This is a genomic window from Novosphingobium sp. ST904, assembly GCF_001298105.1.
Classification (GTDB): Bacteria; Pseudomonadota; Alphaproteobacteria; order Sphingomonadales; family Sphingomonadaceae; genus Novosphingobium.
The window spans coordinates 1-115,343 of record NZ_LGJH01000153.1 but is presented as its reverse complement, the minus strand read 5'-3'; the positions used below and the strand labels follow the sequence as shown (position 1 = coordinate 115,343).

Genomic DNA, 115,343 nt, shown 5'->3' with positions numbered 1-115,343 from the left:
GCGGATCGCGAATCTGCTCGGTATAAAGAATGTCGTGGATCGCATCGTGGCCGTGGCGCTGTCGGAACGCGCTTTGGCGGGCGATCATCAGTTCGAAGGTTTCCACCATGTCCCGACCTATGGCTTCCCGGTCTACGCTGTCGCTGAACATGCGGCGCACGTTCCAGACCAGGCTGCATGCCGATCCCACCACTTCCACCGGATCGCGGTGCGTCATCACCAGCCGGGCGTCGGGATAGACTTCGTGCAGCGCGTCAAGATAAAGCGGGTGCCACGGATTCTTCAGCGTCCAGCGGCCCGGCGCCTGCGACTGGAGTAACTGAAGCAGGCGCTTCTGATAGCGAAAAGCTGGCAAGTAGTCCGCTTTGTCCAGGAACCAGCGGTGATAGCTGGGAATGTGATACTGCGAATCGAACACTTGTGAAACGAAGCTGGGCGCCATCGAAAACTGACATTCGCAAGGACTATCGGCGTCCTCGTGATGAATTGCAGCGATGTGCGGCACCATCTTCAGCGAATGATCCAACTGCGCCTGAGCAGCATCATAACGCGGACCGGCATGGAATTCCTCGGGCTTGGGCGGCGGCACCGAAGCGAATGCTTCCCATCGCAGGAAGCAGCGCCGCGCTGTGTCTTCGTTTAGCAGGTTGATTGTCAGTGTCGTCCCCGTGCGCGGCAGGCCGAAAACGAAAGTCGGCTTCTCCACGGGCTTGTCCAGAATTTCCGGATGACGTGCTATCCAGTCCTCGACCCGCATGCGATTGGCAAGATATTCGGCGGCATTTCGGGTGAAGACGGCAAGGCCCATCGGAGTCAGGGCCGCCTCCCCCTGCACCGCTTGGGCCAGGATGCGCAGAGGCTCGCGGATTTCCGCTTCGTCCCATTCGACATTGCCTGATAGCTCGCGGGCACTGTTAATGATCGTTTCGGCAAGTGTCATAGGCCCTCTCCGGCTCTAATTTCGGAATTGAGGCCTCTCTATCATGATAGTCGTCGTTCAACTGCCGCTCCAAATCGCCGAACGACAAATGATCGATACGGCGATTGCCTTGGTAATGGATTGAAGTGGCCCGGGTGCCCGAAATTTGATCGCGCTAGCCTTGCACGATGGTCAAGACCCCGCCTCCCGACGCGCTCTAACGTGTTCCCGGCGGATACGGTCAGGCTGGATTCTGGATCTATCCATCAAAAGCTGTCGGCCAGCTGACGTGAAGAGTTTCGGGCGCCGGTAGGCGTACGAAAGTCTCCGAGGCACGAACCCGCGGGCCCCACTCACTGGCCTATGGGTATTTCGCTTTTTGGGCTGCCGGGCTGGCGACGGAGCGGCGACGCGAGTGCCACTGAACGGACAGATAGAGTTTGATTTCGCCTTCTGATCGGCGGCCATCGAGGCGTTCCAGCAGCCGATCCAGTGTTTTATGAGGAGCGCTCTGACCATTCGGCGCAAGGCGGGCCCATAGCCAAAGCGAGAGCGCTATGGCCCACGAGGGCCGCGATCCATGCCGGGTCATGGAACGGCTTCCCGGTGTTGCAGGGCTGCATGTGGCGGTGCGCGAGGTTGGCACCAGCGCGTGAATGTCTCGATGACGATCATGTGGCCGCCGCAGCAGGGGCACGGCGGAAGCGGATCGTTGGCGACCTCTTCGGCACAGGCCGTTGGCGAGGTGGCAACCTCGAGCAATTGTCGTGCGAGGGCGAGGCTTGCCTTGCGGGATGAGCCGGCAAGCAGGCCGTAATGTCGGATGCGGTGGAACCCGCGGGGCAGAACGTGGAGCAGGAAGCGGCGGATGAACTCATCGGCGGTCAGGGTCATGACGCGCTGACGCTCGGGACCATCGCGGCGATAGTCCTTGTAGCGGAAGGTCACGCCGGTTTCGTCGAAGCGCAGAAGGCGCTGGGTAGAGATGGCAACGCGGTGCGTGTAGCGCGACAGGTAGGCGAGCACGGCCTGCGGGCCGGCAAAGGGCGGCTTCGCATAGACGACCCAACGCTTGCAGCGAGTGGGCCTGAGATGCCGCAGGAAGGCTGTGCGCTCCGACAGATGGGCCATCGATCCGAAGAAGGAGAGCCGGCCTGCTCCGTGAAGCTGCATCAGCCGGGTCAGGAACAGGCGCCGGAACAGCTTGCCCAGAACCCGTACGGGCAGAAGGAAGGCGGGGCGCGACGAGATCCATCGGGCATTGTCGGGCGCAATGCCGCCGCCCGGGACGATCATGTGCACGTGGGGATGATGTGTCATCGCCGACCCCCAGGTATGCAGTACGGCGGTGATGCCGATACGGGCGCCGAGATGCCTGGGATCGGCGGCGATGGTCAGCATCGTCTCCGATGCGACCCGGAACAGCAGGTCGTAGATCGCGGACTTGTTCTGCAGGGCCACCGCTGCAATCTCCGCCGGCAATGTGAACACGACGTGGAAGTAGCCCACCGGAAGCAGGTCGGCCTCGCGCTCTTCCAGCCAGGTCCGCGCGGCGGCGCCCTGGCACTTCGGGCAGTGCCGGTTGCGGCACGAGTTATAGGCGATCCGCCAATGGCCGCAGTCCACGCAGGCTTCGATGTGGCCACCGAGCGCGGCGGTCCGGCAGTTCTCGATTGCCGCCATGACCTTGATCTGGGCCAGGCTCAGATGCCCGGCATGGGCAGTCCTGTAGCCGGGCCCAGCGCTGCGGAAGATATCGGCGACCTCGAGCGAGGCGCGCAACGGCTCAGCCGTCAGGTGCGACCGGCGGCGGAACGACGATCCCGAGCTTGTCGAGCGGGCTGACCACGGCATGGACGGTGCGTGTCGCCACCTTGGTGTAGAAGGCGGTGTTCTCTAGCTTGGCATGGCCGAGCAAGGTCTGGATGATCCGGATATCGATCCCGTCCTCGAGCAGGTGCGTGGCGAAGCTGTGGCGCAGCGTATGCGGGCTCACGTGCTTGGCGATCCCGGCGGACTGGGCAGCTTCGACGACCACGCGGTGAAGCTGCTTGGTGCTGATCGGCTTGAGGTAGTGCTGGCCGGGGAACAGCCATCCGTCGCGGTGCATCACGCCTTCACGGTGCCCGATCTTCCACCACTCGCGCAGGAGGGCGAGCAAGTCGGCCGAGAGCATGGCGTTGCGATAGCGGCCGTCCTTGCCGCGTTCGACGCGGAGCAGCATGCGCTCGCTGTCGACGTCGCAAACTTTGAGCATCGACACCTCAGCCACGCGCAGTCCCGCGCCATAGGCAACGGCCAGCGCGGCGTGGTGCTTGAGGCATGTCGTGGCCTGCAGCAGGCGCGCGACTTCCTCGCGGCTCAGCACAACCGGCAATTTGCGCACGACCTTCTCACGATAGAGCCGCCGGGAGAGATCTGGTCGATCCAGCGTGTGCGTGAAGAAGAAACGCAGCGCTGCAACGACGCTGTTCATGGTGGGAGACGGCATGCCCCCTTCGCGCTGCTCGACCTGGAAACGGCGCAGGTCTTCCGCAGTCGCCTTGTCGGGAGGACGTCCAAGCCAAGTCGCGAAGCGTGCAACGTCGCGGATATAATTGCGCTTTGTCTCGATCGAGAAATGGCGCAGTTCCATGTCTTCGATCAGGCGCCGGCGCAGCGGGCTGATGGGGGTGGCGGAAATAGACTCGATCATCGTTCGCTCCTTGGTTGAAAGGAGCCGGAATGCTCGACCTACCGCCCGCTACGCTCAATCCCCGGGCGACCCACGATCCGTGCAGGAACCTCGCCGATTACGCCCTCCGCGAAGCGGTTCGTGCACCGGCAAGAGCTGATGCTCAACCTGCGGCGACGGAACGTCGGGGTGCGAAGGTCGGATTACTCGGGGCGGCCGCCCCAAAGGCGACGGTCGCGAAAGTTCCATTGCCAGCCGTTCATCATGGTCGCCCTGTCGGTGAACGAATGGCCGCTTCGGAGATGCTCGGAGGTGCTGAAAGGCGGCTCTGCGGTTCGGGAGACGACCCCGATCTGTCAATCGAAGCCAACGTGCTACGATACGCAAAGCGATTCGGAATTTCTCGCTACCCAGTAAAATTGTGGGTTCGATTTCCTGCAACCAGCCCACCGTCGAGTGGGGTACAAAGTGGGGTATCGCGAAAGAGCGCGATTACATTTTCTCTTTTAATTCAATGGTTACTTGGTGCTTTTGACGGACACCCTGTCCGCCAACGGTCCTTCCCAAGACATCCCAAAACAACGGGTATTGATCCACTCGGATCAAGGCTCGCAGTTCACCAGCATGGACTGGGCGGCCTTCATCCGGGCTCACAATCTTGAGCATTCGATGAGCCGGCGCGGCAACTACCATGACAATGCGGTGGCAGAGAGCTTCTTCTCGTCGCTCAAGCGAGAACGCATCCGGCGCCGAACCTACAAAATGCGCGACGAAGCCCGGCAGGACGTGTTCGATTACATCGAGATGTTCTACAATCCGCTCCGCAAGTAGGTCAGGAACGGGATGCTGTCACCCGCACAGTTCGAGCGGCTGCAGATTTTGAAAGCGGAAGGCGTCTAGAAAACTAGGGGCTACTCAGGCTACTCAGCCCTCCACAAGGCCCCGCTGACCTGTTGGAGGTGTTTTTCCGCGTACCGTTCTGCGTTTTGAGTGGTGAACTTTAGACGCTTCTCTGCGAAATCTCAGCCAATGCCATCCACCCGTCGACAATGAAATGAGTCAAAAGCCCGACTAAGTGGGCTGCTTCGTCGGGGTGCAATTGTCCGTCCGCAGTCGGCCGATCTCGCTCGATCACTATCCGCAGCGCTGCCAGGATCATTTCAAATCCGGCGTCTTGTGACGTCGCATCCATCTCAGGGAAAAGTCGAGCAAGCTCGAGGCGGAATCTGTTGCCGTTTGGATAGATGAATTCTTCCAGCAAACCGCGAGAGGCACTGGCAGGGTCATGTGCCTCCTTGACCATGATCGCGACGAAGTGCCTGCCGCGTGGATCACTAAGCATCCGGGCGGGGCCATCAAAAAAAGCCCGCACTACGGCCCGAAGTTGCTCCTTTTGCGGCGCATCAGAAGCAGGCTGCTTCTCTAAGAGCAAAGTGCCTGCATCCACTTGGCTGATCCAATTCTCCCAAATTTCACGGTAGAGCGTCTCTTTCGTACCGAAGTGATACGGCAGTTGTCCCAGGTGAACACCTGCGGCTCCAGCAATTGCTCGCATTGATACGCCCGCAAATCCCAGTTTTGCGAACAGGGGTTCTGCAGCTTGGAGGATCCGCTGCCGTGTCGAAAGTTCGGGATTTGCCATCAGTCCTCCCATGGCTGCTGGCGCCCCTGCCATCAATGCCACCACTCGAATTATGATTTGTACGGCCGTACAAATGTCAATATGCAGACCCTGTCAACGAGAGATCAACGGGTCGTGATTCGTCACATCACCGAACAAATCCTTGCTGTTTGGGAGAGTTTTTATGGGGCATCGCGGGGACTGCGTGTCTCGGCTGATCGGGCCGCAAGCTATCGTCGGCGCGGCTACCTACAGCCGCCGCAGGTGACGACCCACGAGAAAAGACCGGCGCTTGGGTCGGAAGCCCGCCGGCCCATTCGCGAATGGTACGAATGCTTTGTCGATTACCCGAGCGTGCACCGACAAGGTCAAATTACCGATCAGTTCCGCCGCTCCGAAACCGAGGGAAGCCGATGTACATTCACATCTTTTTGTTTCGCTGGAAGCCTGATGCGACAGCCGATGACTGCTCGCGTGCGACCCACGCAATCGAAGGTTTCCGCGGCGAGATTCCCGGGCTGCTCGAAGTTGCAGTTGGACCGAACGTTGCAGTCAACCACGGGGGCTACGGTTTTGGCGGATATCTGAAGTTTGCGAACGCAGCGGCTTGCGCAGCGTATGCAGACCATCCTCTCCACGTAGCGCTTCTCGAATGGCTGTTGCCGCTGATCGAGGCTGTGGAACTCGACCTCAATCCCAGCAAGTTCGAAGGAACACCTTGAGATGAGCACCAGATTGGCGGTCGCGATGGCCGGACTAAGCGTTGCCGCGGCAGGAGTGACCCAGACAATCTTGGCTGCTCCCCCGCCGGCCGCTGATCTTCCACCGATTCAGATTATTCCAGGCACTCCGCCATTCAAAATCCAAAAGCTGGCGCTGGCCGAAGTTCCGCGACCGAGCGGAAAAGCGGAATCGCTCTTTAACGGCCGCGATCTCAGCGCATTCACGCCGTGGCTCGGCAAGCCAGGGGGCGGCATGATCTTTCCCGGTGCCCCGGAGCAACCGCTGGGAAGGACCGGTATCGGCGACATATTCCGTGTTGTCCGGGTAGACGGGGCTCCCGCGATCTATGTCTCCGGTCGTACATGGGGGGCACTCAATACGCGGCGAGCCTACTCGAAGTACCATCTCAGCCTGTCTTATAAATTCGGCAGGCAATGGTCGCCCGAGACACCGCCGAACAGCGGCGTGTTGTATCATAGCTTTGGCAAGGAGGGCGCCATACTGGGTGCTTGGGCTAGCTCGGTTGAGTTCGAGATTTCCCCACCCAGGACAGGCATGGTCATGCCGGTCGGGCTCGGTGTCCGCATGGATGTGACAATCGGTGAAGGTTCTGAAAAAGGGTCGATGGGCGGACCCGACTATCGTTTCCTAGCCGGGGGCAGGCTTGCCACCATCCGTATGCCGACCCAGGTCCGGCAGGCAACCGATGCCGAGCATCCACTCGGGCAGTGGAACCGGCTCGATCTATATGTCGCCGGCGAGAACTCTGTCCACGTCATCAACGGCGAACCGGTGATGGCATTGTCCAATCTCAAGGCCATCGGAGACGACGGTAAAGCGCGGCCGCTCACCAGCGGAATGATCCAGCTCCAGTCCGAAGGCACCGAAATCTATTTCCGCGACATTCGGATCGAACCGATCACGACCGTTCCGCAGATTGTTGTTAGGAATTGAACATGAAGGTAACGCAAGCTGCGCCTCGGTTCGATGTAACCCGCAGAGGACTTCTCAAATCTACTTCGACGCTGGCCGTCATTAGTTTGATGCCGGGCCAACTGGCCGCCGCGGGCATAGGCCGTGGAACTTCCACTTCAGCGATGTGGCAAGGGCGCTGGCCGATCCGTCCTTTGCTCAAGGCGGACCTGTCAAAGCTTCTGGACGAAAAAGGTCGCGCCAAGCCTGTCCATGAGCGCAGGCTGATCGATGACATGGAGTCTGACAATGGCTGGGTAGCATCTGCGGCGGTCTCGCTAAGCTACACCAGCGAACGGGCGCGATCCGGTAGCCGTTCGCTTCGGTTCAGCACGTTGCTACGTAACGAGGACTACATTCGGGCTGCGCGCCGCCCCAACGGCACGTTCCAGGGTGAGGGTGTGCTCTTTGAAGGGCAGCCATTCGCAGCTTTCGCACGACGCATCTTCAAGGAGCCACAGGACTGGAGCGCGTTCAATCGCATTTCCATGTGGGCTTACGTCCACCCGACTACTAATCCGGTCAATGTGATATCGCTGCAGTTTACCTGTGAAGGCGCCCCAGCAGGCCCACTCGATCCGGTTGCAGTGCACTACATTGGCGACCTGAAACCGGGTGAGTGGAATCATTTGGTGTGGGAAATTCCCGAGCAGCACCGCGATCGCGTTTCCGAGTTTATGATTTTCCAAACGCTTTCCGGTGTCAGCATCGGCGGAGCGGACACGCGTATCACTTATGATTTTGATGAGCTGGCAGTCGAGAGGATCGATGCTGAGCAGCCTAAGGGCTGGGCCATTGCCCCTGGAACCATCGCCTTCAGCCACGTCGGCTATCAACCTGCCGGACCAAAGATCGCCATCGCACACGAGGGCTCCCACTCATTTCAGATTGTTGAAGCTGATAGCAACCAGGTAGTGGCGACCTTGGACGCCGCCCCGGTCATTAACTCGCGCGGCTCCTATCGTAAGCTGGACTTCACCTCTTTCAGTAAGCCTGGGCGTTATCGGCTGCGGCATGGCTCGACCACCAGCGATCCCTTCCTGATTTCCGACGACGCCTGGGAGCCAGTGATCGAAGCCACGCTCAACGCCTTTTACGGGTTGAGGTGCGGCTTCCCTGTGCCAGGTGTCCAGGATGCGTGCCATCGGGACGTCTTTGCGCTCTACAAAGGAGAAAAGCGCAGCGTCGAAGGCGGATGGCATGATGCCGCAAACCTGACCCAGAGCCCCTATCGAACCCACCTCTCGATCTACGCGCTGCTCGATTTGCACGATGCGCTTAAACTACGCGGGAAGTCGGCGCTGGCCGAGCGCGCATTGGAAGAAGCTCTCTGGGGCTTGGACTGGTCGGTTCGTACTCGCTTCGCTCCGGCTCAGCGCGCGCTCTACAACCATGTGTCCTACTGGACCGACAGCAAGGTCGGCACCGCAGACGATGTCATTCAGGACGACGAGCGCAGTTCAGTTGGCCGGGATGATTTCCAGAACATCCTCGGTGTTCTTGCTGGTGCACGCTCTGTGCGAACTTTGCGGACGCGGGATGCCAAGCTTGCATCGAATGTGCTCAAGGCTGCGCGCGAGGACTTCGCTCTCGTTGCGGCGGCAATCCAACCTCCGAAGGATGCTCCTCCGCTCGAGATCAACCAGCCGAGTTGGCGGGACTTTGTCGGCTATGCGACGCTGGCTGCCGTCGAAATGTACCGCGCAACGGGCGAGCGGCAATACGCAACCGAAGCGGCTCGCTTTGCCAAATGGCTCGTGGCCATCCAGGAACGCACCTTTATCGACGGCATTGGCATAACCGGCTATTTTTACGAAGACGCTGGAAGGACACGCATAGTCCACGAATACCACAACAGCTTCGAAGACTGCGGTCTTCTCGCGTTCTCGGCGCTCTGTGATGCGCTGCCCGATCACCCTGACTGGATGGACTGGTACGCGGGGTTGGCAATCTACGCCGATCATTTCTGTGTGACGGGCTCAGAGGCATCGGACCCATTCAACATCATTCCAGCGGCGGTCTGGCGCAAGTCTGACCTAGACGCTCCGCAACCTCTTGATCGGACGGGCATGATGCTAGCGCAAAAGCCCAGCGCTGTGTTCCCCACACCGCCCATGCCGGACGTAATCCGCCGCCAAATGCAACAGCAGTACGATGCCGGAACCTCGCTCGGACCCAATCATACCTTGCGCATCTTCCCGCTCTGGTACGATCACGTTCGTAAGGGATCGAGTACGGTTCATATGAGCAAGACCATCGGTCTCGGTGCAGCGGCCGCGACGCTCCAACGAGCCGACCTCTCCGACTTGGCAGCGCGTCAGGTTCAGTGGGTCCTCGGCGCAAACCCATTTTCCCGCTCGCTTCTGTACGGCGTAGGCAACGCGTTTTGGCAGAATTTCACAGTGGCACTGCCAAACTTCGTTGGTGGCATGTCGCTCGGGTTCAATTCCTATGAGGAAGACGCGCCCGCCTGGGGTAACAATGCGGTGTTCCCGTACAAGGAGATGTGGGTTTACTCGAGCTGTCGCATGGCCATGAATTTTTCCCGCGTGGGAATTGGCGCTCGGCTGCAGGGAACAGCACCACAGGGAGCCGAGTTCCGGAACTCGCGAACAAAGAAGACGACTCGGGTGCGTCCGGGCAAGTTTGATCTGCAACTCGATGCCGGTCGTTACGATGTCCGATATGGCTCCATCGAAAGGCAGCTGACCGTCGCCGACGCCTCTTCTGTGGTTCTGTCGCTGGATCCACTGCGCACTGCAATCCTCTCGGCAACTTCGCGCCTAACTGAGGGCGGACGGCACCAAATCGATCTGACAGTTTACGGTGCGGGTACACATGAACTGACGGTCCGGACGTGGAACGCTGCAGTGAGCGGTCCCAAGCAGGTCATCGCAACACAAACGGCAAAAACCTATCCGATTTCACTTGAAATCACTGATCCGTCAAAACCGTGGATCGTCGCGTTTGGTACGGCGAATGAACCCCACAATATGCTGACGATCAGCGGTAAGTAAACATGGAATAGTATACCAATTCCTGTTTCTGGATCCAATTACTTGTTACGCAACGTGCGCAAGATCGATGCGCAACGTTGGCGGGGCTGGCCTGCCTTATCTGGCAAAAGCCGGCAGCACGAAAAGGCTGAAAAGAACCAGGACGATCGCAGCTGCAGAGAGAATGCCGATCAACGAATGGGCTGATACTTTACCGCGCGGCGGTTGCCGTTGAAGAGGCCCCCGTAACGGCTGAAGCCGATGGGACGAAGGCGTCCGTGCATCGGGTAGCAGGCCCATAGAAAGCTGGTCCGTCCAATGAGAAACGCCCGAAAACGTCCGGAGAGTTGTTGAAGACAACGATCCAGCGGGCTGCTAGAGGGCAGCCATGGCTTCAATTTTTTCCTTGAAAAAGCCGGAAATCGCGATTGATTTCGGCACTGCGAATGTTCGCGTGGTTCATCGCTCCGATGGCATTTTGTTCGATGAACCTTCGCTTTGCTGCTTCACTGGTCCTTCGGGTGCCGAGCGACTTCTTGCAGCCGGACAAAGCGCGCGGGCGATGGTGGATCGCACGCCAAGCCACATGCGGATCAAGCGTCCGCTTCGTCGCGGAGTCCTGCAGGACATCGATGCGGCCACGCACATGCTCAGCTATGCGCTGCGCTGCGCGATGGGACGCACACGGCTGGGCCGGACGCGCGTCCTGATCGGGGTGCCTTCGGATGCCACTCAGGCGGAGCGGGCAGCGCTTCTTACCGCGGCAAGCGACGCTGGCCTGGCCTCGGTCCGGCTTGTCCCCGAACCGCTGGCCGCCGCGATCGGTGCCGAATTGCCCATCGAGCGTCCCTCCGGAACCATGATCGTCGAATGCGGCGCCGGTACCAGCGAAGTGGCGATAATATCGCTTGGCGGCATCTGCGGGACGCGATCGGTACGTGTCGGCGGTGCATCGCTGGCCCGTGCCATCGCCGACGATCTGCACCTGCGGCACAAGTTGCTCGTCGGCGATCTCACCGCGGAACGCGTGATGGAGGAGTATAGCAACCACGCGCAAAATGGCGATCGTTCCGTACCGATCGAGGTCAAGGGACGCAGCCTTCGCACTCAGATGCCGGCTATCCTGTCGCTCTCCTGCGCAGAACTCGATCTTGTCGCGGAGAAGCATTTCCGCGTGATTATCGAAGCCGTACGCCAACTGCTCAGCGAAACTCCGCCGGAACTCAGCCATGACATTCTGGCGACGGCATCGTGCTGACCGGCGGAGGCGCGCTTTCGCCCTTGCTCGGCTCGCTCATGTCAAAGGAAACCGGCCTTTCGGTGCGGACGGCAGCCGATGCGTGCGGATGCGTGGTGCGAGGACTGCAGGCGATGCTGTTGCATTGAGCCTCGAAGAGAGAGGCCACGATACGGAAGGCAAGCCATTGATTAGCAGCGCTTACTACTACATGCGCATTTAGCCATCTAATCATGGAATTTTCCTGGCGCTACCTTCTCCCGGAAAACAGGAGAAAACGCCATGTCGCGACGCGCGATCACATCTGCAGCGATGCCGCTCCTGTTGGCGTTGTTCGCCGTATCCGCGCAGGCCGCGCCCTCCCCCCTCGTCATCAGCGAACAAGGCAGTTTCGCGGTCGGTGGAACGATACACACCGAACCCGGCACCTTCGCCAACAACGCTCCGACGGCAGCGGGCCAAAGTCTCCACGCAGACCATCTCTATGCGTTCTATCAGGTGCCTGAAAAGCCGAGGCGGCTGCCTGTCGTGATGCTTCACGGTGCCTATCAGTCGGGGCGGAGCTGGGAAACCACGCCGGATGGCCGCGAAGGTTTCCAGACGATTTTCCTGCGCCGCCACTTCACGACATATGTCGTGGACCAGCCGCGCAGGGGGCGAGCCGGCAACAGCAGCGTGGCGGCGGCGATAGAGCCCGCGCCCAACGACCAGCTCTTTTTCGATCAGTTCCGCCTGGGGGCCTGGCCGGAATTCTTCGGCGGCGTGCAGTTCGATCGCCGGCCGGAGACGCTGGAGCAGTTCTTCCGTTCCGTCACGCCGAACACCGGCCCTTACGATGCCAGGGTCATTTCGAGCGCCATGACCGCGCTGCTCGAAAAGACCGGGCCTGCAATCCTCTTCACGCATTCGCAGGGCGGCGAGCCCGGGTGGCTGACCGCCATGGCAAGCCCGAATGTAAAGGCCGTGGTGGCATTCGAGCCGGGCAGCGGGTTCGTCTTTCCGAAGGGGGAGGCGCCGCCGGAAATGCCCAGTGCCGCCGGGACATTGAAACCGGTGGAAATAGCGCCTGCGGACTTCGCCCTGCTCACCCGCATTCCCATCGCGATCTTCTACGGCGACAATATCCCCGCCGATCCGACCGCCGAGCGCGGGAAGGATAACTGGCGGGTTCGATTGGCCATGGCGAGACTGTGGGTGGACTGCGTCAACCGGCATGGCGGCGACGCCCGCCTGATCCATCTGCCCGACCTCGGCATTCGCGGAAACACGCACTTCATGATGTCCGACCTGAACAACCTCCAGATCGCGGACGAGGTATCGAAGTTCCTTGCGGCAAAGGGGCTCGATCAGTCGGAGCACCCGCAATGACCGGTTCCATCCTCCATCGTAGCCTACCGCTCGTCCTCACCTCCACGAAGCTGCATTGGCACAACTTGCCCCGCTCTTTTCCCGCAGCGCTGAGCGGCTGAGCCGAGCGCCGACGCCGTGATCCCCGACACTGAAAAAGGAGCCGCCCGAGTGAGCAAGACGACCCGAAACCTGTTTGTCGCCGCGATGCTGCTGCTTGCCGGAAGCGCTTCGACGATGGCCGGGGCCCAGACCGCTCCCACACCGGACGACAAGCCGCCATCGCGGGCGCAGCAATTGATGGGCGATGTTGCCCCCAAGCTCGCCGAACTCACCGACGAAGTGCTGCTGGGCGACATGTGGGAACGTCCCGGCCTCGCCAAACGCGATCGCAGCCTCATCACCGTCGCCGCGCTGATCGCGCTCAACCGGCCTGAGCAGCTTCGCTCCCACATGCGGCTTGCCCGGCAGAACGGCGTGACCGAAGCCGAACTGGTAGAAACGATTACGCAGCTTGCGTTCTACGCGGGCTGGCCAAACGCCATCGCCGCCGTCGGAATCGCTCGCGAGGTCTTTCAGTCAAAATGAGGTATCTTGGGATGAGCAATCGGGCGGGCCGCACGATCGCGGCACTGGGAATGGCCTGCCTGTCCGTCACCGCTCTGGCGCAAGAACCGGAAAAAGCCGAACGGCGGGGCGTTTCGGTCATCCGGGCGGGAACTGGTCCTGCGGCAAAAGGGCCGGCACAGAACTTCACGGGGACGGTCCGCGTGGAAGGTCGCTTTCAGCGTGAAGCGCCGGCGCGGGTGGGCGGAGCAACCGTGACCTTCGAACCGGGCGCGCACACGGCATGGCATACGCATCCGCTGGGGCAAACGCTGGTCGTCACGCGCGGCCACGGCTTCGTGCAGGAGTGGGGGAGCCCCGCGCAGGCGTTCGTGCCCGGGGACGTCGTCTGGATACCGCCCCAGACCAAGCACTGGCACGGCGCGGCCCCGCATGACGGCATGACACATGTCGCCATTGCCGAAGTTCAGGATGGCAGCTCCGTCACGTGGATGGAGCCGGTCAGCGAAGTGCAATACCGCGAAGCCGTGGCCGTCATTCCGCGCGGACCGTCTTGATATCCTGATCGGCGGCCCAGCCGTTTATGTCCTCCCGGCGCAGCGCGGCCGCCATGAGGCCGGGAAACTGGTCGGGCGTACATGCAAAGACCGGGATGCCGAGCGCCGCCACCCGTGCGGACAGGGCGGGATCGTAGGACGGGCGGCCACTGTCGGTCAGCGCGAGCAGGACGATGACATTGACGCCCGACAGCACCATTGCGGCAAGGCGGTCAACCAGCGCGTCCGCGTTCCCGCCTTCGTAAAGGTCGGTAATCAGGATCAGGTGAGACTTGGAGGGACGTTCGATCCGGTCCTCGCAATAGGCCACGGCTCGGTTGATGTCGGTGCCGCCGCCGAGCTGGATTCCAAACAGCACTTCCACCGGATCCGCCAGTTCCCCGGTCAGGTCGACGATTGCCGTGTCGAAGCAGACCAGCCGGGTGGTCACCACCGGCAGCGAGGCCATCACCGCCGCGAAGATCGAGGCATAGACCACCGAACTTGCCATCGAGCCGGACTGGTCGACGCAGAGCACGACCTCATCCAGATCCACGATCCGTCGCTGCTGGCGCATGAAGCCGATCAGCCGTTCCGGAACGACGGTCCGATGCTCCGGCTGATAATGGCTGAGGTTTGCGCGAATGGTGCGCGGCCAGTCGATATCCGAGAAGCGCGGGCGGCTGGTGCGGCGAGACCGGTCCAGCGCGCCGCGAATGGCCTCTGCAGTGCGCCGCTCCAGCCGTTCCATCAGTTCCGCCACGACCTTGCCGATGACGACACGGGCGGTTTCCCTGGTCTTTTCCGGCATCACGCCGCGCAGCGCCACCAGATCGGCGACGAGGTTCACGTCCGCCTCGACCGTGGCGAGAAATTCGGGTTCGAGCAGCATCTGGCGCAGGCCCTTGCGCTCGAACGCGTCCTTCTGGATCACCTGTACGACGGAGCCGGGAAAGAACTCGCGGATGTCGCCCAGCCATTTGGCGACGCGCGGAGCCGATCCGCCAAGCCCGCCGCGCCCTTTCGTCTCAGTGCCATCGCCATAGAGCGCGGACAGCGCCCGGGACATCCGCCGGTCGCCGTCGGACAGCGCCGCAGCCCCCTCCTCTGCCTCGGTTCCCAGCGCCAGCGTCCATCGGCGGTCGCGCTCCATGTCGCTCATCGCGGTGCTCCTGCATTCATGAGGCCCAGGACGCGGGCTTCATGCGCGGGCCAGATCGCACCGGCGCCGGGCAGCAGCCGATAGCCGCGCGCATTCGATGCGCCGCGGCCCAACGCCGCATCCATGAGCCGCCGCCGCGCGCTGCGGTCAAGGCTGGAAAGGACGCGGCGAAACAGTGGCAGGTTGGCGATGAACGTCTCTTCGTCAAGCCCGGTAAGCCAACCGTCTACGGCATCGCGCAGCGGCGCATCATGGACCAGTCGCTCACCCATGCCCGCAAGGAACCCTTCGAAGAAACCCGCCGCCTGCGGAACCGGTGTCCCCGGCGACAGCATCCGGCCTAGCAGCGTGGCCGCTTCTTCCGCGGTGAGCAGATCGGCCTCGTAGAGCAGGCGCGCGGCGGCACCGGCAATGAGGCGCGTCGCCCGGTCATCGCCGATCAACCTGCGAAGCGCATCGTGCCAGGTTCCGGCGATCGCGCCGCCGAGCTGGGCCAGCTGGATGGCCGCTTCGGCCGCAAGGATGGCATCGCGCAGGGCGGCCGCCGGCTCGGCATCGAGATCGCGCGCCGCGTAGGGCAGCGCCAGGGCCGCCTGGACGACCATGCGCGGCATGAGATCGGCAAGATGCCCAGCCATGCCGCTGCGCGCTTCGCCGTAGCGCAAAATGTCGGCCATGGCGGGCAGCGCGGCGAGCAAGGCAAGACAGTCGCTGGTGAGCGCCGCTTTCGTTTCGAGCAGCCCGGTGCCGAACTCCGCTGCGCCGGGCAGACCGGCGATCATCGCGCTGCGAACCAGCCCGGCCAGCGCGGCGAGATCGGGTTCGGCGCGCATCGCATCGGTCAGACGCCCGGTCGCCGCCTCCGCGATCGTCGAGCCGTGGACGAGGTTCTCCACCAGCCGCACGGCAAATTCCGGTTCCCAGCACAGCAGCCAGTTCTCCCGGAAGGTGCCCCTGCTCCGCCCGGCATCGGCCGCCCTGCCCCACGGCACGTCCAGCGCCGCCAGCCTATGAAGCAGGGTCGAGCGGGCAAGCCCGCTCTCGCTGCGCAGGTCCAGCGTCAGCGCGCGCTCCAGCGCTTCGGGCTTGAGCCGCGCCGCCTTCTGCTGGCGTTGGAGATCTTCCAGCAGGGGAGCCAGAGGGGTGTCGGCCGGGATCGTGCCCACACCGGCCCCCACCAGCAGTTCCGCCGCGATATCGTCCCACACCGCCCGCTCGCCGTTGCACAGGCAGGCGACGGCTGCATCGCGCAATTCCTCGAAGCCGGGATGCGGCCGCGCCCGCATTGCCGCAAGCGCATGGCCCAGCCGCTGCGCCTCGATCACCGAGGCGGTGGAGACGAAATGGCCGCGTTCGCGCATGATGCGGGCGATGCGGGCCAGCCAGATCGAATCCCGGTCGGAGGCATGCCGGGTGTTCCAGAGATGCGCGCACCAGCCCGGCGCCACCACACCGGCGCCATAACCGCTCGCCCGGGCGAGACGCGGTTCCGTCCACGGTGCCCAGGTTGCCCGCATCCTCGACTTTCGCACGCCCCTTCAGCAAGGCACGGTCAGCGGTGAGGCCGTGCCGCGCGGCGAGTGCGGGCACGTGCCAGGCCCCGCATATGACCGCAACCGGTCCCTCGCTCTCCTTTGCGGCCCGCGCGATCTCGATCCGCATGTGCGCCTCCCGTGCCGCTTCCCGCGCGGGGATAGCGCCCGCTTCGCTGCGCAGCGCGGTCATCGCGTCGGCCACCGCATCGAACACTGGCCCCGATGAAGGCGTTTCCTCGATCACGTCCGACCACCAGCTTTCGCCGTCATCGTAACCCGCCGCGGCGGCCAGCACGCCGATGGGATCGTGGCTGATCGGATCGTCACCGGTACAGGCGGCCGCTTCCTGCCCGGCGCTGCCAGCGTGTTCGCCGAGACGGTCAGACGCGGGCAGGTCGATGAAACGCAGCCCCGCGCCCCGCGCCATGGCCCAGCGCGCCGCCTGATATTCCGGCGAATAATCCGCGAAGGGGAAGAAGCTGGCCTCCGAGGGATTGTCCTCGGCATATGTCAGCAGCGCGACCGGCGTTTCCATTGCCGGATCGGCCAGCATCGGCAGCAGGTGGGAGGCATCGGACGGTCCCTCGATCAGCACGGTAGCCGGCTGGAGCAGGTTGAGCGCCTCCACCAGCCGGCGCGCGGAGCCGGGGCCATGGTGGCGGATGCCGAACAGCGATACCTCTGCCGCCATGGGCTCAGATCATCTCGGTGAGCGAGGCGTAATAGCTCTCGAAGCCGCGCCGCTTCTTGAGCACCGTTTCCAGGTATTCGCCCAGCACCGCCCTGTCCTGCACCGGGTCCTTCACCACGGCGCCGATCATGTTGGCCGCCAGCGTTTCCGGCGTCAGTTTGCCGTCGTTGAAGAAGGTCGCCTGACTGATCCCGCCGACCATCACGCCGATGGCCTCTGCCGTGGAGAGCCCGCCCGACGGCGATTTGAGCGCGACCTTGCCGTCCTCCGTCGATCCGGAGCGCAGTTCGCGGAAGATCGAAACGACCCGCGCCACTTCCTCGGCAACGTTCCGGGGGGCGGGCAGATCGAGGCTCTGCGCCATTTCGCCCACGCGCTTGACGATGATCGCCACTTCCTCGTCCGCACTGTCCGGCAGCGGCAGGACCACGACGTTGAAGCGCCGCTTCAGCGCGGAAGACAGCTCGTTCACGCCCTTGTCCCGGTTGTTGGCCGTGGCGATGATATTGAACCCCCGCTGCGCATAGACGGCGCTGTTGAGTTCGGGGATCGGCATCATCTTTTCCGAGAGCACGGTGATGAGCGTGTCCTGCACGTCGCTGCCCATGCGGGTCAGTTCCTCCAGACGGCAGAGCTTGCCCGCTTCCATCGCCCGCATCATCGGCGTGGGTACCAGGGCTTCGCGGCTCGGCCCGTGCGCGAGCAACTGGGCGTAGTTCCAGCCATAGCGCACCTGGTTCTCGTCCGTCCCGGCAGTGCACTGGATCACCATCGTGGAATCGCCGGTGATCGCGGTGGCGAGATGTTCCGAGACCCAGCTTTTGGCCGTACCCGGCACACCCAGCAGCAGCAGCGCACGGTCGGTGGCGAGCGTGGCCACGGCCGTCTCGATCAGCCGCCGGTTGCCGACGTACTTGGGGGTGATGACGGTTCCGTCCGCCGCAGTTCCCCCCATGAGGTAAGTGACCACGCGCTGCGGGGATAGCGCCCAGCCGGGAGGACGGCGATCGCTGTCACCCGCCGCCAGTGCGGCGAGTTCGCCGGCATGGATGGTCTCCGCCGGGAGACGCAGAATCTCGCTCATGGTATCGCTCCTCTATCGTCCAGTGCGGCGTTCAATCTCAGCATGTCGAGACGCGGATCGGATGCGAGCATCCCCGCCGCCGCCAGATGTTCCAGTGCCTGTGCGGCTGCCGCGCGCGAGGCCACAAGGCCCAGCGCGAGCAGCTCGGCCGCGTGATCGCCGGGCCGCGCGCCATCCTCGCCGAGCTTTTTCCGCAAGGCGCGCCGGCGGGCGTGGCGATGACATTCTCCATGCTGCCATCGCCGTCCATGATGCCGAGCGCCTGCGCGAAGCTGGCGCCCGCACCGCGCAGCGCCTGCATCGCGGCGGCGCGGCGCTGCCCGGGCGCGAGACGCGGGACCAGCGGGCCGAACCGGAACGGATCAAGGGCATCGCTGCCCGTAAGCGCCTCGGCAAGCAGCGCGACGATGCTATCGGAAGCGGAGCGCGCAGCCATCTCCGCCAGGGCACGGTCGGCCATGGCATCGCCGTTCCACGGCCAGGCAGCGATCAACCGTTCCGGTTCAAGGTCCAGAGCCTGAGCGAAAGCGGCGAAGGAAAGCGTCTCCATCAGCGTGTTTCGGCGATTGCGCTGGGCGGGCGTCTTGAGCGCTTGCGGCACGACAACGCGCCCGCGCCGGAGCAGGCCCCTGGCCTGCACGGAAAAGAAACCGGCAAGCTCCGCCGCATCCTCGCCGCCCCGGACCCCATGGCCGAGCCGCGCCAGCAGCGAAGCGGCAAGAGCCTTGACGCGGGGCGCACGATCGCCGCCCAGCCCTTCGAGAAACGGGATATCGGCCTCCGACAGGCCGCAGTCGAGCAGTTCCAGCAGCCTCACACGTAGGTCTGCGGTTTCGCCGCCGATCTTCGCGGACAGCAGGGCCACCGCGCGCTCCGGCTCTTTCCCTCGCAGCACGGCGAATGCCGCCCGCCGCGCGGCGGGCTGCCACAGGCTCCAGTTCTCGGCCGTCAGGCCCTCGCCGTCCGCTTCCGCCCGATGGGACGATGCAGCCCGCTCCGCCGAGGCGGCCCAGTCCTGCCACGGTGCGTAGATGTCCGGCACATCGTCATTCGCGCCGGGCAGCCAGTCTCCGGGATGGAGCGTCCAGCCGCGAGAGTTCAGGAATGCAAGAAAGGCCCGGAGATAGCCCGGCTCGCGAACCTGCTGCAGCAGGCGGCGTGCGCGTGGACGCAGGTTCTCCGCAAGCGGCGGGTCCGTCAGCCGGGGCAGATCGGCCAGCATGCGGACTTCACCTGTCGGTTCGGCAAGCGTGAGCACGCCGAGAAACTGGCCGGACAGCGCCAGCAGTCGCAGTTCCGCCTCCTGCGCATCATCTCCCATCGGTTCGCGCCACGCGGCAGGAGCAGCGTCAACCGCGCTGCCGCCCATCGTCCAGCGGGTCAGCACCGACCCCAGTGCGCCGGGAATCCCGTCAACCATAGCCGATGCGCCCCCACGGCGTGTGCGCGGCGAGCAGTTCGATCCGCCCGCCCGACCAGAGCACGGCGGCCTGCGTCATCTCGGTTCCGGCGATGACCCCGCTGACCTCGCCGGCCAGCGGAAGCGCCGCGCCCCCGTCATTTGGCTGCCACCATGGCAGGTCGGCACTGTCGAAACCGATGCGCCCCCGGCCAAGCAGGATCGGCCGCTCGATCGCCCATGGTTCCTCCAGCAAAGGCGCCGTCAACACGTCTTCCAGCGCCGCCGATGCCAGCGGCCATTCAACCGGCGCGCCATCGGTGGGCGCAGTGCCCCGCTGCACGAGCACGGCGCGCAAGGGATGACGCGCCGGATAGAACGCCAGTTCGCCCTCGAACTGTTCGCCCGGCGTGAAAACCGATCCGCGGCGCCCGGTGCCGGCGGGGAAGAAATCGAGCAGCATCGCAAAGCGCGGTCCGCTCTCGCCAAGGTTCAACAGCCAGCCGGTTTGGGAAACCAGCCCGTCGCGCCGCGTGCGCACACGCTCGCCCAGCACTTCCCAGGTGGAAGAGACGCGAAGGGCCGCGCCGTCCGCCAGCAGCGCCTCGCGGGCTTCGGCGGTGGCAACGGCGCGGCGGATCTCGGGATCGGCGGGCGAGGCGCGGTAGGCGCGGGACAGCATGACGAGCCGCGCCAGCTCCACCGTGGCTCCGCGAATGCGGTCTCCCGCCGGCAAGGCAAGGACACGGGCCGGAAGTTCATCGACATGACCGGCAAGTGCCGCTGCCTTGCCGTCTACAAGGCGGGCGCCGATGCGGCGGCACCGCGAGGTCGCATCCTCGATGAAACCGCCGAGGCCGAGGCGAAGCTGGTCGCTCACCCATTGCTCCAGCGCGCCGAGTGCATCGAGGATCGCCTGGTGCGTATCCTCGGCGCGTTTCGCCGAAGCGGCCTCGCGCCGGGCCGCTGCCTTGGGGTCTTCAGCCGCCGCAGGTTCCGCGCGGCGCGCCGCCGCAAGATCCTTTTCCGCAGCGGGCGCGCTTTCGGCAGGCGGGCGGGCGGAAGTGCCGGAAGGCCGGCGACGTCCCAGCCAGTCGCTCACCCAATCCGGCGTTTCGCCGCCGGGGAAAGGAACCACCGCCTCTGCCCGAAGCCAGAGCAGCGCGAGCACGTGCTTGCAGGGAAACTTGCGCGAGGGACAGGTACATTTGTTCCCGAGATCGCGCAGATCGGCCATGACGCGGTAGGGATTCGCGCCCGAGCCCGCGCACTCGCCCCAGATCAGGGCTGCATCGTGACTGGCGCCCACCGCCCGACCTACTTCCCCGGCCGGCCAGCCCGGCGGCCGCCTTGAGCGATGCCTGGTCGGCGGCGAGCTTTTCCACCGCCTGCAACTCGATCGCCACGCTACCCCCGAATCTACCCCATCAGGATGATAGGCCGCGGCGATGAAACCTCAACGACATTGATAGGGAACGGTAAAAGGCAATGCCCGGCCCCGGCCCGACCCCATCAGGCCAAGCCGGGGGCACGGCTGTTTCAGTCCGCCTTCCTGGCCTTGTGCTCAGCGAGGAGCTTGTCGAGTTCGTCGATCCGGAGCCGCTCGGGCGTGCCCTTGGCAAGGCCCTTCAGGCGGCATTCGGCCCACAGGCTCCGGCGCTCGGATTCGAGGGCCTTGAGGTAGAGATCTGCCATTGTTTCATTTCCTCTTTCGGGGATTTTTCGGACCCGACCGGCGTCCCGCCGTCCTGGCGGTGCCTTCGGTGTCCTCGATGATGAGCTTGCGCCAGCGTTCAAGCCGTTCGGGCGTCAGCGATCCCTGCCGCAGCGCGGCCTGCACCGCACATCCCGGCTCCGAACCGTGGCTGCAATTGGTAAAGCGGCATTCCAGCGTGAGGGCGACGATATCGTCGAACACTTCGGCAATGCCGAAAGCGGCATCAGGCAACTGGAACTCCCGCATGCCGGGAGTGTCCACCAGGCAGCCGCCCTTGATCGGGCCGTCCAGCCGGTGCAACTGCCGCACGGTGGTGGTGTGCCGGCCCTTGCCGTCGATCTCGCGGATGGACTGGGTGGCGATGCTCTTCGACCCGCGCAGGGTGTTGACCATGGTGGACTTGCCCACGCCCGACGATCCCAGCAAGGCAACGGTCTTGCCCTTGCCGCAGTACGGCGCGAGGTTCGACACGCTCTGCGGATCGCGGCCGTTGACCATCTCGACCTCCAGCCCCGGCTGCAAGGCGCGCGCCGCTTCGAGGAAGGCTTCCGGATCTTCCGCAAGATCGATCTTGGTCAGCACGATCACCGGCTTCACGCCCACGTCCCGCGCAAGCACGAGATAGCGTTCGAGGCGCGCGATATTGAAATCCTGGTTGCACGACGTGACGATGAACAGCGTATCGACATTGGCTGCAATGAGCTGAATCCGCCGCTGGTCCAGCGGAGCCTTGCGCTTGAACAGGTTCATCCGTTCAAGCAGGCGCAGCGGCTCTCGCGTTTCGCGGTTTACCATCAGCCAGTCGCCAACGGTGGGGCGATCCTCCGGCCCCTTCGAATGCGGAAGAGTGGAAGAGATCATTCCTTCTTGGCCGACCCCCGCGATCTCGATCATGCCCCGGTGCACCGCCATCACCCGCACGACGCACGCTTCGCCCTGTTCTTCACCGGGGACAAGCTGGCTGCTGAAGAAGGCATTCCAGCCGAGGTCTTCGAGAATGGCGTCAGAGGCTTCCATGAACTCGGCAGGGACTTTCTTTGATCCGGGTCCAGGTTTTCGTCCTGGCCCGGGCATGCCGGCGCGGCATCGTGGAACCGCGGGAGCGGCTTTGCAGGTCGCATACAGATTGTTGCGCCGTGGGAACACCATTACCTTTGCGGCGCCTGTCCGGCCGGTACGGCGGGAGGGCCATTCCTGCACGAAGCAACAGTCCGTGACAGAAAGCGCATGTCTTGATAATGGGCGATTCCACTGATGTCGCCCTTTGAAGGATAATGGCTGGGTGCGGCGTGCACCTCACCTGTCCTCAAGACGCTGCAAGCAGGGCCTGCGCCGCGTTGGACCAGGCCCGTCAACAAAAGATCAGGGACGATGTCCATGATCGTCCGGAACCATCCCGTTCTTCAACACCTCCAAGGATGATGATCCCATCACATCCGCAGCCGGTGGCGACGACGCAATTAGGTAGAATACAATGGCAGCATACAAGGAGCCGGGCGTGGCAGCCCGGCAGAACGCCGCGGCTGAGGCGCGGGCCAAGGCGCTCGCAGCGCTGAAGGCGAAGGCTCCGATCGATCCGGCCGTCCAGGCGGAACGCGTGGCGAAGGCTGAAGCGCGCGAGCTGGCCCTTGCGGAAAAGCGCAAGGCGGCCAAGGAAAAGCGCGAGCGTGACCTTGCAGCCAAGGCGGAACAGGCCGCAGCGGCCGCGCCCAAGCCCGAGCCTACCGAGGAAGAGCGCAAGGCGGCGCGTGACGCCCGCTACGCCGCGCGCAAGGCACGCGGGAAGTAATTCTGCACCCTCACCCCCAGTCCGCGATCGTCCATTCCGCGACCGATGCCGGGATCAGGAGTTGAACGCTCCTGTTTCCGATCTTCTGCCCGGCGACGAGCTCATCGATATAGCGCACGTTCCGAACGGCGACCGTTTACGGCTCGTGCGCAACGGTGACGATTTTGTCATTCTGCTCGACAAGCACGAGCTCATGAGTACCGATCTCTTTTCGTCGGAAGAGGCACTTGCCACGATGACCTGCGAGCGGCTCGGCACCCGTGCCGACCTGCAGATGCTCATCGGCGGCTATGGCATGGGTTTCACCTTGCGCGCGCCCTCGAAACCCTGGCGTCCGACGCCCAGGTCATCGTGGCGGAGATCGTGCCCGAGATCATAAAATGGGCGCGCGGACCGATGCGGGCCTTCACGGCCGGCTGCCTGGACGACGCCCGGGTCCAGCTCGTGCAGGACGACGTCGCGATACTGATAAATGCGGCGGATAGCGCCTATGACGCGATCCTGCTCGATGTCGACAACGGCCCCGAAGGGCTCACCCGCCGGGTGAACGACTGGCTCTATTCGCGAATGGGCCTCAGGGCCGCCATGACGGCGCTGAAGCCTCGGGGTATCCTGGCGATCTGGTCGGCAACGCCGGACGCCGAGTTTTCGGCGCTGCTCGCCGCGATGGGTTTCGAAGTGACGGTCGTCTCCGTCGAAGCCTGCATCGGCGAAGCGCCCGGCCAGGAGGCACCCGGCGACGAACCGCTGGAGCACGTCATCCTGTTTGCGCAGAAGCCGTGATCGGTCCGCCGCAGGCCGGGCGAAAGCCTGATCGAACAGACCGTTTTGCAAAAGGGGCGGGGAGGCGAATCTTTCATATTCGTCTCCCGCCCGTTTTCGCTGCGGTCCTGCGATCTTCAGGCCGCCGCTGGCTGGGGCCGGTTGGCGATCAGGTTGTCGACCACCGAAGGATCGGCGAGCGTCGAGGTATCGCCGAGGTTCGAAAAGTCGTTCTCGCCGATCTTGCGCAGGATGCGGCGCATGATCTTGCCCGAACGCGTCTTGGGCAGGCCCGGCGCGAACTGGATCACGTCAGGCGTGGCGATCGGCCCGATTTCATGGCGGACCCACTTGATGAGTTCGCGGCGCAGGGCCTCGTCCGGCTCGACTTCGGCATTGCAGGTGACGAAGGCGTAGATCCCCTGCCCCTTGATCTCGTGCGGCATGCCCACCACCGCCGCCTCGGCCACCGCCGGATGCGCGACCAGCGCCGATTCGATCTCGGCGTGCCCATCCGGTGGCCCGATACGTTGATGACGTCGTCGATCCGCCCGGTGATCCAGAAGTACCCGTCCTCGTCCCGGCGGCAGCCGTCGCCGGTGAAGTAGGTGCCGGGGAAAGTGCTGAAATAGGTCTTGAAGAAACGCTCGTGATCGCCCCAGACCGTGCGCATCTGGCCGGGCCAGCTATCCGCGATGACAAGGCAGCCGTCGGCCGCTCCTTCCAGGACGGTGCCGTCGTTGTCCAGCAGCACGGGCTTCACGCCGAAGAACGGCTTGCTGGCCGAACCCGGCTTGAGCGCGGTGGCGCCGGGCAACGGGGTTATCATGGCCCCGCCCGTCTCGGTTTGCCACCAGGTGTCGACGATCGGGCAGCGGCCCTCGCCCACGACCTCGTGATACCAGGACCAGGCTTCGGGATTGATCGGCTCGCCCACCGAACCGAGCAGGCGCAGGCTCTTGCGGCTGGTCTTCTTCACGAATTCGTCCCCCTCGCGCATCAGCGCGCGCAGGGCCGTGGGAGCACCGTAGAATATCTCGACCCCGAACTTGTCGACCACCTGCCAGAACCGGCTGGCGTCGGGGAAGTTGGGAACGCCTTCGAACATCACCGTGGTCGCGCCGTTCATCAGCGGCCCGTAGACGACATAGGAATGCCCCGTGACCCAGCCGATGTCGGCCGCGCACCAGTAGATCTGGCCGGGTCGGTAATCGAAGACGTATTCATGCGTCATCGAAGCCCAGACGGCGTAACCGCCGGTGGTATGGAGCACACCCTTGGGCTTGCCGGTGGAGCCGGAGGTGTAGAGGATGAACAGCGGGTCTTCGGCGCCCATCTCCTCTGGCGGGCAATCGGCGGACTGCCCGCCCGCGGCGGAAGCCCAGTCGATGTCGCGCCCTTCGACCATCGGCACTTCGGCGCCGGTATGCGCCAGCACGATGACGCTGTCGACACCGGGACACGCCTTCAGCGCCTCATCGACATTGGCCTTGAGCGCAACCTTCTTGCCCCCGCGCAGCCCTTCGTCGCTGGTGAGAACGATGCGGCTGTCACAATCCTGGATGCGCCCCGCCAGCGCATCCGGAGAGAAGCCGGCAAAGACGATCGAGTGGATCGCACCGATGCGCGCACAGGCCAGCATGGCGACGGCTGCCTCGGGCACCATCGGCAGATAGATGGTGACGCGCTCACCCTTCTTGACGCCGCGTGCCTTGAGCAGGTTGGCAAAACGGCAAACGGATTCGTGAAGCTCGCCGTATGTGATGCGGCGCTCGGGATTCTTCGGATCGTCCGGCTCCCAGAGGATCGCTATGTCGTTCTCTCGTGCCTCTAGGTGTCGATCAAGGCAGTTCGCCGAGAGATTGAGCGTGCCGTCCGGGAACCATGAAATACCGAAGTCCGCCTCGTTGAAGCTGGTCTGCTTAACCACCTCGAAAGGCTTGATCCAGTCCACCCGCTGCGCTTCTTCCCGCCAGAAACCCTCGGGATCCTCGATTGAACGGGCGTACATCTGCTGATAGCGCGCCTCATCGATCAGGGCGTTCTCGGCCCATTCGGCGGGCACGGGATAGATGGCCTCGGCCATGACTTCCTACTCCTCTCGCCAGGCACTGCCCGGCAAACGACATTCTAGGCCAGCTTCGCGAGCGGCCGGTTCCTCCCTACATTAACCGATGAATCGCCAAGCGCTACCTGTCTTGCAACGACTTGTCCCACTAGCGGGACATAACTGGCAGGTCGTGTTAGCCTTGGCCGCAGGCGACGGCGTTCGATGATCCCGATCAATGCCGGATCATGGTACAAGCGCCTAAGGAACCGACACAATTCCAGTGGAGTTCGACCCATGTCCCTCAATGACGCCATCACGCTGCCGACCCGTTCCGGGATCGTGCTCGACGTCCGCCCGGCCACCCAGAACGATGCCGAGGCTCTGGCGGAATTCTTCGAACGGGTGACCGATGACGACCGGCGGTTCCGCTTCTTCGCCGCCGCCGACAGGGTCAGCCCGCAGCAGATCGCACCCATCGTCAAAGCGGACCATTACCGTACCGAATCGTGGCTGGGATTCTCTGAAGACGGCGGGATCATCGCCTCGGGCGTGCTCGCCTTCGACGACAACAGCGATTCCGCCGAAGTAGCGATTTCAGTGCGAGCGGATCACAAGGGCAAGGGCGTGGGCTGGGCCATGCTCGACTTCCTCGGCAAACAGGCCGATGCCCGCGGCTGCAAGCGCATCATCGCCATCGAGAGCCGCGAAAACAGCGCGGCCATCGAAGTGGAACGTGACAAGGGCTTCATCCCCGAACCCTTCATCGGCGATCCCACTCTGGTCATACTCTCCAAGAACTTCGGCTGAGCGCGATCCTCCGCTACCGAACCAAAGAGAAAGGGCGGGCCCGCAAGGACCCGCCCTTCTCATTTTCGTCCGGAGACGCGATCCTTAGAAGTGGATAGCGCGACCGTAAGCCGAGAGCGTCGCCTCGTGCATCATTTCCGACAGTGTCGGGTGCGGGAACACGGTCTGGATCAGCTCGGCCTCGGTGGTTTCGAGGGTCTTGCCGACCACGTAGCCCTGGATCAACTCGGTGACTTCCGCGCCGATCATGTGAGCCCCCAGCAATTCGCCGGTCTTGGCGTCGAACACGGTCTTGATGAAGCCTTCCGGCTCGCCGAGCGCGATCGCCTTGCCGTTACCGACGAACGGGAAGTTGCCGACCTTCAGCTCGTAGCCCGCTTCCTTGGCCTTGGCCTCGGTCATGCCGACCGACGCCACCTGCGGGTGGCAGTAGGTGCAACCCGGGATGTTGTTACGGTCGAGCGGGTGCGGGTGAACATCCTTGTTGCCCAGTTCCTGAGCAATGGTTTCGGCAGTGGTGACACCTTCGTGGCTGGCCTTGTGCGCCAGCCAGGGGCCTTCCACACAGTCGCCAATGGCCCACACGCCCTTGACGTTGGTGCGGCCGTAGGGATCGACCTTGATGTGGAAGCGCTTGTCGGGTTCGATACCGAGATCTTCCAGCCCGATGTTCTCGACATTGGGGACAATGCCGATCGCGACGATGACATGGCTGAACTCGACCGTTTCAGTCTTGCCCTTCTTGTCGGTCAACGCAACCTTCACGCCGTCCTTGCCGACCGCGATATCTCCGGTCTTGGCGCCCGTCATGATCTTGAGGCCCTGCTTGGTCAGCGCCTTCTCGAGGAAGGTGGAGACGTCGGCGTCCTCAACAGGAACGATACGGTCCATCATCTCGACGACGGTCGTATCGACACCCATGTCGTTGTAGAAGCTGGCGAATTCGATACCGATCGCGCCCGAACCGATGACCAGGAGCTTCTTCGGCATTTCCTTCGGCGTCATCGCGTGGCGATAGGTCCACACGCGCGCTCCGTCGGCCTTGGGCTTGGGAAGGTCACGCGCGCGGGCCCCCGTGGCGATGATGATGTGCTTGGCGGCCAGTTCGGTCGCCTTGCCGTCGGCATCGTGACGGAGAGCTTGCCCGGAGCCACGAGCTTGCCGTTGCCGAAGTGCACGGCAATCTTGTTCTTCTTCATCAGGTGCGTAACGCCCTGATTGAGCTTGTCGGCTACCCCGCGCGAGCGCTTGACCACCGCGTCGAGGTCGGCGGTGATGTTGTCCGCCGCCAGGCCGTAATCCTTGGCATGCTTCATCTGGTGGAACACCTCGGCCGAGCGCAGCAGCGCCTTGGTCGGGATGCAGCCCCAGTTGAGGCAGATGCCGCCGAGGCGTTCGCGCTCGACGATGGCGGTCTTCAGTCCGAGTTGCGCACAGCGGATCGCCGAAACGTAGCCGCCGGGGCCGGAACCGAGGACGATGACGTCGTAAGTATCAGCCACTGAGTTATTTCTCCTGATCGATGACGCGCGGTTTGCCGAATTCGTTCACCGCGACGAAGGTGAACACCGCCTGTGTCACCTTCACTTCTTCCTCTTCATGCCGGTGCCGACGCCATGCCTCGATGGCGATGGTCAGCGAAGTACGGCCCACGCGCTGAATTTCGCCGTAGACCGAAACCTCGTCGCCAACCTTGACCGGCAGGTGGAACTGCATGCCGTCCATCGCCACCGTCACCGCGCGACCGCGCGAGCGACGGGCGGCGACGAGGCCGGCACCCATGTCCATCTGGCTCATCAGCCAGCCGCCGAAGATGTCTCCATAGGCGTTGGCGTCAGCCGGCATGGCCGTGACCCGGATCACCGGGTCGCGTGGATGCTCGCTCACGTCAGGCGACCATCCCGAGCGGGGTCTCGACGTATTCGCGGAACGCGGCCATCAGGCGCGCACCATCCGCACCGTCCACCGCGCGGTGGTCGAAGCTGCCGGTTGCGCTCATGACGGTCGCCACGCCGAGCGTGCCGTCGGGCATGACCCACGGGCGCTTGTCACCCGCGCCGATCGCCAGGATGGTCGACTGCGGCGGGTTGATGACGGCCGAGAACTGCTTGATGCCCATCATGCCCATGTTCGAGATCGAGGCGGTGCCGCCCTGATACTCGCCGGGAGCAAGCTTGCCCTCGCGGGCACGCGTGCCAAGATCCTTCATGTCCTTGGCGATCTGCGAGAAGGACTTGCCGCTCGCATCGGTGACGATCGGGGTGATGAGCCCGCCGGGGATCGAGACCGCGACAGAGATGTCGGCTCTGGCGTAAGTGATCAGTTCGTTGCCGGCGAAGGTCACGTTGCACTCCGGCACGTCGATCAGCGCGCGGCCAAGTGCCTTGACCAGCATGTCGTTGACCGAGACCTTCACGCCCTGCTTTTCGAGCATGGCGTTCAGTTCGGCGCGCAGCGCCATAAGCTTGTCGAGGCGGACATCGACCGAAAGGTAGATGTGCGGCGCTTCCTGCTTGGACTGGGTAAGGCGCTTGGCGATCGTCTTGCGCATTCCCGAAAGCTTGGTGACCGCGTGCGGAACCCGATCGTCGAGCAGCGCACGGGTTTCCGGTGCCATGTCGACGGCAGGAGCCTTGGCTTCGGCGGCGGCGGGCGCGGCGGCAGCAGGTGCCGGAGCAGCGGCGGCAGGCTTGGCCGAACCGGGCTGCGCGCTGTCGACGTCTGCCTTGACGATGCGGCCGTTCGGGCCGGAACCCTTCACGGTGGCAAGGTCTACGCCCTTGTCGGCGGCGATACGCTTGGCAAGCGGCGAAGCGGCAACGCGGCCGTCCTTGGCAGCAGGCGCAGAGGCGACCGGGGCAGGCGCGGCGGCAGCCGGAGCCGGAGCGGCATCGGCGGCCTTGGGGGCTTCGGTCTTGGCGGCGGCAGGTGCGGCGGAAACGGCACTGACGTCTTCACCTTCACCGGCGAGGACGGCGATCACGGTTCCAACCTTCACGCCTTCGGTACCTTCGGCGATCATAATCTTGCCGATGGTGCCTTCGTCGACGGCTTCGAACTCCATCGTGGCCTTATCGGTTTCGATTTCGGCCATGATATCGCCGGAACTGACGGTGTCGCCTTCCTTAACCAGCCATTTTGCCAGTTTTCCCTCTTCCATCGTGGGGGACAGGGCGGGCATCTTGATCTCGATGGGCATGGAAGCTTGTGTGTCCCTTGTTTTCCTGGGGAGGTGTGCGGGGTCCGCCTTTCCTTGGACAAGTTGAGCCGCGCGCACAAGCGCCTTCGCACGCCTTTTTTCGCATTCGTGATGGCTTGCACCGTGACCTGAATAGCCCGATAACCCGTGTTCAAGAGGGAACACTATGCGCATCTACCTGGTCATCGTCGACGAAACGGAAGAAGCGCTGGTGGCGCTGCAATTCGCGGCACGCCGCGCCGCGAAGACCGATGGTGCACTGCATCTGCTGGCCCTCGTGCCGCCCCAGCCGTTCAATGCCTTCGGGGGGGTTCAGGCTACCATCGAGGAAGAGGCCCGCGCCCGTGCGGAAACGCTGGTGACGGCCGCCGCCGGCAACCTTTTATCACAAGGCGCTAAGATGCCGGTAATCTCGGTCCGCATGGGCGAGGACATCAAGATCGTGCGGCAGTACCTGAAAGAGCACGCCGAGGTCTCGGCACTCGTGCTCGGCGCCGCCCGGGAAGGCGGGCCGGGCCCACTCGTTGCGCACTTCACCGCGCCGGACTGGGGCAGATGCCCTGCCCCGTTTTCGTGATTCCCGGCACCCTCGATGCCGAAGCGATCGAGCGCCTGAGCTAGGATCGCAAAAGCGGCGTTCGTCCCGAAGCGAATCCGGGACGGAAACGACCGACTACTTCCTGCGCCCCTGATGCCGAATGTTGCCGGGCCGCCCGCGCTTGCCGACGAAGTGCTTGCCCTTCTTCTTCAAGTCCTGAGGCTTGCCGCGCGGCTCGATGCGGCCGCCGCCCTCTTCCAGCTCGAACTTGAGCGCACCGGTAAGCGGATTGGCCTCGGCCAGGCGCAGCCGCAGGATCTGGCCCATTGCATAAGTGGTGCCCGTGCTTTCGCCTTCGAGAATCTGTGCCTTCTCGTCATAAGAGAAGCGTTCCGCGCCCAGAGTCGAAACCGGCACCAGACCATCGCCACCAAGGCCGATGATCGTGGCGAAGAACCCGAACTTCTGAACTCCGGTGATGCGCGTGTCGAACACATCACCGACACGGGCGGAAAGCCATGCCGCAACGTATCGGTCGATCGTCTCGCGCTCGGCCTCCATGGCGCGGCGCTCGGCGGCGCTGATGGCCTCGCTGACGCGGCCGAGATCGTCACGGTCGCGCTCAGACAAGCCGGAGGTCGCGGGAATCTTGCCCTTGGGCGCCGGTTGCTCCAGTCCATAGGCATCGACCAGCGCGCGGTGGACCAGAAGGTCGGCATAGCGACGGATCGGCGACGTGAAATGGGCGTAAGAACCGAGCGCGAGGCCGAAGTGACCTTCGTTGCGCGGCCCGTAATAGGCCTGTGTCTGGCTGCGCAGCACCGCTTCCATGATGAGCGCCTTCTCGCTCTCATCCGCGATGTCCTTGAGCATGCGGTTGAACAGGCCCGGCGTGATGACCTGCCCAAGCGAAAGCTTGCGCCCGAAGGTGGCAAGATAGTCTTTCAGCGCCATGAGCTTTTCACGGCTGGGCACTTCATGGACACGGTAGACCACCGGCGCGACCTTGGCTTCAAGGGCCTTGGCTGCTGCAACGTTGGCGGAGATCATGAAATCCTCGACCACGCGGTGCGCCTCAAGACGCTCGCGCAGGGCGATTTCGGCAATGCGGCCCTGATCGTCGAGCTTTACCCTGCGCTCGGGCAGTTCAAGTTCGAGCGGATCGCGGTCGCTGCGCGCCTGGGCGAGCACCTTCCAGCAAGCCCACAGATCCTGAAGGTGCGATTCGGCACGGCCTTCATCAATGCGTGCCTGGGCCTCCTCGTAAGCGATCACTTCATGGATGCGGACGACGCGCGTGTGAACCGCCAACCAACGACCTTCCCCTGCGCATCGATCTTGAGGTGGCACGCCATGGCCGCGCGGTCCTCTCCCGAGCGCAGCGAACACACGTCGGCACTGAGCACTTCGGGCAGCATCGGCACGACGCGGTCGGGGAAATAGACCGAATTGCCACGCCGCCGCGCCTCGCGGTCAATCTCACCACCCGGCCGCACATAGAAAGAGACATCGGCGATGGCGACGAGTGCATCGAATCCGCCCTCGCGTCCGGCTTGGCCCAGATCGCATCGTCATGGTCGCGGGCGTCCGAAGGATCAATGGCGACTATCGGCAGATGCCGCAGGTCTTCGCGCTTCTCGGCGCTGAGCGGCATCTTCGCCGCGGCCTCGGCTTCCTCGATGGTCTCTTCGTTGAAGCGGTTCGGGATACCGTGCTTGTGAATGGCGATAAGGCTGAACGCTTTGGGCGCCAGTGGCTCGCCCAGGATTTCCGTGACCTTCACCGATGGATGCGCGGATCGCCCGATCGGTTCGGCCAGAACTAGCTCGCCTTTTTCGGCGCCGCCAAGGTCGGAAATCGGGGCAGAACTGCGGACACGCTTGTCAACAGGTGCCAACCATGGCTTGCCCGCACCGTCGATCTCGACGACCCCGAGAAGCTGCTCGGATCGCAGGGTGAGCTTCTTCATCGGCCAGGCGCGCCACCCGGTGGGAGTTTCCTCGGTGCGCGAAAGTACGCGATCGCCCTTCTTGAGCGCCGAACCACGCCCCTTCTCCACCAGGCGAATGCGCGGTGGCGGCGTTGCATCGTCCGGTGTCCAGGTGTCGGGAATGGCGATCGCCTCGCCTTCCTCGATCTGGACCACGCGAAGAACAGTGACCTTGGGCATACCGCCCATCCGATGAAATGCTGTGCGCTTGCCGTCGATCAGGCCTTCCTCGGCCATGTCCTTCAGCAGCGACTTGAGCTGAATCTTCTCCTGCCCTTTCAAGCCGAATTCACGCGCAATTTCGCGTTTGCCGACGGGGTCGGACGAATTCTGAATGAGATCGAGGATTTGCTGGCGTGTCGGCAGGCCAGGCTCGGGCCGGTTCTTGGGAGGCATGACAGCGCCATGCGCCCGTTCAGGGCTTATTGCAATGGCGCCGCATCATTGCGGCGCCGTCATCACGGGTGCTGTTCAGGAATTTCACCCTCGATTGTCGCGGCATGGGCTGTTGCCGGCGTTGGCAGCGCCTTGTCTGCCGAATTGGCCTTCAGGAACAGTTGCCAGGAGGAAACGGCGAGAACGCAGGCCAGAAGAGGCTGGAGAATCCTGTCCGGCGCATGGGACGAGAGGTAGCTTCCAAGAATGACCCCGGGGATCGATCCCAGCAGCAATACCGCCAGAAGTCCGAAGTCCACATCACCGATAAACCAGTGCCCCACGCCGGCGATAAGAGCCAGCGGCACGGCATGGGCAATATCGGAGCCGACGATGCGGGCGACGGGCAGCTTGGGATAGAGCATGAGCAGCACGGTCATGCCGATCGCGCCCGCTCCTACCGACGAAATCGATACCGCAACGCCGATTGCCGCTCCGAGCAGCACCGTCCCTCCCACGACCCGAGAGCGGGGCTGGTCCGGATTAATGTCATGCGCGAACTTGAGCAGCCATTTCCGACAGACAACCGCCACCGCCGTCAGGCCGAGGAGGACCGCCAGCGAGATCATGATGAGATGTTCGGTGGAATTGCCGATCTTGCCGAAGTACGACAGGAAACCGAGAGTTACGATGGCTGCCGGCACGCTGCCGCAAGCCATGCGGCGCACGATCGTCCAGTCGACGGTGTTGCGCTTGCCGTGAACCGCGGAACCGGCGATCTTGGTCACCGCGGCGAACAACAGGTCGGTGCCTACCGCTGTCTGCGGACTGACGCCGAACAGAAGCACCAGCAGCGGCGTCATGAGCGAGCCTCCGCCAACCCCGGTCAGCCCCACCAAAATACCCACCAGCATACCGGCCAAGGCATGCAACAGGTCGAAATGTTGTGTCAGGCCCATGATCGCTTACCGTTTCCCTTGGATAACGGCGCCGTCCAGATATTCCCACGCTTTGGCAAGCGATAATGGCAAGTTGTTGCGATATATCCCGGGTTGTGCCCCGGCCTTGCGATTGTCATCCAGATCCCCTTCAGCCCGAATTTCCCGCATCACTGCTGCATAACAAGCCTATCCGCGAGCTGCGAACCGAGAATGCACCATCCTCGGTCAGCACACTCCCGATTGCAGGCATTAGCAACCGAATTGGACGCATCGGATCTTCCGTCGGCAATGCCTGAAACATCCGCCTCAAGGCAATTGCGCAAGCGGAGTAAAACCCCCGCCCGGAACGGCGGCTGCAATCGGACTGGCACTGCCGTCCGCCGCGATCGATCTTACGCCGAGTATCCAGTCGTCGCCGCGCAGTCCTTCAAGCTTCACGCTGGTTTGCGAAGTCTTCGCCACCAACGGCTGCGCTTCCCATTCCGGCGCATCGGTGCGTCGGCGCCATACCGAATAGCCGGCAGCCCCCGCCACTGCCTTCCAGGTCACGTCGGTCCAGGTCTTGACCGCGGCGTCCGCCACCGGCTCCGGTGGCATGGGTGCGCTGGCGAGCGCAGCCAGACCTGCGATGTTGAGGCGCGTGACCTTGGCGAGATAGGGGAAATCCATCTCATCGATGGTATCGCCGAACTTCACGCCGTTTTCGGTGCGCAGGTCTTGATGCTGATGGTCATAATCCTCGATCGCGACCGAGAATCTCACTGCCGGATTTCCCTGCTCCAGGAACGGAAGCTGATCGCCGCCGCGCCCCATACGGTCGGCGCGCCAGACCTGCCGAACCGCGAGATCATCCTGAACGCCTCCTGCCAGAGCGGCAATGTAGCGAGAGATATTGCGGCCGGGACTATCGTTTTCACCACCAAAACGGCGGGCATCAGCGCGTGTCTTGTCCGTTGCGTCAGCACGCGGCCCTTCGGAAAACACGCGCACATGCCGATCGTCGACGAGACCGTCGGAACCATGGGTGCCGCCGACGATATCGTTGTTGAAGACGGCCTTGACAGTCCAGCCCTGTTTTCTGGCGTAATCCGCCAGCAGCTTGCCGCCATATAGCCCCTGCTCCTCGCCCAGAAGGCGGCGTAGACGATCGTGGTCGGAAACTTTCGCCTGGACAGCACGCGGGCGGCCTCGAGAACGAGCGAGGTGCCTGAAGCATCGTCATTGGCACCCGGTGCATCGCTCTTGATATCCATCACATCGGTCACGCGGCTGTCGATATGAGCCTGGACGATCACCACTTCATTGGGCCGTTCGGTACCGCGCTGTATCGCAACCACGTCCACCATCCTGACTGGCGTCGGAATGCGCGTACCGCTCACAATGGCTTCCGGCATGGTGACTTCGAGGCAACCGCCACAAGCCTTGGAGGTTTTGCGGAGCTCGTCGGCGGCCCAGCGCCGGGCCGCGCCGATCCCGCGCTTTGGGTCGGTATCCGATGAAAGCGTGTGGCGGGTGCCGAAGGACACCAGTTTTTCCACATCGGCGCGCATCCGGCCTTCGGAAACTTCGGCCGAATCACCGGCTGAAGCGGGGATGGCGTAAATGATCGAGGCGGAAAGCGCAGTCGCGGCCAGAAGCTTGTTCATGTACGCGCTTGTCACGCCGGATATCCGGGTTGGCAAGAGGTCAGACGCGAACCGGCGGAGGTCCGTAGCGATTGGTCCCTGGGCTGGAAGGCCATACGCCGAACACGATGACAAGCAAAATGGCCGCGTAACCGAGCAGGCTGGCGCCCACCAATTTCGATTGCATCGCGAATGCCGTTTCAAAATTCTCCGGCGAAACGGTGCGCATAGTCGAAACGATCTCGTTCATTTTCGACCAGACAATCGCCTTCGAAGAGAGTGAGAGCAGGAAAGTCAGAACCGATATCCAGCCCGGCCTCCCGGAATCGTGCAGGCGGCGGGCGAAAGCGGCCATCAGCAGGAGGCCGGCCAGAACCGAAACGATGGAGGACACCGTCATCGACGTCCTCATGTAACCGGCCATCTGGGCCATCAGGCGGACCTGCATGTCGGCCGCAGTGGCACCTTGTTGAGCGGCGACTGAAAGCGCCTTTCATCATTCCACCCATCATCGGCATGGCCATGACCATGCGACGAGATACTGGATGACGACGAGGAAGAGGACGTAGAGCCAGAACGTCTGGCGGGCATCACGTCCCCTGAAGTTCAACAGGTTCGACAGGTTGTACTTGATCGATCCCAGCACGCCCTCTTCCCCTTCAGATCAGTAGGACCTTGCGACGTAGATCCGCTCGACCGCCGGCTCTCCGGAGAATACGCAAGGGCCGGTGACCGGCGCAGCGTCCAGCGGGGTGTTGCGGATGGTGAGCTTCAGCGCCTTCAGCTTCTGCACCACGGCTTCGAGTTCGGCACCGGTCGGCCGCGACCATTCGACCTCGACCCAGCCCGGATAACGCTTGCCTTCCGAGAAGAAGGAAGCAAGTTCGTCGAAGCTCGCAGCGCGCGAGATGTTCGCATCGAGCTTGCCCTTCGCCTCGGCGAAGAGCGAGGTCTGGATATCCTCGATCTCTGTGGCCGCGCGGGCGATGAAATCTTCCTTCGCCATGGCAGCAAAGTTAGCCTTGGCCGCCTCGTTCCAGAGCTTGTCGCGGCGCAGCATCGAGACCTGCCCGCCGGCAGCATCGCGGCCGCCGATCTCGAGGATGAGCGGAACGCCCTTCTTGACCCAGGCCCAACGCTTCTGGGTCGCCTTGCCCGGACGCTTGTCGAGCAGGACGCGCAGCGGTTCCCCAAGTGCGAATTGCGTGACGAGCGCCTTGCGGAGTTCCTCGCAGTAAGCGAGCAATGCTGCGTCTTCGTCGTTGTCGCGCAGCATCGGCAGGATGACGATCTGGTGCGGCGCGATCATCGGCGGCACGCGAAGACCATCATCGTCGCCGTGCGTCATGATGACACCGCCGACCATGCGCGTGGAAGTGCCCCAGCTCGTCGTATGCGCGTACTGCTGGGTGCCTTCCTTGTCCTGATACTGAATGCCTGCCGCTTCGGCGAAGCCCGTCCCCAGGTAGTGCGAGGTGCCCGCCTGAAGCGCCTTGCCATCCTGCATCATGGCTTCGATCGAGTAAGTCGCGACCGCGCCGGGGAAGCGTTCATTCTCAGGCTTTTCGCCCGCGATCACCGGCATGGCCAGCTCGTTCTCGGCAAAGTCGCGATACATCTCGAGCGCACGCAGCGTCTCGATCATGGCATCGTCACGGTCGGCGTGGGCAGTGTGCCCTTCCTGCCAAAGGAATTCGCTCGTCCGCAGGAACATGCGGGTGCGCATTTCCCAGCGTACGACGTTGGCCCACTGGTTGACCATGAGCGGCAGGTCGCGCCAGGACTGCACCCAACGCGCCATGGCAGCGCCGATCACCGTCTCCGAAGTCGGGCGGACAATCAGCGGTTCTTCCAGCTTCGCTTCGGGATCGGGCACAAGGCCGCCCTTGCCGTCACCGACGAGGCGATGGTGAGTGACAATCGCCATTTCCTTCGCAAAGCCTTCGACGTGCTCGGCTTCCTTGGCGAAGTACGAAAGCGGAATGAACAGCGGGAAGTAGCAGTTCGTGACGCCGGCAGCCTTGATGCGGTCATCCATCAGGCGCTGGATGCGCTCCCAGATACCGTAGCCCCACGGCTTGATCACCATGCATCCGCGAACGCCCGATTCCTCGGCCATTTCGGCCTCGGAAATGACTTCCTGATACCACTGGGCGAAGTCGTCCTCGCGCTTGGTCGAGAGGGCGTGACGAATGGCGGACACGATTGCTTCTTCCTGATCTGCGATGCGACGGACCATCCGTTGCATTCAAGGCAATTCGCGGCGCCTTGTTCGCGCCGCGAAGGACCATGCGCAGACCCTTATTTGCCCAGCGCGTCAAGCCTCTTCTGGATTTCGGCCATCTGATCGCGCAGTGCCGAAAGATCGCCTGCCTCTCCGGCTGGAGGGGCTTTGGGTTCAGGCTTTTCCGCTCCCGGCATGAACGCGGCGGCGGCGGCCTTGAACATCGCCATGTTCTGTTCGGCCAGCTTCGCCAACGGGTTGTTGCCGAGGCTGTCCTCGAAAGCCTTGTGGAGCTTCGTCTGATTGGCCCGGAAGTTGTCCATCGAAGCTTCGAGATAGTGCGGAACCAGCGACTGCATCGAATTGCCGTACATGCTGATAAGTTCGCGAAGGAAATTCACCGGAAGCATCTGCTCTCCGTTGGATTCCTCCTCCATGATGATCTGCGTGAGGATCGTGTGCGTAATGTCGGTACCGCTCTTGGCATCGAGCACTTTGTAATCGACACCTTCACGGGTCATCTTCGCAAGATGATCGAGCGTGATGTAGCTCGAGGAACGTGTATTGTAGAGACGACGGTTTGCGTACTTTTTTATGATTACCGTGTTGTCGTCCTGCGACGCCGTTTCAGCCATTGCCAATCCCCAGTCCAGAATGACAACATGTTACCACCCGGTGTTGTCGCAACGCAACACAAATTGCTGCGCAGCAAAACTCCGGGTTAATCGCGTTAGCGACCGAACCTGCGCCCCAAAAGCGTGAGCAGTTCGTATTGCGACAATCCCGTCTTTGCAGCAGCCACGGGAAGTGCATAGTCTGCGGAGACCCAATCGCCCTCTCCCAGTTCAGGAGCATGGGTCAGATCGATTACGGTCATGTCCATGCTGACCCTGCCGAGCACTGGCAATACGTGTCCCCCGGCGCGGAACACACCCCTGTCCGACCAGCACCGCAGATAGCCGTCGGCATAACCCAGCGCGACGGTTCCCACGCGCATGGGGCAGGTAACCCCATACGTAGCATTATAGCCGATCGTTTCTCCAGCGGAAACTGAACGCACCTGAAGGATGGCCGCTTCCGGACGGACCACCTGCCTGAGATCGTCCGCCATCTCAGCCCGGGGCACGCCGCCGTAAAGCGCGATTCCCGGCCGCGTGATATCGCCGTGGTAAGCGCTGCCAAGGGCAATCCCGGCGCTGTTGGCAAGGCTGGCGCGTTCATGACGCACTTGTCCGAGCGCCTGCTGCCAGCGAAGCCGCTGCCGTTCGTTAAGATCGCTTTCTTCCTCGGCCGAAGCGAGATGCGATAGCACGATGTCGACATCCAGCGCTTCGACCGCCTCGTCACCCAGTTCGGAGAGCGAAACGCCGAGACGGTTCATCCCGGTGTCCACCATCAAATGGCAACGCCCACCGCCGCATTCGATCCAGCGCCGGGCCTGCGCAATCGAATTGATCACCGGAACCGTTCCTGTTGCACGGGCGAAGGCGGCATCCCCTGCACTAAGCGGGCCGTGCAGAACGGAAAGACCGGCAGAGCCGATACAGTCGAGCAGCTCGGCGGCTTCACCCCAATGCGCTACGAAGAAATCCTGGCAACCAGCCTCCCGCAGGACCGGCACGACTTCGCGCGCGCCAAGACCATAACCGTTGGCCTTCACCGCCGCCCCTGCCCGTGCACTTCCCGAAAGGCGGTCCAGCGCTTGCCAGTTTGATTTCAGGGCCTCCTCATCAAAGGAGAGGCGGAGGGCGGAAGCAGGAACTTCAGGAAGCATCGTCACCATAATCGCACGGAGGGCCGCCTCGCAGCCCCCACAGCGAGACGACGAGGGCCATCGCGACAACACCCCACGTATACCAGAGACCCTGATAGGGGTTGCCGCTGCTCGCGACCATGTAGCTGGAAATCAGCGGAAGGAAACCGCCAAAGTAGCCCGTCCCGATGTGATAGGGGATGGACATCGAACTGTACCGGATGCGCGGCGGAAACATTTCCGAAAGCAGGGCCGCTACCGGACCGTAAGTGGCACCGGACAAGGCCATCAGCACGATCAGCACAACTCCGATCGTCAGGGCATCTCGCGCGCCCGGCGTGACTTTGGCGAAATCGTAGCCCGCCTCGCGCAGCCATCCCTGCAGGACAGCGCCTCGGCCTTTCCTGTCGCCCCACGGATAGGTTTCGAGCTGAAGCGCCTTGCCGCCGACCTGCAAGACAAGCTCCGGCGCGGCGGACAGGCGATAGGCCACGCCCGCTCCGGCGAGATCTCCAAGCAATTTCCCGCATTTCGACTTCTGCTCGATATCGAAGGGATTGTAGCTGCAGTCAGGCCCGACAACGAAGACCGGCGACTCCCGAGCCGCATGCGCAAGCTGGGGATTGGAATGCCCCCCGATCAGCCAGAAAGCGGGAAACAGCAGGAGCAAGGTCAGGGCATAGCCCCATATGATCGGCTTCCTGCGACCGATACGGTCAGACAGGCTGCCGAATATCACGAAGAAGACCATGCCCAGCGCCGCGGACGCACCGACGATCAGTTCCGCCGGTCTGTCCTCCATGCGCATGGCTCCCTTGAGGAAGCTCAGAGCGGAGAACATCGCGGTATACCAGATCACGGTCAGTCCGGCGGCGATCCCGAAGAGAGCGATGAAAATCCGCTTCCTGTTACCGGGGTAAGTGAGACTTTCGATAAAGGGGTTACCAGAAATTTCGCCCTGCGCCCGCATCGCCTTGAAGACCGGGCTTTCCGATAGCTTGAGGCGCATCCAGAGCGATATCGCCAGTAATGCGAGGCTGAGGATGAATGGCAGGCGCCAGCCCCACGCCTCCCATAGGGCTGGGCTCATGACCGATTTACAGCCAAGCACCACGATCAGACTCAGCACGAAACCTCCGACGACGCTGGCCTGAATGAAGCCGGTGTAGAACCCGCGCCTGTTCGGCGGCGAATGCTCGGACACGTAGATCGCGGCGCCCCCATATTCCCCGCCGAGTGCGAGCCCCTGCAGCACGCGGAGCACCAGAATAATCGCAGGAGCCGCCCAGCCTATGGCATCGGCGGAGGGAATAAGGCCCACGCCGGCTGTCGCCACGCCCATCAGTGTCACCGTCACGAGAAACGTGTACTTGCGACCCAACTTGTCGCCGAGATATCCGAACAGGATCGCGCCAAGCGGCCGGAACCCGAAGCCCACGGCGAAGCCGGCCCAGACCAACAGGGTCTCCAAAGTCGCATTGCCGGAAGGAAAGAAGGTCTTGCCGATAACCGCAGCAAGCGTGCCGTAAATGAAAAAATCGTACCACTCGAAAACCGTGCCCATCGAGGACGCGGCTATAACCAGCCTGATGTCGGACACGCTCGGCTGAACCGGTTTCCCAGGTGCTACCTCTGCCATTTCGATCTTCCCCCGCCGGTCCCGATTTCGAGATCCGTCAACGCGATCTAACCGCGCTTTCAGCCGATGGGAAGAACCTGCGTCGCCGCCTTCCAAGGGAGCATGACCGCACCATGGCGCGCCGGATAATCACGCGCAGCAGCGATCAAAACAAAGCCGGGCCAATCGGGAAGACCTTCCTCACCCGCCAACCACCGTGTAATTTTCGCAGCCGCATCATGCACTTGTGCAGAAGTCCGGCCGATTGCAGCGTCTGAAAAAATTGCAGCGGCAGCCTGTCCGATCGCGCAGGCCTGGCTGCGGACCCCCACGTGCACGATCCTGCCTTCAGCGTCCAGGTCGAGACCCAGCGCGATCGTGCTGCCGCAGCTTTGCGAGCGCGCCTCTGCCTTCAGCGCAGTGCTTCGTCCCAGGGGTGGCCCGCCAATTGAACGGCTAGCCCCAGGACTTCTGGCGTATAGAGCACTGCCGTCGACATCAATTGTCTGCCGCTTCGCTTGCTGCGGCTTCGTGTCGGCGTTCGGCAATCATCTTGACGAGCGCTTCGCTACTCGCGTTGACGAACGGATAGGTTCGCGCCTGCTTTATCCAGTCCGGCCGGCCGCCTGCACCCCAGATCGTGTCATAACCGAGCACCAGCACCGAAAACGCGAGAACCACGATAATCATGCCCTTCACCGCCCCGAAACCGAAACCCAGCACGCGATCGATCGGGCCAAGCACCGACGCGCGGCTCCGCTTGCCTGCCCAGCCTGCAATCAGCTTTACGGCAAAGAACGGAACCAGCAGCAGAAGCGCGAATGCCAGGACGAGTGTCGCCGATCCCGTGCCGGAATAAGGCTCGAGCAGGAGCGACACCGGTTCATGGAAAGCGCGGATGGCAAACACCGCAAAGACCCAGGCGCCCAGCGCCAGTATCTCTTGCACGAAACCACGAAGAAACCCGGTGGCGGCCCCCACGCCGACAAACACCAGAACAGCAATATCGAAACCGGTCATAAGCTACGAACTAGGCATCCCCCAGGATACGGTCAACGAGATTGGGCAGCATCGCAAGTCCGGTGAAGTCGATGTCCTTGGCGGATTCCGCTTTTGCACCACCTGCCGGACCTATCGCGCGCCCGAATCCGAGCTTGGCCGATTCGCGCTGACGGATAGATGAATGGGAAACCGGCCGGATTTCTCCTGCCAGCGAAACCTCGCCGAACCAGACGGCATTCTTCGGTAGCGGGCGATCGCCCAGTGCCGAAACAAGCGCCGCAGCCACGGCCAGATCGGCGGCAGGATCGGCAAGCCGATAGCCGCCGGCGACGTTCAGATAGACTTCGGCACTGGAGAAGTTGAGCCCGCAGCGCGCTTCCAGAACCGCAAGCAGCATCGCCATGCGTCCCGAATCCCACCCCACTACCGCACGCCGCGGAGTCGCCCCGCTCTGGAGTCGCACGATCAGCGCCTGGATTTCGACCAGCACAGGCCGCGTGCCTTCCATGGCAGCGAAAACCGCGCTCCCGGGCATTTCCTGATCGCGACCGGACAGGAACAACATGGAAGGATTGCCGACTTCGGTCAGACCCGCCCCTTCCATGGCAAAGACCCCGATCTCATCGACCGGGCCGAACCGGTTCTTCAGGCTGCGCAGGATCCGATACTGATGGCTACGCTCACCCTCGAAGCTCATTACCACGTCGACCATGTGCTCAAGGACGCGCGGACCGGCGATTGAACCATCCTTGGTAACGTGACCGACCAGCACAAGCGTGACGTCGTTTTCCTTGGCGTACCGGATCAATTCGAACGCGCAGCCGCGCACCTGGCTGACTGTGCCGGGAGCGCCCTCTATCGAGTCGGAATGCATGGTCTGGATCGAATCGATGACCAGCAGGGCCGGTGCATCCATCATGCCCAGCGTGGTGAGAATGTCCCGTACCGAGGTTGCCGAAGCCAGCAGGATCGGAGATTTCGATAGCCCAAGCCGCTCCGCCCGCAGCCGAACCTGCCCTGCCGCCTCTTCACCGCTTACATAAACGACGCTGCCACCCGAGTTTGCGATATGCGCGGAAGCCTGAAGCAACAGCGTCGACTTGCCGATGCCCGGATCGCCGCCCATCAGGATGGCGGAGCCCGGGACAAGACCTCCGCCCAGAGCCCTGTCGAATTCCGCATATCCACTCGCGCGGCGTTTGGGCAGTTCGCCGGGGGCATCGAGCGGCGTGAACTGGATCGGACGGCCGCCCGAAGACAGATCATGCTTGGACGAAAACACCGTTTGCGGCGCATCCTCGACCAATGTGTTCCACTCGCCGCAATCGGCGCATTGGCCTTGCCAGCGGCTGGAAACTTCCCCGCAGGACTGGCAGACATATCGACGTTTGGGCTTTGCCATGAGGTTCCGGGTATCTGGAACGGAATGAGAACGCAATTGCCTTTCTTCCAATATGCCGCCAACATGGAGCCATGCGGCAAAAGGAACTGCGGATCGCGCTGGTCTGCTACGGTGGTATCAGTCTGGCCGTCTACATGCACGGCGTTACCAAGGAGTTGTGGAAGACCCTTCAGGCAAGCCGCGCGTTCTGGGCGGGCGAAGAAGCTCCCGAAGGAACGGCCCGCGTCTACCGACGATTGCTGCAGCGGCTGGAAGAAGGCAGCAACCTGCGACTACGGGTGCTGACGGATATCGTCGCCGGCGCGAGCGCGGGCGGGATCAACAGCGTGTTCCTTTCCCAGGCGATCCATTCAGGCCAGTCGCTCGAGCCGCTGACCGAACTGTGGCTGGAAAATGCCGATATCGATGTGCTGCTCGATCCCGAAGCGCGCGCACGGTCGCAGGCGACCAAGTTCTGGGCCAGACCGATCGTATCCTACCTGTTGCACCGCCCCGGCAACGCGGTGAGCACCAGCGTAGCGCCGGAAACACGGGAAGAAGTACGCGAGAAACTCTCGCGCCTGATCCGATCGCGCTGGTTCGAGCCCCCCTTCAGCGGTATCGGCCTGTCACGATTGCTGGCGGGCGCTTTTTCGGCGATGGAACGCGCAAACGCGGGACCTGCGCTCCTTCCACACGGACACCCGATCAATTTGTTCGTCACCGCCACCGACTTCAAGGGCCACCTCGAAACCCTGAGGCTCCATTCCCCCGAACTGGTGCTGGAAAGCGAACACCGACTGACTATCGGGTTCGAGGCATTGTCGGGCTCGGCAAATCTCGCCCCCATGCCGGAGCTCCTGCTAGCCTCCCGTTCGACCGCTAGCTTTCCCGGTGCCTTCCCGCCTCTGCAGATCGAGGAAATCGACAATCTCGTGTCCGAACTGAGCCTTGAGTGGCCGGATCGCGAGGCGTTCTTCCGTCGCATCATGCCGGAGCACAGCCTGCGCGGAGATCTCGACAAGGTCGCACTGATCGACGGCTCCGTACTTAACAATGCACCGTTCGCCGATGCCATGGCCGTGCTGCGCGATCGTCCGGCAACGCGAGAAGTGGACCGGCGCTTCGTCTACATAGATCCCACGCCGGACCGTATCGGCGCCTCGATACGCCGACAAAAGACAGCGCCCGGTTTTTTCTCGACGATCTTCGGCTCGCTTTCCTCGATTCCGCGCGAACAGCCTATCCGCGACAATCTCGAGGCGCTCGAACGCCAGTCACAGGAGATGGCGACGATGCGCACCATCATCCTCGCCCTGCGGCCCGAAATCGAGGAAACGGTAGATCGCCTGTTCGGCAATACCTTCTTCCTAGACCGGCCCACCCCGAAGCGGCTCGCGGCGTGGCGGAACAAGGCACAACTCGCCGCTCGAACAGGCCGGTTTCGCCTATCACGGCTACGTTCAGGTCAAGTTCTCGGGCATTGTCGCGACATTGGCGCGACTGGTTCACGAGGCGGCGCCCGACCTTGGCCTGTCGTCCAGCCAACCTGTCGTCCAGCGTCTGCACGATCATTTCACGCTCAGCGGGCTGGATCGGATCGAAGGCCTCAAGGGAGACGGTTCTCCGGGAATGATCGGGTTTTTCCGCAGTCACGATCTCGCCTTCAGGGTGCGCCGCCTGCGGCTTCTGGCACGCCGCGTCACGCAGGAATGGCAGCAGGAAGCCAGCGTGACCGAGGCCGAGCGGGACAAGGCGCGCGAAGCGATTTACGCCGCGCTTGCGCTCTATCTCGACCGTGAGCCCGCCGCTGCACTGGGAGAAGATTTTCCAGCACTGGCCGCCGGTGTCTTTGCGGACCCTGCAGCCGTGGTCGATCACGTCTGGAAAGCTCGAAACCTGGTCGAGATCGATGCACGGGTAGATGTCATGCTGGCCGAGGCACTGGCCGACATGCCCCAGGCTCTGCGCCGGCGCGTGCTGCTCGCCTATCTGGGATTCCCGTTCTACGATACTGTAACCCTGCCGCTGCTGCGCGGCGAAGGGCTTACCGAGTTCGACCCGGTTCGCGTCGACCGCATCTCGCCCGAGGATTGCCACATGATCCGCAAGGGGCCGGTGCTGCGCGGAACGGAATTCTACAACTTCGGCGCCTTTTTCAGCCGCGCCTACCGCGAGAACGACTACTTGTGGGGGAGGCTCCACGGTGCGGAGCGTATGGTCGACCTGATCGCCTCCTCGCTCGAAGGCGAACATGCACTCTCACAGGGCGAAATGGCCGCATTCAAGCGGAACGCCTTCCTGGCAGTGCTTGATGAGGAAGAGAACAGGTTGACCGCCGATCCGGCGCTGCTCCGCGACCTTCGCGACGATGTTTTGCGGGGCGGCTAGAGGAACCACATCGTCGTCCCGGAAGAGGTCCGGGAGACGATATGAACGTCATTCGGTCAGATCGTTCCAGGCTTCCTTGATCCGGTCGAAGAAGCCCTTGGACTGCGGGCATTCATCACCGGTTTCGGTTGCCTGAAGCTCGCGCAGCAATTCCTTCTGGCGAGCGGAGAGCTTGGTCGGTGTTTCCACGCTGATCTCGACGACGAGATCGCCGCGGCCGCGCCCCTGAAGCACCGGCATGCCTGCGCCGCGCTTGCGCAGTTGCTTGCCTGACTGGATGCCCGCGGGAATATCGATCGTGATCGGATCACCGTCGATGTTCGGAATCTCGATCGACCCACCAAGTGCTGCCGTAGTGAAGGTGATCGGTACGCGTGTGAGCAGTGTCGTACCGTCTCGCTCGAACACCCGGTGACGCTTGACGTGCAGGAAGATGTAGAGATCGCCGGGAGGCGCGCTGAAAGGCCCGGCCTCGCCTTTGCCGGACAAGCGAATGCGCGTGCCCGAATCGACCCCTGGCGGGATGTCGACCTGCAAGGTCTGCGGCTTGTCCACGCGCCCTTCACCGCCGCAGGAGCGGCATGGCTTCTCGATCACTTCGCCCCGGCCGTGACAGGTCGGGCAAGTGCGCTCCACCACGAAGAAGCCCTGCTGGGCACGAACCTTGCCGTGGCCCGCGCACATGTTGCACGCGCGCTTGCCTGTGCCCGGTTCGGCGCCAGAACCGCCGCAAGGCTCACAGCCCTGCGACACTTCGATGGTGATTTCGGTCTGCTTGCCATGGAACGCCTCGTCGAGGCTGACTTCCATGTCATAGCGCAGATCGGCGCCGCGACGCGCCTGCTGCCGACCGCCGCCACCGAAGGCACTGCCGAAGATGGATTCGAAGATGTCTCCGATGTCGCCGAACTCGGCGCCACCGGCATGACCGCCACCGCCCATTCCCTGCTGGAACGCCGCATGACCATAACGGTCGTAGGCAGCCCGCTTCTGGGGGTCCTTGAGGCAATCGTATGCCTCGCTGATCTGCTTGAAGCGCGCTTCGGAATCGTCGCACCCCGGATTCTTGTCGGGATGATAGCGCATCGCGAGCCGGCGATATGACGACTTGATAGTCTTGTCGTCGGCGCTGCGCTCTACTTCAAGCAGTTCGTAATAGTCGATTTCGGTAGCTGACACGTCTCGTTATTCCCCGCGTGCGACCTGGCCGCCACCGTTACGTCCGGTAACGATGGCGGCCACGCTTGTCATGAGGACCGATCAGCCCTTGTTTTCATCGACTTCCGAGAATTCGGCGTCGACGACATCGTCGTCACCACCGGCCGGAGCGGCTTCCGGAGAAGCGGCAGAGGCCTGCTCCTTCTCGTAGATGGCCTGACCCATCTTCATCGCGACTTCGGTCAGAGCCTGCGACTTGGCAGTGATCTCGGCGGGCTCACCGCCTTCGATCGCGGCCTTGGTCGCGGCGATGGCCGCTTCGACTTCCGCCTTCAGGCCGGCGTCGATCTTGTCGCCATGTTCGACGATCTGCTGCTCGGTCGCATGGACGAGGCTGTCGGCGTTGTTCTTGGCCTCGGCGGCCTCGCGACGCTTCTTGTCCTCTTCGGCGAACTTCTCGGCATCCTTGACCATCTGGTCGATGTCGTTGTCCGACAGACCGCCCGATGCCTGGATGCGGATCTGCTGCTCCTTGCCAGTGCCCTTGTCCTTGGCCGAAACGTTGACGATGCCGTTGGCGTCGATGTCGAAAGTGACTTCGATCTGCGGCACGCCCCGGCGCGCGGCCGGAATGCCCACCAGGTCGAACTGGCCGAGCATCTTGTTGTCCTGCGCCATCTCGCGCTCGCCCTGGAACACGCGGATGGTCACCGCCTGCTGGTTGTCCTCGGCGGTCGAGTAGACCTGGCTCTTCTTGGTCGGGATCGTCGTGTTACGGTCGATCATCTTGGTCATGATGCCGCCCAGCGTCTCGATACCCAGCGACAGCGGGGTGACGTCCAGCAGCAGCACGTCCTTGACGTCGCCCTGAAGCACGCCGGCCTGGATCGCGGCGCCCATGGCGACCACTTCGTCCGGGTTCACGCCGGTATGCGGATCCTTGCCGAAGAAGTCCTTCACGACTTCGCGCACCTTGGGCATGCGGGTCATGCCGCCCACGAGCACGACGTCGTCGATGTCCTTGGCCGAAAGACCGGCATCGGCGATCGCCTTGCGGCAGGGTTCCAGCGTGCGCTGGATCAGGTCCGCAACCATCTTTTCAAGATCGGCGCGGGTGACGGTTTCGACGAGATGCAGCGGGGTGGTGGCACCGCCTTCCATGCGTGCGGTGATGAAGGGCAGGTTGACCTCGGTCGTCGCGGTGGACGACAGTTCGATCTTCGCCTTCTCGGCCGCTTCCTTCAGGCGCTGCAGGGCGAGCTTGTCGCTGCGCAGGTCCATGCCTTCCTTGGCCTTGAACTTGTCGGCCAGCCATTCAACCAGCTTGGTGTCGAAGTCTTCACCGCCCAGGAACGTGTCGCCATTGGTCGACTTCACTTCGAACACGCCGTCGCCGATTTCGAGGATCGAAACGTCGAAGGTACCGCCGCCAAGGTCATAAACGGCGATGGTCTTGCCGTCCTGCTTGTCGAGGCCGTAGGCCAGTGCGGCCGCGGTCGGTTCGTTGATGATGCGCAGTACTTCCAGACCAGCGATCTGGCCGGCGTCCTTGGTCGCCTGGCGCTGTGCGTCGTTGAAGTACGCGGGCACGGTGATGACGGCCTGCGTCACGGTCTCGCCGAGGTACGATTCGGCGGTTTCCTTCATCTTCTGCAGAGTGAAGGCCGAGATCTGCGACGGGCTGTAGTCTTCGCCGCCGGCCTGCACCCAGGCGTCACCGTTCTTGCCCTTGACGATGTGGTACGGAACCAGCTCGGTGTCCTTCTTGGTCACCGGATCGTCGAAGCGGCGGCCGATGAGGCGCTTTACCGCAAAAATCGTGTTGTCGCCGTTGGTCACGGCCTGGCGCTTTGCCGGCTGCCCGATCAGGCGCTCACCATCCTTGGTGAAAGCGACGATCGAGGGCGTCGTGCGGGCGCCTTCTGAATTTTCGATTACCTTGGGCTTGCCGCCGTCCATGACGGCGACGCAGCTGTTGGTGGTGCCAAGGTCGATACCAATTACTTTTGCCATTATCCCCATTCCTCACGTCAGTGGATGACACCATGCGGATCGCCTCCCTCCATAAGGCAAGGCGGCTTGCACGGCTCGATGACGTTCAAGTCGTCGCACCCGCATATAGGTGTGGTTTCGCTTGGAACAAGTCTGTCTCGATGGCATTACGCCGGGGAAATTTTCAGTGCCCCGTCATGAGCCTGCCCGAGAGGATCGACCTGCCGTGAAGCCGCTTCGTTTGCTGACCCTTGCCAGTGCCCCCGCCCTGCTTTTCGTGCTCGCCGCCTGCCAGCAGGGCGAAGCCCCAACGTCGCAGGAAACCGCCACACAGTCGGCTGAAGGCGCTGTCGGCCCAACGGCAAAGCCGGGCATCAGCGCAAGCGACGGGCACCTGGTCCTTCCCGTGGTAAGCGGCCGCCCGGGCGCGGTCTACTTCTCTGTGCGCAACGATGGTCCGGCCGCCGTGAAGCTTATCGGCGTACACGTCACGGGGGCAGGCAACGCCCAGATGCACAAGACGGACGGCGGAAGCATGGCGGCTGTCGATTCGCTCGAAATCGCACCCGGCGCACAGGTCGAATTTGCACCCGGCGGCCTTCACGTCATGGCGTTCGACATCGGCGAAAGCGTGAAATCCAGCGGAACCGCTGAACTCACCCTCACCTTCTCCGATGGAGACAAGCTGTCGATGCCCTTGCGGGTGGAAACGATGGGCGGGGACATGCCCGGAGGTGGAGACATGCCGGGGATGAACCACTGATCGCGTGCCTTCCACTCGCCCTCCCGGGCAGCCCCTGCCCACCCGGAGGAGAGCGCAAGCTGACCGCCGGCGAAACGGCGCTAGTGCGCTCGATATTCGGAGAAGCGGTGGACTGCAGGCCCGTGCGCATCCGGCGCCGGCGGTGGTTTCCTTTCCAGCCCGCCAATGTGGCGATGGCGCCTTGCGGCCATATCCATTTCGCCGGCGCCTCGGACCTCTATCGCGATGATTTTTCAGACGCGCCGATTGGGATGCAGGGCCTCTTCATTCACGAAATCACGCATGTCTGGCAGGCGCAACAACGAGGTCGATGGTATCTTCCACTGATGCGCCACCCCTTCTGCCGCTACGATTATGCGCTGCGACCGGGCTGGACGCTCGCCAGGTACGGGATCGAACAGCAGGCGGAAATCGTGCGCCATGTCTTCATGCTCGAACGAGGCTGGCAAATTCCGGGCGCGCCGCCACTGGCCAGCTATTGCGGAATTCTTCCGTTTTCTGCCTGAGCCCGAAACCAAAAGTGTGCCAACGAAAAGAGCGCGCGGAACGTTCCGCGCGCCTCTTTTCGTTGGATGACCCCAAGTTTTCAGCAATCGCGGTCCCAATAACGGTTCCCGCGGCGGTCGTAGCGGTAGCAACCATCGTGCTTCTTTGCTGTCGAGCCCGCAACAGCGCCTGCCGCTGCACCGATGGCCGCGCCGGTGCCAACGTCGCCGCCGGTAATGGCACCGACACCCGCGCCGAGAGCGCCACCGGCAAGGGCGCCTTCGCCGGCGTAGTTGCTGGCGCAACCGGCGATGCTGAATGCCCCGGCGGCGAGGATAGGAAGTATGAGCTTGCGCATAGAATCTCTCCGCTGAAAGTCAGGTTTGTCTACCTGCTCAACGGCTCCGGCGCGGACGGGTTCCATGTCGCCCCGTCAAACATCGACGCCCCGCCCCCGTTCGTCCCTGCGGGACTTGACGGCAGGCGGGGCGCGAAGGGATCAGTCAGGCTTCTTTGCGACGGCGACCATGGCCGGGCGCAGGAGGCGATCCTTGATCATGTAGCCCGCCTGAAGCTCCTGCACGACAGTGCCGGGTTCCGCGTCGGCCGAGGGAATCTCGATCATCGCCTGATGCTGGTTGGGGTCTAGCGGCAGGCCCATCGCCGCGATGCGGCTGATGCCGTGGTTCGTGAACACCTTTTCGATCTCCCGGCCAGTGGCCTCGATACCGGCGACGAGGCTCTTCAGCTTCTCGTCCTCGCGCAGTTCGGCCGGGATCGCCGAGAGCGCCCGCGTCAGATTGTCCGCAACCGAAAGGATATCGCGGGCAAAACCGGTCGCCGCATAGGCGCGCGTGTCCGCAATGTCCTTTTCGAGACGGCGACGCACGTTCTGGGTCTCGGCGCGCGCATAAAGCGCGTCCTGCTTGGCGACTTCGATTTCCTCGCGAAGCTTCGCGATTTCACCGCTGTCCTTACCACTGTCGATCATGTCTTCGGGCACGCCCTTCAGTTCTTCCGCGATCGCGGGATCTACAGTCTGACCCTCTGGCGGCTGGGTCTTGTCGTCAGTCATTATTCTGTTGTTCCAACTATCCGATGAGCTTGCCCAGGCTCTGGGCAGTGAAGTCCACCATGGGGACGACGCGCGCATAATTCAACCGAGTCGGCCCGATTACCCCCACGACGCCCACCACGCGGCCTTCGCGGTCGCGATAAGGCGAGGCGATCACGGACGAGCCCGACAGAGCGAAAAGACGGTTCTCGGAACCGATGAAGATACGGGTCGATTCGGCTTCGCGGGCAAGGTCGAGGAGTTCGGCCACGGATTGCTTGTTCTCGAGATCGTCAAGCAACGAACGCACCCGTTCGAGATCGACCAGCGCGGTCTCGTCGAGAAGGTTGGCCTGTCCGCGCACGATCAGCACCGGGCGCGCCATGGCATCCTCGCTCCACACCGCAAGCCCCCGCTCCACGAGATCGCGGCTCGCCGAATCCAGGGCGGATTTGCCGGTGGCGATATCGGCGCGCATCGCCCTTGCGGCCTCGCTCAGCGTACGGCCAGCGAGGTGCGACGAAATGTAGTTCGAAGCTTCCTCCAAAGCGCCCGGAGGCAATATCGCGGGAAATTCGACGATGCGGTTTTCTACAGCGCCATCTTCTCCCACCAGTACTGCCAGCGCTCGCCCCGCAGCCAGCGGAACGAGTTGCAAGTGCATCAGGCGCGGCTCGCGGCGCGGCACCATCACGACGCCCGCACCGGAAGTGAGGTTCGACAACAGGGAACTGGTCGCTTCGAGCGCGGCCTCGATCGGGCCGGGTGCGGCGATTCGGCTCTCGATAGCCATGCGCTCCTCGGCGGTGGGCTCGGCCACCTGCATGATGCCGTCCACGAACAACCGAAGCCCGGCCTCGGTCGGCAGGCGTCCGGCGCTGGTGTGCGGCGCGGCCAGAAGTCCAAGCGATTCGAGGTCTGCCAGGACCGAGCGGATCGACGCCGAAGACAACTGCACCCCGCCCGGCCCCGCCAATACCTTGGATCCGACCGGGGTTCCGGTCGCCAGATAGCCCTCCACGACGAGGCGGAAAATCTCCCGCGCGCGGGCGGTCAGCTCATTGATGGGCGTCGTGGGCATGTGCTTGCCAATCTAGGGATTGGGATTGCAGCCTCAAGCACAATGCGCAGCCTGTTTCCCGATTGTCGCATTTTCCGAGCCGTCAGGTGTTTCCACCTGACTTGAAAATGCAAGATTACGGTTTGTCGCATTTTCCGAACCGTCAGGTGTTTCCACCTGACTTGAAAATGCTCTAGGGGGCGCGGGTAATCGACGATCCGAACTAGACCAAAGGAACCTCCATGCGACCTTCCGGCCGTACGCCCGACGAGATGCGCACCATCGATATCCAGACCGGTTTCACCAAGCACGCCGAAGGTTCGGTGCTGATTTCCTTCGGTGATACCCGCGTCCTCGTCACCGCCTCCGTCGAGGAAAAGGTCCCGCCGTTCCTTCGCGGCAAGGGCGAAGGCTGGGTAACGGCCGAATATTCGATGCTGCCCCGCGCAACGCATACCCGCGGTAGCCGCGAAGCGGCCAAGGGCAAGCAGTCCGGCCGCACGCAGGAAATCCAGCGCCTCATCGGCCGCAGCCTTCGCGCCGTGGTCGACATGAAGAAGCTCGGCGAGCGCCAGATCGTGCTCGACTGCGACGTGCTTCAGGCGGACGGCGGCACCCGCACCGCCTCGATCTCGGGCGCGTGGGTTGCGCTGCGTCTTGCCGTCGACAAGCTGATGGCGGACGGCAAGATCAAGGAAGACCCGATCCAGGCCCGTGTTGCCGCCATTTCCTGCGGCATCTGCAACGGCACCCCGGTGCTCGATCTCGACTATATCGAGGACAGCGCAGCCGATGCCGACGCCAACTTCGTGCTGATCGAGGGCGGCAAGATCGCCGAGGCACAGGCCACTGCCGAAGGCGCGACTTATGACGAGGAAGGCCTCCTGCGCCTGCTTCGCCTCGCCCGCATCGGCTGCGACCAGATCTTCGCCGCCCAGGCCAAGGCAGTCGGCCGTTGAGCAATCGCCGTCTCCAGGGCGAACGCCTCGTCATTGCCACGCACAATGCGGGCAAGCTGAGGGAAATCGGCGCCCTGCTCGCCCCTTACGGGATCGAGTGCGTTTCCGCCGGCGAACTCGGCCTGCCCGAGCCCGAGGAGACCGGCACGACGTTCGTCGAGAACGCACTGCTCAAGGCCCATGCCGCCGCGAAAGCCGCGCAGCTTCCTGCGCTGGCTGACGATAGCGGCATGTCGGTAACGGCGCTGGGCGGAAAGCCCGGCGTCTACACCGCCGACTGGGCCGAACGGCAGTGGTTCGAAGGCGAACCCGGCCGCGACTGGTTCATGGCGATGGGCAAGGTTGAAGGCCTCCTTTGCGAACAGGGCCCTGAAGCCGACCGTTCATGCTGGTTCTCCTGCGTCCTCGCGATCGCTTGGCCGAACGGCGATGAAGCGGTCTACGAAGGCCGCTCCAACGGGACTTTCACGTGGCCTCCGCGCGGCAAGATGGGTTTCGGCTACGACCCCTGCTTCGTGCCGGACGGCCTCGACCACACCTTTGCCGAAATCGCGCCTGAAAAAAAGCACGAGATCAGCCACCGCGCCGATGCTTTCGCCAAGCTGGTCGCGGAGCAGTTCCCGAGCTAATCTGCCGATCATGGCCCGCGCGCTGTACATCCACTGGCCGTTCTGCCTCGCAAAGTGTCCCTACTGCGACTTCAACAGCCATGTCCGCGAGCGGGTCGAGATCGCGCGCTGGGAGGCGGGGCTGCTGGCCGACATGCGGCATGAGCATGGGGTGGCAGGCGGGGAACCGCTCGATTCGATCTTCTTCGGCGGGGGCACGCCCTCGCTGATGCCCCCTGCCCTCGTTGCGCGGCTGCTTGACGAGGCGCAGAAACTCTGGGGTTTCGCGGATGGGATCGAGATCACGCTGGAAGGCAATCCTTCCTCCGTCGAGGCCGGCAATTATGCGGCGCTTGCCGATGCCGGTGTAAACCGGGTCTCGCTCGGCCTTCAGGCGCTGGACAACGCAACTCTGCGGTTTCTTGGCCGTCTTCACGATGCGCAAGAGGGACTGAAAGCGCTTGAAGTGGCACAGAAACGCTTTGAGCGCGTCAGTTTCGACCTGATCTACGCCCGCCCCGGCCAGACGCCGGACCAGTGGCATGCCGAACTGTCCCATGCCCTGTCCTTCGGCACCGGACACCTCTCGCTCTACCAGCTGACCATCGAGCCGGGCACCAAGTTCGCGACCATGGTTCGCCAGCATGAATTCGAGCCGCTAGACGAGGATGCCTGCGCCGACATGTTCGCCCTCACCCGCGAGATGACCGCTGGCGCCGGCCTGCCCGCCTACGAGATCAGCAATCACGCCCGCCCCGGCGAGGAAAGCCGCCATAACCTGACCTACTGGCGCTATCAGGACTATTGCGGCATCGGCCCGGGCGCTCATGGCCGGCGCGGCGGGGTGGCCACCACCCGCCACCGCAAGCCCGAAAACTGGCTTGAAGCCATCGACCGCGCCGCGCACGGCATCAACGAGAGCCGCGAACTCGGCCGCCGCGAGCAGGCGAGCGAGGCCATGCTGATGGGCCTGCGCCTGCGCGAAGGCGTGGACCTTGGCGCGATGTCCGCGCGGTTCGGGCTGGACGCGGCGCAGCTTTGCGATCCCGCCAAGGCCGCATTCTACGAGAAGCAGGGGCTGATCCGGCGCAGCGGCTTGCGGCTGCACGTCACCGAATCGGGAATGCCGTTGCTTGACGGCTTGCTGGGCGAGATCGTGCCCGAAGACCTCGTCGAACCTTGACCAAGGCGGACCTGCTCGAAACCTGGGGCAATCACCTCGGCAACGCGCGGCGCCGCAGCCCCCATACCTTGCGCGCCTATCTCGCAACCGCTGCCCGCCTGATCGACCGGACCGGGGCGGAGGACTGGAATACCCTGGCCCGGCTCGAAGCGGCGGAACTGCGCCTTCACCTTGCCGACCGGCGCGAACAGGGCATCGGCAACGCTTCGGCCGCGCGCGAACTTTCCGCACTGAAGAGCTTCCTCGCCTTCGCCCGGGAACAGATGGGCGTGGCCCATGCCGCGCCGCCGCGGCTCAGGGGGCCGCGCCTCAAGAAAGGCCTGCCGCGCCCGGTCACGCCGGACGAAGCCGTCAATCTCGCCGCCACGGTGGAGGAAGACGCGCGCGAGCCGTGGATCGGCGCGCGGGACCGCGCGGTCCTGCTCCTGCTCTACGGCGCGGGCCTGCGCATTGCCGAGGCCCTGTCGATCGAAGGCAGCGCCCTGCCCCTGGGCGAGACCCTGATGGTGACCGGCAAGGGCGGCAAGCAGCGCATGGTGCCCTTGCTGCCGATCGTGCGCGATGGCGTGGCAGACTACATCCACAAGTGTCCATGGCCGATGGTAGCGGGCGGTTCGATCTTCCGCGGGGCCAAGGGCGGAGCGCTTGCCCAGGGCATGGTCCAGAAGGCGGTCGCGCGTGCCCGCATTTCCCTTGGCCTGCCTGCCAGCGCCACGCCCCACGCCCTGCGCCACAGTTTCGCCACCCACCTGCTCGGCGCCGGGGCGGACTTGCGCAGTCTCCAGGAACTGCTCGGCCATGCCAGCCTCGGCTCGACCCAGATCTATACCAAGGTGGATGCGGCAACCCTGCTCGACGTCTACCGCAATGCGCATCCGCGCGAGCAGGGTTGATCCATTCTAAAGAGCGCCTTCGTTAGGCGCCAGCAGCGTGCGCCAGATGAGGGCGCCGATGGCCGCGCCGATCAGCGGCGCCAGCCAGAAGGCCCATAGCTGGCCCAGTGCAGCGGTTTCGGCGAAGAGCGCCACCCCGGTCGACCGGGCGGGGTTGACCGAGGTATTGGTTACCGGGATCGACACGAGGTGGATCAGCGTCAGCGCCAGGCCAATCGCCAGCGGGCCGAACCCGGCCGGAGCGATCTTCGAGGTCGACCCGAGGATGACGATGATGAAGCCCGCCGTCAGGATCGTTTCGATCAGCAGCGCCGAATGAAGCGCATAGCCACCGGGCGAAAGCGCGCCATAGCCGTTCGTCGCAAAGCCTTCGGGCGTCCAGCCCGCCTTGCCCGAGGCGATCGCGTAAAGTGCGCCCGCGGCCACGATCGCGCCGAGAACCTGCGAAATCCAGTAGGGAACGAGGTCTTTCCAGTCCAGTCGGCCGCCGATCGCCATGCCGAAGGAAACCGCCGGGTTGAAATGCCCGCCGGATATGCTGCCCACGGCATAGGCCATGGTCACGACCGTAAGGCCGAAAGCCAGGGCGACACCGGCAAAGCCGATGCCAAGCTCCGGAAAGGCTGCTGCAAGAACGGCCGAACCGCAGCCTCCGAAGACGAGCCAGAATGTACCGAAGAATTCCGCTGCCAGTCGCTTCGACATAACGCCTGCTCCCCAAATGGTTGCACGCCATGGGTACTCCACTATTACTGCGTATGAAAGTGTACTTTCGGGAAGCGCCGTTCTTTATTCTGATGAAAAAAGACGACCTTCTCCCCCCGGCTGGTCGCTCTCTTGGGGCAAGTAATTTTTCAGGAAAGTGGCGGTGGAAGTCCGGCTTGCCCGGAAGCGATCCCGAAAATGCGCGGCGGGCGATCTCAGAGTGGATCTGTGCCGGGCCTGCGGCGGCATAATTAAATAGGACAGACCTTCGGGCCGTGTTACACTCGCCCGATAGATTTGATCTTTCAGATTTCGATGGCCGCAACGGCACTCCCATGAAATCGGGAATCACGCCTTTATTGGCCATTTCGATTAATCGTTTTTGAAAATCTCTCTCCACATTCTCGCTTTTGCGGGACGTTTTTTCATGAGAGGGAAAACATGCAAACCGGAATTGTCCAATTCCTTAGCCTTGCAAAAGGTTACGGCTTCTTGCGTCCCGAGGACGGCGGCGGAGACAACTTCGTCCACATATCGAGCGCCCATGCCGTGGGGCTTGAGACCCTGGCACTGGGCGACCGCTTCACTTACGACATTCAGATTGCGCGCAACGGGAAAGCCTCTGCCGTCAATCTGGTGAAGCTGGCCTGATGCCCGGCGCCCCCCTGACACAACCCCGGCAACCCGGGTCGGGCCCATGGCGCAGCTGATGAGCCTGACCAAAGCATTCTGCGACGCAAGGGCTCAGGAGGCGGCCTCTGCCGCCCAGCAGGCGATGCTCTCGAATGTGCGGGAGCGCGAACTGCGCTCCGAAGCCGCGTGGAGAGCGATGTCCGACCGTATCAGCAAGATGGAAGCCAGCCGCGCTCTCCGCGAGGCGGAGCGTGCCCAGACCGAAACCACCGAGCATACCGAACAGCCCACTTGAGGCCCCGTCGCGGAACATTTCCGGCTTCGGTTGCGCGCTCATTCTGAAGGGAACACGACGATGACGGATACTCCCCCCGATCCGGCCCCGCGCAAGAACAGGAACCGCTGGCAAGCCCGCAACCCGCTCACGCAGGACGAAGCGCGGCGGCAAGGGGACGTGACGCGGTGCGCGCTCCTCACGCTTGGAAACAAGGACGCGGCCATCGCCTATCTCAACGAGGACCGGGACGACCTTGGCGGGCGGCCCATCGATCTGGCGCTGGCCACTGCCGAAGGCTTCAGGCGCGTCGTCGCCCATCTGGCGGACCTTCCGGCTCCCTCGCCCGCGATCGGATAGGCCCGGCCATGACCAGCGGGCTGATCCTGGCCTGTCTCCTGATCGCCGCGATAGGCACCGGGATCGTCTGCCTGGTCATAAGGGCGCTACGCCGGTCGCGCGCAAAAAACGAAAGCTGGCGCCGCCCCGATCCCGATCTCGAGATTCTGGACATCGCCAGCTTTCAGGCGAAACTGGAACGCCAGATCGGCAAAACCGCTGCGGACCGGCGAAAAGCCTCGAAGATGTTACCCGAGGACGGCGGCAAGCCGCCGTCCTAGCCGCCCCCCCGAACGCAGCCGGATCGCGAGACCTAGTCCTTGGCGAAACCGCTGGGGGCAGCGCTGATGACCTTGATCGCGCCGCCGTCCACCGCGCGAACCTCCAGAGCGCGTTCGATCAGGCCGTTCCGGTTGAAGCGGAACGGACCGTCCATGCCGAGGAAGCCACCCGGATCCAGCATCTCGCCGGTGGGGAACGCCTTGCCGGGAACCCAGGCGCGGGTAACGCGCAGGGTCAGCAGCACGGCATCGTAGCCAAGCGTTGCGATGCGGAAGGGCGCGGCGCCGAAGCGGCTGCGATAGCTCTTGGAAAACTGCGCGAAGCGAACGTCGGACACGGTGGAGAACCAGGCGCCGTTGAGCGCCGGGCTGGTCGCCAGTTCGCGCTCACCGCCCCACAGTTCGGTGCCGAGCAGGCGCACGCCTGCACCGCCACCGGCCGCGCGGTAGGAAACCGCTGCCTTGGCCGAAAGACTGCCGCTGTCAGCAATGAGCAGCGCACCGTAGCCGCTCTTGGCCTTGATGCGATTGGCCGCCGCACCGATCGAGGCGGCGGTGCGATCATAGGTTTCCATGGCCACGACCGAGCCGCCGCTGTCCCGCACCGAGGCGAGGAGCGAGCTGCTCACGCGTTCGCCATAGTCGCCCTTGGGTACGAGAGCCGCGAACGTGCTGATGCCCTTGCCCCGCGCATAGCCGACCGTGCGGGCGATCGACTGGCCCGGCAGATTACCGATGATGAAGACATCCTTGCCGGCCGCCTTCTCGTCGTTCGAGAAAGAGATGAGCGGCACGTGCGCAGGCTTGGCGACAGCCGCGACCGAGGCGATGTCGTCAGACAGCAGTGGACCGAGAATCAGCTTGTTGCCGTCGGCGATGGCGCGGCGGGCGGCTTCGCCCGGATTCGTGCCGGTGTCGTAAGTGGTGATGCGCAGGTTCTTCGCGCCGGTATCGAGCAGTGCCATGTTCGCCGCATTGGCGAGCGACTGGCCGACGCCCGCGTTGGGCCCGCTGATCGGCACCAGCAGCGCCACGCGGTGACGTTCGGTATCGGTGGGAATCTCGCTTTCCGGCGCCGTTGGCGTGGGGGCGGGGGCGGGAGCCGGCGCGGGCGCCTTGGGGACCACTGCGCAACCCGCGAGGGCTGCCATCGCTGCCGCCGCGAGAAGATTGCGCCGGTTCAGGCGATTATAGAACATTGCTTGCCGCTCCCATAGTGCTTGGGCCATGAGTCCCTGCGATGGAACACACTCTCACCTCAGGCCTCTACATAGTGGCAACCCCGATTGGCAACCTTGGGGACATTACCTTTCGCGCCGTGGAGATCCTCAAAGGCGTGAGCGCGGTCGCCTGCGAGGACACGCGCATCACCGGGAAGCTCCTGCATCACCTCGGCATCAAGCAGAAGATGATCCGTTATGACGATCACGCCGGCGAAGCCGACCGCGAGCGGCTGCTGGCGCTGATGGAAAGCGAGCCGGTGGCGCTGGTCAGCGATGCCGGAACGCCGCTGATCTCCGACCCCGGCTATCGCCTCGTCAGGATCGCGCGGGAACGGGGCATTCCCGTCACCAGCCTGCCCGGCGCGAATGCGGCGGTCATGGCCATGACGCTTTCCGGCCTGCCTAACGACCGCTTCCTGTTCGCCGGCTTCCTGCCCAACAAGGCCAAGGCGCGCGAGACGGTGCTGGCGGATCTCGCCAGAGTGCCGGCCACGCTGATCTTCTACGAAACCGCCCCGCGCCTCGACGATGCGCTTGAGGCCATCGGCGCGGTCCTGCCCGGCCGCGAAGTCGCGGTGGCGCGCGAACTTACCAAGAAGTTCGAGGAATGCCGCAGCGGCACGCCCGGCGAGCTTATCGCCCATTACGCGGCGCACCCGCCCAAGGGCGAGATCGTCCTGCTCGTCGCCCCTCCCGGCGAGGAACCGATCGGCGAGGTGGATGTCGACGCCCTGCTCCGCGCCGAACTGGCGCTGGCGAAGCCCTCGCAGGCGGCCGGAACGGTGGCGAAGGCAACCGGGCTCGATCGCAAGGTGCTCTATGCCCGGGCGATGGAGCTGAAGTGAGCAGGCAGCGCGCCGAAGCGGAGCGCAAGGGGCGCCGGGGGGAGGCTCTGGCCGCATGGTACTTGCGGCTCACCGGCTGGAGCATCCGCGCCCGGCGGGTCAAGACCGGTCGCGGCGAGGTCGATATCGTCGCCCGGCGCGGCCGCACGCTGTGCTTCGTCGAGGTGAAGTGGCGCGCGCGCCGCGCCGATCTCGACCATGCGATAGATCATCACCGCCTGCGCCGCGTGGCGGCCGCCGCCGAGGCCGTCGCCCACCGGTACCGGAAGCCGGGCGACAGCCTGAGGGTGGACGTCCTGCTGATGGCGCCCGGCTGCTGGCCGCGCCGGATCGCCAATGCCTGGCAGCCGGACCTGTAGCCCGATCTGCAAAGTTGCAGGACCAGCCCCAAAATCATTCGCGCCCGGCGCCGATTCCGATTAAGCCGCCTTCCCGAAAGATACCGCTCGGTACATATCCGCGAGGACCAGACTTTTCATGACCTTACGCATCGCCGTTCAGATGGACCCGCTGGAATCGATCAAGATCGCGGGTGATTCCTCGTTCGCGCTCATGCTCTCGGCGCAGGCGCGCGGGCACGAACTGTTCCATTATGACGTGCGCACGCTCGCCTATGACGCGTCCTCTGGCGCTGCCGGACGCCTCACCTGCTGGGGTGCCCCGGTTACGGTTCAGCGCGTGGAAGGCGCGCACTTCACGCGCGGCGAGTATCGCCTGATCGACCTCGTGGCCGATATCGACGTGGTGCTGATGCGGCAGGACCCGCCTTTCGACCTCGGCTACATCACCGCCACGCACCTGCTTGAGCGGCTGGCCGGGCAGACGCTGGTGGTCAACGATCCCGCTTCGGTCCGCAATGCGCCCGAAAAGGTCTTTGTGCTGGACTATGCGCGCTTCATGCCGCCCACCTTCATCGCCCGCCGCATCGAGGACGTGCGCCTGTTCCAGCAGCGCAACGTCGAAGCCGGTTTCGGCGGCGACCTCGTCATCAAGCCGCTGCACGGCAACGGCGGCAAGGCAGTGTTCCGCGTGCCCGCCGACGGCAGCAACCTGGGCGCGCTGATCGAGATGTTCGAGAACGCCTGGGTAGAACCGTTCATGGTCCAGCCCTTCCTCCCCGACGTTGCCGAGGGCGACAAGCGCATCGTCCTGGTGGACGGCGTGTTCGCAGGCGCCATCAACCGCAAGCCCGGTGCCGGCGAGTTCCGCTCCAACCTCGCGGTGGGCGGCTCGGCCGAGGCCACCGGCCTCACTTCGGCGGAAGAGGAAATCTGTGCGGCGCTTGCCCCGGAACTCAAGGCGCGGGGGCTGGTTTTCGTCGGTATCGACGTGATTGGCGGAAAATGGCTGACCGAAATCAATGTGACTTCCCCCACCGGCATCGTCGCGATCGACCGGTTCAATGGAACCGACACCGGCGCCATGATCTGGGACGCCATCGAGGTCCGCCACGCCGCGATGTAGGCGGTTACCGCCAGGCCGGAGCAGCGCCGCATGAATGAATGGGTGATCTCCCTCGTCGAGGGCGGCGGCTATTGGGGCATCCTGTTCCTCATGGCGCTCGAGAACATCGTGCCGCCGATCCCCTCGGAGCTTATCATGGGCCTCGCCGGGATCGCCATCGCGCATGGCCGCATGGATTTCCTGCCGGTCCTGCTCGCGGGAACGGCAGCGCCACGCTCGGCAACTACGTGCTGTTCCTCGCCGCCGACCGCCTCGGCTACGAGCGTCTCCGCCCGCTGATAGATCGCTGGGGCCGCTGGCTGACGCTGGAATGGGGCGACGTGGAGAAAGCCGGGCATTTCTTCCGCAGGCACGGCCACTGGGTGGTGTTCGTCATGCGCTTCATGCCGATGTTCCGCACCATGGTCTCGGTTCCGGCCGGGCTCGCCCACATGCGGCACCTGCCCTTCCTGCTCTACACCGCGGCCGGCGCGGCGATCTGGAACACGATCCTGCTGATGGCGGGCCGGTGGCTGGGCCATACTTTCGCCGAGGCCGAAACCTGGATCGGATGGGGCACGCTCGCCTTCGCGCTGGGCACCGTGGTCTGGTATCTCTGGCGCGTGATCTCGTGGAAGCCGTCGAACTGAGGGCGCGCCTCAAGCGCCGAGGGCCGCTGAAAAACGGCTCGCATATGGGTTGGAGAGTTTCAAGAATGATGTCCCGGAAGCTGGCCTGCCTTGCCCTGATCCTGCCGCTGGGGTTCGTGCCCGGCGCCGCCAATGCCAGTTTCTATACCGGCGCCCAGCTCTACGAGAGCTGCACCGCCCAGCGCGGCAGCAACAGCTACGTCGAGAAGACCTACGAATGCATCGCCTACATCACCGGCGCGGTGGATGCCTTCAATACCGCGCACAAATCCAAGAGCTGCATTCCGGCGGGGGTGACGATCAGCCAGCTCCGGGAAGCCACGGTCGGCTACCTGCGCGACAATCCCAGGGTTCAAAGCGAATCCGGCTCCGACGTGGTCTTTGCCGCCACGCGCAGCGCCTGGCCCTGCGCCGGGGCCGCAACGAAACCCGCAGGCAAGACGGGCAAGACCAGGAAGAAATAGACCCGGCAAACACCGCCGCGAATCGCCATCGGCCACGCGGTGCTTCCCCTCCCCGCGCCTGCCCGAATCCCGAAAAAGATCAGACCGCGAACATCTCTTTGCGGATAAGCACGAAGCCGTGCTTGATCGCGGGTTTAGCCGCCCTATAGTCCCGGCCATGTCCGATGACCTGTTCGACAAGCTCCCGTCTGCGGGCGGGGAATCCTACGATGGTTCCGCGATCGAAGTGCTGGAGGGCTCGAGCCCGTCCGCCGTCGTCCCGGCATGTACATCGGCGGCACCGACGAGCGCGCGCTGCACCATCTCGCCGCCGAAGTGCTGGACAACGCGATGGACGAGGCCGTGGCCGGCCACGCCAACCGCATCGAGGTCACGCTGGACGAAGGCAACCGGCTGACCATCACCGACAACGGTCGCGGTATCCCGGTTGACGAACACCCCAAGTTCCCCGGCAAGTCGGCGCTGGAGGTCATCCTCTCGACGCTGCACTCGGGCGGCAAGTTCTCGGGCAAGGCCTATGCCACGTCGGGCGGCCTGCACGGCGTCGGCATCTCGGTGGTCAACGCCCTGTCCAGCCTTACCCGCGTAGAAGTGGCCCGCAACAAGGAACTCTTCGCGCAGGAATTCTCGCGGGGGGTCACGCTCGGGCCGCTCCAGAAAGTCGGCGCGGCGCCCAACCGGCGCGGTACGGCGGTCAGCTTCACGCCCGATACCGAGATTTTCGGAGACCAGCAGTTCAAGCCCGCGCGCCTGTTCAAGCTGGTGCGTTCGAAGGCCTATCTTTTCGCGGGCGTCGAAATCCGCTGGAAATGCGCGCCCTCGCTCGCTTCCGAGGATGTTCCCGCCGAATCGACCTTCCAGTTCCCCGGCGGCCTTGCCGATCATCTGGCGGAGCAGATCGCACCCGTGAATGCGTGACCACGCAGTTCTTCTCCGGGCGCCAGGATTTCCAGCGCGGCGATGACGGTTCCGAACAGGGCCGCGTCGAATGGGCGATCGCCTGGCCGCTCTATTCCGACGGTTCCTATTCCTGGTACTGCAACACCATCCCCACCCCGGACGGCGGCACGCACGAACAGGGCCTTCGCGCCGCGCTGACCAAGGGCATCCGCGCTTTCGCGGACCTGGTGGGGCAGGCCAAGAAGGCCAAGGACATCACCCCGGATGACGTGGTGACCGGCAGCGAAGTCATGCTCTCGGTCTTCATCCGCGATCCCCAGTTCCAGAGCCAGACCAAGGACCGCCTCACCAGCCCCGAGGCCGCCCGCCTCGTGGAAGCGGCGGTGCGCGACCATTTCGACCACTTCCTCACGGACAACCTCGATCGCGGCAAGGCGCTGCTCGGCGCGGTGATGGAACGCATGGACGACCGCCTGCGCCGCAAGGCCGAGCGGGAGGTCAAGCGCAAGACCGCCACCAATGCCCGCAAGCTGCGTCTTCCCGGCAAGCTGACGGACTGTTCGGGCGAAGGCCCGGGCGAGACCGAACTGTTCATCGTCGAAGGCGATTCGGCAGGCGGATCGGCCAAGCAGGCGCGCAACCGCAAGACCCAGGCCATCCTGCCGATCCGGGGCAAGATCCTCAACGTGGCCTCGGCCACGGCGGACAAGATCCGCGGGAACTCGGAAATCGCCGACCTCGGCCTCGCGCTCGGCTGCGGCACCCGCAAGGACTGCAACGCCGACAACCTGCGCTACGACCGCGTCATCATCATGACCGACGCCGACGTTGACGGTGCGCATATCGCCACGCTGCTGATGACCTTCTTCTTCCAGGAGATGCCGGACATCGTGAAGCGCGGGCACCTCTACCTCGCGCAGCCGCCGCTTTACCGCCTCACCGCAGGCTCGACTTCGGCCTATGCCCGTGACGACGCACACCGCGCCGAACTGGAAGCAACGGTGTTCAAGAACAAGAAGGTCGAAGTGGGCCGGTTCAAGGGTCTGGGCGAAATGAACCCGCAGCAGCTTCGTGAAACGACGATGGCGCCGGAAAGCCGCTCGCTCATCCGCATCACCCTGCCGCCGGAATACGAAGGCCGCGCGGCGGTGAAGGACCTTGTGGACCGCCTGATGGGCCGCAATCCCGAACATCGCTTCATGTTCATCCAGAACCGCGCCGGCGAGATCGACCCGGAACTGATCGATGCGTAACGCTCTTATGCTCGCGGCGCTGGCCGCGATCTCGTTCACCCCGGCCGGGGCCGTCCCCTCGCTCGCCGCCACTGCGGCCGTCTCGCAGCAGGCGGTTTGGGACGAGCTTGCCGGTATCGTCGTCACTGACGAGCAGATGGCCCGGTCCAGCAACGCCATGCTGAAGGCCATGGTCGACGGTCTGGCCGCCGACGAGGAAATGGCCGAACTCGAAACCGCTTATCCGGGCCTGCTCCGGGCATTTTCCGATGCCCTGAAGCCGATGATGGTGCAGGAAGCCCAGCGGATCGTACCGCTGTACCGCAGTGATCTCGCGGCGCTCTACAAGGCGAACCTGTCCGCCTCGGAAGCGGCCGAAATCGGGGTTTTCCTCCGTTCCCCGCAAATGACACGCTTCATCTCGACCGTGGCCGAACGCAACGCGATGGGCGCCACCGCCCGCGATGCGATGGCTTCCAGGGAAATATCGGCGGAGAGCCTTTCGGCCGATATCGGTTCCGCCGCGATCGATGCCTCGCTTCAGGTAGACGGTGCGGACATGAAGTTCATCAAGGACTTCTTCGCCACGCCGCTGGGCAAGCGGATGTCGGCGCTGAATGCGCAGAAGATCCAGATCGACGCCAGGTGGTCGAACTATATTTCGCCCGAAGCCGAGGCCGAAGTCGGCCCGCTGGTGATCGAGGCCATGGCCCAGCACATCGCCAAGACCGATCCCGAAGTGGCGGCGGAAGTGCGCAAGACCAAGCTGGACACCTCCGCAAATTGAGCGGCTCTAGCGCGTCCGCTTGACGAACAGCCCGCTTTCCCGCCGCTCTGTCGCGAAATTGGGCAGTGTCTGCACCAGTTCCGACAAGCGCGAGAAACCATAGCTGCGGGCATCGAAGCTGGAGCGGTTCGCCACGCGCTGCCCCACTTCGGACAGGCTCGCAAACCCCATTTCGTCCCGCTTGCTGGCCTTCCACGCCTCCCCCAGCAGCTTCACCAGTTCATCGTCGATGGCGGGCTTTGCCGCTTCGCTCGCCGGTTCGACCGCGTCCTCGTCCGGCATGGCGTCGAGATCGATGAACCGCGTGCAGGCCTCGCGAAACGCCTCGGGCGTGCGGGCGGTGCCGAAGCCATAGACCGGCGTGCCGTTCTGGCGGATGCGGATGGCGAGCGGCATGAAGTCGCTGTCGCTCGTCATCAGTCCGAAACCGTCGACATGGCCTCCGTATAGGAGGTCCATCGCGTCGATCGTCATCTTCATGTCTGTGGCGTTCTTGCCCTTGGTCAGGTCGAACTGCTGCTGCGGCTCCAGCGCGTGGCGATGCACGAGCCGGGACCAGCCCTTGAGCGCGGGCTTGCTCCAGTTGCCGTAGATGCGCCGCACGTTGACCGTGCCGAGATCGCCCAGGATCGTCAGCGCCGCATCGAGATTGGCGGGAGAGGCATTGTCGGCATCGATCAGCAGCGCGATGTTGCGGCCGATGCGGGGCTTGGGTTCGGCCACTTTTGGCTCCTTTATCAGGGTATTGCCCTGGAATGCCCGGAAGCTTCCGAGGTTGCCCTCCGCCAGACTACCCCGAAGAACAGCACGAGGACCAGAGGCATGACCGGGATATCGAAACCAAGCGCCAGCGGGCGCGCCAGCGCGGGCGCGGCAAAGGCGAGCACGAGCGCCAGCTTCTCGTAAGGCGCAAAGCCGCTGCGCAGCCCCTCGCCCACCAGCCAGAGCATCGGGAAGGCCAGCAGCACCATGTCATAGTCCAGCACATAGGGCGTCGCCAGGGGGGCGCCGGCCAGCATCAGCGCGGCCAGCCCCGGCGTCCAGGCCCCTGCCCGTCCCTTGCGCAGGCAGGCCCACAGCACCAGGCCGGCCACCGCCAGCGTCACCAGCCCCTGCACGGCATAGCTCAGGCCCATCGAGGCGCCGATGAGGCGCATTCCCGCAAACGGGCTCATCATCTTGCCGTAGCCGATCTGCCCATGGGCCATCGCCGCCTGCGCCCGCTCGCTCGCCCCCAGCCAGCCGATCCAGGCCTGCGCGCCGAATGCCCATGCGGAGAGCAAGGCCAGCGCAGCGGCCGTGATGCAGGCCGAGGCGATAACTCGCCATTGCCCGGTCGCCACCAGCACGAGGGGGAGCAGCAGCCCGAACTGCGGCTTGATCGTCGCCAGCCCAAACAAGGCGCCCGCGATCCAGGGCCGGGTCGGCACCAGCCAGGCGCCCAGTCCAAGCAGGCCGCAAACGAGGAATGCCGTCTGCCCATGCGTCACGACGATCGCACTGCGGGGAAGGCCGCGAACAGGAGCCACAGCGGCACCCCGGTCGCCGCCCGTTCCCACCAGCACCGCACCGCGCCGAGGTACAACGCGCCCGTCATCAGCAACCATGCCCCGAGCGCCGGAAAATAGGGCAGCCCGCCAAGCGGCCAGCAGAACGGCAGGAACGAAGGCGGGTAATAGAATGCGGTATAGGCGCCTTCCGCCGAGAAATAGGTGCGCTGCGCCGCGATATGCGCGGCCCCGTCGTATGGGTCGCCATGGGCGAAGAGCATGTGGCCCGTCGTCCAGAAACTGATGAAGTCGCTGCCGAGCAGATAGCCGTTGGCATCTACCCCCCCGTGCGAGGTTCCCACCAGCCAGGCCAGCATGACGGCGGCAAGCACCGCGAAAAGTCGCAGGTATCCGGTGACGCGCGCGGCGCCCAGCCAGTCCATCCGTTTCAGGAAATCAGCCCCCATGCCCCGCTGTCTGCAACGCCCCGGCGGCGAAGTCCATGCCCCGCCCGAGGTAGCGGGCTCAGCACTTGCCTTGCCGGCTCGCAAAACATGGACCTCGCAGCGCCTCCTGCAACCGACTGGAGTTCTTGAAGGGAACGAGGGCCTTTCTCAGTTCCGCTCCGGCTGATTGTGCTGTTGGTGCGGGCAGCCTTGGTACGGGGCCGGGCACTGCGTGGAGGGCCTCGCTGTTGGAAGCCCCTACCCGATCATTACCGCCGACCGCTTGCGTCACGCATCGCCAGCATCGCTTCGGGCTCGTCGGTCAGCAGCATGGAAACACCTTCGCGCACCAGACTGCCCCACACGGCATCCGGCGCGCGCAAGGCATCCCTGTCGCTCCCGGCACCGAGGACGAAATTGCCGTCGAGCATGTTCACCCACAGGCGAACGCCCAGCGATTGCGCGCGCTTGACAATGGCTGGCAGCGCCTCGCGCGGGAGGCGGTAGGGAAGCTCGATGCCGACAGGTTTGATTTTGCCGGACATTTGCGCGGCGATCATGTCGGGAATGCTCTTGCCGCTGTCGTCGCCGTCCTTTGGGATGACAAGGAAAGGCACCTCATCATAAGGCGCCATCGGGGCCAGCGGTTGCGAGCCCACGCCGACCCGCGTCTTCAGCGTCACGCGGTTCTGGGCGCCCGCCTTGCGCACGGCGGCGATCACTTGCGGGTAGATGGCGTCCTTGACGTCCAGGTTGAGCGTGATGCGATCCTTGGCGAGCGCCAGCATCTCATCCAGCGTGAGCACGAACTGGTCGGTTGCCGCGGCATCGCTGCCGCCCTCGTCCTGGCGCAGTCGCAGGCTCTTGATCTGTGCCAGGGTGAGATCGGCGACCTTGCCGGTACCGGTGGTCGTGCGGTCCACAGTCTCGTCATGCATGATGACCAGGTAGCCGTCCTTGCTCTCGCGCACGTCGGTTTCCATCATATCGACGCCCATCGCCGCGCACTTTTCGAGAGCCTGCACCGAATTTTCAGGCGCCGCGCCGAAGCCGTGAAGAGGCGCCGGTTCGTGACAGCCGCGATGGGCGACCACGATGAGCCGGCCATGCGGATCGCGGATCTGGGCCATGATCTCGCCGGTGGAACGATGGGTGGGTGCGGCATGTGCAGCCGTAGCGGCCAGCGACAGCGCGGCCGCGGCAAGAAGAATGATCTTCATCGAGCGTTTCCAGTATCGAAAAGGGAGTGCCGCGGCCTTGGCGGCGCGGCGGAAGCGGCCCGAACACAAAGGTCCGGGCCGGACAGTCAGCGCGTGATCGTCACCATTTCAGGCCGAGCACGAAGCGCACGTTACGGCCCCACAGCGGACGCCCGAAGATTGCCTCCGGCGTGCCCTGACCGGTCAGAGTATCGCCGGCGGTGTTGCCTTCGGTGAAGCCGTGGGCATTGGTGATGTTGTCGCCCACGACCTGAAGGCTCCACGGCCCGTGGTTGAAGGTCGCGCCCGCGCTGAAGTAGCCATAAGCGGGCAAGGCCGTGGTGTTCGTGACGTCGACATAGCGCTTGCCGACGTAATCGTAGCGACCGTAGAGGCTCAGGTGATCGCCGCCCGCAAGGTTGAAATCCAGGCTCGGGCGGATGTTGCCGTAGACCTTCGGCTGGCGCACGATCTGCTTGCCCAGCACGTCCCCGGCGTCGGCGCCGGTGCTGCTGGTGAAGTTGATGTACTTGGGATCCTGCACCGTGACGGCGCCCGCGATCGAGAACGGTCCCGCCACGCGCAGCAGCCCGTCTGCCTCCACGCCCTTGTCCTCAGCCGATCCGAGGAACTGGATCGGCTGATCGCTGCGGCCCGTCACCGGGTTGTAGGTGGCGAAGCTGGCATTGAGCGGGTCGAACCTGGTGTAGAAACCCGTGAGGTAGAGGTAGGAGCGGCCGAATACAGCCTTGACCCCTGCTTCGTAGAGCTTGGCCTTCGATGCCGTGTACGAAGCTCCGGCAGAGCCAACTACGGAGCCATTGGCAGGCACCTGAAGCTGCGACGCGCGGGCGTAGAGGCCGAAATTGTCCGTCAGGTCATAATTCGCGCCGACAGTCCAATTGGTCGCCTTGGGCTTGAACGTCGTGTTGACGATGGCGCCGGTGAAGCCGCGCGTGGCATTGTCCGCCAGCGTGGTGGCATCGCCCAGATCATAGGCTGCAGTGGTGCGCGAAAATCCGCTGTAATCGTACCATTCCTGGCGCAAACCCAGATCGATGCGCAGCTTGTCGGTCACGTCCCAGCTATCGGTGCCGTAGACTGCGAACATCCTGGCTTCGTACTTGCCGCCGATCAGCGACGCCGCATCGGTCAGTGCGCCGTTATCGGTAACATAGCCGCTGACCGAGCCGGTCGCACCATAAGCGACAAGGTCGAGTATCTGCGGCTGATTGGCCACTTGCAGCAGATAGTTCTGATAGACCCCGAAGATCGTGCTGCCCCAGGTCGCCCCGTAGACGCCGACGCGAACATCGTGGCTGCCCAGACCGGTTTCGAATTTGCGGGTGACGCTCAGGTCGCCCTGGCCGGAATAGAATTTGGCGTCGGTGTGGCGATACTGTGCCGAAAGCACGAGGCCGGATTCGCTGTTCGGATCGTAGACAGTCGCGCCGCTGGTGCCGGCGATGGCATAGCCCAGCGACGCGACGTTCCCGAACGCGGACTGTGCTGCCGACAGATAGCCGGCGGCGAACGTATCCGCATCCACCGGATTGGAGGTCGTGTAGAGGGCATCGAAGGTCGAACGCCCCTGCGTATATCCGGCCTTGGCCGATACGTGCCACTCGCCGAAATCGCCTTCATAATCGACCTGCACATTGCCGAACCGCATGTGGCGGCCATTGGCAAGGTCGTAAGTGTTGCTCTGGACCTGTCCGCTACCGTCGCGATAGGCAATGTTGGCGGCGCGCAGCGCCGGGGTATCGAGCGTGCCGGTCAGCGAATTGAGGTACGGGTTCAGGCTGACCGAAGGATCGCGCGGATCGGCGGTGGGCAGCGAGAGATAGAAGATGTTGTGATCGTTGGTGTACTGGCCCGACACCTTGATCGAACCGTTATCGAAATCATGCTTCAGATTGGCGCGGATCTGGCCCCCGCGATCGGCAGGGAAGCCTGCATCGCGATACCCGTCGTTCTGGCGAAGGAAGCCGCCGACGGCATAGTACGTGTCCTTGCCCAGCGGACCGGACTGATAGGCATCGAGGCGGTAGAGGCCGCTGGTGCCCAGCGTCACTTGCGCTTCACCCTGCGGCGTATCGCTGCCGGTCCGCGTGATGACGTTGGCGATGGCCGCCGCGCCGCTGGCATAGATCGGTGCCGGACCGCCGCGCACCACTTCGACCCGCTGCGTCATCAGGTCGGTACGGTTCATGCCGTCTCCGGAATTGAAGAAGTAGCCGTCCAGATCGTGAAACAGCGGCAGGCCGTCCTGCTGGAAATAGAGGTAGCCGCGGTCGGTGGGAATGCCGCGCACGCGGGTGATGTTCTGCACTTCGCCGCCGGTCGATTCGACCTGAACGCCGGGAACGACGCTGAAAAGCTGGGCCATGCTCTGCGGCGCGAGCTTCTTGATATCGTCTTCGGACAGCGTGTTGACGGCATAGGACACATCGAACCGGCGCTGCGCACGGGCGGAACCGGTAACGATGATGTCGGTCGGCCGGGCATCTTGGGACGCGGTCGCCGTGTCCGTCGCCGATTGGGCGAGCGCGGGCGCGCCGGTAAGCAGCGCTGCCGCTGCGGCGTTCATTAGCAGGAATGACTTCGGTTGCATGGAATCCCTCATGAGCTTGCGTTCTCGAGGGGCGCTCTCGGCGCGTTCCGTGACGGTTTTAATTGCTTTCATGAAATTAAATCGGCGGCGTCGCTGGCGGCTCAACCTCGCGCGCCCAGAACGTCGTGCAGAGGCGCGAGCGCAGCGCCGAGCACCACCGCCTTGCTGGCGAGCGAGGACGCATAGATGCGCGGCGTAGGGGCCCGATATCCGGCGAAAAGCCGGCCGCAGTGGGCCTCCACCTGCTCGGCTAGCGCGGCCAGAACGGCCCTGGGCAAGGCGCCCGAGATGACCACCGCGCCAGGATCGAGCCAGGCGACGCCGCTGTGAACCGCAATGGCCAATTGTGCCGACGCCCGCTCGATCCACGCATCGAAGACCGCGCGATGGCTGTCCATCAACCCTTCCAGATCGGCCAGCGAACTGGCCTCTGCACCGGCGTCGCGCAGGGTCTGGAGCAGGTCGATGCCGGATGGACGCGGCTGATCTCCGGGAAACAGGCGTCCGACTTCGCCGGCGTTATGGAATTCTCCCACAAAGAGATCCCGTTCGGCAATCAGTCCACCGCCAACGCCGTGGCCGAGGAAAAACACCAGGATCGAACGATGGCGGCTCATGATCTCCGGGCGATAGTATTCGGCAAGCGCGGCAGCGGCTGCATCGTTCTCGATCCAGACGGGCATGTCGAGAACGCTTTCCAGTACCTGCTGCAACGGGATGTCGTCCCAAGGCGCGATCCAGTCGACCACACTGCGGCGGTTGCGATCGCCGCCGATGGCATATCCCGCCACCGCAACGCCAAGCCCCAGAAATCGGCCGCGCATGAAGCCGCGCTCGGCCGCCAATGCCCGCAGCCGCTCGTCCAGGGTACGTGCGAAGACCTTGGGATCGCCTTGCGCGAAGGGCCGCGAATCCTCGAACAGCACTTGGCCCCGGAAATCGATGACCGCCAGTTCGAGCCAGCCGGGATGGACAGTGGCGCCGACGGACCAGCCCCCGTGCCCCGCGATGGATACCGGAACGGTCGGACGTCCCCGTACCGTCACCGGGCTGGCCGGGGTCTCCTCCACCAGTCCAAGAGCGGAGAGTTGCTGGGTCAGGCGCGTCAAGGTCGCCGCGTTGATATCCAGCGTCTGTGCCAGATGAACCCGGGCGGTGGGCCCGTGAATCCGCAGATGCTGTACGACGCGCGCTGGCCATCGCTGAGTTGGAGCTGGGGGCGCATCATGACCGGCATGGCCGCCGCCCATATATTTTCATTGCGTCAAAAAAATGAAGGCAAACGGGTCTGGAGCGCGCGTGCATGGCCGGCTCTCCCGCAACCCTGCATCCTGCCGAGAACGCGTCTCGCTGCTCTATTTCCTCACCGTCCGGACGGGCATTCCCATTGTTCTCGCTGGAAGCCTGTTGACGATCCTGATGGTCTGGGACGGATTGGCCGACCTTGCCGTTTCCTATGTTATCGATGATTTTGTCGAGTTCAGGGCTGGATCACCCAACCGCCGGGATGCCTCACTTTCTGATCACTGCAGCCAGGTCGTAAACTCATGCTTGGATCGAGCTGCTTGCTGCTGGTTCATCGCTGGTCGAGGCGTTCGGCGAAGCGGCCGCTTTCGGGATTGCCGCTGTAGACCACCTGCGTCTGGAAGGAGGCGCTTTCTGCCGGAGGCCCCTGCCCTGCGCTCGGGATCAAAACCGCCTACGAATCGGAGTGCGGTCTCGGTCTTGCCTGTCGGCCCATCCCGCGAATCCATCACCGACGGCGGCGGGGTATGTCGCCGCCGTCCAGATTGGATCCTCGCGGATGTCAGATGGCGATAGAGATATCCAACCCGAGATAGCCGAATACGGCCCGCTTCACTCGCTTTTCAAGTCCCGCCATATCCGTCTCACCTCGCTCTCCTGCAGCATCGTTGATGCCCTTGATGATCGCCAGACAGTCGGCCGCCGTGGTGTCCAGCCGATCGGGTAGCGGGCCTGGAAGCAGACGCAGAATCGACGCAAGGGCAGCCGTGAGGCTGTTTTCCGCATGAGACTGCTGGTCGTGCAGCGCAGCCTCAGTTCCTCGAAATCCAGCAGGCGAGCAAGAGCCGGACGGCGCATCTGGTGGGCGGCGCAGGCGGCAATGACGGCGCACAGCGCCGAGCGCGGATCGGTGATTTCGATCGCCGTGACGTCCTCGAGCAGCTGTGCTTTTTCCCGCTGGATCAGCCCCGCGGTCAAGGCATCCTTGCCGGGGAAGTACTGGTACAGCGATCCGATGCTGACCCCGGCGAGTTCAGCTACGGCATTGGTGTTGTAGCCGTCGAAGCCCTTCGTCTCCAGAATGCGAGCAGCAGCCTCCAGGATCGCGCGCACGGTCTCTGCGGACCGCGCTTGTCGCGGCGTTTTGCGGGGCTCGATCGGCGTTTCTGGCAAGGCGCGAGCCTCCTTTGGGAATGCGAGTTGTGAAAGTGAGTTTAAGCTCGCATTTTTTCGGCGTCCACAGAGATACAAAGGCTCCCCGAATGCAAAAGTCTGTTACGGAAAAGCATGTTTTTCCCGCCAAACTCAAACACATGAGCTTCCCGACCGACGTCGCGGCCACATCTGCATTCTTCGAGAACTATCTAGGCTTCACGCTCTCGGCATTCGTCGAGCCCCATTTCGCTATCCTTAAGCGCCCCGGCCTCGACGTCGTGATCGAGAATGCGGACCCGGACGCGCCCACGATCCGCACGATCGGCGCCGACAAGCCGGACCGCCCCTTTGGCGAATGCGTTTCCACCGACCCTTCCGGTCTTCGCTGGCCAATGTCATTTCACATCGGCCTTGAACTGCCCGGCTATGACGATGTCTGCGCCTTGCACGACAGGTTTGCGGCGGATGGCTTCGTCGCCGAAACGCCAGTGTTCCACCATGAACGCGGTTCGCGATTTTTCCTGCGCGCGCCGGGGGGCATTATGGTCGAATTCAACACCCGCTCCGATGCGGACATCCGATATCGCGGCACCTTCGACTGATCCTTAGCCAGCCCACTTGGCGCGCGGCGCATTGGCGAGGCATCGTTTCGATGGTGCCTTAGCGGACCTGACGTTCCGCACAGCCTTTCTGATCATCGCCATCACTGGCCGGATTTCGGGCAAGTACTTTCCCGCAAGGCCGGGAAACAGGGAACATGGGAGAGCGACGGGACTAGTTGCGAATTACTCGCAACTGGATTAGTGGCCCCGTTCCCGTCGAGCGGAAACGATGTCCACGAACGCTTTCGTCCTGTCCCATCTGCTGCTGCGAGAGCGGCCGTCGCTGCTGAAGCGGCTGCGGCGGATGCTGCGCGATGAGCGCGCGGCGGAGGATGTGACGCAAGGCTTGTGGCTGAAGATCCAGTCCGTCCACGATCATCCGCCGATAGACAATCCCGGCGCTTATCTTCACCGTCTCGCCATGAACGCGGCGACCGATGCCCTGCGCGCCTCGAAACGGCGCGGAGCCTTGGTCGAAGCGGAAGTGGCCGACTTGCTCTGGGTAGAGGATGACAGCCCCGCGCCCGACCGGATCGCCATCGGGCGCGACATGCTGGAGCGCATCATGGCGGCATTGGCCTCGCTACCCGAACCGACCTGCTCGATCTTCCGCCTCAACCGCTTCGAAGGTCTGACCCAGCGCGAAATCGCCGCGCGGTACGGCGTTTCGACCACCGTCGTCGAACGCCATATCCGCCGCGCGCTAAAGGCGCTCGACGATGTCCGGAATGCACCGTGACGAAAATATCGCTGCGCCTGTTTGGAGATCCCATCCCTGAAACGTCGTACCTTGTGGCAGGCGGTTTTACGCCGCTGCGGGCCGCACTGGGGACGAGGGCGTGATGGATCCCGAAGAGGCACTGGAGGCCGAAGCTCTGGCAGAAACGGCACGCGGCTGGGTCGCGCGGCTGGCGTCGGGAGAAATGGACAGCGCGGAACTCGACCGCTTCAAGCAGTGGCGGGCGGCTCACCCGGACCACAACCGGGCGTTCGAGCATCAGCGCGCGCTCTGGCGCGCCCTCGGACGGGCAAGCGCGCCTGCACCGGGCGGTCCGCAACGCCCAAGGCGCTTGCCGTGGTCGCGGCGCGAGCAAGCGCGCGTTCCTCGCCGTGCATGGCCGAGAATCGCCTTCGCTGGAGTTGCCGCACTGGCCGCGGTGCTGGCCTTTCCCGAACTGATGCTCTCGTTGCAGGCCGATCACCGCTCCGGGATCGCCGTGGAGAGCCTGACCTTGCCCGATGGCAGCGCCGCCGTTCTCGACGCAGATTCCGCCATCGCCGTGCGTTTCAGCGACAACGAGCGGCGCGTATCGGTGCTGAAAGGCGATGTATGGTTCGACGTGCGCCATGGCGATGCTCGCCCGTTCCGGGTCGAGGCGCTGGGCGGGGTTACGCAGGATGTCGGCACGGCTTTCGAGGTGCGCCGAGAGCGCGATAGTGTATTTGTCAGCGTGACGCAGGGTGAAGTGGCAGTCCGCTCTGGCACCCCCGCTTCACCGCTTTTTCTGCAGGCGGCGCAGCGCGCGCGCTATGAACGTGGCGGCCCGGCCTTGCGGCTCGGCGATGCGGCAACCGGTGATATCGCCGTCTGGCGCAATGGCGAACTGCTGCTCGACAGGGTGGCGGTAAGCGACGCCATCGCCGCGATCGGTCGCTATCGGCGCGGCCCCGTTCTGGTCATGGGTAGCGTCGAGAAAGCGGCGCGGATCAGCGCCGCATTCCGTACCGACAAGCCTGAGGAAGCCATCGACGCCATTGCCCAGATGTCCGGGTTCGATGTCTACCGCCTGGCAGGAATCGCCGTTTTGCGTCCAGCCCGGTAAAATTTTTCATCGCCATGTTAGGAAGCCACCCCTGCCCGACGTCAGACACAATGGACGCACTGCTAATGCGGATTATTTGCAGAATTAGGCGCGTCCCGCTTGTCGAGCAGGGGATAATAGAATGTCGTTGCCATCGTACCGCCGAATTGCCGGCGCCACGCTTCGCCTGTCACTACTGGCATCGGGAGGGGTCTTCGCGCTTGCCGCCGGTGCCCCGGCGCTCGCCCAGAATGCCCGTCAGGCCGCCCGCAATTTCGATATTGCGGTCCAGCCGCTTCCCGGCGCAATTCGCCAGTACATGCAGCAGTCCGGCATTCAGGTCGCCTACCCGGCCGACCTTGCCGAAGGCGTAAACGCCTCTGCGGTAAAGGGAGAGTTCGGTTCGGCAGAAGCGCTTTCGCGCCTGCTTGGGGGTACCGGCCTTACCTTCCGCTTCACAGGTGCGGGCACCGCCACGCTGGAGCGCGCTCCGCAGTCGGCGAGCGGCACGATCCAGCTCGGCCCGGTACAGGTTCAGGGGGATGGCGGCGACTACGGCATTACCGCCAGTTTGACGAGCGATCCCAATGCCACGGAAGGCACCGGCTCTTACACGATCCGCCAGACCAAGGGCGTGACCCGCCTCGACCTCTCGCCGCGCGAGACGCCGCAATCGATGTCGGTCGTGACCCGCCAACAACTTGACGACCAGCAACTGATCTCGGTTACCGATGCGCTGCGCGTGGTACCCGGCATCGTCCTCTCGCACGACGACAGCGACCGCCACTTCCTCTATTCGCGCGGGTTTTCGACCACTATCGTCCAGGTCGACGGACTGCGTTCCTACGATCAGGACGCCAGCGCCAGCTTCCTGACGCAAGTCGACACCGTGACGCTGGACCGCGTTGAAGTGGTGCGCGGCGCCAGCGGGTTGCTCAAGGGCGTGGGCAACCCGTCCGCTTCCATCAACCTCGTGCTCAAGCGCCCGACCAGCGAATTGCAGGGCCATGCCTCGGTCAGCGCGGGATCATGGAACCGCTATCGCGGCGAGGCGGATATTTCGGGTCCGGTCAACGAGGAAGGGACATTGCGCGCCCGCGCCGTTGCCGCCTTCGAGAGTCGCGACAACTTTTCAAATTACTACCACAAGGAAGCCCAGACCTATTACGGCATTCTCGAATACGACCTGACCCCCGACACGGTGGTCGATGCCGGGATCGAGTACCAGTATTCGCACACCGATGGTTCGACTTACGGTGCGATCCCGCTGTTCTGGTCGGACGGTACGCGCTTCATCGCCAAGCGATCATGGAGCCCGTCGAGCAAGGGCGCCTATCTGGAATCGAAGAGCCGCAAGGTCTTCGTGGACGTGAAGCACGATTTCTCGCCCGACTGGCAGGCCCGCCTCCGCCTCACGGATTCGCGACTGATCCGCGACATGCTGGTGCGCCAGATCTATGGCGCCGTCGCACCGAACCGGCAGACGGGCCTGGCGACGATCTACAACACGACGTTGACCCCTGATCGCAAGGCCAAGGGTCTGGACGCACAAGTCACCGGTCATGTCGATCTCGGCGGCTGGGACGCAGATGTCGTGGCCGGTTACTCCTGGACCCGCGGCGTCCTGCACCGCACGGATACGACCAAGGACCAACCGACCACCCTGCTGGCTGATTGGGACGGCGAGATCGCGCCGCTCGACGATTGGTCTGGCGCTTCGGTCGTGCAGCGCCGCACGATGGAGCGCGAGAGCAGTGCCTATGCCACAGCGCGCCTGCGCCCGCTTGACGGCCTCTCGGTAATCCTCGGCACCAACTTCACGACCTACAAGCTGCGCGACGTGGTCAACGGCACGCTCAGCCGCAAGCTCGATGAAAGCGGCAAGTTCGTGCCCTATGCCGGCGTGGTCTACGACTTTGCGAAGAACCTTTCGGTCTACGCCAGCTATGCCCAGATCTTCTCGCCCGCGTCGGTCTACGACGCCAACGACAGGGTGCTCGATCCGGTCACCGGCGACAATTACGAGGCCGGCATCAAGGGCGAATTCCTGGACGGCAAGCTCAACACCAGCATCGCCGGGTTCTACCTCAGGCAGAACAACGTGGCGGTTGCCGTTCCCGGTGAAACCACACCGTCCGGCGCGCAGGCCTATGAGGGGCAGGACGGCGTTACCAGCAAGGGTATCGAGTTCGAAGTCTCGGGCGAAATCCTGCCCGGTTGGCAGGTGCAGGGCGGTTACACCTATCTGCACGCCCGCACCGCCGCCGGAAGCCGCGTGAACACCGGCCTGCCGCAAAACCAGGGCAAGCTGGCAACCTCCTATCGCTTCCACACGGGCACTCTCGACGGCGCGATGATCGGGGCCAACCTGACATGGCAGGACGCTACCCACTACGCGACCTCCTATGGTACCGCGAAGCAGGGCAATGTCGGCGTTGTCGGCCTGATCGGCGGCTATGAGGTGAACGATCACCTCTCGCTCTCGATCGTGCTCAACAACCTCTTCGACAAGACGTATTACGATGGATACGGCCTCTACACATCCTACACCTACGGCGCGCCGCGCAACGTGCTGTTCACGGCCCGCTACAAACTGTGAGCGAACGGCGGCGCCTGACTTCGATGGTATCGGAACTTCCGTCGCCGTTTTCCGGCATGTCCCTCCTCGTCGATGCGCCCGAGCGCTATCGCACGAGCGGGGGCAGCCGCTGGCTGGGCCTTGTCGGCACTGCCGGCCTCTATGGACTGGTGCTCGTGTGCCTTTTCGCGACCTTCCGGACCATGGTCGAGCCCCCCAGGGCTTCGGCCGCGCTGATGGTCGAGCAAGTGCCGCTTGCCTCGCCCGAGGAGACCCCGCCCAAGGATAAGGAAGCGCCGCGGCCCGTCGAAAAGCAGGAGCCCGCGCCGCCACCGCCGAAGGTTGAACCGCGCGAACCCGTAGCGATCGCCCTGTCCCCGCTTCAGACTCCCGCCACCGTCACACCGCCAAAGCTCCCTGACCCGGCTCCCCCGCGGCCCGAAACTGCCGCGCCCGAGACCGTCCCGGCGCGCCCGCTCCCCAGGTCTCAAGCAATGCCGCAGATCGCTGGGAGGGACGGGTCCTTGCCCGGCTCAACAAGTATCGGCGCTATCCCTCTGGAGCCCATGCCCGCCGTCAGCAAGGCGTTCCCTATATCCGTTTCACGATGGACCGGGACGGGCGTGTGCTGTCGACCAGCCTCGAACGCTCCTGCGGTTTCCCTGAACTCGATCGCGAAGCGCCGACACTGGCGAAACGTGCCCAGCCATTGCCCCGGCCGCCGGAAGACAGGCCCGGTGATACGCTGGAACTGGTCGTTCCGGTCGAATTTTTCATTCGCTGAAGGTGAAACGGCCATCCCATAAACCGGATCGACGAGTTGCTGCCGTGGAACGGGAAGCCTACGGAAAAGCGGCCGGTATTCGCGTGGGAAGTGGAAATCCGCGCCTGAATGACCGACAAGGGTCACATCCAGCCTCGGGGCTCCCGCAAAAAGCCACCCCAACTCGTCGTGGCGGGAAGGAGCACTCATAGAAAAGTGCTCCATTTCACCGCTTAGCGCGCAGTATCGATGATCATTCCGCCGTCGGGCGTGAGGCTGTAGCCGGTCAGGAACCGGGCATCCTTGCTGGCGAGGAACAGCACCACCGGGGCAACGTCCTCTTCAGGCGAACCGAACCGCGCAAGCGCGCTATCGGGCGCAGGCGCATTCGCTTCCGCCGCACCCCAGGTGTCGGCCACGGGCAGGACATTGTTGACGGTGATGTTGTCCGGCCCCCATTCGCGCGCCGCTGTACGCGTGAGCGCCCGCGTGGCTTCCTTGGCCATGTTATATGGGCCGTAGGGCGACATCCCGAGCGTGGCCGCGGGCGATCCGAAATTGATGACCCGGCCTTCGCCGCTGGCCTTGAGATAGGGATAGCAGGCCTGCATCGCCCGCAGGCTGGCGATCGGGCCGGTATCGAAGTTGCGTTGAAGCTGCTCGACCGAAAGATCGTTGATCGGCGACATGACCACTCCGGGATCGAAGGCATTGTTCACGAGGATGTCGATCCGTCCCCAGGCGGCGACCACCGTGTCGACTGCGGCCCTGATCTGATCCGGGTCGCTGACGTCGGTCGGCACGCCCAGTGCGGTTCCACCGGCGGCCTCGATGTCCGCGACGACCGCATCGACATTCGCGGGCGTGATCGAGAGGACCGCGACTTTCGCGCCCTCTGCGGCGAATAGCCTCGCGGTAGCGCGGCCGATACCGCGGCCTGCGCCGGTGATGATGGCGACCTTTCCGTCAAGACGACCCATTATGAATTCCTTTCGATATGTGTTGACTGGTGCACGCCGAAAGCCGGCGCGTAAGGCGATGGGATGTCGCGTGCGGCGTTCTGCGTGGCGAACGACGCGGCCAGAAGCACCAGCGCCACAGCCGCAGGCATGGCGCCCTTCGGCTTGCCCACGCCGAGATGGGCCATCCCGGAGAGCACGAGGTGATAGAAGATGCCGGCATAGGCGAGGTCGCTGAGTGCCACGCTAACGCGGGACAGGATCGCTACAGGTCCAACGATCTTCACCGCGATCATGAAAGTCAGCAAATAGGGCGCCGGATAATTCAATTCGACGAGGGCTGACCTGACCCAGTCTTTCCTGGTGGCGTAGAAGAAAGCGGACGTGAGATAGAGCAGGACAAGCAATCCCGTGCTGATCCAATATGTGTAGATTGCGGACATAACACTCCCCCCGCCGCCAATGCAGGCGACGATCCGGTTGATTGACGTTCGGCGGACTTGAGGATTCCCAACAGCGACCTGAACCTGTATCGAAATGTCATCCAGGATGAGATGCTACAAGTAGGATGAATTCGTGACACTAAGTATGGAAAATCATACTGATGGCTGACGATGGCTTCACCATGCAGGACGAGATGCGCCGCGCCTTCGCGATGCTCTCGGGCAAATGGAAACTGGAGATCATGTGGCTGCTGCATCAGCGGGTGCATCGGTTCGGGGAATTGCGAAAGGGCATCCCGGGCATCACGCAGCACATGCTCACCGCCCAGCTTCGCGAACTGGAGGCAGATGGCCTGGTCTCGCGCACCGTCTTCGCGGAAGTGCCGCCGCGCGTCGAATATGAGATGACGACCAAGGCGCGCGGGCTTGGCCCCACCATGGAGGCGCTGACGGCGTGGTGGGAAGAGTATGGAAAGACCTTGCCGGAAAAGCCTGCCGCACGAGGACGGAAGAAGTCGCCGAACGACAGGTCGGGGTCCGCTTAGGCCAAGGCGCGCGCGCCACTTCGTCGCGCGCGGCCGCGTGTCCTCATCCGGTCAGGCGCCGAGATGCTCCTGGAAGAAGCTGGTCAGCTTGTCGAACGGTATGATGTCTACCTGGTCGTAGAGGTCGGTGTGGGTGGCACCCGGAATGATCATCAGTTCTTTGGGCTCAGCCGCTGACGCAAAGGCCGTCTCGCTGAAATAGCGGGAATGAGCCTTCTCGCCATGGATAAGCAGGATCGGCCGGGGTGAGATTTCAGCAATATAAGTGAGGATCGGCAGGTTCATGAACGACAGGGGCGTAGTGAGAGACCATGCCGCGTTCGAGTTGATGGCCCGGGGATGGAACCCGCGCTTCGTCTTGTAATAAGCCGCATATTCCACGACAACTGCGGCTCACCGCCCTTCAGTTCCAACGATACGGGGCCATAAGCAGGGCTGCCCTCTTCGGCGTCCGTCCAGCGCTGGCGGCTCAGTTCCTCAAGCGTCTCCGTGCGCTGCTGCGGGGTCACACTGTCGTTATAGCCCTTCGACATGACACGGGTCATGTCGTACATGGTGCTGGCGACGACGGCCTTGATCCGCTTGTCGATCGCCGCGGTGCTGAGCGCCATACCGCCCCAGCCGCAGATACCGATGACGCCGATCCGCTCGCGATCGATTTCCGGCCGCAGCCCGATGAAATCGACGGCCGCACTGAAATCCTCGGTGTTGATATCCGGTGATGCGACGTTACGCGGCTCGCCGCCACTTTCGCCGGTATAGGAGGGATCGAACGCCAGCGTTGCGAACCCGCGTTCCGCCAGGGCCTGCGCATAGAGGCCCGAGGATTGCTCCTTCACGGCGCCGAACGGGCCGCTGACCACGATTGCGGCCAGTTTGGCGGTTGGATTCTTCGGCAGATACATATCGGCGGCGAGCGTAATGCCGTAGCGGTTTTTGAACGTGACCTTCTGGTGGTCAAGCTTGGCGCTTTTCGGGAAGGTCTTGTCCCATTCGTTTGTCATAGTCTGAGCCTTTGCGTTGGAGGAGGCGATGATTGAAGCCGCACCGAATGCGGCGATGCCTGCACCCGTCAGTTTCAGAAGTTCACGCCGATGAAGGCCGGGGGCTGGCGCATTCGTCTCAGGGGTACTCATGGGCATCTCCAATCGTGCGACATGTGGAGGTTCGTTATTTGCGGGAGAGGAGCGGTAGCTACGCGCGGGCGGGCTTCAGCAGCCGCTGGCCGCTGCCGATGAGAGCGAGCGCGAGACCGGCAAGAACCACGCTGCCGGTAAAAGTCGCAACGATCGTCAGACCGTCCAGTAGCAGGCCGCCGACAACCGCGCCGAGCAGTATCGAGGCCTGGATCGCGGCGACCATCAGGCTGCCTGCAGCTTCCGGCGCATCATCCACATTCTGAGACATCCATGTCATCCAGATCACCGACATGGCGGTGTTCATGACACCCCAAAGTGCAAGGAAGATGCTGGCAGCCACTACCCAGTGGCCGAGCAGCAGCAGTCCCGCCGTGCAACCGCCCATCAGGAGAGCCGGCAACTTCAAGAGGGGGGCGACATTGCCGGTCAGGAAGCGCCCGGCCGCCCAGGTGCCGATAAACCCGGCGCAGCCCAGGATCAGCAAAAGGATCGACAGGGCCGAGAGGCCCACGCCCGTCACCTGTTCCAGAAAAGGCCGAAGATAAGTGAACATCGTGAAGGCCGAACCCCAGGTCAGCATCGCCGCAATCAGGCCGCGCAGGAAGTGGGGCCGCTTGAGCAGGCTGAACATCGACCTGAAGTCCTGGCGCTGGCTCGCGGGAAGCGAGGGCAACGCTACCAGATGCCAGAAGAGATTGACCGCGACGATGGGCGTTAGCGCCCAGAACACCGCGCGCCAGCCGAAAATGCCGCCCAGATAGCTGCCGATCGGCGCGGCAAAGGCTGCGGCTATGGCCTGTCCGCCGTACATCAGGGCCAGCGCGCGCGGCACGTCGGCCTCGGGCACCAGGCGCATGATCACGGCGGTGGCCAATGCCCAGAAACCTCCGATACAGACGCCGAGCAGAGCGCGGCCCATCATGAGCATTGCGAAATTTGGCGCCGCCGCGACCAGGATGAGCGAAATCAGCATCAGGGCGGTCATCGCGACCAGAACCGATTTCCGGTTTACCGTGCCGGCGGCCGTGGTGATGAGCATGCTGGACAACACCGCAAACAATCCGCTGATCGAAATGGCCTGTCCGGTCTGGCCGCTGGATGCGTGAAGCCCTTCCGCCATCGGCGTGAGCAAGCTGACCGGCATGAATTCCGAAGCTATCAGCATCGCCACGCACAGCGCCATGGACAGTACTGCACCCCAGGCGCCAACGGGCCTACTCCGGGCATCGGATGTGGTCGTGACCACCATTAAACAGACTCCTGCTTCGATCTACAGAGCCAATCTAGCCATCAAGCGATCATGCGATTAGACGTGCAAATTCGCATGAACTTATCGACACAGCCGAATAATCACCTGGCGCGACAGTGGAAGGGCACCTGTGGCCAAGACCGACCTCAACCAACTTGCCTGGTTTCAGGCCGTCGCCGAAGAACACAGCTTCACGCGGGCAGCGGCGAAACTGGGCATTTCACAATCGACGCTGAGCCATGCGATCAGGCAGCTCGAAGAGCGTATGGGGATAAGGCTGCTGTCGCGTACGACGCGCAGTGTCGCGACAACCATCGCCGGAGAGCGGCTGCTCCAGACCATCGCCCCGCGAATTGGCGAGATCGAGGATGAGATCGCCGCGTTGATGACGTTCCGGGACAAGCCGTCCGGCTCGATCCGGCTAACCCTGTCCGACCATGCGCTGGAGAGCGTCGTCTGGCCGAAGCTCAAACCGGTTCTCAGCGCCTATCCCGACATCAGCGTCGAACTGATCCTCGACAGCACTTTCCGCAACATCGTCGAAGAGGGTTTCGATGCAGGCGTCCGGCTTGGAGAGGCGGTTGAAAAGGACATGATCGCCGTCCGCATCGGTCCGGACTGGCGTCTGGTTGCGGTGGCGTCACCCTCTTATCTCGACGCGCATGGTGCACCGGAACATCCGCACGAACTTGTGGGGCATGTCTGCATCAATATGCGGCATGAAAGCGCCGGGGGGCTTTATGCCTGGGAATTCGAGAAAGACGGTCAGGCGCTGCGCGTCAGGGTGAGCGGGCAAGTGACCTTCAACAATTCCTACGCGATGATCGACGCGGCGGTAAGCGGCTACGGCATCGCCTACGTCCCGGAGAACATCGTGGAGCAGCATGTCGCGTCAGGCGCGCTGGTTCAGATCCTGGACGATTGGTCGCCCCTGTTCGACGGTTACTTCCTCTACTATCCGAGCCGGCGTCAGAACCTGCCCGCATTCAAGATCGTCGTCGATGCCTTACGAATATAAGGGTTTCCCTGTAAGCCACGCCAACGCACCAACCAAACGCCCCCGCGCTTCCCGCGCCGGCATCCTAAATGCTCTTGCGCATTTACGCCCCGCCAGTGCACACCCTCGGCAAGTTTCGCCCGCGCGGCGCGGGTTGCAAGCGGGGCCTTTTTGAGCGCTTTTTTGCCATATCGTCCACGTCAAGTCGTCAAAGATGCGTCAAACATGCGCATCTGCACAGGCTCAGACAGCAGTGGAGAACTTGGCGGAAAAGCAGGGTTTTGCGGATAAGGACGGATAGGCGTGGACGATAATTCCGGCAGTTTGCAGCGTTTTGAAGGCACCAGCAGCTACGTCGCGACCGATGACCTGAAAGTCGCGGTGAACGCCGCCGTCCTGCTGCGCCGTCCCCTTCTGGTGAAGGGCGAACCCGGCACCGGCAAGACGTGCTGGCGGAGCAGATCGCCGCCTCCCTCGATGCCCCGCTCATCACCTGGAACGTCAAGTCCACCACCAAGGCCCATCAAGGCCTCTACGAGTACGACGCCGTGGCCCGCCTGCGCGACGGTCAGCTCGGCGATGCGCGCGTCCATGACATCAACAATTACATCCGCAAGGGCAAGCTGTGGGAGGCGTTCACCTCGCCGCGCCTGCCTGTCCTCCTAATCGACGAGATCGACAAGGCCGATATCGAGTTTCCGAACGATCTCCTCGCCGAACTCGATCGAATGGCTTTCGACGTTTACGAGACCGGCGAACGCGTGGCGGCAAAGGACCGCCCCATCGTGGTCATCACCTCGAACAACGAGAAGGACCTGCCCGACGCGTTCCTGCGCCGCTGCTTCTTCCACTACATCCGCTTTCCCGACCGCGAAACGATGCAGGCCATCGTCGATGTCCACTTCCCCGGCATTCAGAAGACCCTCGTCACCCGCGCGATGGAAATCTTCTACGAACTGCGCGAGGTTCCCGGCCTCAAGAAGAAGCCTTCCACCAGCGAACTGCTGGACTGGCTGAAGCTCCTGCTCAGCGAGGACATGCCGCTCGACGTCCTTCAGAACCAGGACCCGACGAAGGCGATCCCGCCGCTGCACGGAGCCTTGCTCAAGAACGAACAGGACGTCATGCTCTTCGAACGGCTCGCTTTCATGGCGCGCCGGGGAAATTGAGAAGAACGCCATGACCGCCCCCTATCCCGGCCGCTGCGCATGTGGCGCCGTCACGCTCGAAGTAACAGGCGAACCGATCGGCACGCGGCAGTGCTGGTGCCGCCAGTGCCAGCAGATCGCCTCCGGCGGGCCGACCAACAACGCCATCTTCAAGGTCGAGGATGTCGCGATCGAAGGCGAACTCGCCCACTCGGCGTGGACGGCGGCAAGCGGCAATACCCTGGCCTTTCACTTCTGTCCGAAGTGCGGCACGCAGGTCTATGCGCAAAGCTCGGCGCGCCCGCACCTCGCAACCGTGCGCCTCGGCGCTCTCGATGCGGGCCACGGCCTGCACCCGGAAACCGTGATCTGGACGGAAGACGCGCCCGAATGGGCAGCTTCGACAAGGCTCTGGAGAGCTGGCCCCGCCAGCCGCCCGCTCCCGCGTCTCCGGCGCCGACAGGCTCCTGATCGAGCTGCCGGGCCAAACATTTCCTGTCATGCAGACCCGTTTTGCCGCCATCCGGCAGCAACTAGAGGATTTTACACCCGCAGCCGGATGGCAGTCTTGGCTGTATGAATTCCTGCTGTTCGGCTTCAAGCAAGGCTGGGCCTGCCTCTATGGCGGCGTCTTGCTGGCGCTGCTGGTGGCCACTCACCTGTTCTACCCAGCCGATGCAGCGCTGGCCCGCTACGACTTCCTGACGCTGGCCGCACTGGCAATCCAGGTGGCCATGCTCGCCTTGCGGCTGGAGACCTATGACGAGGCGAAAGTGATCCTCGCCTTCCACGTCGTGGGCACGGTGATGGAGCTGTTCAAGACCGCTTACGGATCCTGGCAATATCCTGAGGCAAGCCTGCTGCGGATCGGCGGCGTGCCGCTGTTTTCCGGCTTCATGTATGCCGCCGTGGGCAGCTATATCGCCCGCGTCTGGCGGATTTTCGACTTTCGCTTCACCCGCTACCCGCCCATCCCCGCCACATGGGTCCTGGCGATCGCCGTCTATGTGAACTTCTTCGCCCACCACTGGCTGCCCGACATCCGGATCGGTCTGTTCGCGGCGCTGGCCGTCCTTTTCGCGCGCACCCGCATCCGCTTCCGGGTCTGGCGTGCGGACCGCTGGATGCCGCTCTTGCTGGGATGGCTGCTGGCCAGCCTGTTCATCTGGTTCGCCGAAAACCTCGGCACGTTCTCGCGCGCCTGGATCTACCCGGACCAGCAGTCCGGCTGGACGCTGGTGCATCCGGCGAAGCTGGGGGCATGGTATCTCCTGATGTACATCTCGTTCGTACTGGTGGCCGCCGTCCACGGTATCCGCCGCCGAACCGAAGCGGCTTACGCGTCGTAAGCGGAAATGTACTCGAACATCACGGTAAGCGCGGCGCGATCTTCCGCGCTGATCTCGGGCCGCCAGACTTCGAACAGAAGGACGACGCGGTCCTGCGAACCATCGTTCCAGGCCTCATGCTCCATGCTGTCATCGAAGATGAGCAACTTTCCCTCTTCCCACTGACGCGTCTCGTTACCCACGCGGAACCGGCACCCCGCCGGAACGACGAGCGGCAAGTGACAGATCAGTCGCGTGTTCAGGAAGCCGGTATGGGCCGGAATATGCATGCCGGGCTGAAGGCGGGAAAACAGCGCCATCGGCGAGCGCCCCGTGACACGCGGGATGGGCGCATGTTCCAGCGCCGCCATCGTCCGGGGGCAACGTTCTGCTTGCCCGGCAACTGCTTCGCCGCCCCGCCACAGGTACCAGGCCCCCCACCGCGGATCTCCAACCATGGAATTCTGCTTGGCGGGCCGTCCCGGTTCGGATTCCACGTAGGGACGAAATGCACCGTCCTGCGCGAGTACGGCGAGCAGCTCTTCCCGGATCGCTTCCGTTTCCGCCTCTACGGCAGAAACCCAATCGAACTGCTCGCGTTCGTAATACTGGATTTGCGGCAGGCCCGGAAAATAGAAGCTTTGCGGCTGCTGGACGAAAACTTCCCGCTTGCCGGTCAGAATGTCCAGCGCCTCGGCGATCCGCGGACTTATCGAGACGCCGCCGATATCGTTGGCAAGGCGAGCGCGCAGTTCGTCTTCGTAGCGCGCGGAAAACGCCGCGATCTGTCGCTGCGCCTGCCCCAGTGCCGCTTGTAATGCAGGCGGCACCGACGAGAGACGCGAAGCGGCGTCCAGTGCGGCCTTGTAGAACGCGATCGCGGCGCGGCTGTCTCCGAGCCGGGTCCGCGAATCGCCCTTCAGGAGCAACGCGCCGATGTTGCGGGGATCGGCGGCGAGAACTCTTTCAAGCACCGCCTCGGCACCAGCCGGGTCCGAGGCCATGAGATGTGCCTGCGCAATCGAGAGCAACGGTGGGTCGGGTAGCGTGGCTAAGGGTTCCAGAGCGGCCAGGGCGGCCCTGCCATCCCCGCGTTGCAAGGCCCTGACGGCGTCTTCGCGATATCGAGCGACCTGATTCGATGTAAGCTGCACCCCGCGTTTATAGCCGCCCGTTCGAACGTCACAATCGCACTGCCGGTTCTTCGAGCGCGAAGATTGACGAGGCGGGAGGGCGCGACCAGAAGTCACGGGGAATGGAGATGCTGCCGTGCTGCTGAATTTCGTCGACGAGCTGCGCGCCGCCGGTATTCCGGCCTCGCTCAAGGAGCATCTCGTGCTTCTCGAAGCGCTCGACCGCGGGGTGATCGAACAGACGCCGGAAGCCTTCTACTACCTCAGTCGCGCCACTTTCGTGAAGGACGAAGGCCTGCTCGACCGGTTCGACCAGGTGTTCCAGAAGGTCTTCAAGGGCGTTCTCACCGATTACGGCCAGCAGCCGGTCGACATTCCCGAGGACTGGCTGAAAAAAGTCGCCGAGCGCTATTTCTCGCAGGAGGAAATGCAGCAGATCAAGTCGCTCGGTTCCTGGGACGAGATCATGGAGACGCTGAAGAAGCGTCTGGCTGAGCAGGAAAAGCGGCACTCGGGCGGGAACAAATGGGTGGGCACAAACGGCACCTCTCCCTTCGGCCATGCCGGCTACAACCCCGAGGGCATCCGCGTCGGCGGCGAAGGCGCGCACGGCCGTGCCATCAAGGTCTGGGAAAAGCGCGAGTTCGCCAATCTCGACAACACCCGCGATCTCGGCACCCGCAACATCAAGGTTGCCCTCCGGCGCCTGCGCCGTTTTGCACGCGAAGGTGCGGCCGAGGAACTCGACCTCGAAGGTACCATCCGGGGCACGGCGAAGCAGGGCTGGCTTGACGTGGTCATGCGGCCGGAACGGCACAATGCCGTGAAAGTACTGCTGTTCCTCGATGTCGGCGGATCGATGGACCCGTACATCCAGCTCATGGAGGAACTGTTCAGCGCGGCCAGCGCCGAGTTCAAGAACATGGAATTCTTCTACTTCCACAACTGCATCTACGAAGGCCTGTGGAAGGACAATCGCCGCCGCTGGTCCCAGCGCACGCCCACCTGGGACGTGCTTCACAAGTACGGGCACGACTACAAGGTGATCTTCGTGGGCGACGCCGCGATGAGCCCTTACGAGATCAGCCACCCCGGCGGTTCGGTGGAGCACATGAACGAGGAAGCGGGGGCGGTGTGGCTGGGCCGTATCGCCCGGACCTATCCGGCAACGGTCTGGCTCAACCCCACGCCCGAGCAGCAGTGGGTCTACTCCAGTTCGACCCGGATGATCCGCGAACTGGTTGGCGGGGCAATGTTCCCGCTGACGCTCGACGGTCTGGACGGCGCCATGCGCGAACTCAGCCGGAAGAAAGCCTGACGCGGCATTGCCCGCATGAATAGACCGGCCAGAGGCAAATATCGCTGCGATTGTTGCACGACTGCATCACCATCCCGAAAACAACATGTCCGTCGCAATTCATGAAATTGTCGATTGAAAGCCGCCACGAGAGCCGCTAGCTGCGCGCTCGCTTCGGGCGCATAAAAATAAAGGCATTACAGTTCTTTAATCGGTAATTTGGCGAAGCGGGTGCGCTTCTCCAAAGGGGGAAATTATGAATTTTTATAAGTACGGCCTCGTGGCCGCAGCTCTGCTTGCCCAGCCCGCTCTGGCCGACGAGACCAAGCTCTCCGGTCTTCGCGCGGAAGCGCGCGTCGGTTGGGAAACGCCCACCGTCAGCGACGGCGACGTTTACAAGCTGGGCCAGTCCGTCTCGTTTGGCGGCGAGATCGGCTACGACCTTCCGGTCAGCACGAAAGTCACCGTGGGGCCTTACGTCAATTACGAATACGCCCGCTCGAAGGAATGCGACAGCGGCCTCTGCCTCGGTTCGGCCGGCAACTTCGCAGCCGGCGGCCGCATCGGCCTGAACCTGGGCACCCGTTCGCAGCTTTACGCCAAGGTCGGCTACGACCGCATGAAGCTCAAGGCGACCTTCGACGGTGACTCCGACTCCGAAACGCTTGACGGCATCCAGGGCGCGATCGGCTTCGACTACAATCTTTCCGCCGCCACTTATGTCGGCGTCGAATTCAACTATGCCGATCTCGGCAGCTTTGAAGGCGTGAACTTCCAGCGCCGCCACGTCGCCCTGACCGGCGGCATGCGCTTCTAAGCAGCGCACCAATGGAGAGGGCTCCCGCTCGGGAGCCCTCGATCCTGTTTCAGCGATAGATCAGCAGGTCGGCGATCTCTTGGCGCCATGCCGCCTCGTCCGCTCCCGCGATCGCTTCCAGATCGGCCGGAACCGAGGCCGGATCCTCCACCCATTCACGCAGCGCCGGGCCGCCGTTGATAACGTCGATGGCCAGGCGATCGAATTCGTATTCGTAAGGAAAGTCGCGCCAGATCGCGTAGTCCGGATAGAGGTTCCGGATCGCCTTGAAGGCCAGCGCCTGCAGGCGCCAGGGCCGGAAGGCATGGTGATCGTAGAACTTGCCCTCGGCATGGATCATCAGTCCGCTGCACAGGGTTCCGGCATGTTTGTGGAACGTCGGTTCGAACCAGCATTCCCGCAGCGCGCAGCCGGCCAGCCATTCGGGCGCGATACGCTCCATTTCGGCAAGAACGGCCCTGGCATCGACATCCGGCGCGCCGAACAGCACTTCGAGCGGCCGCGTGGTCCCGCGCCCCTCCGAGAGCAATGCGCCTTCCAGCATTACCGTGCCCGCATAGGCGCGCGCCATGTTGAGATTGGCCGCGTTCGGGCTCGGGTTGATCCAGATACGGTCCTGCGGCCAGCCGAAGCCCGGACCTTCCGGTTCCCAGCCATCCATGGCGATCACGCGGTAGTCCACGTCGAGACCGAAGCGGCGCACGAACCAGTGCCCCATCTCGCCCAGCGTCAATCCGTGACGCATCGGCATAGGACCGGCGCCGACGAAGCTCTCCTGCCCAGCCAGCAGGATCGTGCCCTCGACCGGGCGCCCCGCCGGGTTGGGCCGGTCAAGCACCCAGACGGCCTTGCCCTGCTCCTGCGCCGCTTCGAGCAGATAGAGCAGTGTCGTCACGAAAGTGTAGATGCGGCAGCCGAGGTCCTGGAGGTCGAACAGGAACACGTCCGCGCTCGCCATCATCTCCTCGGTCGGCCGGCGTACTTCACCGTAGAGGCTGTAGACCGGGATACCGTAAGTCGGGTCGAGCTCGTTCGCCGTCTCGACCATGTTGTCCTGCTTGTCGCCCTTGAGCCCATGCTGCGGCCCGAACGCGCTCGTCACGTTGACGCCGGCGGCGATCAGCGCGTCGAGCGAATGAACCAGATCCTCGGTTACCGAGGCGGGATGGGCCACGAGGGCGACACGGCGTCCTTCGAGAGGAGCGCGCAGTTCAGGGTCCGCCAGCAGGCGATCGATGCCGAATTTCATGAGGCGGTGGGTGCCGCAAGCTCAAGCGTGAAGCAAGACGGATCGTGGAAGTCGGGCGCATCTGCCTTGTGGGCAAGTGCCCAGTAACTTTTCACGCCGCCCTCCTCCTCGATCACCGCCGTGAAGCCGCAGCGCAGCGGGCCTTCCGGAAGGCCGCCCGCCGGAATGGCGGCGTCGAACACGGCGATGTCGGAACCCTTGCGCATCGCGCATTCCGGCTCGCGGGGCATCGGCCTTTCGGCCATCCCCTCGCGGCGACCCGAGAAATCGTAGACGTTCCAGCGCTCCGACGGCGAAAGATTAAACTCGGTATAGCCCGCGGCTTGCACGGGTTGCAGGAACAGTTCGAAGCAGGTGGTGCGCCAGAGTTCGTCCGCCCTGCCCTTGCCCGCGAAGGAAGGCACCACGAGCTTGCCGGCGCCGAGGATGCGCCAGCGAACCCGCAGCCAGGCGGCATCGAAGCCGATCACGCGGGTTTCGATGGAACGGACGAGGGTGGAGGGGTGCGCCGGGTGGCGGGTCAGGTAGGCCATGCCTGTTCGGGTAGAAGGTGAGCCGGGGGGCTGGCAATGCGGATTCGGCCGGATGCCCGCGGCAGGGCGACCAACCGCTTCATCTTGGGCGCCGTGCGTGCTACGCGCGCCGCTCTAGATCCATCCAAGCCAAAGAAGCACTGGGCCATCATGACCTACAATTCCTCCCTGCTCCGCCTCCTCGACGAGCGCGGCTACATCCACCAGATGACGGACGCGGAGGGCCTCGATGCCCTGGCGGCGAAGCAGGTCGTGCCCGGATATATCGGCTTCGACGCCACCGCCGCGTCGCTCCACATCGGCAGCCTCGTGCAGATCATGATGCTGCGCCGCCTCCAGCAGGCCGGCCACAAGCCGATCGTGCTCATGGGCGGCGGCACCACCCGTATCGGCGATCCCACCGGCCGCGACGAAAGCCGCAAGATGCTGAGCGACGAGGCGATCGAGACCAATATCAAGGGCATCTTCTCGATCTTCTCGCGCCTGCTGAAGTTCGGAGACGGGCCGACCGACGCGGTGATGGTCAACAACCACGACTGGCTCGGGCAGCTTGGCTATATCCAGCTGCTTCAGGAAGTCGGTACGCATTTCACCGTAAATCGCATGCTTTCGTTCGACTCGGTGCGCCTGCGCCTTGAACGCGAGCAGCCGATGACTTTCCTCGAATTCAACTACATGATCCTGCAGGGTTACGATTTCCGCCACCTTTCCAGGGAAATGGGCGTGGCGTTGCAGATGGGCGGCTCCGATCAGTGGGGCAACATCATCAACGGCATCGAACTGACCCGCCGAATGGATTCCAGGGAAGTCTTCGGGATCACCACGCCGCTGCTCACCACAGCCGACGGCGCCAAGATGGGCAAGTCGGCGGCCGGTGCGGTCTGGCTCAACGAGGACATGCTGCCCTCCTACGACTTCTGGCAATACTGGCGTAACTGCGACGACCGCGACGTCGGCAAGTTCCTGCGCCTGTTCACCGACCTGCCGCTGGACGAGATCGCACGCCTCGAAACCCTCGAAGGCGCCGCGATCAACGATGCCAAGGTCGTGCTCGCCAACGAAGTGACCAGGCTGTGCCGCGGCGAGGATGCAGCCGTCGCCGCCGAAGCTACCGCCAAGGCCACTTTCGCGGGCGGCGGCCTCGGACAGGATCTCCCCACGCTCGAAGTGACGGGCGAAGGCGTGCGCCTCGGCTCGGCGCTGACCGAACTTGGCTTCACCGCCTCCAACGGCGAGGCCAAGCGCAAGATCGGTGAAGGCGCGGTAAAGCTGGACGACGTGACGATGGACGATCCGGGATATCTGATCGCGATCCCCGCCGGCGAAACCCGCAAGCTCAGCCTCGGCAAGAAGAAGCACGCCGTGCTCAAGGGCGCCTGAACCACCGTTCCACAGCCCTTACGCAGTTCTACTCGCAAGAATGCCCCGGTTCCCCCGAACCGGGGCATTTTAACGTATATGCGGCACGTTCGACCGCCGCATACCGCGCAAAAGTGAACAGGTTAACCGTTTCTTTGCCATTTCGATGCACCGTTGTCGCTCACAGTCACAACACCATCATGAGGCATTTAGAGATGACTGCAGGAGCGCAGCTCACTGTAACCGACAAGCGTCGCGCGGCACGGCACCCCGTCGATTACAAGGTGATTGCTGAACATCGCCAGCTCGGCGACCTCCATCTGCACATCGTCAATCTCTCTGCGCAGGGCTTCATGGCGCAAGGCGAACAACCGCTCGACCGCGGCGAACGCCTGGTCATGCGCCTCCCGGTGATTGGCCGGATCGAGGCGCATCTGATCTGGGCTCACGAAGGCCGCGCCGGCTTCCAGTTCGAGCGCATCATCCGCATCGATGACTTCCTGAAGCTCGTTGATACGGTTCAGCCGAACCCTCGCCTGCGCCCGCGCCGCTAAGGCTTGGCTGCCGGCGCCGCGATCAAGGGCGCCATTTATCCGGGAATTTCAGGACGAAACTCCATTCATCGCGCGTATGAAACGCCCTATCGCCGCGAAACATTTCAGCATTGATATGTTATATCCTCGCAATTAGCCGGTTGAGCATGACGCTCCCAACCGCCCGACTCGCCCTGCTGGTGACTGCCAGCGCCCTCTCCTCGACGCTTGCCGTCATGCCCGGCACCGCTGCGGCACAGACCGGCTCACCCGCGCCGAGCGCGCGGCCGACACGGACGGGCATCCGCAGGAAAACGGCCCGGAAATCATCGTCACCGGCCGCCTGATCTCGGGCAATGCCGATCCCATCGCCGCGCCGGTCGTGCTCTCGGGCGAGGCGCTGACGCGTGACCTCAAGCCGCAGATCGGCGAAATGCTTGCCAGCCTTCCAGGCGTTTCCAGCACCGGCTTCGCGCCCGGCGTGTCGCGCCCGGTCTTGCGCGGCTTTGACGGCCCGCGCGTGCAGGTGCTGCTGGACGGCATCGGCTCGCTCGACGCATCTTCCGTCTCGGCAGACCACGCCGTGTCGCTCGACACGCTCAACGTGGACCGGATCGAGGTCCTGCACGGCCCGCGCGTGCTGCTCTATGCCAGCGATCCTTCGGGCGGCGTCGTCAATGCCGTGGACAAGCGGATCCCACGCAAGGTGCCGGACAAGGCCTTCAGCCTCGATGCTCTGGGCTCGTTCGGAACGGCCGCGAACATGGTCAACGGCGGCGTTGCCACCGATATCCGGCTCGCCAGCCGCCTCGTGGCGCACTTCGACGCTTCCTATTACCACAGCGACGACCTCCACGTGGGCGGCTACGTCCTGTCGCCGGAACTGCGCGCGCAGACCCTGACGCAGGCTGGCGATCTTGCCGATGCAGGCGATCTCACCGGCGCGGCCACGCTGACCCAGCAGGCCAACCAGCGCGGCAAGATCGCCAACAGCGGCACCGAAGGCTGGACGCTGGGCGGCGGTGTCGCATTCATCGACGACGGCGGCGACATCGGCATCTCGGTACAGCGCCTCGCCAACGACTACGGCATTCCCCCGCGCCCTTCGGCCGATCCCGAAGCAACCAGTATCTCGCTGCGCCAGACCCGCGTGGACCTTCGTGCCGGGCTGAACCTCGAAGGCTTCCTCAAGCGCCTCGAACTGCGCGGCGCCTATGGCGACTACGAGCACGCCGAGATCGAGGATGGCAACATCGGCACCCAGTTCCACAACAAGGCTGTGGAAGTGCGCGTCCAGGCGGACCAAGCAAAGCGCGGCATCTGGAGCGGCTCCAGCGGCATCCAGTATTCGTCCGCCCGGCTCGACATCAGCGGCGACGAGATGCTGCTGCCCGACAACAACACCGACCGCTTCGCCGTCTTCACGCTGCAGCACCTCGAAGTGGGCCAGTTCGACCTCGAAGGCGCGCTGCGTTACGAAAACACGCGCATCCGCACGATCCCGGCCGACGAGAAGCGCAATTTCGACCAGTATTCGGGCGTCGCCGGCATCGCCTGGCACCCGATCGACCATGTCACCCTTTCGGTGAACTATTCGCACGGCGAACGCGCGCCCTCGGCCGAAGAACTCTTCGTCGACGGCCTGCACGACGCCACCCAGTCCTACGAACGCGGCAACCCTGACTTCAAGGTCGAGCGCAGCAACGGCATCGAGGCTGGCGTGCGCTATAACGGTGGCGACGTGGCGGGATCGGTTACCGTGTTCGGCACCAACTTCTCGAACTTCATCACTGCTGTGCCCACCGGCGAAGTGATCGAGGACTTCCCGGTCTACCAGTATCTTCAGGCCGGCGCCCGCTTCCGCGGTATCGAGGCCGAGGGCGGTGTGACGTTCGCGCATTGGGGCGGCGACAAGTCGATCAAGGCCGATGGCGGCGTCGATTATACCCGCGCGCGCCTGGTCGACATGGGCCCCGTGCCGCGCATCCCGCCGCTGCGCGCGCGCGGCGGCCTTGAGTTCGACTCCTCCGCCTTCACCCTTCGCGGCGAAGTCGAATGGAACGCGAAGCAGGACCGCGTGACCGAAAACGAAAACCCGACGAACGCCTTCACGCTGGTGAACGCCAGCGCGACCTGGCGTCCGTTCGGCGAACAGGGCCCGCTCTCGCTCATCCTCGCCGCGGACAACCTGCTCGACGTCACCGGGCGCCTCGCCGCTTCCGAAACGCGCGACTTCGTGCCCATCGCCGGACGCGACGTGCGTATCACCGCGCGCTTTACTTATTGATCCAAAACATAACCTATCGTTCCGCATGAGCGGCATGTCTTGGCAATGCTTTGACATGCTGCCATGCAGCGATCCGTGAGCACGATCCAGCCCCCCAGCCCGTCCGCCCCGAGTTCCGGGCCGGAACCTTCCTCGCCTCTGCGCATCGCCGATTATCGCAAGTTCTGGCTCGCCCGCTTTGCGGTCGTCTTCGCCTCTACCGGCATGGTCGTCATCATCGGCTACCAGCTCTACGACGTGGCCCGCACCGACTACGGCATGTCGATCGCGGAAGCCTCGTTTCAGCTCGGCCTGCTGGGCTTTGCACAGTTCCTTCCGATCTTCCTGCTGACCCCGGTGGCAGGCGTCATTGCCGACCGATTCGACCGGCGGAAGGTTGCGGGTCTCGCCATGGCGGTCGACATCCTCGTCGCCATCGGCCTGGCCCTCGTCACCGAACTCGATCTGCGCAGCCTGCCGGTCCTTTACGTCTTCGCCGCGCTCCACGGCATCGCGCGTGTCTTCGTCAGCCCGTCGATGACCGCGATCGCGCCGAACATCGTTCCCACCAGCCTCATTCCCCGCGCGATCGCCTTCAACTCGATCGCCATCGAGGCCGGAACGATCATCGGCCCGGCCGCCTTCGGCTTCCTCTTCGCGCGCCACCACGCAACGCCGTACTGGATCGCCGCCGCGCTCATGGCGGTGGCCGCCTTCAGCATCACCAGCATCCGCAATCTGCCGCCGGTTCCCAAGGATGCGCGCCGGGATCATCCGATCCGCCAGATCGTGGACGGATTCCACTTCATCTGGCGCGAGCGCTTCCTGCTGGGCTGCATCACGCTCGACCTTTTCGCAGTGCTGCTCGGCGGCGCGACCGCCCTGATGCCCGTCTTCGCACGCGACATTCTCCATGTTGGCCCGGAGGGCCTTGGCCAGATGCGCGCTGCAACCGCTGCCGGTGCCGCCATTGTCGCGCTCTGGCTCTCGTTCAGGCCGCTGGCCAAAAACGTCGGCGTGAAGATGCTGCTGTCGGTTGCGGCTTACGGTGCGATGACGGTGGGCTTCGGTCTTTCGCGCAGCTTCGTGGTGTCGCTGGGCTTCCTCGCCATGCTCGGCGCGGCCGACATGATTTCGGTGTTCATCCGCAGCTCGCTGGTCCAGTTGCGCACGCCGGACGACAAGCGCGGCCGCGTTTCCGCCATCTCCGGCCTTGCCATTTCTGCATCGAACGAGCTGGGCGAGATGCAATCCGGCGTCGCAGCAGCCCTGCTTGGCGCCACCGGGGCTGTTGTCTTCGGCGGCGGCGCTGCCATAGTCATTACCGCAATCTGGGCCTGGAGCTTTCCGGAGATCCGCCGTGCCCGTACCTTCGCACCACGATGGGAGCATGAGACATGAAGGCCGACAGCATCCTCGCCACGATCGGCAATACCCCGCATATCCGCCTATCACGGCTGTTCCCCGACCATGAAGTCTGGGTAAAGGCCGAACGCACCAATCCCGGCGGATCGATCAAGGACCGCATCGCGCTGGCCATGATCGAGACTGCGGAAGCCGAAGGCACACTCAAGCCCGGCGGCACGATCATCGAGCCGACTTCCGGCAATACCGGCATCGGCCTTGCCATGGTTGCTGCGGTCAAAGGCTACAAGCTCGTGCTGGTCATGCCCGAATCGATGTCGATCGAGCGCCGCCGCCTGATGCTCGCCTATGGTGCGACCTTCGATCTCACCCCGCGCGAAAAGGGTATGAAGGGCGCCATCGAGCGCGCCAGGGAACTCATCGAGACCACGCCCGGCTCGTGGATGCCGCAGCAGTTCGAGAATCCGGCCAACATCGCGGTCCACGTGAAGACGACCGCGCAGGAAATCCTTGCCGATTTCGCCGAAACGCCGATCGACGTGCTGATCACCGGCGTGGGCACCGGCGGCCACCTGACCGGCTGCGCGGAAACGCTCAAGCTGACCTGGCCCACGCTAAAGGCCTATGCCGTAGAACCCACCCTCTCTCCGGTCATCTCGGGAGGCCAGCCCGGGCCGCACCCGATCCAGGGCATCGGTGCCGGCTTCGTGCCTGCCAACCTGCACACCCAGTCGATCGACGGTGCGCTTCAGGTCGATCCGGCGGATGCGAAGGAATGGGCACGCCGCTGCGCCACCGAGGAAGGCATGCTCGTCGGCATCAGCTCGGGCGCAACGCTTGCCGCCATCGCGCAGAAGCTGAAGGAACTGCCCGCGGACAGCCGTGTACTCGGCTTCAATTACGACACCGGCGAACGCTACCTGTCGGTGCCGGACTTCCTGCCGGAGTGACCATGCTCGAAACGATTGCCTACAGCCACGCCGGTCAGGATCTGACCGGCCACCTGGCGCGTCCCGAACAAGACGCGCGCGCTGCCGTGGTCCTGTTTCCGACGATCGCGAACGTCAACGCGGCCATGGAACGGCGGGCGGCGATGCTGGCCGATCTCGGCTACTTCGTCCTGATCGCGGACTTCTATGGCGAGCATGTCGCCAGCTTCGAGGCATCGTTCCCGTTGGCCGAGAAGCTGCGCGCCGACAACGGGCATTACCGCGCCCGGATCGCGGCGGCCATCGCTGCGCTGCGGGCCGTTCCCGAGGCCGCCGGGCTGCCGCTGATCGGCATCGGTTACTGCATGGGCGGTCAGGCCGTGCTCGAAGCTGCGCGGGATGGGCAGGACCTGCTCGGTGCCGTGAGCTTCCACGGAACGCTCTCCACGATCAACCCAGCCGAACCGGGTGCGATCAAGCCCCGTATCCTCGTCTGTCACGGCGATGCCGACCCCCTCGTCCCGCGCGAGCAGGTGATCGGCTTCTGGGAAGAAATGGACCGCGCCGGCGCCAATTGGCATTTCCATGCTTATTCCGGTGTCCGTCACGGCTTCACCGATCCCGGCAGCGACGAACGCGGCATGGCCGCGATCGGCTACGATGCCAGTGCCGACCGGCAGAGCTGGGCAGCAATGCTCGCGTTCTTCGGCGAGATCCTGGGCTTTGACGAAGCGCGGGGATGATCCTCGATGCCGTGGCCGCCCCTCGGGACGGCCACGGTTTCGGTTTCAGCGCGTCAGCAGCCGCGTGACTTGCCGTCCTCCGGGTGATGGCCACCCCAGTCTCCGTGGCCCTTTCCGGGCCTGCCGCCGCCCCACTTGTCGCCATGCGGGTTACCGCGCCCGAAGAGCCGCGCGAAATGGTCCCGGACCGCGTGGTTTCCACCGAAGCGGTAGGATTTCGCCGAGGCGCGCGGATTGACGATGGATGCGGATGACTTGGTATCCGCCATTGCAGCGGTCGGCACGGCCATAAGGCCCGCCGTCACGGCAGCTGTCAAAGCTCTGTGCTTCATTTGCTTCCCTTCCATTTCCATACGCCCCGAACGCCTCGCAGGCGCCCTGCTCCCTTTGCACACCCCTTCAGGTCCGGCATTTATCGCGAATGACGGAAGTAGGGGCGAGGCCAGGCGACAGCCATCGGCCGGGGCACGAAACGCCGGCTGAAGCCTATAACAATGTTCGTTTTTTATGGGACGGGTGCGGCCGGAAACGGCCCTTGCACCCTGTCACCCTGGATAGTCGCTTGGCCGTTCGCGTGTTGCGAGCCGATTGCGACGACTTGTCCGTTCCATCCGCTCAGCCGAAGATGCTGAAAACTCGGCTTAATACGGTTAAACCTGGACGAATGACCCGCAAGTGCATGTTCTTATGGAAAAACACGCGTCCCTGCATTTAAAGGATTTTCCGGGTTAATCCTGAAATAGTTAACCATCCACGGGCGAAAGCGAATCGCCTTCCAATGCACGGTAAAAGCAACTGCGGGCGCCGGTGTGGCAGGCCGGGCCCTGCGGAGTGACCCTCAGCTCGATGGCATCCTGATCGCAATCCACCCGAATCTCGTCGATCCGAAGGAAATGGCCCGATGTTTCACCCTTGAGCCAGAGCTTCCCGCGCGAACGCGAATGGAAATGGGCAAGGCCGGTTTCGCGGGTCTTCCGAAGCGCTTCCTCGTTCATGTACGCTACCATCAATATCTCGCGAGTCTGCGAGTCGACGGCGATGGCGATCAGCAAACCTTGCGCGTCGAATCGCGGAAGAAACGCTTTTCCGTGTTCCCGTTCAGCCTTGGTTACTTCGGACATGCCGGAAATTTCCCTGAATTGAATACATTGAACGTGGTTGTTGCACGATAACCACAGCCGTTGACCAAAATCCTCGTAGCCCCGCGACGCCTCTTTTCAACCCCCGGGTTTCGTAGGATTGTCGGCTTGCAGCTGGGGGGCTGCTTCTGACCCACAGGTCGCTGAGATACAAGCGCCACGGTTCAGGGAAAGACTGGAATACACTTCGGGTGGTCTGGTTCAGTTGAATGAGGGATCGGGCCAGGCGGCCGACAGGGGGACCGCCGAACTGCGAAAGCAGGGTCCAACAGTTTCGTCACGAGGACGCCCGGAGCCACCAGCTCCGGCGTTTTCGTTAGAGCCCTTCCTCAAATGGTACTTCGCGATTTCCTCCGCGCGTATGCTCCAGCGCTTCGTCCAGAACGCGTGCGAAACAGGCGATCACAACTTTGGCGGCACCGCCCCGCTTGAGCGCGGAAACGCAGGCATCGCTCGTCGCGCCACTGGTGAGCACATCATCCACAAGCAAGACCTTCGCGCCCTTCAGCCGATCCTTCCTCTTGCGGTGAACCCCAATCGCCCCCGAAAGCGCTCTCCGCCGAGCCTTCTTTCCCAGTCCACCAAGCGACGGAGTCGCCTTGCGGCGCTCAAGCAGATCGACGACAAGCACGCCGCCGGCCACTGCCGATATTTCCCGCGCCAGTTCGGCCGCCTGATTGTACCCTCGCCTCCAGATCCGCCAGCGATGCAGGGGAACCGGGACGACCAGCCAATCCTCTTCGACGAAGGGCAACTTGGCGCTCATCAACCTGCTCATCAGTTTCGCATGGGAGAGGCGATTGCCATGCTTCAAGGCCAGTACCAGCTTGCGCGATGCCTCATTGTACAATGTCGCCGCGGCGATCCCGTCATGTCGGGGCGGATCGCCAAGACACGGCGCGCAGGTTGCCCCCTGTGGCACCCCGCCGCCAAACGGGCGCGAACACGCAGCACAGCTCGGCTCTCCGGGAATCGCCAGCTCTATCCAGCACGGCGGACAAAGGCCGCCATGCGCGATCAGTCCGTCGCCGCACAAAGGACAGCGCGGCGGAAATATAAGGTCGACGACCGGCATCACGGCCTGAGCAAAGGACATCCGCCGATGCTTACTCGCCGGAACCAGGGCGGCAAGCTACAAGGTGTTAACCCACTTGCACGAAGCGCAGTTGCGCCGAAGCGCGAGACGCGGCAGTTGGGCGGCCATGGCCAGCAAAGCTCCCCCCCGCATCTTCTCGCCCGACCGCCGCCTCGCCGCCCGCCGTCGCGCCCTCGTCCTCCAGCGGTCGCCAGACGCCCCCCGCTACCTGCTTGAGGACATGGTAGAGGATGTTCCCGAACGCCTTTCGTTCCTCCGCTTCGAACCCCGGCGCGCCCTCGTCGTGGGCGACTGGACGGGCAACCTTGCGCGCGACCTTCGCGCCAGCGGCGCGGAAGTCACAGAAGTGGATCCGGCCCACGGCTTCGACGAGGAAGCACCCTACCCCTTCGACGGTTTCGATCTGATCGTCAGCCTCGGCACGCTCGATACCGTAAACGACCTTCCCGGCGCGCTTATCCATATCCGCAAGGCCCTGGCGCCGGGTGGACTGATGATCGCCAGCTTCCTGTCGCTGGGAAGCCTGCCGGTCCTGCGCGAAATCATGCTCGCAGCCGATGGGGATCGCCCCGCCGGACGCGTTCACCCGATGGTCGACGTGCGGGCGGGCGGGCAATTGCTCCAGCGCACCCTGTTCGCCGATCCGGTGATAGACCACCGCCCGCTCCAGGTTGGCTTCCGCAGCTTCGACCGGCTGATCGCCGATATCCGGGCCCAGGCCGCGGGCAGCGTGCTGGCCGACCCGGGGCCGGCTCTGGGCAAGGCGGCGCGGGCGCGGGCGCTGGAGGCGTTCGAAGCAGCCGGCAAAGATGGCCGGACTGTCGAACGCTTCGAGATATTGACCCTATCGGGCTGGAAAAAATAAGAAAAAGGCCGGGGCTTCCACCCCGGCCTTTTCTCTTTCGCGCGAGCCGCTTCAGGCCAGAGCGGCCTGGGCCGCTGCGAGACGTGCAATCGGCACGCGGTACGGCGAGGCACTGACGTAGTCGAGCCCGACCTTCTCGCAGAACGCGATCGAAGCGGGATCGCCACCATGCTCGCCGCAGATGCCGAGCTTGAGATCGGCATAAGTCGCACGGCCACGCTCGGCACCGAGCTGCACCAGCTGGCCGACACCCTCGATATCGAGGCTGACGAACGGATCGCGCGGGTAGATACCCTTTTCGACATAGGGGCTGAGGAAGCGCGCGGCATCGTCGCGCGATACGCCCAGCGTGGTCTGCGTCAGGTCATTGGTGCCGAACGAGAAGAACTTGGCCTCCTCGGCGATCTCACCGGCCATGAGCGCTGCGCGCGGCAGTTCGATCATGGTGCCCACGAGATAGTCGAGCGTGCGGCCCTTCTCGGCGAAGACCTTCGCCGCAGCCTCGTCTACCACCTTCTTGAGGATCTGCAGCTCACGCTTGGTCGCGACGAGCGGGATCATCACTTCCGGCACGATCGCCTCACCCGAAGCCGCTGCGACTTCGCAGGCGGCCTCGAAAATGGCGCGCGCCTGCATCTCGTAGATTTCGGGGAAAGTGATGCCAAGGCGGCAACCGCGATGGCCGAGCATCGGGTTGAACTCGTGCAGTTCGTCCGCACGGCGCTTCAGCGTGTCCACACCGATGCCGATCGTTTCCGAAAGCTCCGCGAACTCGGCATCGCCGTGGGGCAGGAACTCGTGAAGCGGCGGATCGAGCAGGCGGATGGTGACCGGCAGGCCGGCCATCACCTCGAAAATCGCGATGAAGTCCGCGCGCTGTTCGGGCAGCAGTTTCTCCAGCGCCGCGCGGCGACCGGCCTCGTCCTCGGCCAGGATCATCTGGCGCACGGCCGAAATCCGGCCCGCGTCGAAGAACATGTGCTCGGTACGGCAAAGACCGATGCCTTCGGCGCCGAACTGACGGGCCATCCTGCAGTCGGCCGGCGTCTCGGCGTTGGTGCGCACCTTCATGCGGCGGTGCTTGTCGGCCCAGACCATCAGCGTGGCGAAATCGCCCGCCAGTTCCGGCTCGATGGTCGGCACTTCGCCGGCCATGATGTCGCCGGTGGCGCCGTCGAGCGTGATCACGTCGCCTTCCTTGAACTCGCGCGAGCCCATGCGAAGCGTGCGGGTCTTCATGTCGATCGACAGGCCCGAAGCGCCGGAAACGCAGGGACGGCCCATGCCGCGCGCCACCACAGCCGCGTGGCTGGTCATGCCGCCGCGCGCGGTGAGGATGCCCTTGGCGGCATGCATGCCGTGAATGTCTTCAGGCGAAGTCTCGACACGGACGAGAATCACGGCATCGCCGCGCTCGGCGCGTTTTTCAGCGGTATCGGCATCGAGTACGATCGCACCCGAAGCCGCGCCCGGCGAGGCCGGAAGGCCCTTACCGAGGATGTCGCGCGGCGCCTTGGGGTCGAGCGTGGGGTGCAGCAGCTGATCGAGCGCCATGGGATCGACCCGCAGGATCGCGGTGGATTCGTCGATCAGGCCTTCTTCCACCATGTCGACCGCCATCTTCAGCGCGGCCTTGGCGGTGCGCTTGCCCGAGCGGGTCTGGAGCATCCAAAGCTTCGTGCGTTCGACGGTGAACTCAATGTCCTGCATATCGCGGTAGTGCTTTTCGAGCAGCTCGAACACCGCGGCCAGTTCGCCATAGGCGTCCGGCATCGCTTCTTCCATCGACAGCGGCTTGGCCCCTGCCCGCTCGCGCGCGCCTTGGTCAGGTACTGCGGGGTGCGGATGCCGGCGACGACGTCCTCGCCCTGCGCATTGACCAGCCATTCGCCATAATAGGCCTTTTCGCCGGTAGCCGGATCACGCGTGAAGGCAACGCCCGTGGCCGATGTATCGCCCATATTGCCGAAGACCATGGCCTGCACGTTTACCGCAGTTCCCCAGTCGCCGGGAATGTCGTTCAGGCGGCGATAGACTTTGGCGCGGTCCGAATCCCAGGAATCGAACACGGCCTGAATCGCGCCCCAGAGCTGCTCATGGACGTCCTGCGGGAACGGGCGGCCGAGTTCTTCCTCGACGATGCCCTTGTATTCCTTGACGATGGCGCGCCAGTTGTCGGCGGTCATCTCGACATCGTTCATGTAGCCGTTGTCTTCCTTGGCGATCTCGAGCGCTTCCTCGAAGCGATCGTGATCGAGGCCGAGAACGACGTCGGAGTACATCTGAACGAAACGGCGATAGCTGTCCCAGGCGAAACGATCGTCGCCAGAGGTCTTGCACAGGCCTTCGACGGTATCGTCATTGAGGCCGAGGTTGAGGACGGTATCCATCATGCCCGGCATCGAAACGCGCGCACCCGAGCGGACCGAGACCAGCAGGGGATCAGCGGCATCGCCGAAGTTCTTGCCCACGGTCTTTTCGATGTGGGTGAGCGCTTCGGCCACGTCGGCGCGCAGCAGGTCCGAGAAGTCACCGCCTTCGGCGAGATACTTCACGCACTCTTCAGTGGTGATGGTAAAGCCGGGGGGCACCGGAAGGCCGATACCCGCCATTTCAGCGAGGTTCGCACCTTTGCCGCCGACGACGACCTTGTCACGGGCGCGGGCATCTTCATGCTTAACACCGCCGCCGAACGTGTAGACCTGTCTGCTCATCTATCCCCTGACTTTCCTGTCCTGGTTGATAAAAGTTTCACGAGTTTCAGGGAAAGCTCCCTAGCCCTCGATCCTCGAAAAATCCGCAACATTGTGCACTGCAGCACGGAACCGATCAAGCAAGGCCAGCCTTGCATGGCGCTTTACCGGGTCGCTGTCGTTGACGATGACCTGATCGAAGAAAGCATCGATCGGCGCGCGGAGCGTGGCCAGCGCGGACATGGCCGAAGCGAAGTCCTCTGCCTCCACCGCCCGTGCGGCCTGAGGTTCAGCCGCCGCCACCGCGCCGAGAAGCGCCTGTTCGGCAGCCTCGGGCGCGTAGGTCACGTCCTGCTGCGCGGCGTAGACGCCCTTCATGTCGGGATGGTCGACGTTTTCCATGGGATCTTCGTCACCCGAGGGATCGACCTTATCCTTCCAATCTTCCTTGCGCAGGATATTGGCCGCGCGCTTGTAGCCGGCAAGCAGGTTCACGCCGTCGTCCGTGGCGACGAAAGCCTGAAGCGCATGAACGCGGGCCAGCAGGCGGACGAGATCATCCTCGCCGCCCAGCGCGATCACCGCGTCGATAAGGTCGTGCCGAACGCCCGCTTCCTTCTGCTGCACCTTGAGGCGGTCCACGAAGAAATCGAGCAGATCGCTCTCGGCAACGCCGAAGCGCAAGCGGTTGTCCGTGATGAGCCGTATGATGCCCAGCGCCGCCCGGCGGAGCGCGAACGGGTCTTTCGAGCCGGTCGGCTTCTCGTCGATCGCAAAGAAGCTGCGGAGCGTATCCAGCTTGTCCGCCAATGCCACAGCTACCGTTACCGGCGCGCTGGGAACTTCGTCGCCCTGCCCGACCGGCTTGTAGTGATCGCGGATAGCATCGGCCACGGCGTTGGGAAGACCTTCAGCACGGGCATAATAACCGCCCATAAGCCCTTGAAGTTCAGGAAATTCCCCCACCATTTCGGTGACCAGATCGGCCTTGCAAAGTTCCGCCGCCTGGCGCGCGAGCGCCGGATCGCAGTTCGGGACGATGCCTTCGGCTGCCAGCCATTCCGCCAGCTTGGCCACCCGCTCGACCTTGTCGGCAACAGTGCCCAGCTTCTCGTGGAAGGTGATCCGCTCGAGCTTCTTCGCCTGCTCCGACAGCGGCGTCTTGCGGTCCTGCTGCCAGAAGAAACGAGCATCCGACAGACGCGCGGCCAGCACCTTGCGGTTACCATCGACGATGGCTGCACCGCCATCGGAAGCGACGATATTTGCAGTACAAATGAAGGCGTTGGCCAGAGAACCTGCCGCATCTTCGCAAACGAAATACTTCTGGTTCACGCGCGCGGTCAGCTGGATAGTCTCGGGGGGCACCTCGAGAAAATCTTCCTCGAACCGGCCGAGCAGCGGCACCGGCCATTCGGTCAGGCCCGCGTTCTCGATCACCAGTCCTTCATCCTCGACCAGCACGAGCCCCGCAGCCTCGGCCGCCTCACGCGCCTTGGTGCGGACGATGTCCTGCCGTTCCTCGTGGTTCACAAGGACATGGGCGAGGTGCAGCTTGTCGGCATAGTCATGCGCGCCGCCGATGGTGATCTCGCCGGGGGCGTGGAAACGGTGTCCAAGCGTTACGTAGCCGGACGCGATGCCGCCCACTTCGCACGCCACGAGCTGTTCACCGAAGATCGCGACGATGCCGGAAAGCGGACGCACCCAGCGCAGCGATTCGGTGGAGATCGAGGCGGCGCCCCAGCGCTGCGACTTGGGCCACGGGAAGTTGCGAATGATCGCGGGGATCACTTCGGCAAGCACCTCGGCCACGGCGCGGCCGGGCTTCTCGACGACGGCAAAGTAGGTATCCTTGCCTTTGAGATCGCGAACTTCGAGCTGGTCCTTGCTCAGCCCGGTCTTGCGCAGGAAGCCTTCGAGAGCCTGTTCGGGCGCACTGGTGGCCGGCCCCTTGGTCTCTTCGCGGACCGCTTCGGTGGCAAGCGGCAACCCGCGCGCGATCAGCGCAAGGCGGCGCGGAGTGGACCAGACGGTCACTTCACCCACGGTGACGCCAGCCGCCGCCATCTCCTTGCGGAACAGCTTTTCAAGGTCGGCGCGGGCACGGCCTGCATACGAGCCGGGATTTCCTGCGAGCGGAGTTCGAGAAGGAAGTCGGTCATGTCAGTACGCCGTTTGACGGGTTGATGGGGCAGTTGCGGCGTCGTTCGACGAGCTCATGACGAGCGGGGCCGGAAATGCGGCCTTTGCGTCATTCCGCTCAGTACGGGGCTGCCGAGGCCTCATACCGTCCACCCCGGGAACCTGGCTTCCCATTCGGCCTTGTTCTTCTCGATCCACGCCTCGCACGAACCTTTCGCCAGATCGCGCACGCGGCCGATATAGCTGGCCCGTTCCTGCACGGAGATCACGCCGCGTGCCTGAAGCAGGTTGAAGAGATGGCTGGCCTCGATCGCCTGATCGTAGGCGGCGAGCGGGATTTCCGCTTCGATGCAGCGCATGCATTCGGCCTCGGCGGCCTTGAAGCCGGCGAAGAGTGCTTCGGTGTCGGCGATCTCGAAGTTGTACTTCGACATCTGCTGTTCGTTGGCAAGGAAGACGTCGCCGTAGCTCACGCCCTCGTTGTTGAAGCGCAGGTCGTAAACGCGGTCCACGCCCTGGATGTACATGGCGAGGCGTTCGAGCCCGTAGGTCAGTTCCCCGGCTACCGGCTTGCAGTCAAACCCGCCGACCTGCTGGAAATACGTGAACTGCGTCACTTCCATGCCGTCGCACCAGACTTCCCAGCCAAGGCCCCAGGCGCCCAGGGTCGGGCTTTCCCAATCGTCCTCGACGAAGCGGATGTCATGCGCAGCGGATCAACGCCGATCTCGGCGAGGCTGGCGAGGTAGAGTTCCTGGAGATTCTCCGGGTTCGGCTTCAGGATCACCTGATACTGGTAATAGTGCTGAAGCCTGTTCGGATTCTCGCCGTAGCGGCCGTCGGTCGGACGACGCGAAGGCTGGACATAGGCAGCTTTCCAAGGCTCAGGCCCAAGCGCGCGAAGCGTCGTGGCCGGATGGAAAGTACCTGCTCCCATGCGCATGTCATAGGGCTGAAGAATAAGGCAGCCTTGCGCGCTCCAGAAATTGTGGAGCGTCAGGATCATGTCCTGGAAGCTGAGCGGCTGTTTGGCGGCGGTCGACATCGAAATCCCGTCAAATCTCTTGGCTGCGCGGCCTTTGGCGGATCGAACCGGGCAAATCAACCGCGCAAGCCGCACTAAAATGACAGTTACCGCTACCTCAAACGACGACCTGCCGTTATCTCCCGGCCATTCGAAGTCCGTTAAGGCCCTGTTTGCCCCTCTCCTTCCATGGAAACGCGATGATCTTTTCCAGCAAGACCCGGCCCGGCATGGGTGCAAAAACACCATGGGGCATCGCCGCCACCGCCTCGTTTTTCCTGTTCGCCGCGCCTCCCGCGCTGGCGCAGACCGCCACTCCGCAGTCTCTGCTCCCGTGTCGGAAACCGCAGTTCCCGTTCCCGTTCCGGCACGGCCGGCGATGTGGAAGATCGCCGACAAGGACACCACGATCTACCTTTTCGGCACGATCCACATTCCTCCCGCAGAACGCCGCATGGTTTCAGGGCCCCGTGCAGCAGGCATTCGAGTCGGCAGACCTGCTGGTGACGGAGACCATGCTCGATTCGCCCGCAACGCTTGAGAAGGTCTTCGTGGACCGGGGAATGCGGCATGACGGTAAGACCCTGCGTGAGAGCCTGGCACCTTTGGAGCGCACCAATTTGGAAAAAGGGCTTTCCAATCTTGGACTTCCGGCAGAAACCTTCGATGCATTCCAGCCTTGGTATGCGGGTCTTCTCCTGTCCCTGCTGCCGCTGAAGGCAGCGGGATACGATCAGGCGAACGGCGTGGAAACGCAGATCGAAGCCAAAGCCGCGTCCAGCGGGATCGCCCGGCACCCGCTCGAAACGGCGGACTACCAGATCGGTCTTTTCGCCGACCTGCCCGAAAAGAGCCAGCAACGCTATCTGGCCGAAGTGCTCGAGCAGCTTCCCACCCTGCGCGAGGATATCGCCAAGGTTGTGGAGGCATGGAAACTGGGCCGGGCGGACGAACTGGCCAAGCTGCTCAATGAAGACGAATCGGACGAACTGATGCGCAAGGCGCTCATCACCAACCGTAACAGGAGCTGGGCCAAGTGGCTGAAGACCCGGCTCTCGCAGCCTGGGGTGGTCTTCGTGGCGGTGGGTGCGGGACATCTTGCAGGCAAGGGCAGCGTGCAGGACCAGCTTGCCAAAGCCGGCATCCGTTCGGTGCGGGTACAATAACCGATGAGGCGCGCCGCCCTCCCCGCGCTTGCGGCTCTGGCGCTGTTCGCATGCAGTCCGGCGCCCGAGGCCGCCAATCCGGCGCTCTGGCGCGTGGAAGGGCCGCACGGCGAGGTAGCCTGGCTCTTCGGCACGATCCACAGCGCCGAGCGCCCATTGCAATGGCAGACCCCGAAAGTACGCGAAGCAATGGACGCAGCCGACACCGTCATGGTGGAAGTTGCCAATCTCGCGAATGAGGCCGAAGTGGCGGCCACATTCGCGCGGCTTGCCCGGAGCGAGGGAGAGCCGCCCTTGTCCAGCCGGGTCGCGCCGGACAAGCGCCCTGCGCTTGCCGCACTGCTCAAGCGAGGCGGCTATTCCGATGGCGATTTCGCCGCGATCGATACCTGGGCCGCGGCCCTCACCATCGCTCAGGCGGGGGCCGACAAGGATCAGGCCCGCAACGGCGTGGACCGCGCCGTCATGGTGGCCGCAGGCAACCGGCCCGTGATCGAACTCGAAGGTGCCGCCCGGCAACTGGGCCTGTTCGACGCATTGCCCGAACGGGAACAACGCGACCTGCTCGCCGCCGTCGTCACCGAAGCGCAGAGTTCGGACAGCGACATCGCTGCAAGCTGGCGCGAAGGCGACATGGCGCGGATCGAGGCGGAAACCCGCAAGGGCCTGCTTGCCGACCCGGAACTGCGTACGGTTCTTTTCGTCGGCCGGAACCGGGACTGGACAGGCAAGGTCTCCGCCGCCATGCGGCAGGGCAAGCGCCCGTTCGTGGCGGTCGGCGCCGCGCACATGGCAGGCCCGGAAGGACTGCCGGCGATGCTGGCCGGGCAAGGGTACAAGGTGACCCGGATCGAGTGATGCCCATGCGCCGGGCGCTTGCATTTCCGCCCATTTCACATTAAGGGCGCGCGCTTCCCGTCATGGTCATCCCTGGAGGCGTGGCGGGACGGTATGGATCGGCAAGCGGTCCCTATCCGATTTTTATCCAGTTTTCGAAAGGCAAGTCCACATGAGCGATACGCTTAACCTGCCGGCCGAGACGCGTGATCGGGCTGGCAAGGGAGCCTCCCGTGCTCTGCGTCGCGATGGCCGCGTCCCCGCCGTTGTCTATGGTGGCAACGAAGAACCCCTCGCGATCCACGTCGAGGAAAAGGAGCTGACCCGTCAGCTCATGACCGGTCACTTCTTCAACTCGATCATCGAAGTCGAAGTGGGCGGCAAGACCTACCGGACGCAGCCCAAGGACGTTGCCTTCCACCCCGTTTCGGATCGTCCGCTCCATGCCGACTTCCTGCGCGTCGTCAAGGGCGCGACCGTGCACGTCAACGTGCCGGTCGTCTTCGCCAACGAAGACGCCTCGCCGGGCCTGAAGCGCGGCGGCGTGCTCAACATCGTTCGCCACGACCTCGAACTGGTCTGCGACGCCGAGAAGATCCCGCACGAGATCGTTATCGACGTGACCGGCTTCGAAGTGGGTGAATCGATCCACATCAGCCACGTCAAGCTTCCGGCCGGTGCCGAGAGCGCGATCACCGACCGCGATTTCACCATCGCGACGATCGCTGCTCCCTCGGCTCTGAAGAGCTCGGAAGGCGACACGGCGACGACCGAAGCCGAGTAATCGGACGGTCAATCAATCGGCCCCCTCCCGCCCCGGCCAGCCCGGCGCGCGGGAGGGGCCTTTTGTCATTCTGGGGACCAGGACAATCATGCAGCTTTGGGTCGGCCTCGGTAATCCCGGACCGCAATACGTCTTCAATCGCCATAACGTCGGCTTCATGGCCGTCGATGCGATCGCCGAAATCCATGGCTTTGGTCCTGTCCAGAAGAAGTTCCTGGGCTGGTCGCAGGAAGGCCGCATCGGCACACAGAAGATCCTCCTGCTCAAGCCCGCCACTTTCATGAACGAGAGCGGCCGCGCCGTTGGCGAAGCCATGCGCTTCTACAAGCTGGCTCTTTCCGACCTGACCGTATTCCACGACGAACTCGATCTGCCGCCGTTCAAGGTGAAAGTGAAGCACGGCGGAGGCCATGCGGGACACAACGGCCTGCGCTCGATCGACCAACATCTCGGCGCCGATTTCCGCCGTGTTCGGCTCGGGATCGGGCACCCCGGACACAAGGACCGCGTAAGCGGCTACGTCCTCGGCAACTATGCCAAGACCGAGATGACCCGCTCGCAGACATGTTGGGCGCCATTGCCGGCGAGGCGGACCGGCTTTCGGCGGGCGACGATACCCGCTTCATGAACGACGTGGCACTGCGCCAGCAGGATTGAAACTGGTGAGGATGATTAACTGATTTTCATGCGGGATGCGCGTCGGGTTAGTTTACACAATCGTTATCATCCCTCAAGCGTTAACCAACGAACTCCGTATAAAAACGTATCTGGCACGTGCTTGCGTATTCCTTGGCAACCCAATCGGGGGCAACCCATTCGGGCAACAAGGGGAATACGAATGCTCCGCAAGACCATGCTCGTCCTGGCGCTTACCGCCGGCAGCACCCTCGCCTTCAGCACGCCGGCACTGGCCACCTGGGGCAAGGACAAGAACCATACGCACTACTGCAACTGCGGTCACTCTGCCGGAAACAAGCAGTGCGGCTCCAGCAGCACTTCTGGCGGCACGACCTCCACTTCGGGTGGCACGACCACGACTTCCGGCGGCACGACCACCTCGGGCGGAACCACCACGACTTCCGGCGGCACGACCAGCGGCGGAACCACGACGTCAGGCGGTACGACGACGTCGGGCGGCAGTTCGGGCGGCTCAACTTCGGGCGGCAGCACCGATGTTCCCGAGCCCGGCATGCTTGGCATGATGGGCATGGGCCTCCTCGGCCTCGCCTACGCGCGCCGTCGCAAGGCTCGCGCCTGATCGCGCGGGCGGCCCCGCTCATCCGCGCATGACATAGCCGCTGCCGGCGCTCAGCCGGCGGCGCTTTCGCCTTTGCAAGGTCGCGCGCTATGTCCTGGTTGCGCGGATCGGCTGCGGCCGCAGCCTCAAGAAGCCTTCGCGCAGCTGGAATGTCGCGGCCTGCTTCCAGACGAACGACCCCCGCCGTACGCAGGCAGTCCGGATTGTCGGGATCGGCGGCCAGCGCCCGGTCGGCATAGGCGAGCGCCTCCTTCGCCCGGCCCAGTCGCAACGAGGCAAATGCCAGTCGCTTGAGCACTTCGGGGTCTTCGCCCTGCCCGAGCAACGGAAGATATATAGCCACGGCACCGGACCAGTCCTGCGCAGCCAGCGCCGCCTGCCCTTTGTCGGCCTGCGCCATCGCAGCCTTGAGCCTCACCGGATCGAGCCGCGCCTTCAATACCTCCGCCTGGGGATCGCCCACCGATCTGGCAGCCTCCTGCGCCGCATCGAGGATTTCCGGCCGCGCCAGCGCGCTCGCCGCAAGGGGGCGCAGGGTTTCCCACGCCCCACCCGCATCGCCCGTCGCCAGTTGCGCCTCGCCCAGTCGCAGCCGCGAATAGGGGTTTCCGGGCTGGAGCAGCAGGGCGCGGCTGAACATGACGCGCGCCTGTTCGGCCTGGCCAAGATGAAGCAAGGCCTCCGCGTAAGTCATGCCGAGCCCGGAGGACGGGTCGAGCTGCATATCGCGCCCTTGCAGCGCGAGGCGTATTTCCTCCCACTTCCCCTTCTCGGAAAGCAGCTGGATGTAAAGATCATCGACAGCGGGATCGCCTGCCGCGATCTTCTGCGCCTTCAGGACAACGGCCATGGCCTCATCGACCCTGCCTTGCGCATCGTAGGCATTGGCGAGCGCCAGCATCGGCACGACACGGGCGGGAAAGGCGGAGACCGCCTTTTCATAAGCCGCAATCGCCGCGTCGGTCCGGCCGCGCTCATTCGCGAGATCGCCGGCCAGAACCAGCGTGTTGTACGCGCCGGGAGCGAACGATTGCATACGGGCAAGAATGCGCTCCGCACCGCCAAGATCGCCGGTTTCCAGCCGATAGCGGGCATAGGCCACAGCCAGCGCAATATCCTTTCCCGCCGCCATGCCCTTGTCGAAGGAAGAAACTGCGCCGCGCTCATCACCCAGCGCCAGGCATGCCTGAGCGCGCATGTTCCAGGCCTCCGTGCTGCCGTCGCCCGCAAGCAGGCGCGTGGCTTCGCCCGGGCGACCTTGCAACAGGGCGATCCCCGCCTTGAGCCGAAGCACGGAAGCGCCCCCGCCACCACCACCGGCCCGCAAGAGACGTCCGAGCGCGCGCTCGGCGGACGCGGGATCTCCAAGCGCAATCTGCGTGCGCACCAACAGCGCCAGAGCCGCGCGATTTCCCGGCTCATCCTCCAGCGCGGAAATCAGCGCGGCACGGGCGCCCTGATAGTCCTGCTCCGCATAGCGCACCTGCGCCGTGTCGAGCTGGCCAGCGGCATCGTCACCACATGCGGACAGCGAGACCGCGACCAGAACGGCAAGCGACAGGCGAACGAGCGGCTTCATACCCTGCCCCTTAAAGCCAAGCCCTGAAGTTTCCGTGAAGCCTCTCGTGCAAACACTCTTGCAAACAGGCGTCACGGTAACTGGTAAAGCGGGCAGACAGGCGCTAAGGCGCGGCCCATACATTTATTCCGGAGTAAAAGATGGGTTTCCGTTGCGGAATCGTGGGTCTGCCCAATGTCGGCAAGTCGACCTTGTTCAATGCGCTGACCGAGACGCAGGCGGCGCAGGCGGCCAACTATCCGTTCTGCACCATCGAGCCGAACGTCGGCCAGGTCGGCGTACCCGACCCGCGCCTCGATCAGCTCGCCTCGATCGCGGGATCGGCGAAGATCATCCCGACGCAGCTTTCCTTCGTCGACATCGCCGGCCTTGTGCGCGGCGCGTCGAAGGGTGAAGGCCTCGGCAACCAGTTCCTCGGCAACATTCGCGAAGTGGATGCCGTCATCCACGTCCTGCGCTGCTTCGAAAACGACGACATCCAGCACGTCGACAACAAGGTCGATCCCATCGCGGATGCCGAAACGGTCGAGACCGAGCTGCTGCTTTCCGATCTCGAAAGCCTCGAAAAGCGCGTCCCCGCCGCCCAGAAGAAGGCGACGCAGGGCGACAAGGAATCGAAGATCATCGCCTCCGTCCTCGGGCAGGCGCTGGAACTGCTTCGCGAAGGCAAGCCCGCGCGCCTGACCCAGCCCAAGGACGAGGACGAGGAACGCGTGTTCCGCCAGGCCCAGCTCCTCACCGCGAAGCCGGTGCTCTACGTCTGCAACGTGGAAGAAGAAGCCGCTGCCGAAGGCAACGAATTCTCCGCCCGCGTCTTCGAGAAGGCCAAGGCGGACGGCGCCACCGCCGTGATCGTCTCGGCTGCGATCGAATCGGAACTCGTCGGCATGGAAGCAGAGGAGCGCATGGTCTTCCTCGAAGAGATGGGCCTGCACGAAACCGGGCTCGCACGGATCATCCGCGCCGGCTACGAACTGCTCAACCTGCTGACCTTCTTCACCGTCGGCCCGAAGGAAGCGCGTGCATGGACCGTGCACAAGGGCGCGAAAGCTCCCGAAGCCGCAGGCGAAATCCACTCCGACATGCAGCGCGGTTTCATCCGCGCCGAAACCATCGCCTATGACGACTACGTTGCGCTGAACGGCGAAGCGGGCGCTAAGGAAGGCGGCAAGCTGCGCCAGGAAGGCAAGGAATACGTCGTCCACGACGGCGACGTGATGCACTTCCGGTTCAACGTTCTGATCGATACCATCGTCTCCCGGATCAGGTCCGGG

Annotated in this window: 93 protein-coding genes and 21 pseudogenes (1 of these 114 running past the window's edge); 56 read left to right on the top strand and 58 right to left on the bottom strand. The window is 63.7% G+C overall.

All coding sequences use genetic code 11. The features are described 5' to 3' along the window. From ADT71_RS17940 to ADT71_RS17930, 3 genes are all read right to left on the bottom strand, one after another. Positions 1-940: the 5' portion of a sulfotransferase gene (locus ADT71_RS17940; RefSeq protein WP_054438964.1), read on the bottom strand. It extends 212 nt beyond the left edge of the window; only the first 940 of its 1,152 coding nucleotides appear in the window; the start codon lies at positions 938-940; its stop codon lies beyond the left edge, outside the window. A gap of 567 nt (positions 941-1,507) precedes the next feature. Then, the gene (locus ADT71_RS17935) at positions 1,508-2,701 is read right to left on the bottom strand and encodes an IS91 family transposase (RefSeq protein ID WP_054438962.1); all 1,194 of its coding nucleotides are present in this window, start codon (positions 2,699-2,701) and stop codon (positions 1,508-1,510) included. 4 nt (positions 2,702-2,705) lie between these two features. Continuing rightward, a complete protein-coding gene (locus ADT71_RS17930) occupies positions 2,706-3,614 on the bottom strand; it encodes a tyrosine-type recombinase/integrase (RefSeq protein WP_054438961.1) in 909 nt (302 codons plus the stop codon). A gap of 552 nt (positions 3,615-4,166) precedes the next feature. On the opposite strand from ADT71_RS17930, the pseudogene ADT71_RS17925 reads away from it, so the two are divergent. Beyond that, positions 4,167-4,493: pseudogene (locus ADT71_RS17925) on the top strand (IS3 family transposase); the annotation flags it as partial. 100 nt (positions 4,494-4,593) lie between these two features. On the opposite strand, the gene ADT71_RS17920 reads toward ADT71_RS17925, so the two are convergent. Continuing rightward, the gene (locus ADT71_RS17920) at positions 4,594-5,235 is read right to left on the bottom strand and encodes a TetR/AcrR family transcriptional regulator (protein WP_165913198.1); all 642 of its coding nucleotides are present in this window, start codon (positions 5,233-5,235) and stop codon (positions 4,594-4,596) included. A gap of 392 nt (positions 5,236-5,627) precedes the next feature. On the opposite strand from ADT71_RS17920, the gene ADT71_RS17915 reads away from it, so the two are divergent. The 7 genes and pseudogenes from ADT71_RS17915 (at position 5,628) to ADT71_RS17885 (ending at position 13,613) form a co-directional block, all read left to right on the top strand. Beyond that, the gene (locus ADT71_RS17915) at positions 5,628-5,936 is read left to right on the top strand and encodes a Dabb family protein (protein WP_054438956.1); all 309 of its coding nucleotides are present in this window, start codon (positions 5,628-5,630) and stop codon (positions 5,934-5,936) included. A 1-nt stretch (position 5,937) separates the two neighbouring features. Next, positions 5,938-6,891 (top strand): DUF1080 domain-containing protein, encoded by a 954-nt coding sequence (locus tag ADT71_RS30510; RefSeq protein ID WP_082370423.1) that lies wholly within the window; start codon positions 5,938-5,940, stop codon positions 6,889-6,891. A gap of 2 nt (positions 6,892-6,893) precedes the next feature. Continuing rightward, on the top strand, positions 6,894-9,926 hold the full coding sequence (locus ADT71_RS17905) for a glycoside hydrolase family 9 protein (RefSeq protein ID WP_054438953.1): 3,033 nt from the start codon (positions 6,894-6,896) through the stop codon (positions 9,924-9,926). A gap of 367 nt (positions 9,927-10,293) precedes the next feature. Further along, positions 10,294-11,291 (top strand): annotated as a pseudogene (locus ADT71_RS17900) (rod shape-determining protein). A 133-nt stretch (positions 11,292-11,424) separates the two neighbouring features. Next, entirely contained in the window at positions 11,425-12,510 is a 1,086-nt protein-coding gene (locus tag ADT71_RS17895; RefSeq protein WP_082370422.1) for an alpha/beta fold hydrolase, read from the top strand. 150 nt (positions 12,511-12,660) lie between these two features. Next, on the top strand, positions 12,661-13,077 hold the full coding sequence (locus ADT71_RS17890; RefSeq protein WP_231635986.1) for a carboxymuconolactone decarboxylase family protein: 417 nt from the start codon (positions 12,661-12,663) through the stop codon (positions 13,075-13,077). Between the two features lie 11 nt (positions 13,078-13,088). After that, complete coding sequence (locus ADT71_RS17885) at positions 13,089-13,613, top strand: cupin domain-containing protein (RefSeq protein WP_054438950.1); 525 nt, start codon at positions 13,089-13,091, stop codon at positions 13,611-13,613. Here ADT71_RS17885 and ADT71_RS17880 read toward each other — a convergent pair. From ADT71_RS17880 to rsgA, 8 genes and pseudogenes are all read right to left on the bottom strand, one after another. Further along, a complete protein-coding gene (locus ADT71_RS17880; RefSeq protein ID WP_054438949.1) occupies positions 13,591-14,754 on the bottom strand; it encodes a VWA domain-containing protein in 1,164 nt (387 codons plus the stop codon). The genes ADT71_RS17885 and ADT71_RS17880 overlap by 23 nt on opposite strands. Then, positions 14,751-16,271 carry a DUF5682 family protein gene (locus ADT71_RS17875; protein WP_197283070.1) on the bottom strand — a complete coding sequence of 507 codons (1,521 nt, stop codon included), beginning with the start codon at positions 16,269-16,271 and terminating at the stop codon, positions 14,751-14,753. The genes ADT71_RS17880 and ADT71_RS17875 overlap by 4 nt, the downstream gene beginning before the upstream one ends. Positions 16,272-16,350: 79 nt before the next feature. Continuing rightward, a pseudogene (locus tag ADT71_RS35090) lies at positions 16,351-16,980 on the bottom strand (DUF5682 family protein); the annotation flags it as partial. A 4-nt stretch (positions 16,981-16,984) separates the two neighbouring features. Next, positions 16,985-18,064, bottom strand: a complete 1,080-nt coding sequence (locus ADT71_RS17870) for an AAA family ATPase (RefSeq protein WP_054438948.1) — start codon at positions 18,062-18,064, stop codon at positions 16,985-16,987. A 37-nt stretch (positions 18,065-18,101) separates the two neighbouring features. Next, the gene (locus ADT71_RS17865) at positions 18,102-19,484 is read right to left on the bottom strand and encodes a DUF5691 domain-containing protein (protein WP_054438947.1); all 1,383 of its coding nucleotides are present in this window, start codon (positions 19,482-19,484) and stop codon (positions 18,102-18,104) included. After that, positions 19,477-20,772, bottom strand: a complete 1,296-nt coding sequence (locus ADT71_RS17860) for an SWIM zinc finger family protein (protein ID WP_197283068.1) — start codon at positions 20,770-20,772, stop codon at positions 19,477-19,479. Before ADT71_RS17860 ends, ADT71_RS17865 begins: the two co-directional genes overlap by 8 nt. A 230-nt stretch (positions 20,773-21,002) precedes the next feature. Next, positions 21,003-21,158, bottom strand: coding sequence for a hypothetical protein (locus ADT71_RS32285; RefSeq protein ID WP_165913197.1), 156 nt, complete (start codon positions 21,156-21,158; stop codon positions 21,003-21,005). Positions 21,159-21,162: 4 nt separating this feature from the next. Beyond that, on the bottom strand, positions 21,163-22,197 hold the full coding sequence (rsgA, locus tag ADT71_RS17855) for a ribosome small subunit-dependent GTPase A (RefSeq protein WP_054438944.1): 1,035 nt from the start codon (positions 22,195-22,197) through the stop codon (positions 21,163-21,165). Positions 22,198-22,654: 457 nt separating this feature from the next. Between rsgA and ADT71_RS17850 the strand changes: the two genes are divergently transcribed. Then, the gene (locus ADT71_RS17850; RefSeq protein WP_054438941.1) at positions 22,655-22,969 is read left to right on the top strand and encodes a DUF6481 family protein; all 315 of its coding nucleotides are present in this window, start codon (positions 22,655-22,657) and stop codon (positions 22,967-22,969) included. 85 nt (positions 22,970-23,054) lie between these two features. Beyond that, positions 23,055-23,752, top strand: a pseudogene (locus tag ADT71_RS17845) (spermidine synthase). A 116-nt stretch (positions 23,753-23,868) separates the two neighbouring features. On the opposite strand, the pseudogene acs reads toward ADT71_RS17845, so the two are convergent. Then, positions 23,869-25,817: pseudogene (acs, locus tag ADT71_RS17840) on the bottom strand (acetate--CoA ligase). 258 nt (positions 25,818-26,075) lie between these two features. Here acs and ADT71_RS17835 point away from each other — a divergent pair. Continuing rightward, positions 26,076-26,588 (top strand): GNAT family N-acetyltransferase, encoded by a 513-nt coding sequence (locus ADT71_RS17835; RefSeq protein ID WP_054438939.1) that lies wholly within the window; start codon positions 26,076-26,078, stop codon positions 26,586-26,588. Between the two features lie 84 nt (positions 26,589-26,672). Here the strand turns inward: ADT71_RS17835 and lpdA are convergent. From lpdA to ADT71_RS17820, 3 genes and pseudogenes are all read right to left on the bottom strand, one after another. Next, positions 26,673-28,090 (bottom strand): annotated as a pseudogene (gene lpdA, locus ADT71_RS17830) (dihydrolipoyl dehydrogenase). Positions 28,091-28,094: 4 nt separating this feature from the next. Next, positions 28,095-28,433: an acyl-CoA thioesterase gene (locus ADT71_RS17825; protein WP_054438984.1), complete on the bottom strand. Its 339-nt coding sequence runs from the start codon at positions 28,431-28,433 to the stop codon at positions 28,095-28,097. A gap of 43 nt (positions 28,434-28,476) precedes the next feature. Beyond that, positions 28,477-29,787 (bottom strand): pyruvate dehydrogenase complex dihydrolipoamide acetyltransferase, encoded by a 1,311-nt coding sequence (locus ADT71_RS17820; RefSeq protein ID WP_054438937.1) that lies wholly within the window; start codon positions 29,785-29,787, stop codon positions 28,477-28,479. 166 nt (positions 29,788-29,953) lie between these two features. Between ADT71_RS17820 and ADT71_RS17815 the strand changes: the two are divergent. Then, positions 29,954-30,408, top strand: a pseudogene (locus tag ADT71_RS17815) (universal stress protein). 52 nt (positions 30,409-30,460) lie between these two features. Here ADT71_RS17815 and rnr read toward each other — a convergent pair. From rnr to radA, 12 genes and pseudogenes are all read right to left on the bottom strand, one after another. After that, positions 30,461-32,711, bottom strand: a pseudogene (rnr, locus tag ADT71_RS35870) (ribonuclease R). Between the two features lie 62 nt (positions 32,712-32,773). After that, positions 32,774-33,649 carry a sulfite exporter TauE/SafE family protein gene (locus ADT71_RS17805; RefSeq protein WP_054438935.1) on the bottom strand — a complete coding sequence of 292 codons (876 nt, stop codon included), beginning with the start codon at positions 33,647-33,649 and terminating at the stop codon, positions 32,774-32,776. A gap of 288 nt (positions 33,650-33,937) precedes the next feature. Further along, positions 33,938-35,277 (bottom strand): annotated as a pseudogene (locus ADT71_RS17800) (M28 family peptidase). A gap of 40 nt (positions 35,278-35,317) precedes the next feature. Beyond that, on the bottom strand, positions 35,318-35,668 hold the full coding sequence (locus ADT71_RS17795) for a DUF805 domain-containing protein (protein WP_369818303.1): 351 nt from the start codon (positions 35,666-35,668) through the stop codon (positions 35,318-35,320). Between the two features lie 96 nt (positions 35,669-35,764). Next, on the bottom strand, positions 35,765-35,902 hold the full coding sequence (locus tag ADT71_RS31480) for a hypothetical protein (RefSeq protein ID WP_156336659.1): 138 nt from the start codon (positions 35,900-35,902) through the stop codon (positions 35,765-35,767). A gap of 18 nt (positions 35,903-35,920) precedes the next feature. Further along, positions 35,921-37,504, bottom strand: a complete 1,584-nt coding sequence (gene proS, locus ADT71_RS17790; RefSeq protein WP_369818299.1) for a proline--tRNA ligase — start codon at positions 37,502-37,504, stop codon at positions 35,921-35,923. 53 nt (positions 37,505-37,557) lie between these two features. Further along, a complete protein-coding gene (phaR, locus tag ADT71_RS17785; protein WP_054438930.1) occupies positions 37,558-38,115 on the bottom strand; it encodes a polyhydroxyalkanoate synthesis repressor PhaR in 558 nt (185 codons plus the stop codon). A 95-nt stretch (positions 38,116-38,210) separates the two neighbouring features. Then, entirely contained in the window at positions 38,211-39,254 is a 1,044-nt protein-coding gene (gene alr, locus ADT71_RS17780; protein ID WP_054438928.1) for an alanine racemase, read from the bottom strand. Further along, a complete protein-coding gene (locus tag ADT71_RS17775; RefSeq protein WP_054438926.1) occupies positions 39,244-40,872 on the bottom strand; it encodes an MFS transporter in 1,629 nt (542 codons plus the stop codon). Before ADT71_RS17775 ends, alr begins: the two co-directional genes overlap by 11 nt. A 59-nt stretch (positions 40,873-40,931) precedes the next feature. Further along, complete coding sequence (locus ADT71_RS35865) at positions 40,932-41,183, bottom strand: hypothetical protein (RefSeq protein WP_369818298.1); 252 nt, start codon at positions 41,181-41,183, stop codon at positions 40,932-40,934. Between the two features lie 166 nt (positions 41,184-41,349). Beyond that, positions 41,350-41,871, bottom strand: coding sequence for a CvpA family protein (locus ADT71_RS17770; protein WP_054438923.1), 522 nt, complete (start codon positions 41,869-41,871; stop codon positions 41,350-41,352). A 10-nt stretch (positions 41,872-41,881) separates the two neighbouring features. Continuing rightward, positions 41,882-43,255, bottom strand: coding sequence for a DNA repair protein RadA (gene radA, locus ADT71_RS17765; RefSeq protein ID WP_054438921.1), 1,374 nt, complete (start codon positions 43,253-43,255; stop codon positions 41,882-41,884). Between the two features lie 71 nt (positions 43,256-43,326). Here radA and ADT71_RS17760 point away from each other — a divergent pair. Then, positions 43,327-45,625 (top strand): annotated as a pseudogene (locus ADT71_RS17760) (patatin-like protein). A gap of 48 nt (positions 45,626-45,673) precedes the next feature. On the opposite strand, the gene dnaJ reads toward ADT71_RS17760, so the two are convergent. Next, entirely contained in the window at positions 45,674-46,804 is a 1,131-nt protein-coding gene (gene dnaJ / locus ADT71_RS17755; protein ID WP_054438920.1) for a molecular chaperone DnaJ, read from the bottom strand. A gap of 81 nt (positions 46,805-46,885) precedes the next feature. Then, positions 46,886-48,796 (bottom strand): molecular chaperone DnaK, encoded by a 1,911-nt coding sequence (gene dnaK / locus ADT71_RS17750; protein ID WP_054438918.1) that lies wholly within the window; start codon positions 48,794-48,796, stop codon positions 46,886-46,888. Between the two features lie 205 nt (positions 48,797-49,001). On the opposite strand from dnaK, the gene ADT71_RS17745 reads away from it, so the two are divergent. Next, complete coding sequence (locus tag ADT71_RS17745) at positions 49,002-49,538, top strand: copper chaperone PCu(A)C (RefSeq protein WP_054438916.1); 537 nt, start codon at positions 49,002-49,004, stop codon at positions 49,536-49,538. After that, positions 49,538-50,044 carry a hypothetical protein gene (locus ADT71_RS17740; RefSeq protein ID WP_054438914.1) on the top strand — a complete coding sequence of 169 codons (507 nt, stop codon included), beginning with the start codon at positions 49,538-49,540 and terminating at the stop codon, positions 50,042-50,044. The genes ADT71_RS17745 and ADT71_RS17740 overlap by 1 nt, the downstream gene beginning before the upstream one ends. A gap of 80 nt (positions 50,045-50,124) precedes the next feature. On the opposite strand, the gene ADT71_RS17735 is transcribed toward ADT71_RS17740, so the two are convergent. From ADT71_RS17735 to hrcA, 3 genes are all read right to left on the bottom strand, one after another. Next, the gene (locus ADT71_RS17735) at positions 50,125-50,382 is read right to left on the bottom strand and encodes a YMGG-like glycine zipper-containing protein (RefSeq protein WP_054438912.1); all 258 of its coding nucleotides are present in this window, start codon (positions 50,380-50,382) and stop codon (positions 50,125-50,127) included. Positions 50,383-50,523: 141 nt separating this feature from the next. Beyond that, complete coding sequence (gene grpE / locus ADT71_RS17730) at positions 50,524-51,099, bottom strand: nucleotide exchange factor GrpE (protein ID WP_054438910.1); 576 nt, start codon at positions 51,097-51,099, stop codon at positions 50,524-50,526. Between the two features lie 16 nt (positions 51,100-51,115). Continuing rightward, positions 51,116-52,159, bottom strand: a complete 1,044-nt coding sequence (hrcA, locus tag ADT71_RS17725) for a heat-inducible transcriptional repressor HrcA (protein WP_054438908.1) — start codon at positions 52,157-52,159, stop codon at positions 51,116-51,118. Positions 52,160-52,380: 221 nt separating this feature from the next. On the opposite strand from hrcA, the gene rph reads away from it, so the two are divergent. The 4 genes from rph to ADT71_RS17705 are packed head-to-tail and all read left to right on the top strand — an operon-like array spanning position 52,381 to position 55,781. Further along, the gene (rph, locus tag ADT71_RS17720; protein ID WP_054438906.1) at positions 52,381-53,097 is read left to right on the top strand and encodes a ribonuclease PH; all 717 of its coding nucleotides are present in this window, start codon (positions 52,381-52,383) and stop codon (positions 53,095-53,097) included. Continuing rightward, complete coding sequence (rdgB, locus tag ADT71_RS17715) at positions 53,094-53,726, top strand: RdgB/HAM1 family non-canonical purine NTP pyrophosphatase (protein WP_054438904.1); 633 nt, start codon at positions 53,094-53,096, stop codon at positions 53,724-53,726. The genes rph and rdgB overlap by 4 nt, the downstream gene beginning before the upstream one ends. Before the next feature lie 10 nt (positions 53,727-53,736). Beyond that, a complete protein-coding gene (hemW, locus tag ADT71_RS17710; protein ID WP_054438902.1) occupies positions 53,737-54,888 on the top strand; it encodes a radical SAM family heme chaperone HemW in 1,152 nt (383 codons plus the stop codon). Then, positions 54,885-55,781: a tyrosine recombinase XerC gene (locus ADT71_RS17705; protein WP_054438900.1), complete on the top strand. Its 897-nt coding sequence runs from the start codon at positions 54,885-54,887 to the stop codon at positions 55,779-55,781. The genes hemW and ADT71_RS17705 overlap by 4 nt, the downstream gene beginning before the upstream one ends. A gap of 6 nt (positions 55,782-55,787) precedes the next feature. Here ADT71_RS17705 and aqpZ read toward each other — a convergent pair whose 3' ends face one another. Continuing rightward, positions 55,788-56,486, bottom strand: coding sequence for an aquaporin Z (gene aqpZ / locus ADT71_RS17700; protein ID WP_054438899.1), 699 nt, complete (start codon positions 56,484-56,486; stop codon positions 55,788-55,790). Positions 56,487-56,927: 441 nt separating this feature from the next. On the opposite strand from aqpZ, the gene ADT71_RS17695 reads away from it, so the two are divergent. The 4 genes from ADT71_RS17695 to ADT71_RS17680 are packed head-to-tail and all read left to right on the top strand — an operon-like array spanning position 56,928 to position 58,013. Further along, positions 56,928-57,137, top strand: coding sequence for a cold-shock protein (locus ADT71_RS17695; protein WP_054438897.1), 210 nt, complete (start codon positions 56,928-56,930; stop codon positions 57,135-57,137). A 58-nt stretch (positions 57,138-57,195) separates the two neighbouring features. Beyond that, positions 57,196-57,414, top strand: a complete 219-nt coding sequence (locus ADT71_RS17690; RefSeq protein WP_054438896.1) for a hypothetical protein — start codon at positions 57,196-57,198, stop codon at positions 57,412-57,414. A 60-nt stretch (positions 57,415-57,474) separates the two neighbouring features. Then, positions 57,475-57,753, top strand: coding sequence for an antitoxin Xre/MbcA/ParS toxin-binding domain-containing protein (locus ADT71_RS17685; protein WP_054438895.1), 279 nt, complete (start codon positions 57,475-57,477; stop codon positions 57,751-57,753). An 8-nt stretch (positions 57,754-57,761) separates the two neighbouring features. Further along, positions 57,762-58,013, top strand: coding sequence for a hypothetical protein (locus ADT71_RS17680; protein WP_054438894.1), 252 nt, complete (start codon positions 57,762-57,764; stop codon positions 58,011-58,013). A 32-nt stretch (positions 58,014-58,045) separates the two neighbouring features. Here the strand turns inward: ADT71_RS17680 and ADT71_RS17675 are convergent, their stop codons facing one another. Next, positions 58,046-59,212, bottom strand: a complete 1,167-nt coding sequence (locus ADT71_RS17675; protein WP_082370421.1) for a penicillin-binding protein activator — start codon at positions 59,210-59,212, stop codon at positions 58,046-58,048. Between the two features lie 41 nt (positions 59,213-59,253). Here ADT71_RS17675 and rsmI point away from each other — a divergent pair, with 41 nt between their 5' ends. From rsmI to ADT71_RS17640, 7 genes and pseudogenes are all read left to right on the top strand, one after another. Next, positions 59,254-60,081 (top strand): 16S rRNA (cytidine(1402)-2'-O)-methyltransferase, encoded by an 828-nt coding sequence (gene rsmI, locus ADT71_RS17670; protein WP_054438892.1) that lies wholly within the window; start codon positions 59,254-59,256, stop codon positions 60,079-60,081. Then, positions 60,078-60,440, top strand: a complete 363-nt coding sequence (locus ADT71_RS17665; protein WP_054438890.1) for a YraN family protein — start codon at positions 60,078-60,080, stop codon at positions 60,438-60,440. The genes rsmI and ADT71_RS17665 overlap by 4 nt, the downstream gene beginning before the upstream one ends. A 118-nt stretch (positions 60,441-60,558) precedes the next feature. Beyond that, complete coding sequence (gene gshB / locus ADT71_RS17660) at positions 60,559-61,545, top strand: glutathione synthase (RefSeq protein ID WP_054438888.1); 987 nt, start codon at positions 60,559-60,561, stop codon at positions 61,543-61,545. A gap of 30 nt (positions 61,546-61,575) precedes the next feature. Continuing rightward, positions 61,576-62,174: pseudogene (locus ADT71_RS17655) on the top strand (DedA family protein). 65 nt (positions 62,175-62,239) lie between these two features. Next, positions 62,240-62,638 (top strand): Rap1a/Tai family immunity protein, encoded by a 399-nt coding sequence (locus ADT71_RS17650; protein ID WP_082370420.1) that lies wholly within the window; start codon positions 62,240-62,242, stop codon positions 62,636-62,638. Between the two features lie 157 nt (positions 62,639-62,795). Beyond that, a pseudogene (gene parE / locus ADT71_RS17645) lies at positions 62,796-64,791 on the top strand (DNA topoisomerase IV subunit B). Then, positions 64,784-65,557, top strand: coding sequence for a hypothetical protein (locus ADT71_RS17640; protein ID WP_132468791.1), 774 nt, complete (start codon positions 64,784-64,786; stop codon positions 65,555-65,557). Before parE ends, ADT71_RS17640 begins: the two are co-directional and overlap by 8 nt. A gap of 6 nt (positions 65,558-65,563) precedes the next feature. Here ADT71_RS17640 and ADT71_RS17635 read toward each other — a convergent pair whose 3' ends face one another. From ADT71_RS17635 to ADT71_RS35855, 7 genes and pseudogenes are all read right to left on the bottom strand, one after another. Continuing rightward, the gene (locus ADT71_RS17635) at positions 65,564-66,280 is read right to left on the bottom strand and encodes an NYN domain-containing protein (RefSeq protein ID WP_231635985.1); all 717 of its coding nucleotides are present in this window, start codon (positions 66,278-66,280) and stop codon (positions 65,564-65,566) included. 14 nt (positions 66,281-66,294) lie between these two features. Further along, positions 66,295-67,328 (bottom strand): annotated as a pseudogene (locus ADT71_RS17630) (glycosyltransferase family 87 protein). A 434-nt stretch (positions 67,329-67,762) separates the two neighbouring features. Beyond that, a complete protein-coding gene (locus ADT71_RS17625; protein WP_054438979.1) occupies positions 67,763-68,713 on the bottom strand; it encodes a glycerophosphodiester phosphodiesterase family protein in 951 nt (316 codons plus the stop codon). Positions 68,714-68,813: 100 nt separating this feature from the next. Further along, positions 68,814-71,306 (bottom strand): TonB-dependent receptor, encoded by a 2,493-nt coding sequence (locus tag ADT71_RS17620; protein ID WP_054438883.1) that lies wholly within the window; start codon positions 71,304-71,306, stop codon positions 68,814-68,816. 101 nt (positions 71,307-71,407) lie between these two features. After that, positions 71,408-72,415: an ROK family protein gene (locus tag ADT71_RS17615; RefSeq protein ID WP_231635984.1), complete on the bottom strand. Its 1,008-nt coding sequence runs from the start codon at positions 72,413-72,415 to the stop codon at positions 71,408-71,410. Between the two features lie 698 nt (positions 72,416-73,113). Continuing rightward, positions 73,114-73,443: a hypothetical protein gene (locus tag ADT71_RS35860; RefSeq protein WP_369818302.1), complete on the bottom strand. Its 330-nt coding sequence runs from the start codon at positions 73,441-73,443 to the stop codon at positions 73,114-73,116. 143 nt (positions 73,444-73,586) lie between these two features. Further along, positions 73,587-73,664 (bottom strand): annotated as a pseudogene (locus ADT71_RS35855) (TetR/AcrR family transcriptional regulator); the annotation flags it as partial. A gap of 89 nt (positions 73,665-73,753) precedes the next feature. Here ADT71_RS35855 and ADT71_RS17605 point away from each other — a divergent pair. The 5 genes and pseudogenes from ADT71_RS17605 to ADT71_RS35850 form a co-directional block, all read left to right on the top strand. Next, positions 73,754-74,308 carry a VOC family protein gene (locus ADT71_RS17605; protein ID WP_197283065.1) on the top strand — a complete coding sequence of 185 codons (555 nt, stop codon included), beginning with the start codon at positions 73,754-73,756 and terminating at the stop codon, positions 74,306-74,308. 229 nt (positions 74,309-74,537) lie between these two features. After that, positions 74,538-75,047, top strand: coding sequence for an RNA polymerase sigma factor (locus tag ADT71_RS17600; RefSeq protein ID WP_054438880.1), 510 nt, complete (start codon positions 74,538-74,540; stop codon positions 75,045-75,047). Positions 75,048-75,150: 103 nt separating this feature from the next. Beyond that, entirely contained in the window at positions 75,151-76,131 is a 981-nt protein-coding gene (locus tag ADT71_RS17595; RefSeq protein WP_231635990.1) for a FecR domain-containing protein, read from the top strand. Between the two features lie 121 nt (positions 76,132-76,252). Then, the gene (locus ADT71_RS17590; protein ID WP_054438875.1) at positions 76,253-78,709 is read left to right on the top strand and encodes a TonB-dependent receptor; all 2,457 of its coding nucleotides are present in this window, start codon (positions 76,253-76,255) and stop codon (positions 78,707-78,709) included. Positions 78,710-79,250: 541 nt separating this feature from the next. Further along, positions 79,251-79,472: pseudogene (locus ADT71_RS35850) on the top strand (energy transducer TonB); the annotation flags it as partial. A gap of 212 nt (positions 79,473-79,684) precedes the next feature. Here the strand turns inward: ADT71_RS35850 and ADT71_RS17580 are convergent. Next, positions 79,685-80,431: an SDR family NAD(P)-dependent oxidoreductase gene (locus tag ADT71_RS17580; protein WP_054438870.1), complete on the bottom strand. Its 747-nt coding sequence runs from the start codon at positions 80,429-80,431 to the stop codon at positions 79,685-79,687. Then, on the bottom strand, positions 80,431-80,853 hold the full coding sequence (locus ADT71_RS17575; protein WP_054438868.1) for a DoxX family protein: 423 nt from the start codon (positions 80,851-80,853) through the stop codon (positions 80,431-80,433). Before ADT71_RS17575 ends, ADT71_RS17580 begins: the two co-directional genes overlap by 1 nt. A gap of 161 nt (positions 80,854-81,014) precedes the next feature. Between ADT71_RS17575 and ADT71_RS17570 the strand changes: the two genes are divergently transcribed. Beyond that, positions 81,015-81,398, top strand: a complete 384-nt coding sequence (locus ADT71_RS17570; protein ID WP_054438866.1) for a helix-turn-helix domain-containing protein — start codon at positions 81,015-81,017, stop codon at positions 81,396-81,398. Positions 81,399-81,449: 51 nt separating this feature from the next. On the opposite strand, the gene ADT71_RS32280 is transcribed toward ADT71_RS17570, so the two are convergent. The 3 genes from ADT71_RS32280 to ADT71_RS17560 are packed head-to-tail and all read right to left on the bottom strand — an operon-like array spanning position 81,450 to position 83,786. Then, complete coding sequence (locus ADT71_RS32280; protein WP_197283064.1) at positions 81,450-81,683, bottom strand: alpha/beta hydrolase; 234 nt, start codon at positions 81,681-81,683, stop codon at positions 81,450-81,452. Next, positions 81,680-82,534, bottom strand: a complete 855-nt coding sequence (locus ADT71_RS17565) for an alpha/beta hydrolase (protein ID WP_197283063.1) — start codon at positions 82,532-82,534, stop codon at positions 81,680-81,682. The genes ADT71_RS32280 and ADT71_RS17565 overlap by 4 nt, the downstream gene beginning before the upstream one ends. A gap of 58 nt (positions 82,535-82,592) precedes the next feature. After that, complete coding sequence (locus tag ADT71_RS17560; protein WP_054438864.1) at positions 82,593-83,786, bottom strand: MFS transporter; 1,194 nt, start codon at positions 83,784-83,786, stop codon at positions 82,593-82,595. 130 nt (positions 83,787-83,916) lie between these two features. Here ADT71_RS17560 and ADT71_RS17555 point away from each other — a divergent pair, with 130 nt between their 5' ends. The 4 genes and pseudogenes from ADT71_RS17555 (at position 83,917) to ADT71_RS17540 (ending at position 87,280) form a co-directional block, all read left to right on the top strand. Further along, positions 83,917-84,804 (top strand): LysR family transcriptional regulator, encoded by an 888-nt coding sequence (locus ADT71_RS17555; RefSeq protein ID WP_054438862.1) that lies wholly within the window; start codon positions 83,917-83,919, stop codon positions 84,802-84,804. A gap of 303 nt (positions 84,805-85,107) precedes the next feature. After that, positions 85,108-85,952: pseudogene (locus tag ADT71_RS17550) on the top strand (AAA family ATPase). Positions 85,953-85,962: 10 nt separating this feature from the next. Then, positions 85,963-86,511: a GFA family protein gene (locus ADT71_RS30495; protein WP_231635982.1), complete on the top strand. Its 549-nt coding sequence runs from the start codon at positions 85,963-85,965 to the stop codon at positions 86,509-86,511. Then, positions 86,432-87,280, top strand: coding sequence for a DUF817 domain-containing protein (locus ADT71_RS17540; protein WP_054438858.1), 849 nt, complete (start codon positions 86,432-86,434; stop codon positions 87,278-87,280). Before ADT71_RS30495 ends, ADT71_RS17540 begins: the two co-directional genes overlap by 80 nt. Here ADT71_RS17540 and ADT71_RS17535 read toward each other — a convergent pair. After that, a complete protein-coding gene (locus ADT71_RS17535) occupies positions 87,268-88,263 on the bottom strand; it encodes an aspartyl/asparaginyl beta-hydroxylase domain-containing protein (RefSeq protein WP_231635981.1) in 996 nt (331 codons plus the stop codon). The two genes, ADT71_RS17540 and ADT71_RS17535, sit on opposite strands and share 13 nt — an antisense overlap. Before the next feature lie 265 nt (positions 88,264-88,528). Between ADT71_RS17535 and ADT71_RS17530 the strand changes: the two genes are divergently transcribed. Both ADT71_RS17530 and ADT71_RS17525 read left to right on the top strand, forming a co-directional pair. Then, positions 88,529-89,710 carry a VWA domain-containing protein gene (locus ADT71_RS17530; protein ID WP_054438855.1) on the top strand — a complete coding sequence of 394 codons (1,182 nt, stop codon included), beginning with the start codon at positions 88,529-88,531 and terminating at the stop codon, positions 89,708-89,710. Between the two features lie 235 nt (positions 89,711-89,945). Then, on the top strand, positions 89,946-90,506 hold the full coding sequence (locus ADT71_RS17525) for an outer membrane beta-barrel protein (protein ID WP_054438853.1): 561 nt from the start codon (positions 89,946-89,948) through the stop codon (positions 90,504-90,506). 49 nt (positions 90,507-90,555) lie between these two features. On the opposite strand, the gene ADT71_RS17520 is transcribed toward ADT71_RS17525, so the two are convergent. Both ADT71_RS17520 and ADT71_RS17515 read right to left on the bottom strand, forming a co-directional pair. Next, complete coding sequence (locus tag ADT71_RS17520) at positions 90,556-91,755, bottom strand: exo-beta-N-acetylmuramidase NamZ domain-containing protein (RefSeq protein ID WP_054438851.1); 1,200 nt, start codon at positions 91,753-91,755, stop codon at positions 90,556-90,558. After that, complete coding sequence (locus ADT71_RS17515) at positions 91,752-92,288, bottom strand: DOMON-like domain-containing protein (RefSeq protein WP_054438849.1); 537 nt, start codon at positions 92,286-92,288, stop codon at positions 91,752-91,754. The genes ADT71_RS17520 and ADT71_RS17515 overlap by 4 nt, the downstream gene beginning before the upstream one ends. A 150-nt stretch (positions 92,289-92,438) precedes the next feature. On the opposite strand from ADT71_RS17515, the gene tyrS reads away from it, so the two are divergent. From tyrS to ADT71_RS17485, 7 genes are all read left to right on the top strand, one after another. Next, entirely contained in the window at positions 92,439-93,668 is a 1,230-nt protein-coding gene (tyrS, locus tag ADT71_RS17510) for a tyrosine--tRNA ligase (RefSeq protein ID WP_054438977.1), read from the top strand. A 194-nt stretch (positions 93,669-93,862) separates the two neighbouring features. Next, a complete protein-coding gene (locus ADT71_RS17505) occupies positions 93,863-94,201 on the top strand; it encodes a PilZ domain-containing protein (RefSeq protein ID WP_054438847.1) in 339 nt (112 codons plus the stop codon). 146 nt (positions 94,202-94,347) lie between these two features. After that, a complete protein-coding gene (locus ADT71_RS31470; RefSeq protein ID WP_156336653.1) occupies positions 94,348-94,527 on the top strand; it encodes a hypothetical protein in 180 nt (59 codons plus the stop codon). 35 nt (positions 94,528-94,562) lie between these two features. Continuing rightward, the gene (locus ADT71_RS17500; RefSeq protein ID WP_231635980.1) at positions 94,563-96,467 is read left to right on the top strand and encodes a TonB-dependent receptor; all 1,905 of its coding nucleotides are present in this window, start codon (positions 94,563-94,565) and stop codon (positions 96,465-96,467) included. Positions 96,468-96,530: 63 nt separating this feature from the next. Continuing rightward, positions 96,531-97,847, top strand: a complete 1,317-nt coding sequence (locus tag ADT71_RS17495) for an MFS transporter (protein ID WP_054438843.1) — start codon at positions 96,531-96,533, stop codon at positions 97,845-97,847. Continuing rightward, positions 97,844-98,761, top strand: a complete 918-nt coding sequence (gene cysK / locus ADT71_RS17490) for a cysteine synthase A (protein WP_054438842.1) — start codon at positions 97,844-97,846, stop codon at positions 98,759-98,761. The genes ADT71_RS17495 and cysK overlap by 4 nt, the downstream gene beginning before the upstream one ends. A 2-nt stretch (positions 98,762-98,763) precedes the next feature. Continuing rightward, positions 98,764-99,483, top strand: coding sequence for a dienelactone hydrolase family protein (locus ADT71_RS17485; RefSeq protein WP_197283062.1), 720 nt, complete (start codon positions 98,764-98,766; stop codon positions 99,481-99,483). A 53-nt stretch (positions 99,484-99,536) separates the two neighbouring features. On the opposite strand, the gene ADT71_RS17480 is transcribed toward ADT71_RS17485, so the two are convergent. From ADT71_RS17480 to ADT71_RS35840, 4 genes and pseudogenes are all read right to left on the bottom strand, one after another. Continuing rightward, on the bottom strand, positions 99,537-99,815 hold the full coding sequence (locus tag ADT71_RS17480) for a hypothetical protein (protein ID WP_132468785.1): 279 nt from the start codon (positions 99,813-99,815) through the stop codon (positions 99,537-99,539). A 411-nt stretch (positions 99,816-100,226) separates the two neighbouring features. Then, the gene (hisI, locus tag ADT71_RS17475) at positions 100,227-100,604 is read right to left on the bottom strand and encodes a phosphoribosyl-AMP cyclohydrolase (protein ID WP_054438839.1); all 378 of its coding nucleotides are present in this window, start codon (positions 100,602-100,604) and stop codon (positions 100,227-100,229) included. A gap of 334 nt (positions 100,605-100,938) precedes the next feature. Beyond that, entirely contained in the window at positions 100,939-101,388 is a 450-nt protein-coding gene (locus ADT71_RS35845; protein WP_369818301.1) for a ComF family protein, read from the bottom strand. Between the two features lie 135 nt (positions 101,389-101,523). Further along, a pseudogene (locus tag ADT71_RS35840) lies at positions 101,524-101,697 on the bottom strand (double zinc ribbon domain-containing protein); the annotation flags it as partial. A 127-nt stretch (positions 101,698-101,824) separates the two neighbouring features. Between ADT71_RS35840 and ADT71_RS17465 the strand changes: the two are divergent. After that, positions 101,825-102,583 carry a class I SAM-dependent methyltransferase gene (locus ADT71_RS17465; RefSeq protein ID WP_054438837.1) on the top strand — a complete coding sequence of 253 codons (759 nt, stop codon included), beginning with the start codon at positions 101,825-101,827 and terminating at the stop codon, positions 102,581-102,583. A gap of 51 nt (positions 102,584-102,634) precedes the next feature. On the opposite strand, the pseudogene ppdK reads toward ADT71_RS17465, so the two are convergent. The 3 genes and pseudogenes from ppdK to ADT71_RS17450 form a co-directional block, all read right to left on the bottom strand. After that, positions 102,635-105,297 (bottom strand): annotated as a pseudogene (gene ppdK / locus ADT71_RS17460) (pyruvate, phosphate dikinase). Between the two features lie 60 nt (positions 105,298-105,357). Next, complete coding sequence (gene glyS, locus ADT71_RS17455) at positions 105,358-107,346, bottom strand: glycine--tRNA ligase subunit beta (protein WP_369818297.1); 1,989 nt, start codon at positions 107,344-107,346, stop codon at positions 105,358-105,360. A 215-nt stretch (positions 107,347-107,561) separates the two neighbouring features. Further along, positions 107,562-108,466: pseudogene (locus tag ADT71_RS17450) on the bottom strand (glycine--tRNA ligase subunit alpha). A 179-nt stretch (positions 108,467-108,645) separates the two neighbouring features. Here ADT71_RS17450 and ADT71_RS17445 point away from each other — a divergent pair. The 5 genes and pseudogenes from ADT71_RS17445 to ADT71_RS35835 all read left to right on the top strand — a co-directional run bounded on the left by ADT71_RS17445 (position 108,646) and on the right by ADT71_RS35835 (position 112,490). Next, complete coding sequence (locus tag ADT71_RS17445; protein WP_156336650.1) at positions 108,646-109,611, top strand: TraB/GumN family protein; 966 nt, start codon at positions 108,646-108,648, stop codon at positions 109,609-109,611. A gap of 3 nt (positions 109,612-109,614) precedes the next feature. Beyond that, positions 109,615-110,469 carry a TraB/GumN family protein gene (locus tag ADT71_RS17440; protein WP_054438836.1) on the top strand — a complete coding sequence of 285 codons (855 nt, stop codon included), beginning with the start codon at positions 109,615-109,617 and terminating at the stop codon, positions 110,467-110,469. A gap of 151 nt (positions 110,470-110,620) precedes the next feature. Next, complete coding sequence (locus ADT71_RS17435) at positions 110,621-111,232, top strand: 50S ribosomal protein L25/general stress protein Ctc (protein WP_054438835.1); 612 nt, start codon at positions 110,621-110,623, stop codon at positions 111,230-111,232. 88 nt (positions 111,233-111,320) lie between these two features. After that, positions 111,321-111,889, top strand: a pseudogene (gene pth / locus ADT71_RS17430) (aminoacyl-tRNA hydrolase). Positions 111,890-111,917: 28 nt separating this feature from the next. Further along, entirely contained in the window at positions 111,918-112,490 is a 573-nt protein-coding gene (locus ADT71_RS35835; RefSeq protein WP_369818300.1) for a PEP-CTERM sorting domain-containing protein, read from the top strand. Between the two features lie 211 nt (positions 112,491-112,701). On the opposite strand, the pseudogene ADT71_RS30490 reads toward ADT71_RS35835, so the two are convergent. Further along, positions 112,702-114,069: pseudogene (locus ADT71_RS30490) on the bottom strand (tetratricopeptide repeat protein); the annotation flags it as partial. Positions 114,070-114,209: 140 nt separating this feature from the next. Between ADT71_RS30490 and ychF the strand changes: the two are divergent. Further along, on the top strand, positions 114,210-115,343 hold a 1,134-nt coding region (gene ychF, locus ADT71_RS17415; protein ID WP_156336647.1), incomplete at its 3' end, for a redox-regulated ATPase YchF.

What these genes read in the sequence shown, in the direction of transcription:
- gshB (WP_054438888.1), top strand. Translation starts at nt 60,559, where the DNA reads ATGACCTTACGCATCGCCGTTCAGATGGACCCGCTGGAATCGATCAAG.
- hisI (WP_054438839.1), bottom strand. Translation starts at nt 100,604, where the DNA reads ATGTCCGAAGTAACCAAGGCTGAACGGGAACACGGAAAAGCGTTTCTT.
- ADT71_RS32285 (WP_165913197.1), bottom strand. Translation starts at nt 21,158, where the DNA reads ATGGCAGATCTCTACCTCAAGGCCCTCGAATCCGAGCGCCGGAGCCTG.
- ADT71_RS17895 (WP_082370422.1), top strand. Translation starts at nt 11,425, where the DNA reads ATGTCGCGACGCGCGATCACATCTGCAGCGATGCCGCTCCTGTTGGCG.
- ADT71_RS17825 (WP_054438984.1), bottom strand. Translation starts at nt 28,433, where the DNA reads ATGCCGGCTGACGCCAACGCCTATGGAGACATCTTCGGCGGCTGGCTG.
- ADT71_RS17865 (WP_054438947.1), bottom strand. Translation starts at nt 19,484, where the DNA reads ATGGTTGACGGGATTCCCGGCGCACTGGGGTCGGTGCTGACCCGCTGG.
- aqpZ (WP_054438899.1), bottom strand. Translation starts at nt 56,486, where the DNA reads ATGTCGAAGCGACTGGCAGCGGAATTCTTCGGTACATTCTGGCTCGTC.
- ADT71_RS30510 (WP_082370423.1), top strand. Translation starts at nt 5,938, where the DNA reads ATGAGCACCAGATTGGCGGTCGCGATGGCCGGACTAAGCGTTGCCGCG.
- rsgA (WP_054438944.1), bottom strand. Translation starts at nt 22,197, where the DNA reads ATGGAAGCCTCTGACGCCATTCTCGAAGACCTCGGCTGGAATGCCTTC.
- ADT71_RS17770 (WP_054438923.1), bottom strand. Translation starts at nt 41,871, where the DNA reads ATGACCGGTTTCGATATTGCTGTTCTGGTGTTTGTCGGCGTGGGGGCC.
- ADT71_RS31470 (WP_156336653.1), top strand. Translation starts at nt 94,348, where the DNA reads ATGACGCTCCCAACCGCCCGACTCGCCCTGCTGGTGACTGCCAGCGCC.
- cysK (WP_054438842.1), top strand. Translation starts at nt 97,844, where the DNA reads ATGAAGGCCGACAGCATCCTCGCCACGATCGGCAATACCCCGCATATC.
- ADT71_RS17680 (WP_054438894.1), top strand. Translation starts at nt 57,762, where the DNA reads ATGACCAGCGGGCTGATCCTGGCCTGTCTCCTGATCGCCGCGATAGGC.
- ADT71_RS17580 (WP_054438870.1), bottom strand. Translation starts at nt 80,431, where the DNA reads ATGGGTCGTCTTGACGGAAAGGTCGCCATCATCACCGGCGCAGGCCGC.
- ADT71_RS17505 (WP_054438847.1), top strand. Translation starts at nt 93,863, where the DNA reads ATGACTGCAGGAGCGCAGCTCACTGTAACCGACAAGCGTCGCGCGGCA.
- radA (WP_054438921.1), bottom strand. Translation starts at nt 43,255, where the DNA reads ATGGCAAAGCCCAAACGTCGATATGTCTGCCAGTCCTGCGGGGAAGTT.
- alr (WP_054438928.1), bottom strand. Translation starts at nt 39,254, where the DNA reads ATGCTTCCTGAAGTTCCTGCTTCCGCCCTCCGCCTCTCCTTTGATGAG.
- ADT71_RS17775 (WP_054438926.1), bottom strand. Translation starts at nt 40,872, where the DNA reads ATGGCAGAGGTAGCACCTGGGAAACCGGTTCAGCCGAGCGTGTCCGAC.
- ADT71_RS17570 (WP_054438866.1), top strand. Translation starts at nt 81,015, where the DNA reads ATGGCTGACGATGGCTTCACCATGCAGGACGAGATGCGCCGCGCCTTC.
- ADT71_RS17795 (WP_369818303.1), bottom strand. Translation starts at nt 35,668, where the DNA reads ATGAGGACGTCGATGACGGTGTCCTCCATCGTTTCGGTTCTGGCCGGC.
- ADT71_RS17625 (WP_054438979.1), bottom strand. Translation starts at nt 68,713, where the DNA reads ATGAAGATCATTCTTCTTGCCGCGGCCGCGCTGTCGCTGGCCGCTACG.
- ADT71_RS32280 (WP_197283064.1), bottom strand. Translation starts at nt 81,683, where the DNA reads ATGAACCTGCCGATCCTCACTTATATTGCTGAAATCTCACCCCGGCCG.
- ADT71_RS17535 (WP_231635981.1), bottom strand. Translation starts at nt 88,263, where the DNA reads ATGGCCTCGGACCCGGCTGGTGCCGAGGCGGTGCTTGAAAGAGTTCTC.
- ADT71_RS17820 (WP_054438937.1), bottom strand. Translation starts at nt 29,787, where the DNA reads ATGCCCATCGAGATCAAGATGCCCGCCCTGTCCCCCACGATGGAAGAG.
- ADT71_RS17805 (WP_054438935.1), bottom strand. Translation starts at nt 33,649, where the DNA reads ATGGGCCTGACACAACATTTCGACCTGTTGCATGCCTTGGCCGGTATG.
- ADT71_RS17595 (WP_231635990.1), top strand. Translation starts at nt 75,151, where the DNA reads ATGGATCCCGAAGAGGCACTGGAGGCCGAAGCTCTGGCAGAAACGGCA.
- dnaK (WP_054438918.1), bottom strand. Translation starts at nt 48,796, where the DNA reads ATGGCAAAAGTAATTGGTATCGACCTTGGCACCACCAACAGCTGCGTC.
- ADT71_RS17590 (WP_054438875.1), top strand. Translation starts at nt 76,253, where the DNA reads ATGTCGTTGCCATCGTACCGCCGAATTGCCGGCGCCACGCTTCGCCTG.
- ADT71_RS17495 (WP_054438843.1), top strand. Translation starts at nt 96,531, where the DNA reads ATGCAGCGATCCGTGAGCACGATCCAGCCCCCCAGCCCGTCCGCCCCG.
- ADT71_RS17480 (WP_132468785.1), bottom strand. Translation starts at nt 99,815, where the DNA reads ATGAAGCACAGAGCTTTGACAGCTGCCGTGACGGCGGGCCTTATGGCC.
- ADT71_RS17575 (WP_054438868.1), bottom strand. Translation starts at nt 80,853, where the DNA reads ATGTCCGCAATCTACACATATTGGATCAGCACGGGATTGCTTGTCCTG.
- tyrS (WP_054438977.1), top strand. Translation starts at nt 92,439, where the DNA reads ATGACCTACAATTCCTCCCTGCTCCGCCTCCTCGACGAGCGCGGCTAC.
- ADT71_RS17685 (WP_054438895.1), top strand. Translation starts at nt 57,475, where the DNA reads ATGACGGATACTCCCCCCGATCCGGCCCCGCGCAAGAACAGGAACCGC.
- ADT71_RS17915 (WP_054438956.1), top strand. Translation starts at nt 5,628, where the DNA reads ATGTACATTCACATCTTTTTGTTTCGCTGGAAGCCTGATGCGACAGCC.
- ADT71_RS17880 (WP_054438949.1), bottom strand. Translation starts at nt 14,754, where the DNA reads ATGAGCGACATGGAGCGCGACCGCCGATGGACGCTGGCGCTGGGAACC.
- ADT71_RS17520 (WP_054438851.1), bottom strand. Translation starts at nt 91,755, where the DNA reads ATGAAATTCGGCATCGATCGCCTGCTGGCGGACCCTGAACTGCGCGCT.
- proS (WP_369818299.1), bottom strand. Translation starts at nt 37,504, where the DNA reads ATGCAACGGATGGTCCGTCGCATCGCAGATCAGGAAGAAGCAATCGTG.
- ADT71_RS17735 (WP_054438912.1), bottom strand. Translation starts at nt 50,382, where the DNA reads ATGCGCAAGCTCATACTTCCTATCCTCGCCGCCGGGGCATTCAGCATC.
- ADT71_RS17440 (WP_054438836.1), top strand. Translation starts at nt 109,615, where the DNA reads ATGAGGCGCGCCGCCCTCCCCGCGCTTGCGGCTCTGGCGCTGTTCGCA.
- hemW (WP_054438902.1), top strand. Translation starts at nt 53,737, where the DNA reads ATGGCCCGCGCGCTGTACATCCACTGGCCGTTCTGCCTCGCAAAGTGT.
- ADT71_RS17540 (WP_054438858.1), top strand. Translation starts at nt 86,432, where the DNA reads ATGCAGACCCGTTTTGCCGCCATCCGGCAGCAACTAGAGGATTTTACA.
- ADT71_RS17485 (WP_197283062.1), top strand. Translation starts at nt 98,764, where the DNA reads ATGCTCGAAACGATTGCCTACAGCCACGCCGGTCAGGATCTGACCGGC.
- ADT71_RS30495 (WP_231635982.1), top strand. Translation starts at nt 85,963, where the DNA reads ATGACCGCCCCCTATCCCGGCCGCTGCGCATGTGGCGCCGTCACGCTC.
- ADT71_RS17690 (WP_054438896.1), top strand. Translation starts at nt 57,196, where the DNA reads ATGAGCCTGACCAAAGCATTCTGCGACGCAAGGGCTCAGGAGGCGGCC.
- ADT71_RS17640 (WP_132468791.1), top strand. Translation starts at nt 64,784, where the DNA reads ATGCGTAACGCTCTTATGCTCGCGGCGCTGGCCGCGATCTCGTTCACC.
- glyS (WP_369818297.1), bottom strand. Translation starts at nt 107,346, where the DNA reads ATGGCGGCGGCTGGCGTCACCGTGGGTGAAGTGACCGTCTGGTCCACT.
- ADT71_RS17850 (WP_054438941.1), top strand. Translation starts at nt 22,655, where the DNA reads ATGGCAGCATACAAGGAGCCGGGCGTGGCAGCCCGGCAGAACGCCGCG.
- ADT71_RS35845 (WP_369818301.1), bottom strand. Translation starts at nt 101,388, where the DNA reads ATGAGCGCCAAGTTGCCCTTCGTCGAAGAGGATTGGCTGGTCGTCCCG.
- rph (WP_054438906.1), top strand. Translation starts at nt 52,381, where the DNA reads ATGCGACCTTCCGGCCGTACGCCCGACGAGATGCGCACCATCGATATC.
- ADT71_RS17445 (WP_156336650.1), top strand. Translation starts at nt 108,646, where the DNA reads ATGATCTTTTCCAGCAAGACCCGGCCCGGCATGGGTGCAAAAACACCA.
- ADT71_RS17875 (WP_197283070.1), bottom strand. Translation starts at nt 16,271, where the DNA reads ATGCGGGCAACCTGGGCACCGTGGACGGAACCGCGTCTCGCCCGGGCG.
- ADT71_RS17675 (WP_082370421.1), bottom strand. Translation starts at nt 59,212, where the DNA reads ATGTTCTATAATCGCCTGAACCGGCGCAATCTTCTCGCGGCGGCAGCG.
- ADT71_RS17565 (WP_197283063.1), bottom strand. Translation starts at nt 82,534, where the DNA reads ATGAGTACCCCTGAGACGAATGCGCCAGCCCCCGGCCTTCATCGGCGT.
- ADT71_RS17930 (WP_054438961.1), bottom strand. Translation starts at nt 3,614, where the DNA reads ATGATCGAGTCTATTTCCGCCACCCCCATCAGCCCGCTGCGCCGGCGC.
- ADT71_RS17465 (WP_054438837.1), top strand. Translation starts at nt 101,825, where the DNA reads ATGGCCAGCAAAGCTCCCCCCCGCATCTTCTCGCCCGACCGCCGCCTC.
- ADT71_RS17435 (WP_054438835.1), top strand. Translation starts at nt 110,621, where the DNA reads ATGAGCGATACGCTTAACCTGCCGGCCGAGACGCGTGATCGGGCTGGC.
- ADT71_RS17835 (WP_054438939.1), top strand. Translation starts at nt 26,076, where the DNA reads ATGTCCCTCAATGACGCCATCACGCTGCCGACCCGTTCCGGGATCGTG.
- rsmI (WP_054438892.1), top strand. Translation starts at nt 59,254, where the DNA reads ATGGAACACACTCTCACCTCAGGCCTCTACATAGTGGCAACCCCGATT.
- ADT71_RS17600 (WP_054438880.1), top strand. Translation starts at nt 74,538, where the DNA reads ATGTCCACGAACGCTTTCGTCCTGTCCCATCTGCTGCTGCGAGAGCGG.
- grpE (WP_054438910.1), bottom strand. Translation starts at nt 51,099, where the DNA reads ATGACTGACGACAAGACCCAGCCGCCAGAGGGTCAGACTGTAGATCCC.
- ADT71_RS17695 (WP_054438897.1), top strand. Translation starts at nt 56,928, where the DNA reads ATGCAAACCGGAATTGTCCAATTCCTTAGCCTTGCAAAAGGTTACGGC.
- ADT71_RS17905 (WP_054438953.1), top strand. Translation starts at nt 6,894, where the DNA reads ATGAAGGTAACGCAAGCTGCGCCTCGGTTCGATGTAACCCGCAGAGGA.
- phaR (WP_054438930.1), bottom strand. Translation starts at nt 38,115, where the DNA reads ATGGCTGAAACGGCGTCGCAGGACGACAACACGGTAATCATAAAAAAG.
- ADT71_RS35835 (WP_369818300.1), top strand. Translation starts at nt 111,918, where the DNA reads ATGCGGGATGCGCGTCGGGTTAGTTTACACAATCGTTATCATCCCTCA.
- ADT71_RS17920 (WP_165913198.1), bottom strand. Translation starts at nt 5,235, where the DNA reads ATGGCAAATCCCGAACTTTCGACACGGCAGCGGATCCTCCAAGCTGCA.
- hrcA (WP_054438908.1), bottom strand. Translation starts at nt 52,159, where the DNA reads ATGCCCACGACGCCCATCAATGAGCTGACCGCCCGCGCGCGGGAGATT.
- ADT71_RS17525 (WP_054438853.1), top strand. Translation starts at nt 89,946, where the DNA reads ATGAATTTTTATAAGTACGGCCTCGTGGCCGCAGCTCTGCTTGCCCAG.
- ADT71_RS17515 (WP_054438849.1), bottom strand. Translation starts at nt 92,288, where the DNA reads ATGGCCTACCTGACCCGCCACCCGGCGCACCCCTCCACCCTCGTCCGT.
- ADT71_RS17620 (WP_054438883.1), bottom strand. Translation starts at nt 71,306, where the DNA reads ATGCAACCGAAGTCATTCCTGCTAATGAACGCCGCAGCGGCAGCGCTG.
- ADT71_RS17870 (WP_054438948.1), bottom strand. Translation starts at nt 18,064, where the DNA reads ATGAGCGAGATTCTGCGTCTCCCGGCGGAGACCATCCATGCCGGCGAA.
- ADT71_RS17560 (WP_054438864.1), bottom strand. Translation starts at nt 83,786, where the DNA reads ATGGTGGTCACGACCACATCCGATGCCCGGAGTAGGCCCGTTGGCGCC.
- ADT71_RS17885 (WP_054438950.1), top strand. Translation starts at nt 13,089, where the DNA reads ATGAGCAATCGGGCGGGCCGCACGATCGCGGCACTGGGAATGGCCTGC.
- ADT71_RS17650 (WP_082370420.1), top strand. Translation starts at nt 62,240, where the DNA reads ATGATGTCCCGGAAGCTGGCCTGCCTTGCCCTGATCCTGCCGCTGGGG.